Origin of the sequence: Halostagnicola kamekurae (assembly GCF_900116205.1) — an archaeon.
Taxonomy (GTDB): Archaea; Halobacteriota; Halobacteria; order Halobacteriales; family Natrialbaceae; genus Halostagnicola; species Halostagnicola kamekurae.
Genome location: NZ_FOZS01000002.1, coordinates 387082 through 501443, shown reverse-complemented (window position 1 = coordinate 501443; position 114362 = coordinate 387082). Strand labels below are relative to the sequence as shown.

Annotated in this window: 104 protein-coding genes and 4 pseudogenes (2 of these 108 only partly in view); 47 read left to right on the top strand and 61 right to left on the bottom strand. The window is 62.7% G+C overall.

The genetic code is table 11. The features are described from left to right. Positions 1-354: the 3' portion of an Hsp20/alpha crystallin family protein gene (locus BM348_RS10310; protein ID WP_092904618.1), read on the top strand. It extends 159 nt beyond the left edge of the window; 354 of the gene's 513 nt are visible here — the last part of the coding sequence; its start codon lies beyond the left edge, outside the window; its stop codon occupies positions 352-354. A gap of 192 nt (positions 355-546) precedes the next feature. Here the strand turns inward: BM348_RS10310 and BM348_RS10305 are convergent, their stop codons facing one another. From BM348_RS10305 to BM348_RS10285, 5 genes are all read right to left on the bottom strand, one after another. Continuing rightward, positions 547-1752, bottom strand: coding sequence for an NAD(P)/FAD-dependent oxidoreductase (locus tag BM348_RS10305; protein ID WP_092904616.1), 1206 nt, complete (start codon positions 1750-1752; stop codon positions 547-549). A gap of 232 nt (positions 1753-1984) precedes the next feature. Then, positions 1985-2572: an NUDIX hydrolase gene (locus BM348_RS10300; RefSeq protein WP_092904614.1), complete on the bottom strand. Its 588-nt coding sequence runs from the start codon at positions 2570-2572 to the stop codon at positions 1985-1987. A gap of 4 nt (positions 2573-2576) precedes the next feature. Further along, positions 2577-3080 carry a DUF7109 family protein gene (locus tag BM348_RS10295; RefSeq protein ID WP_092904612.1) on the bottom strand — a complete coding sequence of 168 codons (504 nt, stop codon included), beginning with the start codon at positions 3078-3080 and terminating at the stop codon, positions 2577-2579. Between the two features lie 91 nt (positions 3081-3171). Beyond that, positions 3172-4296: a glycosyl transferase family 2 gene (locus BM348_RS10290; RefSeq protein WP_092904610.1), complete on the bottom strand. Its 1125-nt coding sequence runs from the start codon at positions 4294-4296 to the stop codon at positions 3172-3174. Between the two features lie 145 nt (positions 4297-4441). Next, entirely contained in the window at positions 4442-5659 is a 1218-nt protein-coding gene (locus tag BM348_RS10285; RefSeq protein ID WP_092904608.1) for an MFS transporter, read from the bottom strand. A gap of 113 nt (positions 5660-5772) precedes the next feature. On the opposite strand from BM348_RS10285, the gene BM348_RS21320 reads away from it, so the two are divergent. Then, positions 5773-5943, top strand: coding sequence for an HVO_0758 family zinc finger protein (locus BM348_RS21320; RefSeq protein ID WP_175507157.1), 171 nt, complete (start codon positions 5773-5775; stop codon positions 5941-5943). 77 nt (positions 5944-6020) lie between these two features. Here BM348_RS21320 and BM348_RS10280 read toward each other — a convergent pair whose 3' ends face one another. From BM348_RS10280 to BM348_RS10260, 5 genes are all read right to left on the bottom strand, one after another. Beyond that, positions 6021-7226 carry a DHH family phosphoesterase gene (locus BM348_RS10280; protein WP_092904605.1) on the bottom strand — a complete coding sequence of 402 codons (1206 nt, stop codon included), beginning with the start codon at positions 7224-7226 and terminating at the stop codon, positions 6021-6023. Positions 7227-7300: 74 nt separating this feature from the next. After that, the gene (locus tag BM348_RS10275) at positions 7301-8206 is read right to left on the bottom strand and encodes an SDR family oxidoreductase (RefSeq protein ID WP_092904603.1); all 906 of its coding nucleotides are present in this window, start codon (positions 8204-8206) and stop codon (positions 7301-7303) included. Positions 8207-8357: 151 nt separating this feature from the next. After that, on the bottom strand, positions 8358-8603 hold the full coding sequence (locus BM348_RS10270; protein ID WP_139231179.1) for a MarR family transcriptional regulator: 246 nt from the start codon (positions 8601-8603) through the stop codon (positions 8358-8360). Between the two features lie 22 nt (positions 8604-8625). Further along, the gene (locus tag BM348_RS10265; RefSeq protein WP_092904599.1) at positions 8626-9606 is read right to left on the bottom strand and encodes a transcription initiation factor IIB; all 981 of its coding nucleotides are present in this window, start codon (positions 9604-9606) and stop codon (positions 8626-8628) included. A 185-nt stretch (positions 9607-9791) separates the two neighbouring features. Next, positions 9792-10466 (bottom strand): HD domain-containing protein, encoded by a 675-nt coding sequence (locus BM348_RS10260; RefSeq protein WP_092904597.1) that lies wholly within the window; start codon positions 10464-10466, stop codon positions 9792-9794. Positions 10467-10691: 225 nt separating this feature from the next. Between BM348_RS10260 and BM348_RS10255 the strand changes: the two genes are divergently transcribed. From BM348_RS10255 to BM348_RS10245, 3 genes are all read left to right on the top strand, one after another. Further along, positions 10692-11108, top strand: coding sequence for a cobalamin B12-binding domain-containing protein (locus BM348_RS10255; protein ID WP_049953984.1), 417 nt, complete (start codon positions 10692-10694; stop codon positions 11106-11108). Continuing rightward, on the top strand, positions 11105-12202 hold the full coding sequence (gene meaB, locus BM348_RS10250) for a methylmalonyl Co-A mutase-associated GTPase MeaB (RefSeq protein WP_092904595.1): 1098 nt from the start codon (positions 11105-11107) through the stop codon (positions 12200-12202). Before BM348_RS10255 ends, meaB begins: the two co-directional genes overlap by 4 nt. A gap of 110 nt (positions 12203-12312) precedes the next feature. After that, positions 12313-13251 carry an alpha/beta fold hydrolase gene (locus BM348_RS10245; protein ID WP_092904593.1) on the top strand — a complete coding sequence of 313 codons (939 nt, stop codon included), beginning with the start codon at positions 12313-12315 and terminating at the stop codon, positions 13249-13251. Positions 13252-13272: 21 nt separating this feature from the next. Here the strand turns inward: BM348_RS10245 and BM348_RS10240 are convergent, their stop codons facing one another. Further along, a complete protein-coding gene (locus tag BM348_RS10240; protein WP_092904591.1) occupies positions 13273-13887 on the bottom strand; it encodes a TetR/AcrR family transcriptional regulator in 615 nt (204 codons plus the stop codon). A gap of 115 nt (positions 13888-14002) precedes the next feature. Here BM348_RS10240 and BM348_RS10235 point away from each other — a divergent pair, with 115 nt between their 5' ends. Continuing rightward, positions 14003-15361 carry an amidohydrolase family protein gene (locus BM348_RS10235; RefSeq protein ID WP_092904589.1) on the top strand — a complete coding sequence of 453 codons (1359 nt, stop codon included), beginning with the start codon at positions 14003-14005 and terminating at the stop codon, positions 15359-15361. A 43-nt stretch (positions 15362-15404) separates the two neighbouring features. Continuing rightward, on the top strand, positions 15405-16292 hold the full coding sequence (locus BM348_RS10230; RefSeq protein WP_092904587.1) for a fumarylacetoacetate hydrolase family protein: 888 nt from the start codon (positions 15405-15407) through the stop codon (positions 16290-16292). 50 nt (positions 16293-16342) lie between these two features. On the opposite strand, the gene BM348_RS10225 is transcribed toward BM348_RS10230, so the two are convergent. Further along, on the bottom strand, positions 16343-17344 hold the full coding sequence (locus tag BM348_RS10225) for a TatD family hydrolase (protein ID WP_092904585.1): 1002 nt from the start codon (positions 17342-17344) through the stop codon (positions 16343-16345). Positions 17345-17556: 212 nt separating this feature from the next. On the opposite strand from BM348_RS10225, the gene BM348_RS10220 reads away from it, so the two are divergent. The 5 genes from BM348_RS10220 to BM348_RS10200 all read left to right on the top strand — a co-directional run bounded on the left by BM348_RS10220 (position 17557) and on the right by BM348_RS10200 (position 21865). Beyond that, on the top strand, positions 17557-18603 hold the full coding sequence (locus BM348_RS10220; protein ID WP_092904583.1) for a WD40/YVTN/BNR-like repeat-containing protein: 1047 nt from the start codon (positions 17557-17559) through the stop codon (positions 18601-18603). Beyond that, the gene (locus BM348_RS10215; protein WP_092904581.1) at positions 18604-18996 is read left to right on the top strand and encodes a DoxX family protein; all 393 of its coding nucleotides are present in this window, start codon (positions 18604-18606) and stop codon (positions 18994-18996) included. Between the two features lie 77 nt (positions 18997-19073). Further along, the gene (locus tag BM348_RS10210) at positions 19074-19826 is read left to right on the top strand and encodes an ABC transporter ATP-binding protein (RefSeq protein WP_092904579.1); all 753 of its coding nucleotides are present in this window, start codon (positions 19074-19076) and stop codon (positions 19824-19826) included. Between the two features lie 115 nt (positions 19827-19941). Next, entirely contained in the window at positions 19942-21480 is a 1539-nt protein-coding gene (locus BM348_RS10205) for a hypothetical protein (protein WP_217642011.1), read from the top strand. A 205-nt stretch (positions 21481-21685) separates the two neighbouring features. After that, positions 21686-21865 (top strand): hypothetical protein, encoded by a 180-nt coding sequence (locus BM348_RS10200; protein WP_092904575.1) that lies wholly within the window; start codon positions 21686-21688, stop codon positions 21863-21865. A gap of 25 nt (positions 21866-21890) precedes the next feature. Here the strand turns inward: BM348_RS10200 and BM348_RS21315 are convergent, their stop codons facing one another. From BM348_RS21315 to BM348_RS10175, 5 genes are all read right to left on the bottom strand, one after another. Continuing rightward, positions 21891-22229 (bottom strand): hypothetical protein, encoded by a 339-nt coding sequence (locus BM348_RS21315; protein ID WP_175507156.1) that lies wholly within the window; start codon positions 22227-22229, stop codon positions 21891-21893. A 535-nt stretch (positions 22230-22764) separates the two neighbouring features. Next, positions 22765-24174, bottom strand: coding sequence for a GntP family permease (locus BM348_RS10190; RefSeq protein ID WP_092904572.1), 1410 nt, complete (start codon positions 24172-24174; stop codon positions 22765-22767). Positions 24175-24522: 348 nt separating this feature from the next. Further along, entirely contained in the window at positions 24523-25530 is a 1008-nt protein-coding gene (locus tag BM348_RS10185; RefSeq protein WP_092904570.1) for a segregation and condensation protein A, read from the bottom strand. Beyond that, positions 25523-29095 carry a chromosome segregation protein SMC gene (gene smc, locus BM348_RS10180; RefSeq protein WP_092904568.1) on the bottom strand — a complete coding sequence of 1191 codons (3573 nt, stop codon included), beginning with the start codon at positions 29093-29095 and terminating at the stop codon, positions 25523-25525. The genes BM348_RS10185 and smc overlap by 8 nt, the downstream gene beginning before the upstream one ends. A 122-nt stretch (positions 29096-29217) precedes the next feature. Next, complete coding sequence (locus BM348_RS10175; protein ID WP_092904566.1) at positions 29218-29547, bottom strand: DUF7518 family protein; 330 nt, start codon at positions 29545-29547, stop codon at positions 29218-29220. Between the two features lie 197 nt (positions 29548-29744). Here BM348_RS10175 and BM348_RS10170 point away from each other — a divergent pair, with 197 nt between their 5' ends. The 4 genes from BM348_RS10170 (at position 29745) to BM348_RS10155 (ending at position 34771) form a co-directional block, all read left to right on the top strand. After that, positions 29745-29927: a hypothetical protein gene (locus tag BM348_RS10170; protein WP_139231178.1), complete on the top strand. Its 183-nt coding sequence runs from the start codon at positions 29745-29747 to the stop codon at positions 29925-29927. Between the two features lie 164 nt (positions 29928-30091). Then, on the top strand, positions 30092-32116 hold the full coding sequence (locus BM348_RS10165) for an AMP-binding protein (protein ID WP_092904562.1): 2025 nt from the start codon (positions 30092-30094) through the stop codon (positions 32114-32116). A 58-nt stretch (positions 32117-32174) separates the two neighbouring features. After that, a complete protein-coding gene (gene gatB, locus BM348_RS10160; RefSeq protein WP_092904559.1) occupies positions 32175-33659 on the top strand; it encodes an Asp-tRNA(Asn)/Glu-tRNA(Gln) amidotransferase subunit GatB in 1485 nt (494 codons plus the stop codon). A 131-nt stretch (positions 33660-33790) separates the two neighbouring features. Beyond that, the gene (locus BM348_RS10155; RefSeq protein ID WP_092904557.1) at positions 33791-34771 is read left to right on the top strand and encodes an MBL fold metallo-hydrolase; all 981 of its coding nucleotides are present in this window, start codon (positions 33791-33793) and stop codon (positions 34769-34771) included. A gap of 25 nt (positions 34772-34796) precedes the next feature. Here the strand turns inward: BM348_RS10155 and BM348_RS10150 are convergent, their stop codons facing one another. From BM348_RS10150 to BM348_RS10140, 3 genes are all read right to left on the bottom strand, one after another. Further along, the gene (locus BM348_RS10150; RefSeq protein WP_092904555.1) at positions 34797-37274 is read right to left on the bottom strand and encodes a methyl-accepting chemotaxis protein; all 2478 of its coding nucleotides are present in this window, start codon (positions 37272-37274) and stop codon (positions 34797-34799) included. After that, the gene (locus tag BM348_RS10145; RefSeq protein WP_092904553.1) at positions 37271-38530 is read right to left on the bottom strand and encodes an ABC transporter substrate-binding protein; all 1260 of its coding nucleotides are present in this window, start codon (positions 38528-38530) and stop codon (positions 37271-37273) included. The genes BM348_RS10150 and BM348_RS10145 overlap by 4 nt, the downstream gene beginning before the upstream one ends. 171 nt (positions 38531-38701) lie before the next feature. Beyond that, positions 38702-39496: an N-acyl homoserine lactonase family protein gene (locus BM348_RS10140; protein ID WP_092904551.1), complete on the bottom strand. Its 795-nt coding sequence runs from the start codon at positions 39494-39496 to the stop codon at positions 38702-38704. Positions 39497-39707: 211 nt separating this feature from the next. Here BM348_RS10140 and BM348_RS10135 point away from each other — a divergent pair, with 211 nt between their 5' ends. Next, positions 39708-40286: a hypothetical protein gene (locus tag BM348_RS10135; protein ID WP_092904549.1), complete on the top strand. Its 579-nt coding sequence runs from the start codon at positions 39708-39710 to the stop codon at positions 40284-40286. Positions 40287-40458: 172 nt separating this feature from the next. Here the strand turns inward: BM348_RS10135 and BM348_RS10130 are convergent, their stop codons facing one another. Further along, complete coding sequence (locus BM348_RS10130) at positions 40459-41160, bottom strand: metallophosphoesterase (RefSeq protein WP_092904547.1); 702 nt, start codon at positions 41158-41160, stop codon at positions 40459-40461. Then, a complete protein-coding gene (gene artA, locus BM348_RS10125; RefSeq protein ID WP_092904545.1) occupies positions 41147-42187 on the bottom strand; it encodes an archaeosortase A in 1041 nt (346 codons plus the stop codon). Before artA ends, BM348_RS10130 begins: the two co-directional genes overlap by 14 nt. 207 nt (positions 42188-42394) lie before the next feature. Here artA and BM348_RS10120 point away from each other — a divergent pair, with 207 nt between their 5' ends. Then, positions 42395-43177, top strand: a complete 783-nt coding sequence (locus BM348_RS10120) for an SDR family NAD(P)-dependent oxidoreductase (RefSeq protein ID WP_092904543.1) — start codon at positions 42395-42397, stop codon at positions 43175-43177. Between the two features lie 58 nt (positions 43178-43235). Here BM348_RS10120 and BM348_RS10115 read toward each other — a convergent pair whose 3' ends face one another. The 5 genes from BM348_RS10115 to BM348_RS10095 form a co-directional block, all read right to left on the bottom strand. Then, positions 43236-43736, bottom strand: a complete 501-nt coding sequence (locus tag BM348_RS10115; RefSeq protein WP_092904541.1) for a gamma carbonic anhydrase family protein — start codon at positions 43734-43736, stop codon at positions 43236-43238. 95 nt (positions 43737-43831) lie between these two features. Continuing rightward, positions 43832-44095: a DUF3006 family protein gene (locus BM348_RS10110; protein WP_092904539.1), complete on the bottom strand. Its 264-nt coding sequence runs from the start codon at positions 44093-44095 to the stop codon at positions 43832-43834. Positions 44096-44131: 36 nt separating this feature from the next. Next, the gene (locus BM348_RS10105) at positions 44132-45103 is read right to left on the bottom strand and encodes a ComEC/Rec2 family competence protein (protein ID WP_245779432.1); all 972 of its coding nucleotides are present in this window, start codon (positions 45101-45103) and stop codon (positions 44132-44134) included. A gap of 72 nt (positions 45104-45175) precedes the next feature. Then, positions 45176-45571 carry an OsmC family protein gene (locus BM348_RS10100; protein WP_092904537.1) on the bottom strand — a complete coding sequence of 132 codons (396 nt, stop codon included), beginning with the start codon at positions 45569-45571 and terminating at the stop codon, positions 45176-45178. A 144-nt stretch (positions 45572-45715) separates the two neighbouring features. After that, on the bottom strand, positions 45716-46444 hold the full coding sequence (locus BM348_RS10095) for a metal-dependent hydrolase (RefSeq protein ID WP_092904535.1): 729 nt from the start codon (positions 46442-46444) through the stop codon (positions 45716-45718). A gap of 158 nt (positions 46445-46602) precedes the next feature. On the opposite strand from BM348_RS10095, the gene BM348_RS10090 reads away from it, so the two are divergent. The 4 genes from BM348_RS10090 (at position 46603) to BM348_RS10075 (ending at position 50967) form a co-directional block, all read left to right on the top strand. Next, positions 46603-46866 (top strand): hypothetical protein, encoded by a 264-nt coding sequence (locus BM348_RS10090; protein WP_092904533.1) that lies wholly within the window; start codon positions 46603-46605, stop codon positions 46864-46866. A 196-nt stretch (positions 46867-47062) separates the two neighbouring features. Continuing rightward, complete coding sequence (locus BM348_RS10085) at positions 47063-49243, top strand: DHH family phosphoesterase (protein ID WP_092904531.1); 2181 nt, start codon at positions 47063-47065, stop codon at positions 49241-49243. A gap of 75 nt (positions 49244-49318) precedes the next feature. Next, on the top strand, positions 49319-49825 hold the full coding sequence (locus BM348_RS10080; protein WP_092904529.1) for an SHOCT domain-containing protein: 507 nt from the start codon (positions 49319-49321) through the stop codon (positions 49823-49825). Between the two features lie 47 nt (positions 49826-49872). After that, on the top strand, positions 49873-50967 hold the full coding sequence (locus BM348_RS10075; RefSeq protein WP_092904527.1) for a saccharopine dehydrogenase family protein: 1095 nt from the start codon (positions 49873-49875) through the stop codon (positions 50965-50967). 76 nt (positions 50968-51043) lie between these two features. Here the strand turns inward: BM348_RS10075 and BM348_RS10070 are convergent, their stop codons facing one another. From BM348_RS10070 to BM348_RS10050, 5 genes are all read right to left on the bottom strand, one after another. Next, positions 51044-51997, bottom strand: a complete 954-nt coding sequence (locus BM348_RS10070; RefSeq protein WP_092904525.1) for an aminotransferase class IV — start codon at positions 51995-51997, stop codon at positions 51044-51046. A gap of 8 nt (positions 51998-52005) precedes the next feature. Then, on the bottom strand, positions 52006-52683 hold the full coding sequence (locus BM348_RS10065; RefSeq protein WP_092904523.1) for an anthranilate synthase component II: 678 nt from the start codon (positions 52681-52683) through the stop codon (positions 52006-52008). Further along, on the bottom strand, positions 52676-54370 hold the full coding sequence (locus BM348_RS10060; protein ID WP_092904521.1) for an anthranilate synthase component I family protein: 1695 nt from the start codon (positions 54368-54370) through the stop codon (positions 52676-52678). Before BM348_RS10060 ends, BM348_RS10065 begins: the two co-directional genes overlap by 8 nt. A gap of 209 nt (positions 54371-54579) precedes the next feature. After that, complete coding sequence (locus BM348_RS10055) at positions 54580-55464, bottom strand: helix-hairpin-helix domain-containing protein (RefSeq protein ID WP_092904519.1); 885 nt, start codon at positions 55462-55464, stop codon at positions 54580-54582. A 41-nt stretch (positions 55465-55505) separates the two neighbouring features. Further along, positions 55506-56324: a shikimate dehydrogenase gene (locus BM348_RS10050; protein WP_092904517.1), complete on the bottom strand. Its 819-nt coding sequence runs from the start codon at positions 56322-56324 to the stop codon at positions 55506-55508. 179 nt (positions 56325-56503) lie between these two features. Here BM348_RS10050 and BM348_RS10045 point away from each other — a divergent pair, with 179 nt between their 5' ends. From BM348_RS10045 to BM348_RS10025, 5 genes are all read left to right on the top strand, one after another. Then, positions 56504-57454 carry a calcium/sodium antiporter gene (locus BM348_RS10045; protein WP_092904515.1) on the top strand — a complete coding sequence of 317 codons (951 nt, stop codon included), beginning with the start codon at positions 56504-56506 and terminating at the stop codon, positions 57452-57454. Between the two features lie 392 nt (positions 57455-57846). Further along, positions 57847-59247 (top strand): D-aminoacyl-tRNA deacylase, encoded by a 1401-nt coding sequence (locus BM348_RS10040; protein WP_092904513.1) that lies wholly within the window; start codon positions 57847-57849, stop codon positions 59245-59247. A 156-nt stretch (positions 59248-59403) separates the two neighbouring features. Continuing rightward, positions 59404-60543 carry a cell division protein FtsZ gene (gene ftsZ, locus BM348_RS10035; RefSeq protein WP_092904511.1) on the top strand — a complete coding sequence of 380 codons (1140 nt, stop codon included), beginning with the start codon at positions 59404-59406 and terminating at the stop codon, positions 60541-60543. Positions 60544-60766: 223 nt separating this feature from the next. Further along, complete coding sequence (locus tag BM348_RS10030) at positions 60767-61357, top strand: 50S ribosomal protein L15e (protein WP_092904509.1); 591 nt, start codon at positions 60767-60769, stop codon at positions 61355-61357. A gap of 278 nt (positions 61358-61635) precedes the next feature. Then, positions 61636-62070, top strand: a complete 435-nt coding sequence (locus BM348_RS10025; protein WP_092904507.1) for a universal stress protein — start codon at positions 61636-61638, stop codon at positions 62068-62070. A gap of 66 nt (positions 62071-62136) precedes the next feature. Here BM348_RS10025 and glmS read toward each other — a convergent pair whose 3' ends face one another. Beyond that, complete coding sequence (gene glmS / locus BM348_RS10020; protein WP_092904505.1) at positions 62137-62589, bottom strand: methylaspartate mutase subunit S; 453 nt, start codon at positions 62587-62589, stop codon at positions 62137-62139. 101 nt (positions 62590-62690) lie between these two features. After that, positions 62691-63407 carry a phosphoribosyltransferase family protein gene (locus BM348_RS10015; RefSeq protein WP_092904503.1) on the bottom strand — a complete coding sequence of 239 codons (717 nt, stop codon included), beginning with the start codon at positions 63405-63407 and terminating at the stop codon, positions 62691-62693. 594 nt (positions 63408-64001) lie between these two features. Here BM348_RS10015 and BM348_RS10010 point away from each other — a divergent pair. Further along, positions 64002-64436, top strand: coding sequence for a hypothetical protein (locus tag BM348_RS10010; protein WP_245779431.1), 435 nt, complete (start codon positions 64002-64004; stop codon positions 64434-64436). Positions 64437-64489: 53 nt separating this feature from the next. Here BM348_RS10010 and thrS read toward each other — a convergent pair whose 3' ends face one another. The 3 genes from thrS to pyrE all read right to left on the bottom strand — a co-directional run bounded on the left by thrS (position 64490) and on the right by pyrE (position 69390). Beyond that, the gene (thrS, locus tag BM348_RS10005) at positions 64490-66448 is read right to left on the bottom strand and encodes a threonine--tRNA ligase (protein ID WP_092904501.1); all 1959 of its coding nucleotides are present in this window, start codon (positions 66446-66448) and stop codon (positions 64490-64492) included. A 212-nt stretch (positions 66449-66660) separates the two neighbouring features. After that, positions 66661-68802, bottom strand: a complete 2142-nt coding sequence (locus BM348_RS10000; RefSeq protein WP_092904499.1) for an NERD domain-containing protein — start codon at positions 68800-68802, stop codon at positions 66661-66663. Positions 68803-68859: 57 nt separating this feature from the next. After that, positions 68860-69390, bottom strand: a complete 531-nt coding sequence (gene pyrE / locus BM348_RS09995; protein WP_092904497.1) for an orotate phosphoribosyltransferase — start codon at positions 69388-69390, stop codon at positions 68860-68862. A gap of 140 nt (positions 69391-69530) precedes the next feature. Here pyrE and BM348_RS09990 point away from each other — a divergent pair, with 140 nt between their 5' ends. Beyond that, a complete protein-coding gene (locus tag BM348_RS09990) occupies positions 69531-70547 on the top strand; it encodes an alpha/beta hydrolase (RefSeq protein WP_092904495.1) in 1017 nt (338 codons plus the stop codon). Positions 70548-70994: 447 nt separating this feature from the next. Further along, positions 70995-71651 (top strand): lactate utilization protein, encoded by a 657-nt coding sequence (locus BM348_RS09985; protein ID WP_092904493.1) that lies wholly within the window; start codon positions 70995-70997, stop codon positions 71649-71651. 206 nt (positions 71652-71857) lie between these two features. On the opposite strand, the gene BM348_RS09980 is transcribed toward BM348_RS09985, so the two are convergent. Continuing rightward, complete coding sequence (locus tag BM348_RS09980; protein ID WP_092904491.1) at positions 71858-72301, bottom strand: transcriptional regulator; 444 nt, start codon at positions 72299-72301, stop codon at positions 71858-71860. A 214-nt stretch (positions 72302-72515) separates the two neighbouring features. Between BM348_RS09980 and BM348_RS09975 the strand changes: the two genes are divergently transcribed. Further along, the gene (locus BM348_RS09975; protein WP_092904489.1) at positions 72516-73145 is read left to right on the top strand and encodes an aminopeptidase; all 630 of its coding nucleotides are present in this window, start codon (positions 72516-72518) and stop codon (positions 73143-73145) included. A gap of 57 nt (positions 73146-73202) precedes the next feature. Here BM348_RS09975 and BM348_RS09970 read toward each other — a convergent pair whose 3' ends face one another. Further along, positions 73203-73748 carry a CDP-2,3-bis-(O-geranylgeranyl)-sn-glycerol synthase gene (locus tag BM348_RS09970; protein ID WP_092904487.1) on the bottom strand — a complete coding sequence of 182 codons (546 nt, stop codon included), beginning with the start codon at positions 73746-73748 and terminating at the stop codon, positions 73203-73205. Positions 73749-73881: 133 nt separating this feature from the next. Here BM348_RS09970 and BM348_RS09965 point away from each other — a divergent pair. Next, a pseudogene (locus tag BM348_RS09965) lies at positions 73882-74544 on the top strand (DUF502 domain-containing protein); the annotation flags it as partial. A gap of 343 nt (positions 74545-74887) precedes the next feature. Here the strand turns inward: BM348_RS09965 and BM348_RS09960 are convergent. From BM348_RS09960 to glpK, 8 genes are all read right to left on the bottom strand, one after another. Continuing rightward, positions 74888-75817, bottom strand: a complete 930-nt coding sequence (locus BM348_RS09960; protein ID WP_092904485.1) for a branched-chain amino acid transaminase — start codon at positions 75815-75817, stop codon at positions 74888-74890. A 151-nt stretch (positions 75818-75968) separates the two neighbouring features. Then, the gene (ribB, locus tag BM348_RS09955; RefSeq protein ID WP_092904483.1) at positions 75969-76661 is read right to left on the bottom strand and encodes a 3,4-dihydroxy-2-butanone-4-phosphate synthase; all 693 of its coding nucleotides are present in this window, start codon (positions 76659-76661) and stop codon (positions 75969-75971) included. Then, a complete protein-coding gene (locus BM348_RS09950; RefSeq protein ID WP_092904481.1) occupies positions 76661-77365 on the bottom strand; it encodes a DUF120 domain-containing protein in 705 nt (234 codons plus the stop codon). Before BM348_RS09950 ends, ribB begins: the two co-directional genes overlap by 1 nt. Before the next feature lie 204 nt (positions 77366-77569). Continuing rightward, positions 77570-78547 carry a 4-demethylwyosine synthase TYW1 gene (twy1, locus tag BM348_RS09945; RefSeq protein WP_092904479.1) on the bottom strand — a complete coding sequence of 326 codons (978 nt, stop codon included), beginning with the start codon at positions 78545-78547 and terminating at the stop codon, positions 77570-77572. Between the two features lie 215 nt (positions 78548-78762). Continuing rightward, a complete protein-coding gene (locus tag BM348_RS09940) occupies positions 78763-79089 on the bottom strand; it encodes a hypothetical protein (protein WP_245779430.1) in 327 nt (108 codons plus the stop codon). A 639-nt stretch (positions 79090-79728) separates the two neighbouring features. Then, entirely contained in the window at positions 79729-80409 is a 681-nt protein-coding gene (locus BM348_RS09935; protein WP_092904476.1) for an HAD-IIB family hydrolase, read from the bottom strand. A 345-nt stretch (positions 80410-80754) separates the two neighbouring features. Then, entirely contained in the window at positions 80755-81828 is a 1074-nt protein-coding gene (locus BM348_RS09930) for a hypothetical protein (protein WP_092904475.1), read from the bottom strand. A gap of 3 nt (positions 81829-81831) precedes the next feature. After that, positions 81832-83373, bottom strand: coding sequence for a glycerol kinase GlpK (gene glpK / locus BM348_RS09925; protein ID WP_092904473.1), 1542 nt, complete (start codon positions 83371-83373; stop codon positions 81832-81834). Between the two features lie 310 nt (positions 83374-83683). Here glpK and glpA point away from each other — a divergent pair, with 310 nt between their 5' ends. The 6 genes from glpA (at position 83684) to BM348_RS09900 (ending at position 91505) form a co-directional block, all read left to right on the top strand. Beyond that, on the top strand, positions 83684-85366 hold the full coding sequence (glpA, locus tag BM348_RS09920; RefSeq protein ID WP_092904471.1) for an anaerobic glycerol-3-phosphate dehydrogenase subunit GlpA: 1683 nt from the start codon (positions 83684-83686) through the stop codon (positions 85364-85366). Between the two features lies 1 nt (position 85367). Further along, a complete protein-coding gene (gene glpB / locus BM348_RS09915; RefSeq protein WP_092905525.1) occupies positions 85368-86711 on the top strand; it encodes a glycerol-3-phosphate dehydrogenase subunit GlpB in 1344 nt (447 codons plus the stop codon). Next, positions 86708-86836, top strand: coding sequence for a hypothetical protein (locus BM348_RS22200; RefSeq protein WP_281244692.1), 129 nt, complete (start codon positions 86708-86710; stop codon positions 86834-86836). The genes glpB and BM348_RS22200 overlap by 4 nt, the downstream gene beginning before the upstream one ends. After that, on the top strand, positions 86833-88212 hold the full coding sequence (locus tag BM348_RS09910) for an anaerobic glycerol-3-phosphate dehydrogenase subunit C (RefSeq protein WP_092905523.1): 1380 nt from the start codon (positions 86833-86835) through the stop codon (positions 88210-88212). The genes BM348_RS22200 and BM348_RS09910 overlap by 4 nt, the downstream gene beginning before the upstream one ends. Then, positions 88212-89357, top strand: coding sequence for a Cdc6/Cdc18 family protein (locus tag BM348_RS09905; protein WP_092904469.1), 1146 nt, complete (start codon positions 88212-88214; stop codon positions 89355-89357). Before BM348_RS09910 ends, BM348_RS09905 begins: the two co-directional genes overlap by 1 nt. Before the next feature lie 63 nt (positions 89358-89420). Next, complete coding sequence (locus tag BM348_RS09900) at positions 89421-91505, top strand: hypothetical protein (protein WP_092904466.1); 2085 nt, start codon at positions 89421-89423, stop codon at positions 91503-91505. Positions 91506-91562: 57 nt separating this feature from the next. Here BM348_RS09900 and BM348_RS22570 read toward each other — a convergent pair whose 3' ends face one another. The 3 genes from BM348_RS22570 to BM348_RS09890 form a co-directional block, all read right to left on the bottom strand. Beyond that, entirely contained in the window at positions 91563-91697 is a 135-nt protein-coding gene (locus BM348_RS22570) for a DUF7503 family protein (protein WP_449272239.1), read from the bottom strand. A 234-nt stretch (positions 91698-91931) separates the two neighbouring features. Beyond that, positions 91932-92861: a DUF368 domain-containing protein gene (locus BM348_RS09895; RefSeq protein ID WP_092904464.1), complete on the bottom strand. Its 930-nt coding sequence runs from the start codon at positions 92859-92861 to the stop codon at positions 91932-91934. 129 nt (positions 92862-92990) lie between these two features. Next, positions 92991-95993 (bottom strand): oligosaccharyl transferase, archaeosortase A system-associated, encoded by a 3003-nt coding sequence (locus BM348_RS09890; protein ID WP_092904463.1) that lies wholly within the window; start codon positions 95991-95993, stop codon positions 92991-92993. Positions 95994-96201: 208 nt separating this feature from the next. On the opposite strand from BM348_RS09890, the gene aglG reads away from it, so the two are divergent. Then, positions 96202-97152: a glucosyl-dolichyl phosphate glucuronosyltransferase gene (aglG, locus tag BM348_RS09885; protein ID WP_092904461.1), complete on the top strand. Its 951-nt coding sequence runs from the start codon at positions 96202-96204 to the stop codon at positions 97150-97152. A gap of 144 nt (positions 97153-97296) precedes the next feature. Here the strand turns inward: aglG and BM348_RS09880 are convergent, their stop codons facing one another. The 3 genes from BM348_RS09880 to BM348_RS09870 are packed head-to-tail and all read right to left on the bottom strand — an operon-like array spanning position 97297 to position 99924. Then, complete coding sequence (locus BM348_RS09880) at positions 97297-98181, bottom strand: glycosyltransferase (RefSeq protein ID WP_092904459.1); 885 nt, start codon at positions 98179-98181, stop codon at positions 97297-97299. Positions 98182-98185: 4 nt separating this feature from the next. Continuing rightward, positions 98186-99082 (bottom strand): glycosyltransferase, encoded by an 897-nt coding sequence (locus BM348_RS09875; RefSeq protein ID WP_092905521.1) that lies wholly within the window; start codon positions 99080-99082, stop codon positions 98186-98188. An 11-nt stretch (positions 99083-99093) separates the two neighbouring features. Then, positions 99094-99924: an FkbM family methyltransferase gene (locus BM348_RS09870; RefSeq protein WP_092904457.1), complete on the bottom strand. Its 831-nt coding sequence runs from the start codon at positions 99922-99924 to the stop codon at positions 99094-99096. A 317-nt stretch (positions 99925-100241) separates the two neighbouring features. Here BM348_RS09870 and BM348_RS09865 point away from each other — a divergent pair. Then, a pseudogene (locus BM348_RS09865) lies at positions 100242-100556 on the top strand (IS630 family transposase); the annotation flags it as partial. Positions 100557-100824: 268 nt separating this feature from the next. Here BM348_RS09865 and BM348_RS09860 read toward each other — a convergent pair. After that, entirely contained in the window at positions 100825-101640 is an 816-nt protein-coding gene (locus BM348_RS09860; RefSeq protein ID WP_139231177.1) for a hypothetical protein, read from the bottom strand. Positions 101641-101857: 217 nt separating this feature from the next. Beyond that, positions 101858-102147, bottom strand: a pseudogene (locus tag BM348_RS22415) (IS630 family transposase); the annotation flags it as partial. 713 nt (positions 102148-102860) lie between these two features. Between BM348_RS22415 and BM348_RS21305 the strand changes: the two are divergent. Further along, positions 102861-103631, top strand: a complete 771-nt coding sequence (locus tag BM348_RS21305; protein ID WP_217642010.1) for a glycosyltransferase family 61 protein — start codon at positions 102861-102863, stop codon at positions 103629-103631. A 443-nt stretch (positions 103632-104074) separates the two neighbouring features. On the opposite strand, the gene BM348_RS09850 is transcribed toward BM348_RS21305, so the two are convergent. Next, positions 104075-105016, bottom strand: coding sequence for a sulfatase-like hydrolase/transferase (locus BM348_RS09850; protein ID WP_217642009.1), 942 nt, complete (start codon positions 105014-105016; stop codon positions 104075-104077). A 151-nt stretch (positions 105017-105167) separates the two neighbouring features. Here BM348_RS09850 and BM348_RS09845 point away from each other — a divergent pair. Together BM348_RS09845 and BM348_RS09840 are read left to right on the top strand one after the other, a co-directional pair. After that, positions 105168-105895, top strand: a pseudogene (locus BM348_RS09845) (IS6 family transposase). A gap of 101 nt (positions 105896-105996) precedes the next feature. After that, on the top strand, positions 105997-107448 hold the full coding sequence (locus tag BM348_RS09840) for an oligosaccharide flippase family protein (protein WP_092904449.1): 1452 nt from the start codon (positions 105997-105999) through the stop codon (positions 107446-107448). A 171-nt stretch (positions 107449-107619) separates the two neighbouring features. Here the strand turns inward: BM348_RS09840 and BM348_RS09835 are convergent, their stop codons facing one another. Then, on the bottom strand, positions 107620-107925 hold the full coding sequence (locus BM348_RS09835) for a transcriptional regulator (protein WP_092904447.1): 306 nt from the start codon (positions 107923-107925) through the stop codon (positions 107620-107622). A 208-nt stretch (positions 107926-108133) separates the two neighbouring features. Between BM348_RS09835 and BM348_RS09830 the strand changes: the two genes are divergently transcribed. After that, positions 108134-108475 carry a hypothetical protein gene (locus BM348_RS09830; protein WP_092904445.1) on the top strand — a complete coding sequence of 114 codons (342 nt, stop codon included), beginning with the start codon at positions 108134-108136 and terminating at the stop codon, positions 108473-108475. Here the strand turns inward: BM348_RS09830 and BM348_RS09825 are convergent. Next, positions 108469-108651: an HVO_A0556 family zinc finger protein gene (locus BM348_RS09825; RefSeq protein WP_092904443.1), complete on the bottom strand. Its 183-nt coding sequence runs from the start codon at positions 108649-108651 to the stop codon at positions 108469-108471. The two genes, BM348_RS09830 and BM348_RS09825, sit on opposite strands and share 7 nt — an antisense overlap. Before the next feature lie 148 nt (positions 108652-108799). On the opposite strand from BM348_RS09825, the gene aglF reads away from it, so the two are divergent. Together aglF and BM348_RS09815 are read left to right on the top strand one after the other, a co-directional pair. After that, the gene (aglF, locus tag BM348_RS09820; RefSeq protein WP_092904442.1) at positions 108800-109540 is read left to right on the top strand and encodes a UTP--glucose-1-phosphate uridylyltransferase AglF; all 741 of its coding nucleotides are present in this window, start codon (positions 108800-108802) and stop codon (positions 109538-109540) included. Positions 109541-109666: 126 nt separating this feature from the next. Continuing rightward, entirely contained in the window at positions 109667-110650 is a 984-nt protein-coding gene (locus BM348_RS09815; RefSeq protein ID WP_092904440.1) for an SDR family NAD(P)-dependent oxidoreductase, read from the top strand. 31 nt (positions 110651-110681) lie between these two features. Here the strand turns inward: BM348_RS09815 and BM348_RS09810 are convergent, their stop codons facing one another. The 3 genes from BM348_RS09810 to sppA all read right to left on the bottom strand — a co-directional run bounded on the left by BM348_RS09810 (position 110682) and on the right by sppA (position 113890). Beyond that, on the bottom strand, positions 110682-111407 hold the full coding sequence (locus BM348_RS09810; RefSeq protein ID WP_092904438.1) for a diphthine--ammonia ligase: 726 nt from the start codon (positions 111405-111407) through the stop codon (positions 110682-110684). 53 nt (positions 111408-111460) lie between these two features. Further along, positions 111461-112795, bottom strand: a complete 1335-nt coding sequence (locus BM348_RS09805) for a DUF373 family protein (protein ID WP_092904436.1) — start codon at positions 112793-112795, stop codon at positions 111461-111463. 99 nt (positions 112796-112894) lie between these two features. After that, positions 112895-113890: a signal peptide peptidase SppA gene (gene sppA / locus BM348_RS09800; protein WP_092905519.1), complete on the bottom strand. Its 996-nt coding sequence runs from the start codon at positions 113888-113890 to the stop codon at positions 112895-112897. Between the two features lie 377 nt (positions 113891-114267). On the opposite strand from sppA, the gene arcS reads away from it, so the two are divergent. Beyond that, a protein-coding gene (gene arcS / locus BM348_RS09795; RefSeq protein ID WP_092904435.1) for an archaeosine synthase subunit alpha crosses the window boundary here: on the top strand, positions 114268-114362 show its beginning. The gene runs 1690 nt beyond the window's last position; 95 of the gene's 1785 nt are visible here — the first part of the coding sequence; the start codon lies at positions 114268-114270; its stop codon lies beyond the right edge, outside the window.

Sequence of the window (114362 nt, the reverse complement as noted above, 5' to 3'; positions counted from 1 at the left end):
GACGAGCTACAGGTTCGATACCTCGAGGGAACGGTGGGCGTCCACGTCGACCGCTTTCGCGAGTTCCACGACGGGTTCGACATGTTGTTTCCCGGCCGCTCGATGTCCCTCGAGGGGGAAGCAGAACTTCCCGACGACGCCGTCGTCGAACCGGACGCCGGCACGGCGAGGCTGACCGAAGTCGGCACGCTCAACGTCGAGATTCCGAAGGACGAAACGGGGACGGGCCCGGACGACCGCTCGGACGGACTCACCATCGGCGAGGGAGCGAGCGACGACGATCGGTCGATCGACGACGCGGACGAGAGCGATATCGACGCGGCGGAAGCCGACGAGATCACCATCGACGGCTGACCGAGGGGCCGTGTCGGCAGCGAGCCGACACTCGAGTTCAGGGACGTTATTTTCTACTGGCGTAGTCGACGGCAGGCGCTCGAGTAGCAACAGTGAGCAACGGTGTGACTGTCAACGATAACGAGCGACGGCGCAACTACCAGTGACGACGCAACCGCGGCCGCATAGCGCTCCGACAACGGCGCGGAGCGGTCACCCCTCCGAATCGACGCCCATTCCCTCGACGATGTCGAACGACTCGTCGCCCGCGAAGCGGGTCGGATCGAACCTGTCGAGGCCGCCGTCGTCGTCGAGTACCATCGCGGCGAGTCGGTCGCCGATCGCCGGCGCTCGCATGACCCCCTCTCCCTGGAACCCGGTCGCGACGAACAGCCCCGGGCGGACCTCGCCGACGAGCGGGTCTCGATCCGGTGTCGCAGTGCAGAGCCCCGCCCACGCGCGGTCGATCTCGAGGCTGATCCCCTCGAGTCGTTCGTCGACGCGACCCGGTATCCCCTCGAGGAACGCGTCGGAGGCCGCACGGTCGTAGGCGTCCGGATCCGCTTCGACCGGTTCGGTGCCGTTTCCGACGAGGATTCCCTCCGGGTGTGGGCGAGCGTACAGGCCGTCGGTCGCGTCGTACCACATCGGTTCGTCGAGTTCGGCGTCCGCGATCAGCGCCTGGACGCGGTAGGGCTTCAGGGCGATCGACACGCCGGCCTCGGCGAGCAGCCGTTTGGTGTGTGCGCCCGCGGTGACGACGACGGCGTCGACGTCGCGCTCACCTGCGACTCCGCCGGCGTCGTCGACCGGTTCGACTCGCGGCTGATCGACGGAGACGGCGACCGGCGTCTCTGGCTCGAGGTCCGCCCCAGCCCCGTCGGCCGCGGCCGCGAGACAGGCCGTGTACTGCGCTGGATCGGTGTAGCCAGCCGCGCCCGCGACGGCGGCGACCGCCACGTCGTCGCCGCGCAGGGCGGGGAACCGCTCGCCGAGTTCCGAACCGGTCATCTCGAGGGCGACGACCCCGTTGCGTTGCATTCGATCGACCTGCTCGCGGATGGCGGCCGCGCGCTCCTCGTCGCCCTCCCGCGCGAACCAGACGTACGGACACTCGACGAACGGGAACGTGTCGTCGCCCGAAAAGGCGCGGAACCGTTCGATCGCCTCCCCCGCGATTTCGGCGTCGAGGGCCGACGCGAACGCGTCGTAACACAGCCCGGCCGCTCGCCCGCTCGCACCGCTGGCGACCGAACCGCTGTCGTAGAGGGTCACCGACGCGCCGCGACGGGCGAGGTCGTAAGCGGTCGTCGCGCCGATCGCACCGGCTCCGACGACCGCGACCTCGAGGCCCGCCCCCGCGTCGGCGAACGCGTCCGATCCGACGGCGAGATCGGTCTCGAGGTCGGGCTCAGGCACGCGCGATCACCGCCGGTTCGAGGCGTGGCCGCGAGTCTGCGGGTTGCGAACGATTCGACCAAAACGGGAGGGAACCGCGATCGCGACGATCGGCGAGGGAACGGGCGACCCGTCGTGTCATGGCGAAGGATCGGGATCGAGACTCCTTATTACCACTGGGTGGACGATCGATACGCGTTCGAGCAATCCGCTTCGAGTCTCGCCCGGCGCAGGGGCCGAATCCCCGTCGGCCTCAGAACGTCGACTGCTCCAGTCGGTCGCCGGGTTCGAAATCGGTTGCCAGCTCGAGTAACTGGACCAGAATGTTCCCCGTCGCGCCCCAGACGGTGTAGCCGTCGACGTGGAAGTAGTGGACGACGGCCTCGCCGTAGGCCGGGTGGCTTCGTCGTTCGTACTCGTAGTTGTCGGGGTCCAGCAAGCCCGAAAGCGGGAGGATCGCGATTTCGGCCACCTCCCGCTCGTCCGGGTCGTACTCCCGGTCGGGCACGCGAACGACGAACGGCGTGACGGCGTACTCCGTGATCGTCCGGATGTCGTCGAGTTGCCCGATCACGTCGGCCTCGTCGGCCTCGAGGCGGATCTCCTCTGCGGCCTCTCTGAGCCCGGTCTCGAGGATCGTATCGTCGATCGGTTCCGCCCCGCCCCCGGGGAAGCTCATCTGCCCGGGATGCTCGCCGAGGTGGTCGGCGCGTTTGGTAAACAGCAGGTAGTCCTCGCCGTCGCGGTCGATGACCGGCGCGAGGACGGCGGCGTCGTAGGGCTGATCGTCGATCTGGCTTGGCTCGTGACCGGCGACGGCCTCGAGACGGAGTCGCGCCATCTGCTCAGTCGAGTCCCTCTTCGATCCGCGCGCGCTCGTCGTCCAGTTCCACCGGTCCCCACGCCTCGATGTCGTAGCTCACCTCGCGGAGGTCCCGAAGCCGGTCGCCGTCGGGTCCCCCGTCTCGCGCCGCATCGATCGCGTCGCTAAATCGCGCTCGAGCGGCCGCGCCGAGTGCGTCGCGATCGAACCGCCGGCGCTCGATGTCGAGAATGTGGGGCACGTCCTCGGCGTACTCCGGGACCGTGGGAAATGCCGCCGGGCCGGAGACGAAGAGGTCGGTCCCGGAGTCGAGGGTCGGCGCGTCCGTCGCCAGGCACTCGGTGGAGCACTCGAGCAGCGTGAACGACTCGAGGCCCTCGTCGATCGCCTCGCCGAGCGCGCGCTCGTCGATCGAACCCCCGTCCGCCCGGAAGGCGGCCTCCGAGAGCGCCCGCTCGAGTTCCGCGCGCGAGAGTCCGCCGAAGAGGTCGACGACGCCAGCGAGTTCGTCAGCCGTCGCGTCCATACCCGGGCTAACGGCGGGTCGTCTGATAGGGTTTTCGAGCCGATCCGTTCGGTCGCCGACAGTCCCGCCGCGACGATCCGGAACGTTGCCGTCAGTCAGACGTCCCCGACTCGAGTCGCTGGGCGGGCGACGGCCGGGCCGCCTCGAGCACGGCCGACCGCTCGAGCGAGGCGTCGACCCACCGGGGGAGCCGCCGATCCGACCCCGGTCGCTCGATCGCCTCGGCGTAGCGCTCGAGCTGGTCGCGCTCGGCGTCGGGATCGTAGGAAAAGCCGTTGAAGCGCGCGTCTGCCTCGTACTGGGCGATCAGCCGCTGACCGCTTTCGACGTACCGCCGGGGAAGCGTTCGGTACGTCGGATCGACGCCGCGCTCTTCGAACACGCGCAGCAGTTCGGCGGCCACTTCCCGGCTCATCCCCTCGAGCCCGTCGTCGCCGGCGACCGACCGGTGGTCGTGTTCGTGCCGGCCGAGGTCGACCTGTGCGGTCCCCGTAAAGCCCGCGTACTCGAACGCGTCGCCCAGCGTGCCGACCTCGAGCCCCCAGGCCCGCGGGGGTCGAAGGCGGTTTATCAGGTCGGCCGACGCGGCGAACTCGCCGGCTAGCGCGTACCGGAACGACTCGAGGTACGAGACGATCGGCTCGTCGTGGCGGCGCGCTATCGCGCGAACGAGCGGTTCGTAAAACAGCCGGAACAGCCGCCCGTAGAGGGTGTCGTCCTCGACGCGAGCGTAGTAGCCCTTCGCGAACTCGAAGCCGTCGGTCAGCGGCGCCAGCAGGCGCGCGACGTGCTCTCCCTCGTAACTCCGGGCGTCAGCGTCGTGGACGACGACGTACTCGTGGGCCTGGGCCGCCGGCCCGAGCGCCAGCCAGACGTCGCGCCCCTTGCCGAAGCCGTCGTCGAGTCCGACGGTCGCCAACAGCTCGTCGACGGCGGGGGCGTTACACCAGAGAACGGACAGCTCGAGGTCGAACGACTCGAGCCAGGTTCGAACGGAGCCAATCCGGTCCGCCGGCGCACGAACCGGAACGAAGACGGCGGCCGGATCGACGGCCTCGAGTTCCGAGAAGACGCGCTCGGCGGCGGGACGACCGTGTTCTCGAGCGGTCATCGGAACGACGACGGCCGTCTCCGCGAGCGCGGCCTCGACGTCCTCGACCTGCGGCGTCGAGCCGAACTCGTGGAGCGTGGCGATTCGCTCCTGGACGTATTCCATCGATGGATACTTCGAGCGAACCCTCAAAACGGCCACGACTCCGGCGAGTCGCGCCGAACGGGAGCCGGCTGTCGATCGGCTCGAGTCGGCGACCGGCGAGTGGGTGAGTCGTCGTCGAAACCGACTCGCCGGTCGGTGAGAGAACTCACCGCGCCTGACTGTCCGGGAGCACCCCGGCCGACCAGAGCGCGAGCAGGACGACGAGCAGGACGACGAGCCCGGCCGCGAGCCCGGCGAAGATCGTATCGAAGCTGAAGCCGACATCGACGAGGCCGCCGACGAAGACGCTGCCGATGGCCTGGAGCGGCATCATCGCGCTGCTGAAGATGGCGTAGCCGCTCCCGCGATGGGTGTTGGGAAGCGACGCCAGGATGTAGGTGTCGGTCGCGGGAAACAGGCTGTGCATGACGTACCCCGTCACCGCCGAGACGAGGAAGACGGCGACGACGCTCTCGGCGAGGATCAACCCGACGAGACAGACGACGAAGCTGCCCAGCACGGCGAGCATGAGGGGGACGAACGGAACCCGGTCGGCGATGACGCCGGTGAGCCAGAACGCGGGAACGCCGGTCGCGAAGACCACCGTGAGCATGATCTGTGCGAGTCCCTGGGAGAACTCCTTCGATTCGTTGAGATAGGTGACGTACATGTTGAACACGCCGTTCCAGACCAGTCCCGCGAGGCCGGCGACGACGATTCCCGTGAGTATGACTCGCCACTGGGCGGACAGCGCCTCGGTGAGGTTCAGGTCCTCGCGCTCCCCGCCCGGAAGGTCGACCCGGCGAGCGGTCAGGTAGAACGCGACCGCAGAGAGGACCGCCCCGCCTGACAGCAGGCGAAAGAGCAGTCGCCAGGGCTCGATCGGGAGCGCCGTTACGGCGTAGAAGCCGGCGACCAGCAGCGGAGCGGCGACGGCCGCGAGCTGGCTCGCCATGCCGTTGACGCCGATCGCTCGACCCGGTCGCTCGGGAAAGAGTTCGCTGACCAGCGGCATCGCGGAAACGTAGTAGACGCCGCTGGCGATCCCCATCAACAGCGCACCGACGTAGAGGACGCCGAGCGAGTCCGCGGTGGACGCGAACGCCGAACCGCCCGCGAGGACGAGTCCGGTTCCGAGTACCACCCACCGTCGCGGCACCTTCGTCAGCAGGTACCCCGTCGGCAGACGCGGAGCCGCGCTGCCTGCCCAGGCGAGCGTCGCCAGCAGGCCGATGGCTCCCGTGCTCGCGGCGAATTCGGCCTTGAACGGCTCGAGCAAGGGCGCGTAGATCATCCGCCCGAGGTTGACCAGAAAGACGAGCCCGCACAGTGACCCGAAGACCGCCGTCCGACCGCCGACGCGCCGAGTCACCGGGAAGTTCATACGCAATCTGTTGGTCGCTTCCAAGTCACGCTTTCGAATCGAAACGGTACCTGACAGCGATAGAGACAATAACAGCCCGTGTCTTTTTCTCCCCGACCGCCGTAGGGGCGTCTATGCAATCAATCCGGAAGGCGCTTCGAACGGGAGACCTCGACAAGGACACCTACGAGCGAGTGGTCTGTGCTGACTGCGAGAAACCCCTCAAGACGGAGAACGATCCGGACTCGATCGAGACGATCCGCATCTGCCCCGACTGCGATACGAAGTGGAAAGAGATTCGCTGACCGACCCCCCCCCCGCTCGTCTCCGTTCGTCCGCCCTCCGCCGACGTATTTTCTCCGAACGCCGCCGATTATACCGATCAGGACCGATCGCCAGCCATCGCGGCGAACAGCCGATCCTCGAGTTCGACGCAGGTGAGCCCGTCCGAGGGGCCGATCCCGCGCATGTGCTCGACCGACAGCTGGCCGCCGCCCATCCGGGCGTGGCCGCCGGCGTTCGCCATCGGAATGTCGCTGACAACATGACGCAGCGTTTCGCCCATGTGGACGCGGTCGTCGCGCGACCGCCCCGAGAGGTGCAACGTGCCGTCGTTTTCGCCGTAGACCACCACGGCCGTCACTCCCTCGAGGTGCATGAGTTCGTCCGCCGCTTGCGGAATCGCGTCGACGTTGTTGATCGTGCCGACGTCGCAAGTGGCGAACGAGCCCTCGACGCGCTTTTCGGTGATCGCTTTGGCTTTGATCTGTAACACGTCGTCGCTAACCTGCGGGTTGGCGATTCGGTCGAGATCGTCCTCGTCGATGCCGGGAAAGAGAAACGCACAGGCGTCGAACTCCGCTTTCGAGCAGCCTTTCGTCAGGTTGTTCGTATCGGACTGGATGCCGTAGAGCAATCCAGTCGCGAGGTCCGACGATATTTCGAACCCACCTTCCGACTCATCGTCGTCGTCATCGGCCATCGTCGCGCCCATGTCCTCTAGGTACTCGACGATGATCGTCGACGCCGCGCCGTAGTCGGGCCGAACGTCCGTAAACGCCGTTCCGGCTCCGTTTCCGGGGTGGTGGTCGACGACGACCACCGGTTCGACGGTCTGTGCGCCGGTAAATCCTCGCGGCGTGTTGTGATCGACCAGTACCACGGCGTCTGCGGCCAGATCGGAACTCGATTCGACCGTCTCGAGGTCGAGGTCCAGAACGGTCCTGAACGCCCGGTTTTCCTGGTGTCGGATTTCGCCGGAGTACTGGAGGGTCGCGTCGGTGTCGACCGCGTCCGCGATCTCGGCGACGCCCATCGCACACGCCATCGCGTCGGGGTCGGGGTTCGGATGCATCAACACCGCCACGTCGTCGTAGGAGGCGAGGACGCGCTTGAGACGCGTTCCGGGCGGTCGCCGAACCCAGCGGACGAGCCACCACCCACCGAAGACGGCACCGAGAACGGCGAGAACCACGAGCGAGAGGACGAGCGGGTCCGTCGAGACGGCGAGATCCACGGCGTCGTCGATCACCAACGCGCGGTCACCACCGAGCGCGTTTCCCACCGAACGGACTCCCTGATAGCTCATACCCCACTGTTAAATCGAGCCACCAAGAATTTTCCCCCCTCCGACTGGTACGAAGGCAAAACATACCAGAAATATCAGCCGTTCGACGAGGTGCCGGCAATATATTCCTCTATCGCGTCGCGATACCCCGTTCGAAACGTCGGATACGCGAACTCGTAGCCGAGCCCGCGAAGCTTCTCGTTCGAGCACCGCTTGCTCGTTCGAATCCGACGCCGGGCGGCCGCCGAGAGGTCGCCGTCCTCGAGACGTTCGGCTTTCGTCCGCTTGGCCGGTTCGTCGACCCCCGCTTCGTTCGCGAGCCAATCCGCGAATTCCCACTTGTCGGCCGGTTCGTCGTCGACGACCTGTACGACCTCCCCGCGTGCCAAATCCTCCTCGAGCAGGTATCCGACTGCGCCCGCCGCGTCGTCGCGGTGGACCATGTTCAGGTAGCCCGCCGTAACCGGTCCCTCGAGGTAGCGCTCGAGTCGGTACCGGTCCGGCCCGTACAGCCCCGCGTACCGGGCGACGGTCCCCTCGAACCCGTACTCGGGGGGCGTCTCGAGGGCGACGCGTTCGGCCTCGGCGAGCACTGCCGTCTTCTCGGTAGTCGGATCGATCGGCGTCTCCTCGTCGACCCAGTCGCCGTCGTGGTCACCGTGAACGCCCGTCGAGGAGGTGTAGACCAGCCGATCAGGCGGGTCAGCACGCGAGCCGAACGACTCGATCGCCGTTTCGAGCCCGTCGACGTACACAGATCGAGCGGCGCTCGCGTCCCGACCGCCGCTGCTCGCGGCGAAGACGACGGCGTCGACCGACGGGACCGACTCGAGGTCGTCGGCGTCGGTGATATCCGCTCGAACGGCCTCGAGGCCGAGGGATTCGATCGTCTCGATGCCCGACTCGGAGCGCCGCACGCCGATCACGTCGTGGCCGCGCTCGCGGAGTTGCCGGCCCAGTTCGCAGCCGACGTATCCACAGCCCAGAATTGCAACGCGCATACGCGTACTCGGGACCGCCCGCCCATAATGTCACCGCCGGCTGCCCGTTCGGCCGTCGCCGACCACGATGCCCGCCGGCCGTGCGGACTATCACTGCCGACCGCTCACATCACCGCTGACCGTTCGTACCGTTACCACCGAGCAGCACCCGTCACCGCTCGGGGTCGCCCTCGATATCGTCGTCGGGCTCCGAGTCGATCTCGACTCCGCCGGCGCGCTCGCCGTCGACGAGCCGGTACCGACTCGAGCCGACGAGCCGAACGCGTTCCCTGTCGCGGAGGCGCTCGCAGGCGAGTTCGACCGTCGTCGGATGTGTCTCGAGCGCTGTCGCGAGCTCGACCACGTCGAGCGGTCCCCGCTCTGTGAGGTGTCGGAGTATTCGGCGTTCAGTCGTCATTCGATGCTCCCCGAGATCGCTTTCATCGGCCGTTCCGGTGTGCTTCGTAGACATCGAGTATCTCAGTGTAGCGTTTTCGAATAGTTACACAGCTCACGTGCGCGGCGTCGCTGACGGCGTCCTGCGTGATCTCCTCGTTCGTCAATCGGCCCGCTGCGTACAGCGCCGCCGCGGCGATGCTGGCGGGGCTTCGTCCGCTGTGGAGGCCGTCGGATTTGGCCGCCTCGAGCAGTTCGCGCGTGCGCTGTTTGGCCTCGTCGCTCAACTCGAGCGCGGAGGAAAACTGCGGGACGTACTGGAGCGGGTCGGCGGGCTCGAGACGGAGGTCGAGTTCCTGCGAGAGGTAGCGATAGGCCCGCTGGATGCGGAGCTTTTCGACGCGACTCACCGTCTCGAACTCCACGAGGGTCCGCGGGGTCCCCTGTTTTCGCGCGCCGGCGTACAGACTGGCCGTCGCCATCCCCTCTATCGACCGACCGGGCAGCAGGTCGCGTTCGACCGCCTGTCGATAGATGACACCCGCGGTTTCCCGGCAGGGTTCCGCGAGGCCGAGCGCCGAGGCCATCCGGTCGATCTCGCCGAACGCCTGCTTCAGGTTTCGCTCCTGAGCGTCTTTCGTGACGAACCGTTCGTCCCAGGTCCGCAATCGCTGGAACAGCTTTCGTTTTCGCGCGGAGAGTTCCTTCCCGTAGCCGTCCCGGTTTCGCCAGTCGATCCGCGTGCTGAGGCCGTTGTCGTGTCTGAGTTCGCTCATCGGCGCGCCGACGCGGCTGCGGGACTCGCGCTCGTCGCTAGTGAACGCGCGCCACTCCGGCCCGCGATCGATCGTGCGTTCGTCGACGACGAGCCCGCACTCTCGACAGGCGGTTTCGCCCCGCTCGCCGTCGCGGCGGAGGTCGCCGCCACACTCTGGGCATTCGGTCCGCGAATCGACTGATTCCTGTCGTTCCGCGGCGTCGCGCGCATCGACGGTTTCGGACGGGCTGGTACGTATCTCGTGCATGGATTTCCAGGGCTTCGCTCGCGAGCCCGAGCGGTTGTAATCGACTAGCACATTCGGTTCGGTAGGTAAGTGCGAGCGGCGGATTCCTACTCGCTGGGAATCAGGTCGGTTCGCCGGGAGCGATCCGCGGCGGAATCCCTAGACGGGTCTCCTACCGGTCGAAAAACGTCCGAGAAACGGCGGCGCTAGTTGCCGATCGCCGCGATTTCGTCCTCGAGCCAGTCGCTGAACCAGCGGACGCGCTTGAGTCGCTGGTGGGCGATGCTCTCCGCGGCGTCGCTCTCGACGCGGTTTGCGGCCTCGAGTCCGCGCTCTAAGACGCGGTCGACCATCTCCTCGGAGTCCATGTGGGTTCGAGCCTCGTAGCCCATGCGCAGGAGCATCAGCGCGATTCCGTTCGCGCCGACCTTATCGAGCAGATCGGCCTCGATGAGACACTGGGTCTCGAGTGCGAGGTCGTCTAAGTCCCCCTGATAGGAGTGGTACTCGATGGCTCGACACACCTGCGAGACGAACGATTCGGGGTACTCGCCGCGCGATTCGAGGTACTCTCGAGCGACGCGAGCGCCGGCCTCGGCGTGGAGTTCCTGATCGGTCTCGAGTTTGGCCACGTCGTGGAACAGGCCGGCGACGCGCGTGACGTCGACGTCCGCGCCCTCTTTCTCCGCGATCTCCTCGGCGAGTGCGACCACGTTGAGGATGTGGTTGTGACGGTACTCCGCCGAGTGCCAGGGGTACCACCGCATCCGGCCGCCCTCGTCTTCTTTCGCGACGCTGGCCGCCAGATACTCGAAGACGAACCGCTTCATCGACTCGAACTCGGCGTCGGTGACCCTGGTTTCTTTTATTTCGACGCCCACGAGAGATCCCTCCGCAGTAAACGAATGCTAATCATTACCGAAATATATGGTCGTTTCGCTCTTTAGCCTTTGGTTCGGTCCAGTTTCGTAGCGAGCGATGGGCCCGATCGGCCAACGGCGGGACGGCGGGGGGTTCGTCGGCTCCGCGCCACTCGTGGGCTAGAGATTGACACATCCTCAGGAACGACCGTTAAAGTCAAACAGGCGGCCGGGAAACGTACTGGCATGAGCAGCGAACAGGAAGCGGAGTCGATTCGGTGTCTCGTCTCGAAAGTCGGACTCGACGGACACGACCGCGGAGCACACGTCATCGCCCGGGCGTTCCGCGACGCCGGATTCGAGGTCATCTACTCCGGACTGCACAAGGCCCCGGACGAGATCGTCCAGGCTGCGGTCCAAGAGGACGTCGACGTGCTCGGGATCTCTATTCTGTCGGGCGCTCACAACACGCTCGTCCCGAAGATCATGGACGGTCTCGAGGAGTACGACGCCAAGGACGACACGCTCGTGCTGGTCGGCGGCGTGATCCCCGACGAGGACCGGCCGGAACTCGAGGAAGAAGGCGTCGCCGCCATCTTCGGCCCCGGCACCTCGATCGAGGAGACGATCGACTTCGTCCGGGAGAACGCCCCGCAACGATGACCGAGCCGGACGAGCAACTGCTCGAGGGGCTGCTGTCGGGGAAACATCGTGCGCTCGCGCGAACGATCTCGAAGATCGAAAACCGATCGCCGGGCTACCGAGACCTCGTCTCGGAACTGTACGCGCACACGGGCGAGGCGGACGTGATCGGTATCACGGGGAGCCCCGGCGCCGGCAAATCGACGCTGGTCGATAAACTCGCCGAAACGTACCGCGATCGCGGCGAAACGGTCGGCATCATCGCGATCGATCCCTCCTCACCGTTTACCGGCGGTGCCGTCCTCGGCGACCGCATCCGAATGGCCTCGACGGTCGGCGACATGGACGTCTTCGTGCGCTCGATGAGCGCTCGGGGCACGCTCGGCGGGCTCTCGACCGCGACGGCGGACGCCGTCAAGGCCATGGACGCCTTCGGCAAGGACAAGATCATCATCGAGACCGTCGGCGCGGGCCAAAACGAGATCGACATCGTCCGCACCGCCGACACCGTCGGCGTGCTCGTCCCGCCGGGGTCGGGCGACTCGATCCAGACGCTGAAAGCCGGCATCCTCGAGATCGCGGACGTCTTCGTCGTCAACAAGGCCGACCGACCGGGCGCCGATCGCACCGTCAAAGAGCTCAGAGAGATGATCGACCTCGGCGAGGGGAGCGGGTTCGGCGGCGGAGACGGCCACCACGGGCCGGACGCCGGGAGCGCGACCGACCACGGGAGCGGTGAACCGGCGGACGACGAATCGAGCGGCGAGACGACCTGGCGACCGCCGATCGTCGAGACCGTCGCGACGAAGGGCGAGGGTATCGACGACCTGCTGAGCGAGTTTCGAAATCACCAGACGTACCTCGAGGAGTCCGGCGAGCGGGCCGAACACGCCCGCAAGCGCTACGCCGAAGAGATCCGGACCCTGCTCAGGGAGGACGCGAACTCGCTGCTCGAGGACGAACTGCAACGCGCCGGCGGGATCGAAGCGGTCGCCGAGGCGGTTCGAACCGGCGAGACGGACCCGTACGCTGTCGCCGACGAACTCCTCGAGCCGGTCGAGGACTGCCTCGAGCGCCTCGAGACCGAGCGGATGGCGGGGAACCGATCACGGTAGCTGCTCCGTGGCCGCCGCGGCGATCTCGACGGTGGCGGCCGTAGTGACGCCTTCGAGACGGCTCCCGCGACGGCCGCAGGTTGAAGGGCGTCGACGACGAATTGCCGGCTATGAAGCTTCGAACAGCAGCCGCCGGAGCGCTGGGAACCGCTGGCGCAGCCGTCCTCGGAAACCGCCTGCTCAGGAGGCGGGCGGGCGACCTCGAGAACCCGCTGCCGGGGGTCGAACGCACCTACCGGTGGCGCGGAATGGATGTCTCCTACACCGTCGCCGGCGACCCGGACGCGCCGGACATGCTCCTCTGTCACGGCGTTCACGCGGCCGGGAGCGCGAACGAGTTCGAGCCGATCTTCGAGCGACTCGCGGAGAGCTACCACGTCTTCGCCGTGGACCTCCCCGGGTTCGGCCGATCGGATCGGCCGCCGCTCGAGTACTCGGCCCGGCTGTACGGCGATTTCGTCCGCGAGTTCGCGGCCGACGTGACCGACTCCCCGGTCGTCGTGGCGTCGTCGCTGACCGGCTCGTTCGCGGTGCAGGCGGCCGATGGCGGCGATTTCGACCGACTCGTCCTCATCTGCCCGACGGCCGATACCGGCACCGAACGCCCGTGGCTCCGGACGCTGTTTCGAACGCCGGTCGTCGGCACGACGCTCTTTAACCTGCTCTCGAGCAAGCCCTCGATCCGATACTTCTACGACCGCGACGGCTACTACGATCCAGTGAACATCGACGAACAGCAGGTCTCCTACGCCTGGCAGAGCGCCCACCAGCCGGGCGCGCGGTACGCGCCCGGCTCCTTCGCGGCGGGAACGCTCGATCCGGACGAATCGTTCGACCTCCAGACCGAACTCGCCGCCCTCGAGACGCCGACGACGCTCGTCTGGGGCCGAGATGCGGAGTTAGTCCCTCTGCGCGACGGCCGAAACATGGCCGAAGCGGCCGATCTGGATCTGGTCGTCGTCGACTACTCGACGCTGTTGCCCCACGCCGAACACCCCGAGAAGTTCGTCGAGTACCTCACCGCGGAACTGCCCGCTCTCGAGGAGTGATCGCCGGCAGCCGATTCGCGCTCAGTCCTCGACCTCGAGCGAGTCGAGAACGAAGTCGTCGATGGCTCTGCGGGCCTGCTCGGGGGCGTCCTCGTGACCCAAAGAGATTCGTCGTCCCCGCGCGGCGTGGATGACGTCGGTGATGAGTTGGCCCATCTGCTTGGCGTCGACCTCACGAAAGACGCCCGCTTCGACGCCCGCTTCGATGACCTCGACGACGCTCCCGCGGAGTCGCTCGTAGTGTTCGTTGAAGATCTCCCGGTGTCGGTCGTCGTTCTGGGCCTGGGCGTAGAGTTCGTGGTACACCTTCATGCGGTCCCAGTGGGTAAACTCGCCAAACTCCGGGCCGAACAGACACTGGTCGATCCGGGCGTCGAGTTCCGTTCGGAGGTCCGCATCCGCTTTCACCTCGACGCTGCCTTCGTACTGATCGATGACGTACTCTAAAAACGAGGAGAGCAGGTCGTATTTCCCGTCGTAGTGGTAGTGGATGACCTGCCGAGTCAACTCCATCTCGTCTCCGATATCGCGCATTCGAAGCTCCGAGTACCCGTGCTCGCTCAGCGCCCGGAACGTCGCCTCCATGATCACCTCCTCGGTGTCCTTGGCGGACACCTTCCCGTCCGACTCGCTCATACGCGTACTCTGGGGGGAACGCCATATAATTCGATTGCTCGGGAGCGCCGCGATGTCGGTCGAAGTTTACCGCACAGTAAATTTTTATCCCAGTGGTAAGACTAGACACGTGCACATGTCACAAACGATAATTCAGAACGGGACGGTGGTCTCGCTCGACCCGGAGATCGGAACGCTCGAGGAGGCGGATATACTGGTCGAGAGCGGAGAGATCGTCGATATCGGTCACGGGCTGAGCGCGTCGAACGCGGACGCGATCGACGCGACGGATCGGATCGTCCTCCCGGGATTCGTCGACTCGCACATTCACCTCTGGCAGACCCAGGTACGGGGGATCGCCGGCGACTGGTCGCTCATGGGCGATTACTTCGACGACATGCTCGGGAACATCGCCGGGCTCTACCAGCCGGAGGACATGTACCTCGGGAACCTCTTCGGAGCGCTCGAGAAACTGCACACGGGGACGACGACGGCGCTCGACTGGTCGCACGCGATCAACACGCCCGAGCACGCAGAACGCGCAGTTGACGGGCTAAAAGACGCCGGACTGCGGACGCTGTACGCGTACGGGCCGCCGGGAGACGACGCGGCGACGTGGTGGTTCGACAGCACTGAAGGGCACCCGGACGACGCCGTCCGAAAGCTTCGCGACGAAAAGATAGCGGACGACGACCTGCTCTCGCTCGGGCTCGCGCTTCGCGGTCCCGACTTCACCACCGAGGAGGTCGCCCGGAGCGACCTCGAGCTCGCGCGGGAACTGGGCGTCGTCGCGACGATTCACATGGGTGCCGCGTGCTGGCCCTCCTCGATCTACGGGGAGGACTACCAGGGCTTCGGCGCGATTTCGGACATGCTCGGCTCCGACGTGAACGTCGCCCACGCGAACCACTTCTCCCAAGAGGATATCGACCACGCCGTCGACCAGGGCGTCTCCTTCTCCGCGACGCCGGAAGTCGAGATGCAGATGGCCCACGGCATCCCCGTCACGGGGAAGGTACTCGAGGCAGGCGGGCGTCCGACCTGGGGCGTCGACGTCTGTTCGAACATCAGCGGCGACATGGGGGCACAGATGCGAGTGGGGCTGCAGGTTCAGCGGATGCTCGACAACCAGCGGATCCTCGAGACCGACGAGGAGGTCACGAGCGTGAGTCTTACCTGCCGAGACACCCTCGAGATGGCGACCATCGAGGGCGCGAGGGCGCTCGGCATGGAAGACGAGATCGGAACGCTCACGCCCGGCAAACGGGCCGACATCGTCACGATCCGGACGGACGACTTCACGACCGCGCCGTCTCATTCGCCGATCCAGACCGTCGTCTTCCAGTCGGATCCGTCCCATATCGACACGGTGCTCGTCGACGGCGAACCGGTCAAACGCGACGGCGAACTGCTCAATCCCGCGGTGAACGAGGAGTTCGACCGGTTCGTAGCGTCCGGCCGGCGGTTGATCGACGAGGCGGGGCTGGATCTGTAATGCCTGCCTGCCGAACTCGAACATCGATCACGGAGATCCACACATGAGAATCGGACAATATCGAACGACGGACGCGAACCGACCGTGGTGCGGCGTATCGACGACCGACGGGACCGTAATCAGCCTCCCCGAAGCGGGATCGGGTACCGGCATCGAGATTCCGCGAGCGACGACGGATCTCCTTGCCGACTGGGAGTGGCGACGGAAGGCCGAACTCGCCCTCGAGTACGCGGCGGAGAAGGGAGCGGGCGCGTACGACGCCGACGAAGTGACGCGACTCGAGCCGGTCGGCGATCCGAACAAGATCGTCTGCGTCGGCCTAAACTACCGCGATCACGCCGAGGAGGGGGACAACCCGATCCCGGACGAACCGGTGCTCTTCTCGAAGTTTCCGACATCGGTTACGGGACCCGAGAGCACCGTTTCCTGGGATCCGGCCCTCACCGAGAAGGTCGACTACGAGGCGGAGCTGGTCGCCGTGATCGGGCGCCAAGCGCGTCGAGTCAGCGCGGACGAGGCGCTCGAGCACGTCGCGGGCTACCTCGTCGGCAACGACGTGTCGGCGCGGGACCTCCAGCACGGCGACGGCCAGTGGGTCCGCGGGAAGAGCCTCGATACGTTCGCGCCGATCGGCCCGGAACTCGTGACGGCCGACGAGGTCGACGACCCCCACGATCTCGAGATCTGGGCCGAGGTAAACGGCGAGCGACTGCAGGAGTCGACGACAGGGAACTTGATCTTCGGCGTCGACGAACTGGTCGCGTTTTGCAGTCGGGCGTTCACGCTCGAACCGGGCGACCTGATCTTCACCGGCACGCCGCCGGGGGTAGGCGTCTACCGGGAGCCACCGGTGTTGCTCGAGGAGGGAGACAGCGTGACCGTCGGCGTCGAGGGCGTGGGGGAGCTGACGAACACCTGCGCGTATCTATAGCGAGGAGTCCGGATTCGGAAATCAGCCGTTTCAGCCGCCGATGCCGAGCCTCAGCCGCCGATACCGAACACCTCGCGCGGGTTCTCGAGCACGACTGTTCGGATCGCGTCCGCGTCGATGCCGTACCGGTAGAGTTCGAATATCGCTCGCTTGAGCGCGAACGGGTCCGTCCGGAGCACGTTCGCGCAGTCGGTGTCGATCATGATCCGCTCGGGGCCGTACTCGTCGATGGCGTCCGCGACGTCCGCGGCGTCGACGCCGATTAGCCACGAGTGGCCGATGGTGTAGCTCAGGTAACAGTCCGTGTTCTCCATGAGGTAGGCGGTGTTGTTCCGATCCGCGTGCGAGGCGACCACGCGATCGTCGTCGATTCCCGCGTCGCGCATGGCCTCGACGTCGAGTTTGACCGCCTCGAGCGCCGGGTTCTCGCCCTCGAGAACCGGCTCCGCTCCCAGTTCCGCGTTCTTCTCGTAGCCCGGAACGCCGATGCCGGACCGGTAGGACCGACTCGAACCGCTGGACTGATTCGGGGTGTGCAAGAGTACTGGAAGGTCGTGGGCGTCCGCGAGTTCCATCTGGGCCTGCACGACGGCTCGCTGTTCGGCCACGTCCCAGGCCTCGACGTGCTGGGCGGGCGTCACGCCCGTTTCGCCGACGGCGACGACCTCATCGAGGGCGCAGTAGTCGGCCATCGCCTCGAGCAGTTCGTCGGGATTCTCGATGCGGACGCCCGTGTGGATGCCCAGCCCGAGGTTCGCCTCGAAGAAGTGATCGCGCTCGATGGCAGCCCGACGGTTCACCGCGTCGTCCCAGAGAAAGCGGACATCGCTGGCTCTGACCGGCTTGTAAGGCGTCCAATGGTAGCCGGAGGCGACCATCACCATCGACTCGCACCCAGAGAGCGCGTAGCGCTCCCTGTCCTCCCACGAGAGCGTGTGTGCATGGTTGTGAATGTCGAGCCAGGGAAGATTGAGCAGTTCCGTTGGGAGGTCGGGCCCTTCCTCGAGATGCGTCGCGTCGGTCGGTCGCTTCGTCGGGTCTGGTTGTGTCATGGATGCGTGGGTGGTCGGTTGACGGGCTTGACAGTCGGTTGACCGGCTTGGCGGTCGATTCGTCGGGTCTATCGATCGGGTTCGGTCAGATGCGATTCGGTCGGCGACGATTCAGTCGAACACAGTCTCGTCGCGTAGGCTTTCGGTCGCCGGCACGTAGTGTTTTACGGGCTGGTAAAACTTTATTTGTGTGTCTGACCCACACACGTCGTATGTCAGTATTGATCGGCACAGACGACGGGCTGTTCCGGGTCGACGGCCTCCCGTTCGATCGGGGAGAGCCGGAGCGAGTGCTCGAGTGTGGCGTGGTCACGGCCGTGAAATCGTGGGATCACGCCGAGGGCGTCTTCGTCGCGTCCGCGACCGGCGCGTACCGCTCGCGCGACGGCGGGGAGACATGGGTCGACCTCGAGGTGCCACTCGGAGACCGGTTTTGGCACGCCGGCGAGAGCGAGGTGTGGTCGATTCTGGCCACGGCCGACGGGGCGCTCTACGCCGGCACGAACGATCCGTACCTCTATCGCTCGGTCGACGACGGCGAGAGCTGGACCGAACTGAAGGGCTTTCGCGACCTGCCGTCTCGAGGCCACTGGGAATCCCCCATCGATCCCCACTACGCTCGACTGCGAGCGCTCGAGGCCGTCCCCGGCCGCCCGGAGCGGTTGATCGCCGGCGTCGAGGCCGGCGGCATCCACCTGAGCGACGACGGGGGCCAAACGTGGCGCGACCGGCGGGATGCCATCGTCGATGACGTTCACCAGATCCTCCCGATCTCCGAAGCCGTCTGGCTCGCGACAACGGGATACCTCGACCACGAACTCGAGAACCTCGGACTCGGCCACGCCGTCGGCGCGGGCGGGCTCTACCGGACGACCGACGCCGGCGACACCTGGACGCGTCTGGACGACGGCAACGACTTCTCCTACATCAGGCGCGTGTTCGTCCACGACGGCACCGTCTTCTTCTGCGGCGGAGAGGAGGCCCCGCCGGCGTGGGTCGAAGACGACCACGAGGCGGCGCTGTTCGAGTCGACGAACTTCGGACGCGATTTCGATCGCGTGTCCTACCCCGGCGAACCGCACGAGATCGTCGAAACCTGGGGCGTCTACGACGGCGACGTTATCTGCGGGTCGGGCCTGTTCGACGTGCCCGACCAGCGCGACGACGTCGAGGGGCGGCTCATGCGCCGAGACGACGACGGCGAGTACCACACGGTCGGGCGCGTCGAGGCGAACGTCAGCCGCCTCGAGGTGGTCTAAGTGACCGATTCCAACCGCGCGAGCGAGCCGCCGTCGACCCTCGGCCGAGCGCTCTACGGCGGCATCCTCGCGTACATGGCCATCGACGGCTTCGAGAACAACGACAAGCGCGTCGCGGCCGCTCGAGAGAAGGGCGTTCCGGTCCCGGACCTCCTCGTGCCGTTCGTCACCGGCATGCTGTTCGTGGCGAACCTGGGAATCCTGCTCTGGAAGTTCCCGCGGGCCTCGGCCGGCGCAGTGATCGTCTTCTTCCTCGGGACGACGCCGTCGATCCACGACTTCTGGACTATGGAAGGCGAGCAGCGCCAGGCGAACAAGATCAACTTCCTGAAGAACATGGCTCTGCTCGGGGGAGCGATCATGTTGCTCGAGGCGGCGACTCGAGACGAGTAGAATTATCTGTTTTCCTCGCGTTGGTCTAGTCCACTAGAGGCGATGGATTTACCGAACACGTTCACAATTACTTACTAATGATAGAGGCGACTGGGTTGACGAAACACTACGGACAGACGGTCGCTATCGAGTCACTCGACCTCAGTGTCCCAGACGGAGTCGTCTACGGGTTTCTCGGACCGAACGGGGCCGGAAAAACGACGACGATGCGAATACTGACGACACTAACCCAACCGACGAGCGGCAGTGCCACTATCAACGGAACACCGATTTCCGACCGAACGGCGGTAACGCGTCATATCGGTTATCTCCCGGAAGTACCGCCACTCTACGCTGAGCTTACCGCGTTCGAGCAACTCGACCTCGCGGCTGGCTTGCGAGATCTTTCACCATCCCAGTCGTCCGAGCGAATCACATCGTTACTCGACCGTCTCGATCTCCGCGAGGACGCGCAGACCAAAATCGCGGACTTCTCGAGGGGCATGCGACAGAAGACTGGATTTATTCAGGCCATCCTCCACGACCCTGCTGTCCTATTCTTGGACGAACCGACGGCCGGACTCGATCCACGAGCCGCTCGCACACTCCGTGAATTGATCGTCGAACATGCAGCCAGCGGAACGACGGTGTTTCTGTCGACGCATATCCTCTCTGTCGTCGAGGAGATAGCCGATACAGTTGGTGTCTTATACGATGGACGACTCGTAGCAGAGGACACGCCGAGCGATCTCACACATCGCGCCGAGACCGGAGATCATCAGACACTCGAGGCGGCATTCCTCGAGCTAACGAGTGAGGAACCCAACACAGAGCAAGCAGCAAATGACTGAACCGAATTGGCTGCATCATGGCGTTCAGTTGGGGATTGTCGGAACCCGCCGAACGATTCGTGGACTTCGGCGGAATCGGTACCGGCTCTACTTGTTTGGAATGACCGCCGTCGGAATGGGAATCTGGTTTGGCGGGATGGGAATCCTCTATGCGCTCCTCTTGCGATCGCTTTCAGGTCCGCTCTCTGTTCCCGGTTCAGTTCGGGTGGGTGTGAGTGCGCTGTGGATATTCGCTGTCTGGTTTCTCGCGCAGCGGGCGCTCTTACACTGGCGAACCCCGAGAGCGAAATCGTTCGTCCTGACGACCGTCTCAATCCGAACGGCCACCGTCGGGATGTTGCTCACTGAGTTTCTATCCGCCTGTCTGGCTCTCGCTCCCCTGACGATCTTACTCGCCGGTATCGTCGGATACGGATTTCTCTCGCCTGAAAGCCTGCTGTTAGTTCCGCTCGCTGTCGGGCTGTTCACAGCAAGCGCGATTGTTACGGGTTACGTCGCTGGCTTCACCTATATGACTGTCTCCGCTCGCTCTCGTTGGCAGCGCAACCGACATGGTCAACTGATCGTCCATGCCGTGTCGCTCATCGCGGTTGGGTACGTCGTGGCGATCCTCAGTACCGACATACCCGTGATCTGGGAGCTAGTGTCGCTCGAGTGGCTTCCGACGAGTTGGTTCATCGATATCGCCGTCTTCGGGACACCCGTTACGCCCGCTCCGATTCGCGCGCTTGCGGGCGTGAGTGGCTGTCTGTTAGTGGTCGGTGGCGGTGGTCTGCTCGTCGAACGACTCGCTCGCGAATACTGGGTCGCCCGTCCAATCAGTACTGCCGGTGGGACGAATACTGGCCCACAGGAGCATCAAAACCACGAGAACGGGACGTTAGCTGCCGCTATTTCACCGGTTGTTATTCCTCAGCTTGTGGGACGGCCATCACAGCGCGTGGCGCAAATGACAGTGCTCCGGCTGCGGCGAGCACCTCGACGGTTGTCACTTCTCGTCACGGCCGGTCTCTCCCTCGGAATCTCTCTTAGCGTTCTTTCGATTCAATCCAACGCCCCGATGTCAGTTGTACCGGTCATCTGTGTCTTGTTGGTCCCCTGGTTTGCGGGGGCGGTAGTCGGGTTGAATCCGCTCGGCGACGAAGGGAACGTTCTCCCTGCCACGCTTACGTCCTCGATTTCTGGGCGGCAGTTCGTCCGCGGTCTACTGGTTCCGGGACTACTGTATGGGCTGGCGCTGACGATACTGTCTACGCTCATCGGGGCCGTTGTAAGCCCTTACCCGATCCGTGTCCAGGCGTGGCTCGTCGTAATTGGTGCGGTGCTGACGGTGGTTTCGGTTTGCCTTGCGCCAGCGGTCGGCATGCTGTTTCCCAGGTTTAGCGCGACGACCATCGGCCAGAGCAGTGATGTTGTACCGCCGAGCATGACCGCATTCGTCGTGTATTCGCTCGTAATCTGGGTACTCGGGAGCGCTCTCGTCTTCGCAGTGTTAGCGCCAACACGTTTCCCTCAAATCAGGATCGTCAGTGGTGTTTCTACCGAGGTACTGCGAGCGGGTGGCGTCACGGGCGGACTCTGTATTGGATTGGTGATAGCCAGATGGAGTTATACCACTGCCGTGAAACGGTTCCGCCAGTATACAGTCTCCTAATCGCGTTTACTCGTTCAATTCTGGCAGTCGAGTGAGCACACCCACCGCGAGCGATCGGAGCGAGCAAGCAAGTCAAAGACTCGAGGAGTCGCGCAAACGGTACGGAGGCTCATGCGATAGAGGGAATTCGGGTCGCTTCGTCGGACGACTATTCTGGCTGTGTCCCGGGCCCCGGCTATATGTCGCTGGCGCGGGTACCACTCACATGGCTCACGCCCCGGAACCCCCGGAGAAGTACGTTTGCACAGCCTGCCAGACGATGCACGCCGGCACGGTCTCCAAACGGACCGATAGCGGCCACCAGTACGAGGCGCCCGCGGAGTGTGGCTGTTGTGGCGGAACGGACCTGATACCCGAGAAAGAGTGGCCGCATTTTACGGGGTAACGATTCTACCCCAGCGGCGACGACACTACTCGAGCAAATCGCCCCGAACTCGACACCCGCAGGGATAGGCGGTGTGGTGGCTCGGAACGAGTTGGACGACGGCGGTCACCGGGAGCCCGCAGTGGGGACACTCGGGCTGAGAGGAGAGGCCCGACTCGGCGACTCGAGCGCCCAGATTCGTCACGACCAGCGACACGTCGCGGATCTCGAGGCGGACCTCGACCGAATCGCCGCCGGTCTCGAGCAACCGGGCGAGTGCTTCGGGGTCGAACTCCCGGCCGAGTTGGTAGGAGTCTCGAGGGACGCCCTGTTTCTCGAGGGTGCGGACGATATCGAGGACCAGACTGTCCGTCGGCGGGCTCATCGGTCTGGTTCACCCTCGAGTGCGTGCGCTCTGGTTGGTGGTGTGGTCAGTAGTGGTAGTCGACTTCGATTCGTCTGTCGGACGGGATGTTTAAGCCCGCGGAGAAGATATCCAATCATGGCAACCGATCCTTCAAGGGTTCGGAAGCCACGTCTCGGGTGGCTCTAGCACCCGGGGCATTTCAATGCGAAACGCCCCTGTCGCGGAGTGTGTGGCTTCCGTTTGATCCAACGTCCTGTAGTGTCATATAACTACTGTTTTTGGCCGGGAATAATGTGTGCCTGAGTACTGTGTGGAGTCGCCGGACTGCGACAGTACAGGTCGCTCGAGTGCTCGAGAATACTACTGCTGGCAACACTGATTTCCACACCCTCCCCAGCCGATTCGCTCGTTCGCACACTCACTCGCTCATCCCTCGCGCAGTTTTACTCGCGGGTCGCGGTTCGCGACCCGCTCTCGAGCGCGCGCCACCGCGGATAGTCCCGCCGGTATGGTGCGGTTCCGCCGTTCGGTGTCGAAAAACGTTTCGCGGGCGTTATGTGAGTGGGAAGAGCGTCGATAGGACCAGCGAGATCAACAGGCCGGACACGGATATTAACGTCGTCAAGACGGTCCACGTTTTGAGCGTCTCTACCTGCGTGAGTCCGCCGATTTCTTTCACCAGCCAGAAGCCGGAGTCGTTGTACCACGAGAAGATGTTGGCACCGGCACCGATGACCATCACCAGATAGGCCGTGTGGACCTGTAGCTGCCCCGTCAGCGGTGCCATGATGCCGGCGGCGGTCAGCATTGCGGCCGTCGCCGATCCCTGTGCGATGCGAACGATCGCGGCGATCAACCACGCGGTGACCAGGAGGCCGATCCCGATACCCTCCAGTCCGTTCGCGAGGTAGTCACCGATACCAGAGTCTGCGAGGAGTGCCCCGAAAGCACCGCCGGCGGCGGTAATCGCTGCGATGTTCCCGCCGCTTTTGAGCGCTTCCGTCAGTTCTTCGGACCACTCGTTGCGGGACAGATCGTTTTGTCGCATGAAGGTGTACGTCGCCGCGATCGCGGCGATCGTGAGTGCGACGTTCTTGTTCCCGAGGAAGACGGCGACCGGTTCGATGACTCCGAGCGCCGGAATCGCTTCCTGAAAGCCATCGACGATCGTCAGCGAAGCGATGAGGACGACTGCGAGGAGAACCGGAGCGGACGACTCGAGGATACCCGGGAGGTTGCTGGTCGATTTGTTCGCGACCTCTTCGAGTTCCTCGGTAGTCGTCGACATTGTGTCACGGAGCGGGATATCCAGCCGAGCGTTGATCCACCGCCCGTAGAGAAGCCCTACAAGGAGCACGGGAGTCGCAGTCACGAGACCGAGGGCGATCGTCGTACCCAGATCAGCCTCTAGATCCGCGGCGACAGCTAGCGGGCCCGGCGTCGGAGGAACGAACACGTGCGCCGTCGCTGCACCCGCCCCGACGACGACGATGAAGAGCGTGTAATCACGCCCCAAGCGAGCGCGCATCGATCGTGCGAGAGGCGCGATTAGGTAAAAGACGCTGTCGAAGAAGACGGGAATCGCGAGGAAGGAGCTACTCCCCAGTAGCGATACGTCGGAGTTCTCCTTTCCGAGGACGTTTTGAAACCCTCGGATGATACGCTGTGCAGCCCCGCTTTCGAGCATCGACTTCCCGATGACGGCTGCCATCAGGATAGGAATCCCGATACCCGCCATATTGTTCCCGAAGGCGGTCGCAACCTGTGAGCCGGCATCTGCCGGAGCGAAATCTTCGACGAATACCGTATTCACCACCCCAACGGTGAACGCCGAGACAATCAAGCCGATAAAGGCGGGCAGATCCAACCACACTAATAACGCCACTACTGTGAGAAGGCCTACAAGAAAGGTTATCAGCGGACTATGCGCGACATCGACAACTTGGAGCGGCGTATGCAACATCTCTCCGAATGGGACGCAATAACTTGATATTATTAATATTTATGATGGTTGAACATCATGATAGAGTAATTGAATGTGGATTTACTATGCATAATTTTGATTTTTTCGTGCAGTCATTATATAATCCGGTACTACTATTCGATCGCAGTATCACCCATATTTCCCTAGAATACGCGTAGTATTCCCGATGCAGTATTTCTACATCTTTCGGCCTGAATGCAGTCCCGTGCAAGTTATCGGAAGGATCCTCGCGATAACGCACAATAGTGAAATATTTTCTACCTGTGTGAATCGACTCTGATGTGACTGACAGAGTGTAGCCAATGTCACGAAAACTACGTCGAACACTCAATCAGCGATCGCTTCGCTCGGCTCCGCCTCGACGCCCGCCCGCTGGATCCAGAGGTCGCCGAACAGTTCGTCCTGCTCGAGCACCACTGCCCCCCGATGGGCCAGAAATAGCAGTGCGAGATAGGTCATGACTCGAGAGCCGCCGGTCTCGTCGATTTCGGCGTAGAGCACTTCCTCCCGGCCGTTTTCGTACTGGGTCTCGAGCGCCCTTTCGACGTCTTCGATCACGTCCTCGATGTCTTCCTCGTGGGTCGTGTGGGTCACGTCGCCAGCGGTCGGTTCGTCGTCGACGCGGAAGTCGTCGCCCGAGTGGTAGCTCAGCTCCTGCATCCCGCGGCCGTAGCCGCTCGGCGAGTCGCTGGTGTCGTAGCTCCGGGACTCTTTCCACCAGGTGCCACGCTCTGCGTCGCGGAGTTCGCGCACCAGTTCGTCGAGCGTCTCCGGCTTGCCGCGAGCGGACTTTCGCTCGAGGCGACGGTCCATCTCGGCCTCGAGGCTCTCGATGGGGTCAAAGCCCGGCTCGTGGTCCTCGGCTGGTCCCTCGTCGGCGAAGGGAGCCTCCCACGGCGGCAGTTCTTCCTCCTCTGGCTCGTCGGGCGCGAACAGTTCGTCGCTTTTCATCCGCAGGAGGACGCTCGCGTAGAACAGCGCCCGACCCGACGTTCGCAGGTCCGCCTCGTCTAACACCTCGAGGAACTTGTCGGTCACCCGAACGACGTCGATGTCCCACGGGTCGATCTCGCCGTCCTTGGCGAGCTGGACGAGCAGTTCGACGGGTTCGACCTCACCGTCGTCGGAGTCCACACCGCCCTCGACGGCGGCGGACGTATCGACCGCGGCGCGCTCGTCGTCATCGGAACCGTCCGCCCCCGCCTCGCTGAAGGAGAACACGTCGTCTCCGGGGCCGCTCGAGCGGTCGCGGTCCTCGTGGCCCGCGATCTGCAGCGGAATGTCGTCGGTCGATTCCGACTCGTCGTCGCGTCCCCCGGGCCCGTTTTCAGTCATCGGCCGGCACCCCCTCGCTGCTCAGGTCGATGCCGGTCACCGCGCTGACGTTGTCCTGTTGCATCGTCACGCCGATCGCCCGCTCGGAGCGATCGAGCATCGCCGAGCGGTGAGAGACGACGACGAACTGGGCGTCGCCCGCGAGTTCGTCGACCATCTGGCCGACGCGTTCCGCGTTGACCGCGTCGAGGAAGGCGTCGATCTCGTCGAGCGCGTAGAACGGCGCGGGGTTGTGCCGCTGGATCGCGAAGATAAACGCCAGCGCGGTCAGAGACTTCTCCCCGCCGGACATCGCGTCCAGGCGCTGGATCGGCTTGTCGCCCGGTTGGGCTTTCATCGTCAGTCCGTCCTCGAACGGGTCCTCCTCGTTCTCGAGGTGCAGGGAGCCGGTCCCCTCCGAGAGCTTCTCGAAGATGTCCGTGAAGTGCTCGGCGATCGACTCGTAGGCGTCCATGAACGTCTGTTTCTTCTGGGACTCGTACTGATCGATCCGCTCGCGGATGCCATCCGCCTCCTCGACCAGCGTGTCCCTGCCCTCCTCGATGTCCTCGAGATCGCTCCGAACCTCGTCGTACTCGTCGATCGCGAGCATATTCACGGGCTCTAAGGCCTCCATGTCGGCCTCAAGCAGCTCGATCATCTCGAGGACGGTCTCGTGGTCCGGAACGTCCTCGGGATCGTAGTCGCCGACCTCCTCCTCGAGCGCTTCGAGTTCCCACTCGAGGTCGCCGGCCCGCTCGCGGTTGTCCTCGAGTTTGCTCTCGACGGTTTTGACCCGGTCCTGTTGCTGATCGCGGGCCGTTTTCGCGTCGGCGAGCTCGTCTTTGAGTTCGCGGCGGTCTTCTTTCAGCTCCGTGAGCTCTTCTTCGAGCTCCTCGACCGCCTCGCGTTTGTCCGCGAGAACGTCGCGTTTGTCCTCGATCGAGTCCTCGAACGACTCGATCTTCTCCTCGTGTTCGGCCTTGCGGTTCTGGGCCGCCTCGATGTCGTCGTGGAGGTCCTCGATCGCGTCCTCGGCGTACTGCTTCTCGAGTTCGAGTTCGTTGAGCTTGCCGTCAAGGTCGTCGATCTTGTCCTCGCGCTCGTCGATCTCCTCGTTCAACTCGTCGATCTGCGCGGTGAGTTCCGGGATCTTCGAATCCGCGAGTTCGGCCTCGAGCTCGTCGATGTCAGCTTCGATCGCCTCGATTTCCGCTTGCTTGTCCTCGATGTCGCCCGAGATCTCGGTCATCCGCTCGTCGACGGATTCGCGCTCCTCACGTAGCTCCTCGAGTTCGTCCTCGAGTCGATCGATCTCGTCCTCGAGGTCCGCTCGCCGTTCCTCGATCGAGTCGAGTTCCGACTCGATCGAGCGCACCTCGTCGGCGGCGTCGGTCTGGCGGTCCCGCGCGTCGTCGAGTCGATCCTCGACGCCGCGAAGCTCCTCGCGAACCGATTCGCGTTCGTCCTGCAACTCGGTGATCTCCGTCGCGACGCGCTCGAGTTGGCCCTTGCCGCCGCCGGAGAAGGAGTATCGCGAGCCCTTCCGCGAACCGCCGGTCATCGCACCGCTTTTCTCGACTAAGTCGCCGTCGAGGGTGACCATCCGGTAGTCGCCCATGTACGAGCGGGCCGTCTCGATGTCTTCGACGACGAGCGTGTCGCCGAGGACGTACGAAAAGATGCCGGCGTACTGGTCGTCGAAGTCGACGAGGTCGTACGCGAACCCGACGATTCCGGGATCCGAGGGCGCGCTCGGCAGGTTGCGCTCGCGCATCTTCGTGATCGGGAGGAACGTCGCCCGACCCGCGTTGCGCGATTTCAGGTACTCGATACACTGTTGGCCGATCACGTCGTCGTCGACGACCACGTTCGCGAGCCGGCCGCCAGCGGCGGTCTCGCAGGCCGTCGCGTACTCGCCCGGGACCGTCCCTAACTGGGCGACCGCCCCGTGCAAGCCGTCGATCCCCGAATTGAGGATCGTCGTGACGGCGCGCCCGAACGACGAGTCGCCGCTCTCGCCCGCGTTGGCCTCGAGTTCCGCGTACTCGGCTTGCTTGGCCTGAATGTCGTCGTCTAAGTCGTCTAACTCCTCCTGCAGGCGTCGTTTCTCACCTTTGAGGTCCTCGACGACGTCGTCGATGCTCTGACGATTCTTTTCGGCCTTCTCGAGTTCGCGTTCGAGGTCCGAGCGCTGGCTCTCGAGTTCGGGGAGTTCGGCCTCGGTCTCCTCGATCGTCTCCTCTTTCTCGCTGATCGCGTTCGAGCGCCGACGCGCCTCGTCGAGCAGGCGGTCCTGCTCGCGCTGGAGGTCGTTCTTCTCGGTTTTTTCCGCCTCGAGGGTTTCCTTTCGCTCCTGCAGTTCGGCTTTGACCTCGTCGTACTCCGTGTCGACGGCGTCGATCTCGGCCTGTAGCTCCTCGCGTTCTGTCTCGCGTTCCTGAATTTCGGACTTGAGCGAGGCCTTCTCGAGTTTGTGCTCGCGCATCTCGCTCGTCAAGTCCTCTACCTGTTCTTGCTTGCGGTCGATCTGGACGAACGCCTCGCGGCGATCGGACTCGGCGGACTCGATCTGTTCCTCGCTGGATTCGATCTTGTCCTCGAGCCGGGAGATGTCGCCTTTGACCTCCTCGATCTCGCTTTTGATGCGCAACTGCTCGTCCTCGCCCTTGCGCTCGATCTCGGCGTTCAGATCCTCGAGATCCTCCTGCAGGCGGACGACTTTCCCCTGGCGTTCGTCGAGTTCGCGCTGGAGATCCTCGAGGTCCTCTTCCAGTCCCTCGACCCGCTCCTCGACGGTCTCGAGTTCCTCGCGTTTCTCCTCGAGTTCACTCGCCTTCCGGTAGCCCTCGTACTCCTCTTTCTCGCGGCGGAGCCGTCGGTAGCGCAGTGCTGTCTGGCGCTCGTCCTCGAGCTGAGACAATCGTTCGCGTTTCTCCTCGATCCGGAGTTCGGCCTCGTCGATTCGCTCTTGAACGACCTCGAGTTCCTCGAAGGCGTCTTCCTTTTTCGCGTCGAACTCGGCGACGCCAGCGATCTCGTCGATGATCCCCCGCCGGTTGTAGGGGGTCATGTTGATAATCTCGGTGACGTCGCCCTGCATGACGACGTTGTATCCCTCCGGGGTGACGCCGGCCTGTGCGAGCAGGTCCTGAATGTCAGAGAGATTGACCGAGCGGTCGTTCAGGTAGTAATACGAGTAGTAGTTGTCCTCGGTTTCCTTGACCCGCCGGCGGATCCGAACCTCCTCGCAGTCGCCGACATCGTCGCTGCCCGCCGCGTTGACCACCTGCGAGCGCTCGAGGGTGCCGTCGGAGTTGTCCAGAACGACCTCGACCGTCGCCTCGCGCGGCCCACCGCTGTTATCGCCGTCGTCGTGGCCGGGGTTGTAGATCAGATCGGTGAGCTTCTCGGCGCGGATCCCGCGGGTTCGGGCGAGCCCGAGTGCGAACAGAACGGCGTCGATGATGTTCGATTTCCCGGAGCCGTTCGGGCCGGTGATAACCGTAAAGTCCTCGTAAAACGGAATTTTCGTCTTGCGGCCGAAGCTCTTGAACCCATCCAGAACGAGCGCCTTGATGTACATCGTCTTGTGAGACCTCCGTCAGTTGACCGCTCCCGGCGACCGGCAACGCGACTGTCAACCGATCGCGGGGACGATCGATCGCATCACGAGATCACAGCGCGAGCGGTCGCGGGAATCTGCTGTTATGCGACAATAATGTCGTCGGTCCCTGAGTCTTCCGCTTCGTCCTCGCTCGAATCGGCCGTCTCCTCCTCGAGGTCGCCTTCGGTCGCCTGATCCGAGCCGCTCTCGGTGTCGGCTTCTGCCTCGGCGTCGATCATCTCCGAGGCCGACGACTCTCCCGATGAACTCGAGCGTCTCGAGGCCGCTCGCGTCGGCGTCTCCGTGTCCAGTTCGGCCTCGAGAATGCGGATGCGCTCTTTCGATTCGACCAGTTCCTCGGTGAGCCCTTCGACCGTCGACTCGAGTTCCGCAACCGTCGATTCCAGCTTCTCGACGCGGTTTTTCGACATACCACCTAGCGGTCGGTCCGGACACATAAACGTACGTCAGACAATGATACTCTTTTTGTTAGGTAACTCGAGCGCGCGTGAATCGGGCGCGTTCTGCACTCAGATTCGAAATCCCAATATGCGAAGATTTGCGTCTTCGTCGCTCCCTCGCCCGAAGTTGGAATAACTATATCCAACAAGTAGTAATGATATCCGCCATGGCTGACGAAGAGACGAACGAAAACACACCCCTGCTGGTACTCTCGGTGTGTACCTTTACACTCGGATTCTTCGGTGCGATTCTATTGGACGGGTGGCCCGGTATCGTACTGGTTGTGATCGCGGTCACGAGTTTTTTCATCGCTTCGACGATTACGCTTCGGTTCCTCGCGACCACGTAAATTCCCGAAGAAGTCTGACTATACTGGCTTCTAAATCCTCGTCGAACGGTTTAGCTCGGCGTTCGCACACGCCGTCGGACCTCGCTGGAAAAATGTCTCGTCGTAGCCGAGTCCCGAGTCGACCTCCAGTTTCATGATAACATGACTCGTATGTTCGAGTGACTATGCCAGAGGAGCCCGCCCTCGAGGACGTCGACGACGTCGTCCACGAACCCGGCCAGGAGTTCGTCGAGTCCACGAACGTCTCCGAGTTCATGCAGACGTACGGAATCGACGACTACGACGAGTTGATCGACCGGACGACGACCGACCTCGAGGGGGTCGAGGAAAGCGGCGTCGACTGGTTCTGGGACGAACTCGTCGACTACCTCGGTATCGAGTTTTTCGAACCTTACGACGCGGTCAGAGACGACAGCGACGGACCGCAGTTCACGGAGTGGTATCCGGGCGGCGAGCTAAATATCGCCCACAACACGGTCGACCGCCACGCGGCGGTCAGCGAGCCCGCCAGAAACCGAGTCGCGACGATCTGGGAGGGTGAGGACGGCGAGTGTCGGCAGATGACCTACCGGGAACTCCGGCGGCGGTCGAATCAGGTCGCCAACGCGCTCGAGGACTCGGGGATCGAGACCGGCGACACGGTCGGACTGTACATGCCGATGGTGCCCGAGGTCGTCCCGATCCTCTACGGCTGTTTCAAGGTCGGCGCGATCGCGGTGCCGATCTTTTCCGGGTTCGGCGTCGACGCCGTCGCGACGCGAATCGACGACGCCGCGTGTTCGGTCCTGTTCACCGGCGACGGCTTTCTCAGGCGGGGGAGGCCGGTCTTTCTCAAGTCCACGGCCGACACGGCGATCGACCAGGTCGGACACGTCGAGCGGACGATCGTCTTCGACCGCCTCGGCTCGAGCGACCCGACGAGCGAACGCGAGATTCCGTGGACCGACGGGCGCGACGAGTGGTGGGCCGACGCCGTCGAAACCGCCGACGACGAGTACGAGACGAAATCGCTCGAGTCGAGTCGTGAGTCGATGCTACTGTACTCCTCGGGGACGACGGGGACGCCGAAGGGGATCGTCCACACCCACGCGGGCGTTCAGGTGCAGTGTGCGAAGGAACTACACTTCGGGTTCGACCTCGAGCCCGCGGACCGGTTCTTCTGGGTGAGCGACATCGGCTGGATGATGGGGCCGTGGTCGCTGATCGGCGTCCACACGTTCGGCGGCACCGTCTTCATGTACGAGGGGGCACCCGACTACCCGAATCCCGACCGGTTCTGGGAGCTGATCGACCGCCACGAGATCACCCGCTTTGGCATCTCGCCGACCGCGATACGGGCACTGCGAGAGCACGGGGATAGCTGGCTCGAGGGCCACGACCTCTCCTCGCTGCGAATTCTGGGGTCGACGGGCGAGCCGTGGGATCCCGAGTCCTGGCGCTGGTTCTACGAGAACGTCGGCGGCGGCGAGTGCCCGATCATCAACATCTCCGGCGGCACCGAGATCTGCGGCTGCTTCCTGATGCCCATGCCGACCGAGCCCCTGAAACCCTGCACGCTCGGCGGGCCGGGACTCGGGATGGACATCGACGTCGTCGACGCCACGGGTGAGTCGGTCAGAGACGACCACGAGCGCGGCTTTTTGGTCGCTCGAGACTCCTGTCCCTCGATGACGAAGTCGCTCTGGTCGGGCGACGACCGCTACCTTGAGGAGTACTGGTCGACGTTCGCGGACCCGCCGCTGTGGAACCACGGCGACTGGGCGCAGGTGGACGACGAGGGGTTCTGGTTCCTCCACGGCCGGGCCGACGACGCGCTGAATGTCGCCGGCCGGAAGGTCGGCCCCGCGGAAGTCGAAGGCGCGCTCATCGACCACGAGGCGGTTACCCAGGCCGCCGCGGTGGGCGTCCCCGACGAGACAACTGGGACCGCCGTCGTCGCGTACGTCATCGTCGGCGACGGCGTGGCGGAGAGCGACGAGTTGCGCGACCGGCTTCGCGAGCGGGTCGGCAACGAACTCGGGAAGCCCTTCCGACCCAGAGAAATTCTCTTCGTCGACGACTTCCCCAAAACCCAGTCGGGGAAGATCATCCGCCGAGCCATCGAGGCGACCTATGCGGGCGAAGAGCTCGGCGACATGGACAGCATCGAGAATCCGGAAGCGCTCGAGCAACTCGAGCAAGCGCGGTAGGAGAATCGTCGTCCAGATCCCGTTACGCTTTACCCCCGCCGGGCCGAATCGAGGAGCAATGACTGCCCAGACCGCCCAGCGGGGCGACCTCGTCACCGTCATCGGCCTCGAGGTCCACGTCCAGCTGGAAACCGACACGAAGATCTTCTGTCGCTGTTCGACCGAGCCGGCCGACGACCCCAACGAGAACGTCTGTCCCGTCTGTCTCGGACTCCCCGGCGCGTTGCCGGTGCTGAACGAGGGGGCCGTCGAGGCCGCGGTCAAGATCGGGAAAGCCATCGACGCCGACATCCCCGAGGAGACCCGCTTCCACCGGAAGAACTACTACTACCCCGACCTGCCGAAGAACTTCCAGATCACGCAGTACGACGAGCCGATCTGCCAGGAGGGCGAACTCGAGATCGCGGTCGAGGGTGAGCGCCGCGACGTTCGCATCGAGCGGGCACACCTCGAGGAAGACCCCGGCAGCCTCCAGCACGTCGGCGGCAGCATCGACACCGCAGACTACACCCTCGTCGACTACAACCGCGCTGGAACGCCGCTCATGGAGATCGTCACGGCACCCGACTTCCGGAGCGCCTCGGAGGTTCGGGCCTTCCTCGCCGAACTCGAGGAGGTGCTCGAGTACCTCGGCGTCTTCGACGCCGGCCGGGACGGCAGCCTGCGAATCGACGCCAACCTCTCGATCATCGAGAGCGAGGAAGCCGACGAGAACGGCGAGATCGGCGTCGACGCGCTCGAGGCCGCAAACCGGACGGAGGTCAAGAACATCTCGAGTCACAAGGGCGCGGAGAAGGCCTTAGCCTACGAGGAGACCCGACAGAAAAACGCCATCGAGCGCGGCCGCGTCGTCGAACAGGAGACCCGCCACTGGGACGAGAGCCGCGGGATCACGGTCTCGATGCGCTCGAAAGAAGAGGAGAAGGACTACCGCTACTTCGAGGAGGCAGACCTCCCGCCGCTTCGGGTCTCCCACTGGAAGGACGAGATCTCGATCCCCGAGCTGCCGACCGCTCGACGCGAACGGTTCCAGTCCGAGTACGGTCTGAGCGAGGAGGCGGCCTCGAAGCTCACCTCGACCAAGCAGGTCGCGGACTTCTACGAGTCGGTCGCCGGCGAGTTCGATCCCGACCTCGCGGCGACCTGGGTCGCGGACAACCTGCTCGGCGAACTGAACTACCGCGACATGGAGATCACGGACATCGCGGATCGCCTCGAGGAGGTCACCCGACTCGTCGAACTGGTCGCCGAAGACGAGATCACGGCGAAAAACGCGCGCGAGACGGTGCTTCGAGACATGCTCGACGAGGGGAAGGACCCGGATACGATCGTCGAGGAGGCCGGACTCGGCAAGACAGACGACGACGAGGTGCAGTCGGCGGTCGTCGAGGCCATCGAGGAGAACCCGGACGCCGTCGCAGACTACGAGAGCGGCGACGACGGCGCGATCAACTTCCTCGTCGGGCAGGTCATGCAAAAGACCGGCGGCAGCGCCGATCCGGGCGACGTGAACCAGCTGTTGCGCGCGGAACTCGAGGACTGACTGTCTCGGGGCTGCTTTCAGACCTCACAGGTTATTTTCGCGAATTCGTCGATTCCGCGGGCGCTCGAGTTCGCGGAACCCCAGTTCCGCAATCGCGTCGGTTAAGAGCCGAGACAGTGTGACTTTGCACCATGGATCGGATCATACTGGGAAACGACGAGTTCGAGGGGGAGAACAACGCCTACGTTCTACACGAGGGGGACTCTCTCGCGCTCGTCGACACGGGGATCGCGACGACCGACGTTCGCGACGACCTCCGGGAGGGACTGGCCGAGTACGGCTACGAGTTCGCTGACGTCGACGACATCGTGCTCACGCACTTTCATCCCGACCACGCCGGACTGGCGGGCGAAGTGCAGTCCGAGAGCGACGCGACCGTCTACGTTCACGAGGCCGACGCCCCGCTCGTCGAAGGCGACGAGGCGGCGACCGCCGCGCTGGACGAGCGCCGACGGGAGTACCTCGAGGCGTGGGGAATCCCCCCCGCGAAACGCGAGGAGCTACTGGGCGTCGTCGAGTCGGTCACCGGGTTGAGCGAAACGAACCCGACCGTGACGCCGATCGAGGACGGCGACACCCTCGAGGTCGGCGGGCACACCCTCGAGACGGTCCATGCGCCCGGCCACGCGCTGGGGCTGTGCTGGTTCGAGATCGCCGGCCGTAACCAGGCGTTCGTCGGCGACGTGATCCTCCCCGTCTACACGCCCAACGTCGGCGGCGCGGACGTCCGTGTCGAGCGGCCGCTCGAAACGTACCTCGAGACCCTCCGAGCGCTCGCCGACCGGGACTACGACCGCGTCTGGCCAGGTCACCGCGATCCGATCGAGGAGCCGAGCGAGCGGGCGCTGACCATCGTCGACCACCACCGCGAACGAACGGAGCGCGTCGTCACCGCCCTCGAAGAACACGGCCCCGCGGACCCCTGGACCGTCAGCGCTGACCTCTTCGGCGAACTCGAGGGGATTCACATCGTCCACGGCCCCGGCGAGGCGTTCGCCCACCTCGATCACCTCGTCCACGAAGGGGTGGCTTCGGTCGAGGACGGCCAGTATCGACTCGTCGACGGCGACGCGGATCTCGAGTCGGTCGTCGCACCGTCTCGAACGCCGTAGTTATGAGACGAGAACCAGCGGACTTTTACCTGCCGAGCGTGCCGTCCCCTCCGTCCGTCGCCGCCGACGGCCTCGAGTGACCGTCGCGATCGCCGTCGGGCGTTCCGGCCGCCGTCTCGAAGCGCTCGAGGGTCTCCGACAACTCAGCGGCCTGCTCTGCGAGGCTGTTTACGTTCTCGGTGACGCCCGTGAGCGAGGCCGTCTGCTCTTCGGCGGCCGCGGAGACGTTGCCGGCTTCCGCCGCGGCGTCCTCGCTGCTCGTCGCGATTTCGTCGACCGCGGTGACTATCTGCTCCGTGGCGTCGGCCTGCTGGTCGGTCGCGGCCGAGATTTCCTGCACGCCGTCGTTCGTCTCTTCGGCGTACTCGGCGATTTCAGTTAGCGATTCGACCGCCGGCTCGACGGCCGCTGTCCCCTGTTCGACGCGATCCCTCGTTTTCTCGACGACGCCGACGGACTCGTCGGTCTTTTCGCGGATCGACTCGATGCGCGCGTCGATTTCGGCCGCCGTCTCCTTGGCGTCTGCCGAGAGACTCTTGATCTCCTGGGCGACGGTTCCGAACCCGTCGGAATTGCCGCCGTTACCGGCTCGAGCCGCCTCGATGCTCGCGTTCAGCGCGAGCAAGTTGGTCTGGTCTGCCACGTCGGAGATCGCCTCGACGAGTTCGTCTATCTGTTCGACTTCGGCCTCGAGCGACCGGATCGTCTCGACGGCTCGGTCGGCCTCCGTCTCGACGTCTTCCATCTCCGAAATCGCCTCCTCGGCCGCTTCTCGGCCCCGGTGACTCGAGTCGACGGTTCGCTCTGCGACACCTTCGACCTGGGTGGCCGTCGAGGCGATCTCTTCGGTACTTGCGGAGAGGCCTGCAAGCTCCGATTCGACGGTCTGGAGCTTCTCGCTCTGTCGCTCGGAGCTGTCGGAGATCTCCTGAATCGATTCGGCGACCTGTTCGCTGGCTCGCTTGACCTCCGCGCTGGAGGCGTCGACCTGCTCGCTGGCCGCGCGCACGTCCTCGGCGAACCGTTTGACCTCCGCGACGGCGCGATCGATCTCCGCTAACATCTCGTTGAACTCGCGGCCGATCGCCGCCATCTGCTCGTTGTCGGTCCGAACGTCGGCTCGGACGGTAAGGTCGCCCTCGGCTGCCGCGCGCATCGTCGTCCCGTACCGATCCGCCGCGCGCCGGAGTTCGTTCATCACGTTCTTGACGCGCTCGCGTTCTGCTTCGGCTTCGGCCTGTGCTTCCTCGGCCTCGACTTTCGCCGCTTCGGCCTCGGCCTGTGCCTCCTCGGCTTCGGTGATCTGTGCCCTGAGCGTGTCCCGCATCTCGTCGAACGCCCGGTAGAGTTGGCCCACCTCGTCGATCCGATCCGTCTCCAGATCGACCGATAGGTCGCCGTTTTTCATCCGCTCGGCGCGATCCCGAAGGTCCTCCAGCGGCGTCACGGTCTGTCGGGCGAGCAAGTATCCCCCAACGAGCAGCGATATCAGCGCCGCGCCGATAACGAAGAGCACGGCCCAGCCGACCGCGTTACTCGCCGCGAACGCCTGCTCCTCGGGAACGGTGGTCACGGCGACCCAGTTGTTGTCCGCAGTCGCGGCGTAGGCGGTGACCAGTCCGTCGCCGCCGCGGTCGAACTCGGTCCCGTCGCGTTTCGCTCCGAGTTCCGCGATGATGTCCTCGTCGGGATCGCCGCCGAGGTCGTCGCTCGCGAGGACCGTCTGGCCGTCCGTGTCGAGGATCATCGTCTCCTGATCGTCGTGGAGCTGTTTCAGGCCGTCCACGCGGTACTCGATAGTGCCGACGACGACGGCGATCCGCGCCTCGTCACCTTCGACTGGGCTCGCAAAGGACATCACCTGATCGTCGAGCGTCCCCGACTGATAGGCGCTCTCCGAGTGCCACACGTCGTTTGCTGCCGTCAGGTCGACCCCGGGTTCGATCTCGGTCCAGGGTTCGTCGACCGCTGATAGCGGCTCCGACCGAAGCTCTCCGTTCGTGCTCGTCAGGATCTCGTTCTCGTTGGTGTCTATTACGTGCACCCCTCTGACGTCGACCGGGAGCGTCGCCTGCTGCTGAATTACCTGCGCCTCGGCCTCCTCGGCCTCGGTTCCGGCCAGTTCGGACGACGAGGAGACCGACCGCGTGTGCGACTCCATCGAGATCATCCACTCGTTGATCGAGTCCGCGTGCATGTCCACCATCGCCGTGAGTTGCTCCTTGGCGTCGTTCTCGACGGTTTGCTCGGCGTCGACGTATCCCAGTCCGCCGACGATCGAAAGCACGACCACGATCAACAGGATCGAGACGACGAACTTCGTCCGGAAACTCCCGCGGATCATCGAAGGGACGAAATTCCCGCGAACCGCCGACGGAACGACACTCGAGAGTTGGTTCGTGATCGAGCCGACGATCCCGCTCGGATCATCTTCGGCAGCACCGCTCGAGCCGTCGGAATCGGCAGTATTGCTCGAGTCTGCAGTGTCCGCAGTATCGATCATTCTGATACCTCCGGGCTCCGCTCCTCGAGAACGGTAATCCCGTCGTCGTCGAAGCGGAAGTACTCGTACTGGGTGGACCCGCCATTGCCGTTTTCGTCGAACTCGATTTCGCCGGCCGCGCCTCGATACCGAACCGGGTCACCGGTGGCCGCGAGCTCGATTCCGTCCGCGAGTTCCCCCGGCATGATTTCCGTTCCGTCACCGTCGGTCACTTCGCGCATCTGTTCTGCGATCGCCGATCCGTCGTTTTCGCCCGCGGCGGCGTTGGCCAGCAACAGCGTCGCGGCCGCATCGTACGTGTTCGCCGCGAACACCGCCGGATCGGTCTCGTACGTCTCTCGATAGAGCGATTCGAACGCGCCCTGTCCCGGCCCGGACGACATCGGCGCGGTGCCGAAAACGTTGGCCATCGGATCGTCGACGGTCTCGACAACGGTCTTTTCCTGTAACGCATCGCTGACGAACACGGTCTCCTCTCCCTGATGATCGGCGTAATACTCCTCGAGCAGGTCGATCCCTGTCTCGGGATAGCAGATGAGAAAGAGGATATCCGGCTCGTCGGCAAGCGCCTGACCGAGCGGTTCGCCGTAGGAATCGCGCTCTCCGGTAATGGACACCTGTCGCTGAATCGCGCCGTCGAACGAAGCCGAGAACGCACCGGAGAGTTGCCGCCCGTAATCGCCGGCCGTGTAAAGCGTCGCAGCGGTTGCCGCGTCGTGTTCGGAGGCCGCCAGCTGTGCCGCGACGACGGCCTGAAGCGAGTCGTCCGGCGCGGTTCGAAACGAGTAGCCGCGATCGTTGAGAATCGACATCGTCGGCGACGTACTCGCCGGCGAGCAGGTCACGACCTCAGCGGGAATCGTCACTTGCTGTGTCATTTGCAAGGAAACGCCCGACGCCGCCGCACCGACGAGCGCCGGATATCCGTCTTCGACGAGCGCCGCCGCAGCGTCGACCGCCGACGCCGGCAGCGTTTCGGAGTCGGCGGTCTCCGTTTCGGTCGTCACGTCGAGATCCGACGCCTCGAGTTCGGCAGTAGGGAGGGAAACGGCGTTCGAGAGCGATTCGCCCATCGACTCGAGTTCGCCCGACAGCGGAAGCACCGCGCCGTACCGCAGTGTCCGATCTGACAGCGAAGGTCGCTCGTCGTTCTCGCCGTTGTTCAAGACGCCGGTGGCCACACACCCGCCGAGAACGACGGCCGCCCCCACGGTCGTCGCCGAGAGGTATGCTCGGCGTCCGATCCCCCTCGTCATTCGTTTTCACCGCTCGGTTCGATTTTGGCACCCAGCCGACAGTACATGCGTAGTTGTTCGCCGTATCTCGTTTCAACATTGTGGCCAAATGAGGTGTGAGAAACCTTCTACCACGGTATTAGATCACACCAGACCAACAACACAATTCCGTAACTCAATATTTAAAATATATTATATTTCCTCACGGATCGTCTCGAGGTCCCGTTCGTCGTGCCCGCAGAGAACCGTCGCGTCGCTTCGGCGCTGTTCGTCCGCGAGGAATCGACGGCTCTCGGTCCACGCGCGTTTGCTCCAGAGGAGTTCGCCGCCCATCGGGTGGGCGTCGTCGTAGTTCTCTCGAGTGTAGGCCTGATCGCCCGCGAGGATCACGGTGCCGGCTTCCTCGAGGTCGAGACGAACACCGAGCAAACCTGGCGTGTGGCCGGGCAAGTGGAGGAACTCGAGGTCGGCAAAGTGCTGTTCGCGGTCACCGTGGACGACTCGCCAGTCGAGGTCTCGGTCGAAGTCGCCGGCGAGGTAGGCCTCGTCTCCCGCGTCCGTCTTGGCGCTGTAGTAGGCGAACTTGAGTTCGCGCTCGTGGACGAAAATCGGCGTGTCAGTCCCCTCGAAGGCGTAGAGTCCCCCGGCGTGATCGAGGTGCAAGTGCGTCTGAATCACGTAGTCGATGTCGTCGACGGAAAACCCGGCCGTCTCGAGATCGTCCTCGAGCGGGCGTACTCCGGTGTGTTCGAACGCCGCGTACATCTCGGCGGGCCAGTGGCCCGAATCCGCGTCGGGATGTGAGCCCGTGTCCCAGAGGATCGTCCCCTCGGGATGTTCGATGACGAGGTTGTACACCGGGCCGTCGACCATCACCGTCTCGGGATCGGGTTTGGCCGCCGAACCGAGCGTGTGACCCTCGAGGACGTTGTTGACGTCGGTCGTGATCGTGCCGCGCTCGAGCAGGTGAACGTTCGCGTCGACCATACCCAGAGGACGGGAGCCGGGCTGAAATACGTGGGCGTGTCGGCTCGTCCGAACGACTCGAGTCGACGGTGCGAAGGCGGTCGTCACGGAGCGGTCGACTCTCCCACCGTCGCCGCCGAACGCATGACTATTAACCGCTCGCGGAGTAACTAGCGAGAAGGGGTATTTTCGTGAATATGATACGCAGCGTTTCGACCCACGGTGGTAGCGCGTGAACCCGTCTCGAGTCGATTTTCTGGTCGACCTCGCCTACGGCGCGATGATCTTCGTTTCGGTCGTGCTCTTTAACTTCGTCGGGACCCGTGTCGGTATCGCGTTCGGGCTCGGCGTGATGGTCTCCTACGTGATCCACGTGGTCTGGAAGATGGCGCGATTCGATCCCGAGTGGATGACCAAGGAGGTCACACAGAACGTCGAAGACACGCTCACTCGAGAGGTCGACGAGGTCATCGACAAGCTCGAGACCGTCAACGAGCGCGTCGATCGACGGCCCAGAACGGAAGAAGTCGAAGAGACGGTCGACGAGAAGGTCGGCGAGAAAGTAGACGAGACCGTCGTCGATAAAGTCGACGACACGGTCGACGAGACCGTCGACGAAACGGTCGAACAGAAGGTCGAGCAGACGGTGGACGAGACGGTCGAGGAGAAAGTCGAGGAAACCGTCGACGAAAAAGTCGAGCGGAAGGTCGAGGAAACCGTCGACGAGAAGGTCGGCGAGATCGCGACCGAAGACGGATCGACACCCGAGGGCGAATCGACCGACGACGATCGATCCGAGACGAGCGACTGACTCGAATCTCGAGGGCGATAGGTAGAGTGCGGACGTCAGCGAAAGCAGGGAGTCAAGGAACGCGAGAGAAACGGCAGGCAAACGCGAGGACGGCAGCCGATTTTCGCGGCGTGTGTGCGCGTCAACGAAATAATCTCTGGTCGATCGAAGGGCGAGACGAGGAAAGAGACGGTCAGAGGAGTCGCCGACACTCTCCCAGCGGCGGGAACCAGAGCGTCTCCGCGCCTGGCTCGTCCCGGATGGCGGGGTGAAACCCGTCGCTGTCGCGAATCAGCGGCGACTGAAAATGCCGCCCGTACATGTCGTTTACCGTCGCGCCGCGGGCGAGCCGCGTGAACGCCGGGCAGACGAGCACGTCCGCGCCGTCGTACGCGCCGGGACCGTAGAGGAAACAGGGCAGTTTCCGCCCGTCGACCGACAACGCGGGGTGATCGTGGCCGACGATGTACCGCTCGGCGGTCGACTCGGGCGCGTCGTGGCCGTGACAGACCACCGTCTCGCCGTCCGCGAGTCGGTATTCGTCGGCTACGGTTCCATCGAAGACGTCCTCGAGCATCGTGTCGTGGTTCCCTGGCGTCACGACGAGCGACGCGCCGGCGTCCGCGACGAGGTCGCGGAGCTCGGCGAGATCGGCTTCGACGCCGCGCGGAACGCTATCGAACGAATCCAGCAGGTCGCCAGCGATGACGACCGTCGACGGCTCGCGGCTCTCGAGGCGAAGTTTCAGCCGCGAAATGCTGTCCTCGGCGGCTTCGAGGGGCGCGTCGACGCTCGAGGCCGCGCCTTTTCCGAGGTGAACGTCCGCGAGGACAAGAGCGTCCGCGTCCGGTACGAACACCGACCGCGAGGCGAGCGAGAACTCAGTCGTCGGCATCTGCTGGCTTCTCCGCATCGATGGCCTCCTCGAGGTCGTACTCGGTTCCCGAGATGATAAACAGGACCTCCTCGAGCGGCTCGAGGATCTCGGGGAGAATCTTCATGAGAAGGTAGGCGATCCCCAGGAGGGCGATGACAGAGCCCAGTTGGGAGATGTAGTTGTGCGCGACGAGGTACGAGACGCGATCCGGTTGGGTACCTAGATACGTCGTCATGACGTGGACGATGGGGTCGTGCTGGAACCAGCCCCACGGCGAGGCGAGGCCGATGAAGACGTTGCGGATCAGGTTGAGGAACCAGATGACGCCGATCGCGACGGCGAAGGCCGCGACCTTCCGTTTGAGTGGCGCTTTCACGGCCCCGATGAGCCCGCCGAAGATCGCCATGCTCCCGATCCCGGTACAGGCCATGATGATGTAGGTCGTCCGCCCGGTGACGGTTTCGTCGGGGTCGAAACCGAACTTGCTCTCGTAGCCGGCGCTCCCCTCGATGAGTCCCGGACTGTGTCCGAGCAGTTCCATCCCGTAGTGAGTCTGTGCGGCGGTCGTCTCGATCAACCACCGGCGCACGAACGGGATCGTCTCCGCGGGGAGGTAGATGATCCCCATGATCGCGACCGCCTTCGAGAGCACGAGCAACGACGCTCGACCGTTGACGAGCAGGTACGCGGCGTAGGTACACAGCGGGAGGGCGGCGAGCGAGAGCAGCGTCTGTAACGGACTCTGGACGTCCGCGTAGTAGTGCGGTGCCATCAACAGCCAGAACAGCCCGAATAGCACCCACGCGCCAGCGGCGACGTACCGGGCCGGATCGATCTCTCCGAGCCACTCGAGGGCGAACGCGAGCACGAAGATACCGATCGAGACCCACGCGAGGAGATTGACGACGGTGAACGATCCGACGACCGTCGTCTGGGCGAGTTCCGTGATCGGCGACGTGATCGCAGCCGGGGTCCCGGCGGCGAGCGACCCGCTCGGGTCGAGCGCGCCGGCCGATAGCGAACCCGTCGCGGGGAGAGACGACATAGTCACGTCGACGTGACGGACTCTCGCGCTATCAACTTGACGAAAGGAGCACGGACCTGTCTACCGTCCGCCGTTTTCGACGCCGCCCTGCCGGAATCGACGGCGATCGCCCCGCGGATCTGGTCGATCCTCCCCTCGGATCGACCGCTCAGTACCAGGTTGAGATTCCACACCGTGATTTATACACTCTGTGTGTCACTATCTAGTATGGCCAGTCCACGCTACGACTACGAGCAGACGACGGTCGTCATCACGGGCGCCAGTTCGGGAATCGGCCGCGAGATCGCGCGTCGGTTCGGCGAGTGCGGCGCGACGGTGATAAACGGCGACCTCGAGCGAGAGCCCAAAGACGCCGACGTTCCGACGGACGAGTTGCTCGAGGACGGCCCCGGGGACGGCGTCTACGTCGAGACCGACGTCACCGACCGCGGGGACCTCGAGGCGCTCGTCGACGCGGCCCGAGAGCGCGGCGGCGTCGACGTGATGATCAACAACGCGGGCCTCCAGATCCCGAAGCCGATGGCCGAGGTGACCCCCGAGGAGTTCGACCGCATCCACGCGGTCAACTCGAGGGGCGCGTTTTTCGGCACGCAGGTCGCCGCCGAGGACATGATCGAGCGGGACGACCCCGGCGCGATCATCAACACCGCGTCGATCAGTTCGAACCTCGCCCAGTTCGGGCAGGTCCAGTACGACTCGACCAAGGGCTCGGTCCGGATGATCACCCGCGGCAGCGCCCTCGAGTACGCGGAGGAGGGGATCAGAGTCAACGGCGTCGCGCCGGGTCAGATCGCGACCGAGTTCACCGAGGGCTGGAGCGAGCGCGCTCGAGAGCAGGCAGCAAACGACGAGTTGCTCAAACCGGTTCCGCTGGGTCGGGCCGGAACGCCCGAAGACGTCGCCGGAGCCTACCTCTTCCTGGCGAGCGACGACGCGGCGTACGTCGCGGGCGAGTTGCTCCACGTCGACGGCGGCTGGCAGATCTGTTGACCTCACGCGGCGACGACACGTCGGGGCGCTCTTACTCCAGACGCCGTCCGGGGCACTCCTACTCCAGACGCTCGCTACGCTCGGCGTGTTCCTTCGAGAGCGAGACGTACCGATCGGCCGTCTCGGCGAGTCGATCGCCCTCGAGTTCGGTTTTCGGCTCGGCCGGCGATCCGGCAACGAGCGTAGACGGCGGGATCTCCGTTCCCTCGGTGACGACGCTGCCGGCAGCGACGACGGCCCGCTCGCCGACGTGCGATCCGTCGAGCACCACCGCGTTCATCCCGACGAGCGCGCGCTCGGCGACCGTCGCGTCGTGGACGATGGCGCTGTGGCCGACCGTCGAGTAGGGCTCGAGTTCGGCGTCCTCGTGGAGCACCGCGTTGTCCTGAACGTTCGCGCCCTCGCCGACGACGATGGTGCCGTGATCGCCGCGAAGGGTCGTGTTCGGCCAGACGCTGGCGTCGGGTTCGATGACGACGTCGCCGATGACGACCGCCGCGTCGTCCACGTAGGCCGATTCCGCGATCTGTGGCTCCGTTCCGTCGAACGAGCGTATCATGTCAGGACTGTCTCGAGACGCGGGTTTGAACCTGCCCCTTCGGTCTCGTCGGTGTCGGGGTATCAGCCAGCGGATTCAACGCCGTCGACGCCCGCTCACAGCCGCTCGGAGAGGTCGTCGAACCGGTCCTGCATGCGTTCCCGCCGCTCTCGTTCGGTCTCGGGTCGGTAGGTCGCCTCGAGGATCGAGTCCTCGGTCACCTCGAGTTCGAAGACGGCCCCCTCGTGTCTGCCTTCCTCGGGGAGGTCCGCGGCCGGGACGGTCCGCTCTTCGCGCACTGAATCGTCTTCCTCGAGGAGCAACACCGCCGTTTCGCCGTCGACGATCCGATCGAGGACGGCCGTGTAGAGCGTCGCCATATCGGTTATCGGGCCTCCAGTGATATCAATCGACGGTCATTCTTTCAGTTCGATCAGTTCCTCGGGATCGGTCGGGGCCTCGTGTTCGGTGGCGACGGAACTCGAGTCGCCGTCGGCCGTCACGACGACGTCGCCGTGGACCGCGGTCCAGTAGGTTTCGATCCCGCGATCGTCGAAGGACTCGAGCACCTCCGCGCTCGGGTGGTCGTACTGGGACGCCTGCGCGCTCGAGATCACGGCGATTTCGGGCGTCGACGCGTCGAGTTTCGGATCGGTCGAGGAGGTGGACGACCCGTGGTGGCCGGCCTGATAGACGTCGCTCTCGAGGCGGTCACTCCACTCTTCGACCAGTCGTTGCTCGGTCCCCGCCTCCGCGTCGCCGGTGGTGAGGTACGAAAACGCGCCGAACTCGATCGACAGGACGACGCTGTTATCGTGGAGGTCGGTCTCCGATTCGCCCGCGGGCGGGTTCAACACCGTGGCGTTCACCTGCTCGTCCTCGAGCGGGAGTCGGTCGCCGGCGGTGACATTGTACAACTGGACGTCGTACCCCTCGACCGCGTCGAGGTAGTTCTCGTAGGTTTGGCTCGTGTGTGCGACGCCCGAATCGTAGGCCGCGCCGACGCCGTCGCCGTGCTCCTCGAAGTGCTCGATGACCGCGGCGTGCCCGCCGACGTGATCGGCGTGGGCGTGGGTCGCAACCAGATGGTCGATCCGGTCGACATTCCGGGACTCGAGGTAGTCGATGACCTCCGAACCGTTCGATCGCCAGTCGCCGGTATCGATCAGGATCGTCTCGTTTTCGGGCGTCACCAAGAGCGTGGCGTCGGCCTGCCCGACGTCTATGTGGTGGAGTTCGAGTTCGCCGTCGACGGTCGATGGGGACGGCGAGGTGCCGTCACCTACTCCCGAGGCGCTGTCACTCGCTCCCGGCGTGCTAACACACCCCGCGAGGACGAGCATCGCCGCAACGGCGACGACGAGCAACAGCCGCTTCCGATCGATCATATCGGATCCACGGACCGGACGCGCATGGTCGTTCGGGCCGCGAGAGACCGAGCGAAACGACGTCGAACCCGCCTAGAACGCGTCGCCCTCGAGCGATCGATCCGCGTGGAGATCGCCCTTGAGCGCGTCGTGGACCTTACAGAGTTGATCCGCCCGATCGAGGACGTCCTCGGCGGTGTCGTCGTCGACCTCGGCTTCCGCCCGGATGTCGAACCGAATCGACTCGAGTTTGTCGTCGTCGTTCAACTCGCCGCTGGTCTCGATCTCGATCCGGCCCATGTCGTCGACGCCGCGTTGCTGTCCCGCGACGCGGAGCGCGGGTACGTAACACGAGCCGTAGGCGGCCAACAGGCTCTCGAGCGTGTCCGGGGCGTCCTCGCCGGTCGAGTCGATGGTCGTCTCGAAGTCGCGAATGTCGTTCGTCGCGCTGAAGCCTTCCTCGGACGTCGTGGTGACTTCCTTTGTCATTGCACTGGGACGAACAACAGCCGAGCGTGTAAACGTTATTCTCGCCCATCGAACACGTTCGACGCCGGTACAGAACTCGACGCGTCTACACCGGCGCTCGCGTGGAATCGATGGGCGCTACGGATTCAACCCGAACGGCCCGCGCTACGGATTCAGCTCGAACGGCTCGTCGGCCTCGAGCGCGTGGACCTCGGCGTCGCTTCCGGTCGCGGCGACCTCGCCGGCGAAGTCCTCGGGGTCCCGTTCGATGGGCGGGAACGTATCGTAGTGCTGCGGGAAGGCGTGATCGACGTCGAGCCAGTCGACGGCGATCGCGGCCTGCATCGGCCCCATCGTGAAGTGATCGCCGATCGGGAGCGCCGCGGCGTCGGGCTCGAGATACGGGCCGATCACCTCGCGCATCTCGGTCATGAGCCCGGTGTCGCCCGCGGCGTAGAAGGTCGTCGACTCCTCGTCGCTGACCTGCGTCGGCTTCGTATCGGAGATCACGAAGCCACCGGGCATCCCCACGTCGTACTCGTAGTCGGTCATCACGCCGTTGGTGTGGTCCGCCCGGTGCATCGTCACGTAGGCGTCGCCGCACTCGACGGTGCCGCCGATGTTCATCCCCATCCCGCCGACGGCGTCCTCGAAGCCGAACTCGTCTTCGGCGTAGGACACGAGTTCCGGCGTCGCGACGAGCGTCGCGTCCGAGAACGCGCCCGCATCCGCGATGTGGTCCGCGTGTCCGTGCGTCAACAGCACGTAATCCGGCGTCTCGAGATCCGCGGGCTCGAGGTCGGTCTTCGGGTTGTCGAAGAACGGATCGATCAGCAGGTCCGTCTCTCCAACGGTGACGTGCCACGTCGAATGGCCGTGCCAGGTGACTTGCATAGCGTTCGGGCTATCGTCTGAGGAGAACTTAAAACCGGAGGACAGCGCCCGAACGCCGGCTCAGCCACACGCCAGAGCGATCGGCCGGTTGGTACAGCCTCCCTCGATCCGCGGGTGCGATGCCGAGGCGTTTTTTACCCCGCGCTCGTAGCGCGACCATGCTCACGCTGAACCTCGAGGAGTTCATGATAGAGTTGAACGAGGGATCGATCGAGAACGTCGGCGCGTCGAACAAATCCGCGACGGTCAAACTCTTCGAAGTCGAATCCGCCGAGGCGCGCGAGTTCGGCGACAAGCGGGTCAAACTCGTCCTCGAGGACGACGACGGCAACGAAGTGCAGGTCTCGCTCTTTCCCGAACAGGTTCGGAGCCTCACGAGCGACATCGAGGAACTCGAGGAGAACTCGACGGTTTTCGAGTGAGTCCGATCTCGAGTAAACGAACGGAGTTCGAACTGGACAAGACCGAGCCGCTTCTGGTTCGACGTAAGTCCCGAACAGTAGCTCGAAAGTCCGGGAAACGGCGGTATTCGGAAGATCGATATCGCGACCGCTGGCGGTGACCGTCACGGACGCATTTCGACAACAGTTTTAGTCCGAACCTGCTTGGTGCGAGTAGATGGGTAACTGTATCATCTGCGGCAAGCCCGTCGACGGCTTGGTCTGTGAGGTCCACGAGGAGGATGTCGCCTTCGAGTTCGAAGGCACCGCCGCCTCACAGCTCTCGCCCGGTCGGTTTTACCGGGGTACCGTCGACGGCTACGCCGACTTCGGCGTCTTCGTCGACGTCGGCGACCACGTCACCGGACTGTTGCACAGAAGCGAACTGGACCAGCGACTCGAGAGTCTCGACTGGGAACCGGGAGACAGCGTCTACGTCCAGGTTCTCGACGTCCGAGACAACGGAAACATCGACCTCGGCTGGTCGATCAGACAGGACGACCGAGACTTCCGCGGCAAGCTGATCGAAACCGCTGACGACGAGCGTCACCCGGATGAGTTCGAGGGCGATTCGGACGAATCCACCGACGGAACGGCCGGTTCAGACGATCGATCCGAGCCCGCGGCGTCGACAGCCGACTCGAGTTCCGACGTCGCCGCCAACGGCAGCGGGTCGACCGCGACCGACTCGACTGGGACGACCTCGAGTTCGACGGAGACGACCAGTTCGACCGAAACGACCGACTCGCCGGAGACGGCCGAAGCCGCCGGGACAGCCGAGCAAGCTGGCGCGACGTCGGAGGCCGAAGCCGGCGAGGACTCCGACTTCGAGTTCGGAACCGAACCGTCGCTGAACCGAACGACGATCGACGACATCGACTCCCAGGTCGGGAGTATCGTTCGCCTCGAGGGCGAGATCACCGGCATCCGACAGACGTCCGGTCCGACCGTCTTCGAACTCAGCGACGAGAGTGCCACCGTCGAGTGTGCCGCCTTCGAAGAGGCTGGCGTGCGGGCCTACCCCGACGTGGAGATCGACGACGTCGTCGCACTCGAGGGCGAGGTCGAGCGCCACCACGGCGACCTACAGGTCGAGACGGAAGCGCTCGAGGTCCTGACCGACGACGAGCGCGCGACCGTCCTCGAGCGACTCGAGGAGGCGATCGAACAGGAAGCGCGTCCGTCGGTCCTCGAACTCATCGACGACCACGACGCGGTGTCGGCCGTCGAGGATGAACTGTTCGACGCCGCGACGCAGATCCGCCGCGCGGTGATGGAGTCGCGTCCGATCGTCGTTCGCCACCAGGCGACCGCGGACGGCTACATCGCCGGCGCGGCCATCGAACGGGCCGTCCTGCCGCTAATCCGTGAGAAACACACCCGCGACGACGCCGTCTATCACTACTTCGAGCGACGGCCGCTCGAGGGTCGCGTCTACGACATGGACGCCGCGACCGACGACGTCACCTCGATGCTCGAGGCCCGCGAGCGCCACGGCGAGCAACTGCCGCTCGTGATCCTCGTCGACGCTGGCGCGACCGCCGAGTCCGCGGACGGCTACGATCTGCTCTCGCTGTACGACACCGAGTCGATCGTCATCGACGATGCGCGCGCCGACGAGGAGATAACCGACGCCGTCTCGCTTTCGGTGACGCCATCGCTCGCCGGAGCCGACGTCTCCGATCTCACGTCGACGGCGCTGGGGGCGAACGTCGCCGCCGCCGTCAACGACGACGTTCGCGGCGACCTAGAGCACCTCCCGGCGGTGAGCTACTGGGAGGACGTTCCCGAGTCCTACCTCGAGCTCGCGACCGACGCGGGTTACGACGAGGAGACTCTCACCGAACGCCGCGAAGCCGTCGCGCTCGAGGCGTTCTACCAGTCCTACAAGGACAAACGCGAACTCGTCACCGACCTGCTGTTCGACGACGACGGCGATCTCGCGGCCCACGTCTCCGAGCAGTTCCGCGACAAACTCGAGACCGAACTCGAGGCCGCCTCGGAGAACTGCGCCGCCCGCGGCGTCAACGGCGTGACGGTGTCGGTGCTCGACACCGGCTCGTTCACGCACCGGTATAACTTCCCGACGACGACCCTCCTGCTCGACGCGCTCCACCGTCGTGAACGAACGCGAACCGAGCCGCCGTTCGTCACGCTCGGCGTCGGCGACGCCGAACTGCACGTCCGCGCGACCGAAGAACTCGACGTTCGCGATCTCGCGGCCGGAATCGCAGAGCGCGTTCCCGACGCCGGCGTCTCGGCCGTCGGCGGCCGCGACGGCCACATCGAGTACCTCGTCGGCGAACGCGACGCCGTCGAGGAGGCCGCACTCGAGACACTCGGCGAGACGCTCGCCTAACTCGGATCGCTCGTCCTGCCGTTCGCTCTCAAATCGGTAGAAACATCTTTCATCGTCGCCCATGAGGTGTCATCTATGAGTGAGGATCCGGCGACGCGAGTCCGTGAGAACATCACGGGAATCACGACGCTGCTCATTACCGGATTGTGGCTCGCGCTCATGTTCTTGGGAGTCGATAATGGACTCTGGCTCGCGGTTCTGTTAGTCGGTTACGTCGTCGTTATTCCGATCGTCGCGCTGGTGTTCGGCGACGAAACGGACCGAGAAGAGTGGTGGGGAGACGGGTCCTGGGGCGAGGAGTCGGACACGAGTACGGACACGGAAACCGAATCGGACAGCCGCTCCGACCCGACGACGACTCCGGAGTCCAACAATCGCGAGGCCCTCGAGACGCTTCGGTCTCGCTACGCCGCCGGCGAATTGACCGACGAGCAGTTCGAGCGCAAACTCGAGCGACTGCTCGAGACGGAAACGATAGAGGACATAGAGCAGCGCCGCGGCTCGGGAGACAATTCCGGTCGTAAAGACCCCTCGACGAACGGCCCGCCAACGAACCGCGACGTAGAGTACGAGACGGAGTAGCACGCGTCTGCCGTAGCTTTACACGACTCGACCTCGATGCGAACCGCATGGAGCGGCTTCTCGTCTACGGCTCGTACGGCTACACCGGTCGGCTGATCGTCCGCGAAGCCGTCGAGCGCGGCGATTCCCCGACGGTTGCCGGACGGGATGGCGGGCGCGTCACCGCGCAGGCTCGCGAACACGGCCTCGAGTCCCGGACGTTCTCCCTCGAAGACGATGTCGCGTCCCACCTCACGGCGTTCGACGCCGTGCTGAACTGCGCGGGCCCGTTCGTCGAGACCGCAGAGCCGCTGGTCGAGGCGTGTCTCGAAACCGGAACCGACTACCTGGACATCACCGGAGAGTTCCGCGTGTTCGAGCGGATTCGACGCCGAGACGACCGCGCTCGAGACGCCGGCGTGACGCTGCTTCCGGGCGTCGGGTTCGACGTCGTCCCCACCGACTGTCTGGCGGCGTTTCTGGCCGAACGGCTCCCGAGCGCGAGTTCGGTCGCGCTCGGCGTTCAGGGAATGGATTCGCGCGAGGGTCTCCCCACGCCGTCGGGCGTCTCGCGAGGGACGGCGAAAACGCTCGTCAATCAGGCCGGAACGACCGCAGTCGCCCGAAAGAACGGGACGCTCGTCCGACTGCCCGGTCTTCGCCGCCGGCGGATCGACTTCGGCGACGGTCCCCAACACGCCGTGGCGGTCCCGCTCGGCGACGTCGTCACCGCTTCGCAGACGACCGGCATCGAGAACGTCACGGTGTACGTCGCGATGCCGTCCTGGCTGGCCCCCGGACTGTCGGTCCTCGAGTCGGCCGGGTGGCTGCTCGAGAGCCGCCCGATCCGAACGCTCGCGAACCTGGCGATCGATACGTTTCTCGACGGCCCCGGCGAGTCGACCCTCGAGACCGGCCGGACCGTCGTCTGGGGCGAGGTCAACGACGGCGAGGAAACCGTTCGAGGGCGGATTCGAACGCCGAACCCCTACGCGCTGACCGCCGAATCGGCCGTCGAGGCCGCAACGCGGGTGCTCGAGGGCGACGTCCCAGCGGGGGCGCAGACGCCGGCGACGGCCTTCGGCGCCGATTTCGTCCTCGAGTGTTCCGACAGCGAACGGGAGCTGCTCGAGACGAACGCAGCCGCCGACTTCGAAAAGTAGCGTTCGGACGCGGAAGCTCGGATCGAACCTGTACGGGCGATCGACGCGCGGAATCGGACGAGCAAACTCAGGAGCGTCAGTAACACCGTTCCTCGACGCGCTCGTCGTACATCCTCGAGAGCGTCTCGAAAATCCGATCGTCGTCCGTCGGATCGTCGTCTCGCATCAAGCCGTCCTCCTCGAGTGTAACGCCGTCCATCGAGCCGACCGGACGCAGCTCCCACGTCGTGTTCGTCAGGAAAACCGAATCCGCGTTCCGGAGTCGCTCGGGCCGGTACCGTCCCTCCTCGACGGGGATACCGGCGTCGTCGGCGCACTCGAGGACGAGCCGGCGGGTGATTCCGGGGAGAACGGGGCCGTCGATTGTCGGCGTGTACAGCACGCCGTCCTCGACGAAGAAGACGTTGCTCGTCGCCCCCTCGGCGACGTATCCCTCCTCGTCTCGGAGGAGCGCCTCGTCGCCGCCCTCGAGTTCCTGGCGCGCCAGAATCCCGTTGAGGTAGTTGTGCGTCTTCGCCGCGGCGGGCACGGCGTCGTTCGGGATCCGGCGCGTTTCGACCGTCTCGAGCGCCGCCGGACCGTCCCAGACAGGAGTCCCCTCGAGGCCGCCCCGCGGCAGCGAGCCGACGTAGACGACGACGGTCGGCTCGACGTCGGGGTCTGGCGTGAGCTTCCCCGGCTGGACGCCGCGGGTGATCGACAGCCTGACGTAAGCGTCCGCGAGGTCGTTCGCCGAAAGCGCCTCGTCGATCCGCGACAGCAGGTCCGCCCGCGAGAGCCCGTGAGTTAGCTCGAGCGCGTCGCAGGTCGCCTCGAGGCGAGCCGCGTGGGCGTCCCACTCGAAGGTGGTCCCGCCGTAGGCTCGCAGCGTCTCGAAGGCGGCGTCGCCGTAGCGAAAGCCCCGATCGTCGACGCGGACGGTCGCGCGGGACGCGGGGACGAGTTCGCCGTCGACGTGGTAGTACGGTTCGCCGGACGGGCCAGCGCCGTCGGCGTCGTCTCGGGCGTCGCCCGCTGTGTGTTCGGACATGAGTTCTGTTACCTCGAGTCGTACTCGGCCGCCAGTTCACAGAAGTTTCGGATCAGACGTTTGCCGACCGAAAGCGAGATGGAGTCGCCTCGCGCGTTCCGGTGGTTCGAATCGGTTCGCTTGCCCACCTCCGAGACGGCGGGCGCTCGGGTGAGGATGCTCTCGGGGTGAAACTGCACGCCGACGTGCGGGCGCTCGCGGTGGCGAACGGCCATCAACACCGCGCGCTCGTCTGCCGTCCGGGCGACCGCCTCGAGCGAATCGGGGAGCGCGTCGCCTTCGACGGCGAGGGAGTGATAGCGGCCGACCCGGACGGGGTCGGGCACGTCGGCGAAGATCCCCGCTCCGTCGTGGGCGAGAAGCGACGGTTTCCCGTGGACGACCTCGGGCGCGTGGACGACCGGCGCGCCGTTTGCCGCACAGAGGGCCTGATGGCCCAGACAGACCCCGAGGATCGGATAGCTCGTCTCCGCGAACAGCGGGATCGAAATCCCCGCCTCCGCCGGCGTTCCCGGCCCCGGCGAGACGACGATTCCGGTCGGCGCGAGATCCGCGACGTCCTCGAGGTCGATCTCGTCGTTTCGCCGGACGACCACCTCGTCGGCGACTTCGCCGACGTACTGGACGAGGTTGTAGGCGAACGAATCGTAGTTGTCGACGACCAGAATCGTCGTTCGCTCACCCATCTTGCTCCTCCTCCGCGTCGGATTCGTCGCCGCGCTCGGCTTCGATGTCGCTCTCGACTTCAGTACCGCCTTCGGCTTCGGGGCCGCCTTCGACTTCCAGTTCGGCTCGCTCTCCCAGCGCCTCATTGACGGCGGTCACCAGCGCCCGCGCCTTGTCGAGCGTTTCGTCGTACTCCCGGTCGGGAACCGAATCCTCGACGATACCGGCTCCGACCCGGAGGTGATACTCGTCGCCGTGGCGAACGAGCGTTCGAATCACGATATTTAGCGTGGCGCGGCCGTCGAAGCCGAAGATACCGACGCTTCCGGTGTAGGGGCCGCGGCGGGTCGCCTCAAGTTCGTCGATGATCCCCATCGTCCGGGGCTTGGGCGCGCCGGTGATCGTGCCGCCGGGAAAGACCGCGGCGATCGCGTCCGCGAGCGTCGCCCCCTCCCGAAGCCGTCCGGTGACGTCCGAGACGAGATGCATGACTTCAGAATAGCGATCCACTCGGCGGTACTCGGCGACGTCGACGGAGCCGTACACACAGACCTTTCCGAGATCGTTTCGCTCGAGATCGACCAGCATCGCGTGCTCGGCGCGCTCTTTCTCGTCCGCCCGGATGTCCGCCTCAAGGGCTCGATCTTCGTCGGGAGTCTCACCGCGCGGGCGGGTGCCCGCGATGGGTTCGGTTCGAACGTCCGATCCCTCGCGCTCGAGCAGTAGCTCCGGGCTCGCACTCACCAGCTCGGCGGCCCGGTACTCGAGCAGACAGGAGTACGGCGCGGGATTGACGTCCCGGAGCGCGTCGTACGCCGCGACGGGATGAACGGCGGCGGGCGCGGTGAGTCGCTGCGAGACGTTCGCCTGAAACGTCTCGCCGTCGCGGACGTACCGCTTGACCCGCCGCACGCGGTCTGCGAAGGCGTCGCGACCGCAGTCGCTCTCGAAGGTCACCGACGACGCCGAGACGGGCGGGCCGAGGGGGTCGCCCTCGCCCTCGAGAGTCTCCCGCGCCAGTTCCAGCGCGCGCGAGCGACCGCGTTCGTATGCGGCTTCGACGGCGGCGTCCGTGACTTCTCGGTGGCGGGCGTTCGTATCCGATGTCCCGCCCAAGTCCGTCCGCCGATCGGAAGCGCCATCGTCCCCGAAATCGATCCGTGGACAGGCGGTGACGCGGAGTTCGCGTTCGCCCTCGAGCGGTTCCTCCCACGCTGCGAGGCAATCGTAGACCGCCACCTCGAGTCGCGGCAAGCCCCTGTCGTCGACGGCGGACGCGGGGAGGTCCTCGAGTTCTCTGGCGACGTCGTAGGAGAGCCAGCCGATCGCTCCGCAGGGACAGGGCACGTCACAGTCACCGCGGACGAGGCGGTCGGCCTCGAGCAGTCCCTCGAGGGCGGCGAGCGTGGGTGCAGACGATCGATCGCTCCCGCGGGCGACGGCGTCGGACCGAACGGTGAGTCGATCGATCGGATCGACGCCGAAGTAGCCCCAGCCCGGCTGGCCGCCGGTCGTCTCGAGGAACGCGCCGCCGGCACCGTCGCGAGCGCGTCGGTACGCCAGAAACGGGTCGTCGACGGGAACGCGAACTTCGATTGGCACGCGAACGTGCTCGGGAGAGTCCGATCCGCCCTCGAGGCGTGTTTCCGCGGCCCTGACGGTGTCTCGAACGGACTCGAGGGAGGTCACGACCCGCGGTTCAGTCATGGAAACGAAGAGGAGCCCCCCAGCTAATCATTTTGCGGTTTCGAACCGACGACGGTCGCGAGAACGCGGGAGAGCGACGTTTCGAGTCGGCGCGCGATACAGCGCCGACACAGCGAAGAAATCGGTGCGGGGAGCGGCGGGCGGTTGAGCAGCTACCCACGTACACGCGGCGGTGGCTTTCGATCCGTCACCGGACCGCCGCTCGGGGACTATCGGACTTCCGCTCTGTCGATCCAGCCCTGCAACCGCGTCTCCGAGATGTCCGTCTCGGCGGCCAGGTCACTCGCGTCGGCGGCCGCGAGGTCGTCGACGGTCTCGACGCCCGCCTCGCGGAGTCGGTCCGCGTAGGCCGGCCCGATCCCCTTGATCGAGTCGGTCGGCTCGCCGTCGACTTCTGGCTCGGTCGCCGTCTCCTCGTCGACTCCCGGTTCGGCGTCGTCCGCCGGCTCGCCGTCCGATGGCGTCTTGTCCGTCGTCGGTTTCGCGTCCGCGCCGGTCGGACCGGTCGCTTCGGCCGGTTCGGCCGCCTCGTCGGCCGACTCCGGCGACTGGGTCATCGAACCGGTCGAACTCGAGGCCGCCGTATCCGCCGCCGCGGCCTCGTCGCCGGTTCCGTCGTCGTCGGTTCCGGCAGTCGAATCGCTCTCCGCGTCGCCATCGTCCTCGACCGCCTCGCTGCTGTCGTCCACGGTCGCCGCATCGCTATCGTCAACGGTTGCGTCCTCGCCGTCGTCCGCGACGTCTTCGGTGTCGTCCGTGGCAGCAACCTCATCGTCGTCTTCGGCGGCGTCGGCGGGAGGCGACGGTGCCCGGTCGCCCTGTTCGGGTGTCTTTTCGGTCGTCGGCGTCGCGTCCTCGTCGGTCGGGCCGGTCGCTTCGGCCGGTTCGGCCGCCTCGCCGGCCGACTCCGGTGACTGGGTCATCGAATCGGTCGAACTCGAGGCCGCCGTGTCCGCCGCCGCGGCCTCCTCGGAGCTCTCGTCCGTCTGGGTTCGGTCACGTTCGATCGTGACGCCGACGTCTCGAGAGCGCGACCGTTCGGATCCCGAGTCACCGAGACCGAGCACCGACTTCAGCTTCTGCAGGAGTCCCATTGTGCGATCATTGTTGACTCGCTCACTTAAACCCGTTCGATCTAGGGAGTGAAATCTACCGACAGGCGGCGACGAAGCGCCTCGTTCATCGCCGCGACGGGAGCGTCCTCGCCGGTCCAGATCTCGAGCGCTTCGACGCCTTGGTAGAGGAGCATCCACCCGCCATCGATCGTCGTCGCGCCGACGGCTTCCGAATCCCGGAGGAGCCTCGTCTCGAGCGGCCGGTAGACGGCGTCCATGACCGCCAGCTCGCCGTGGAGCGCGTCGGCCGGCACCGGCGACTCGTCGGACTCCATCCCGACGCTCGTGGCGTTGATCAGGATGTCGGCGTTCGAAAGCAGATCGCCGAGCGCGTCGAGTCCGTGGCCGGTCGCACCCGAAACCGACTCGGCCAATTCGCGAGCGGTCGACTCCGTGCGGTTCGCGATGTCGACGGTCGCGCCGGCGTCGGCCAGTCCGAACGCGATCGCGCGTCCCGCGCCGCCGGCGCCGACGACCACCGCTCGAGCGCCCTCGAGGGCGACGTCGTGGTCCCGGAGCGCCCTGATCGCGCCGACGGCGTCCGTGTTGTGGCCCGTCGGCGTCGCTCCGGAGAAGTCGATCGTGTTGACGGCCCCGATGCGACTCGCGAGGTCGTCCGGTTCGACGAGATCGAGGACGTCCCGTTTGAACGGGATCGTCACGTTCAGCCCGCGGACGCCGAGTGCGTCCGCGCCGTCGATCGCGGTTTCGAGTTCGTTCGGGTCGGGTTCGAAGGTGACGTATCGCCCCTCGAGGTCGAGGTCGTCGTAGGCCGCCTCGTGCATGGGCGGCGAGAGCGAGTGGCCGACCGGGTTGCCGATGAGACCGAAGACGTGCATACCAACTCTCGTGACGGCGGGGATATAACGGGTGTGACTTCGGCGCGTCCGTCGTCTGACAGTCGCTAACGGCGCTGTCCCATCCAAAAGACACCGCACCGCCGGACCAGTCGCTCTTCTGGCGGTCGGACCAGTCGCATTTCGGACGGCTTATACGGGATTCTTGAGAAGCCGGAGGTATGCCCGCCGGTTCGGAGCTTCTCGTCCCGATCGCCCTACTCGTCGTCGGTATCGTTGCCCTCTACGCCGGTGCCGAACTACTGGTCGCCGGCGCGGGCCGACTCGCGCTCGGAGTCGGCCTCCGGGCCGCGACGGTCGGCGTGACCGTCATCGCGTTCGCGACCACCGCTCCCGAACTCTTCGTGGCGATCACCGGGGTGTTCGACGTCTCGACCGACATCGGGCTCGGGACCGTCCTCGGGTCGAACGTCGCGAACATCGGGCTGGTCCTGGGCGTCTCCGCCCTGATCAAGCCGCTCTCGGTCAGCGAGGTCGCGATGAAGCGACACGTCCCGTTCATGGTCCTGGCCGCCGTCTTGCTCGTCGGCATCGGACTGGACGGAGTCATCGGCCGGCTCGAGGGGGCGCTCCTGATCGCGGTCCTCGCCGGCTTCACCGTCTATCTCGTTCACACGACGAACGCCGATCAGACGCCGGCGGTCGACGAGCCCGGCGCAGGAGACGGGATCGCGCTCAAAGACGTCGCGTTAGTCCTCGTCGGACTGATTACGCTCGTCGTCGGCTCGCAGTGGCTCATCGAGGGCGGGACGGAACTCCTGTTTGCCTTCGGGTTTTCGGAGCTGTTCATCGGGTTGACGGTGCTCGCCATCGGGACCTCGCTGCCCGAACTGGCGGCCTCGGCGATCGGCGCGGCTCGAGGCGAGACCGAGTTCGCGATCGGCAACGTCGTCGGGTCGAACATCTACAACGTGTTGGCCGTCCTCGGCATCGTCGCGCTCATCACGCCGATTCAGATCGCGACGAGCACGATCCAGTTCGAATTTCCCGCGCTCATCGTTTTCACCCTCGTGTTGGTCGCGATGATGAGCTACGGGCGGAAACTCACGCGACTCGACGGATTCGTGCTCGTCGCCGGATACGCCGGGTTCATCTACTTCCTGGCGCAGTGATTTGGTCCTGTTCTCCTGCAGTAATCCGTTCTGGTTCAGCACAGAACAACGATCGAAAACCGATGAACCGGCAGTATCTCGGCGAGTAGGTAGTATAAAAAGAATAACTTTTCACTCTCTGAAGTAATTGGGAGTCAATGAAAGAAATAGATTCCCTGATGTTGTACGGGATCGCGATGATACTATTCGCTCTATTCTCCCACCAACATGATGTTATGTTCCGCGACTGGAGTGAAATTCTCGGGTGGATTGGATTTGCGGTATGCACAGCGTCGCTGATTGGGAATTTTATACATAGAAATTCAGTAACGTAGCTTCTCACCCGGAAGATCGTCGACTCCGGACGCATCAAAAACGTAGCCTATTCGTCGTCTCGAGCCTGAGACCAGTTCGTGATCGCGATCGTCGAAAGCCGAGCCGACAGCGCCTCGGAGCACATCTGTCAGCACCTCCGTGAGTGCGCCGACTGGACGGAACTGATCGACGACGACCGACCGGACGAAGACGGCGGCGGCACCTACTACCGGACCGACGGCTTCGAACTGCGTTCGTTCGACGAGCTACACATCGACCTCGAGCGACCCGCAGACGCCTTCGACGGCGATCCTGACCTGCTCGTGTTCGCCTCGCGCCACGCTGGCGACACCGGGGCGCTGCTGACGGGCCACTTCACGGGGAACTTCGGCCCCGCCGAGTTCGGGGGCGACGACCACGCGCTGGCCGAGACAGCGCCGAACGCGCTCGCGCGATTGCTCGAGGCGTTCGAGACGCACGCTCCGGCAGAGTACGATGTTGGCATGGAGTGTACCCACCACGGACCGACGGACGTCGGCTGTCCGTCGCTGTTCGCCGAACTTGGCAGCGACGAACCCCAGTGGAACGACCCCGACGGAGCCCGCGCCGTCGCTCGAGCGATCCTCGAACTCGGGGACGCCGAAGGCTCCGGAACCAACCGGCGCGGCGTCACGCCCCACCGCGAGCGACAGGTCGTCGGCTTTGGCGGCAACCACTACGTCCCGCGCTATCAGCGCATTGTCGAGGGAACTCCGTGGGCGGTCGGCCACATCGCCTCGGCGTGGGCGCTCGAGGATATGGGTGATCCCGACCATCACCAGGACGTGATCGAAGCCGCCTTCGACGCCAGCGGGGCCGACCTGGCCGTCCTCGAGGGAACGTGGCCGGATCTCGAGCGCGTCATCGAGGAGTTGGGCTACGAGATCGTCAGCGAAACGTGGCTCCAAGAGGTCGGCGACCGGCCGCTCGAACTCGTCCGCGCGATCGAATCGGAACTCGGCTCTGTCGAGGAAGGAGTCCGGTTCGGCGACAGGCAGGGAGCGCTCGAGGACGGCTGCGGAAATGGCAGCGAAGACGGCGACGCGAACGGCGAGGCGTTCTCGGTCGTCGATCTCCCAACGGCGTTGCTCGATACCGCCGAAAGCATCGATCCGGAGCGCGTCCGACGGTGCGTGGAGGCGAACACCGTCGCGTTCACGACCGAGAACGGGGGAAGCCGAGTCGGCTCGACCGCGGCCGTCCCGTCGCAGACGGTCCCGCCGGCGCTGATCGACTCGCTCGCCGAGGTGCTCGAGGAGAAGTACGATCGGGTTCGACTCGAGGACGACGCGGTCGTCGCCGAGGAACGCGCGTTCGATCCGGACCTCGCCGCCGAGGCCGGCGTGCCGGAGGGGCCCAAGTTCGGCGCGCTCGCGAACGGCTCGTCGGTGACCGTCGACGGGAAAGATATCAATCCTGAAGAAGTTCGCACTGACCGAACAGATCGCTTCCCGGTGTAACTCGAGTACGCTGACGGTACGATGTCCCTACAGCGCGACTGAGGCGACGCTTTCTCGATCAGCGACGCGATAGGTAACGACGGATTACTGCGTCAGACAGACGGCTGACGTGTAGGGGAAAGGTAATTATGCTCCGTCCTTAAGTCAAGGGCAAGGATGGACTCTATAATCGACGATGCTATCGACGAGGCCGAGGGCGGGGAGCCTGATCATCTCCCCGACGAGGCCGAATCCGTCGACGCCAATACTTCGGGGACGATGACCGACGACGAACTGCTCGACGTACTCGACGATCTCCAGACTGATATTACGGTCGTCGGCTGTGGCGGCGCTGGCGGCAACACCGTCAATCGAATGGGGGAGGAGGGAATCCACGGCGCGAAACTGGTTGCGGCAAACACCGACGTCCAGCACCTCGTCGAAATCGACGCAGATACGAAGATCCTGATGGGCGAGCAAAAGACCGGCGGCCGCGGAGCCGGCTCGCTCCCGCAGGTCGGCGAAGAGGCCGCCCTCGAGAGCCAGCAGGACATCTACGACGCGATCGACGGCTCCGACATGGTGTTCGTCACGGCGGGACTGGGCGGCGGAACCGGGACCGGTTCGGCTCCCGTCGTCGCGAAGGCGGCTCGAGAGTCCGGCGCGCTCACGATTTCGATCGTCACGACGCCGTTTACCGCCGAGGGAGAAGTCCGACGAACGAACGCCGAAGCCGGCCTCGAGCGGCTTCGAGACGTTTCCGATACGGTCATCGTCGTCCCCAACGACCGCCTGCTCGATTCGGTCGGCAAACTGCCGGTCAAACAGGCGTTCAAGGTCAGCGACGAGGTCCTGATGCGCTCGGTCAAGGGCATCACGGAACTCATCACGAAACCCGGGCTCGTCAACCTGGACTTCGCCGACGTTCGCACCGTGATGGAACGGGGCGGCGTCGCGATGATCGGCCTCGGCGAGGCCGACTCCGAAGCCAAGGCCGAGGACTCGGTCAAGACCGCGCTGCGCTCGCCGCTGCTCGACGTCGATATTTCCGGAGCGAGCTCCGCGCTCGTCAACGTCACCGGCGGCAACGACATGTCGATCGAAGAAGCCGAAGGCGTCGTCGAGGAGATCTACGACCGGATCGACCCCGACGCGCGCATCATCTGGGGGACCTCGATCGACGAGAGCCTCGAGGGCAGCATGCGAACCATGATCGTCGTGACCGGCGTCGAATCGCCCCAGATCTACGGCCGGCCCAACGGCGAGGCCGTCCAGCCGGAGGGCGCAGAGGAAGAAGACATCGACTTCGTCGACTGATTTCTTCGAACGCGGACGCGTGACTCGAGCCCGCGACTCGCAGTTCAGTGGGTCGCACGTCCCGTGTCGGTTCGAAGCCCTTATACTCGCAAGTTGGATAGTTGCAGACGACTCGCTGGTCCGCGGGCGACAGCGGGCACCTGTTCGACGCACGTCACAGGTCGGGATGTGGAACGCGAGAATCGACTCGAGTTCTGAACCAGGAAACGCCCGCAGGTACACAATGGCACGAAGCTTCTACTCCCACATCAAGGAGGCATGGAAGAACCCGGGCGACGGAAAGCTCGGCGAACTGCAGTGGCAGCGCAAGCAGGACTGGCGCGAGCAGGGCGCGATCGAGCGGATCGATCGCCCGACGCGACTGGACAAGGCGCGCGAACTCGGCTACAAGGCCAAGCAGGGGGTCGTCCTCGCGCGCGTCTCGGTCCGAAAGGGAACCGCCCGAAAGCAGCGACACAAGGCCGGTCGACGAACGAAACGCCAGGGCGTCAACCGGATCGGTCGCCGCAAGAACATCCAGCGGATGGGCGAAGAGCGCGTCTCCCGAAAGTACCCCAACCTGCGGGTGCTCAACAGCTACTGGGTCGGGGAAGACGGCAGCCAGAAGTGGTTCGAAGCGATCCTCATCGATCCGAACCACCCGGCGATCGAGAACGACGACGACCTCAGTTGGATCTGCGACGACGACCACACGAACCGCGCGTTCCGCGGTCTCACTAACGCCGGCTCGTCGAACCGCGGTCTCAACACTCGCGGCAAGGGCGCGGAGAAGGTCCGCCCGTCGAACAACGGCGGTCGCGGCGGCGCGAAGTAACCGTCGCGGGCGCTTTTCGAGATTTCTCGTTGCAGACGACGCTTTCCGGCAGACGATTCTCTCTGTGGACGATTCCCTCCTGTCGATGCCGCCTTCGAGTCGCGCCGCCGATTTCGAGTCGCGCCGCTGCCCTCTATCACGACGCAATCCTCGAGCCACGACCTACCCTCGAGCCTATTTCAGGAACGAGCGACGCGACGTGCGGCGTCGTTTCGAATCTACCCACCGGGCGAGAATTCAGGTCGACACTTATTTGGGTCCCGTGCGTTCTCTCGCGTATGTCCAAACGTATCGTCGTCCCGATTGACGACTCGGATCGTTCGGTCGACGCACTCGAGTTCGCCGTCGACGAGTTTCCCGACGCCGAGATCACGGCGCTGCACGTCCTCGATCCCGGGGACTTCTACGCGGCGACCGGCGTCGACGGCGGCGCGATGGCCAACTACGAACAGATCTACGAGCGCCACGAACAGCAGGCAGACCGGATCCTCGAGGACGCGGTCGACCTCGCCGCCGACCGCGGCGTCGAGATCGATACGGACCGCGTCATCGGCGGCATCTCGCGGTCGATCGTCGACTACGTCGAAGAACACGACGCCGATCAGATCGTCGTCGGAAGCCACGGCCGGACCGGCGCGAGTCGGATCCTGCTTGGAAGCGTCGCCGAAACCGTCGCGCGGCGCTCGCCGGTTCCCGTAACGATCGTCAGGTAAGGACGGAGACGCGTTGAAAACGGTGTCTCGACGCGAACGCAGTCGACAGCGGATTCTCCAGTGACTCTACACCGAGACGGTTCGGCTTCCTTCGCGTTCGGATTCGGGCGGCCGGATATCGAGATCGGCACGCAGCGCCTCGATCGCATCTTCCGGGTCGGTTTCGGAGTTGAAGACGCGATCGAACCCCATCGCGCGGAACTTCTCTCGAGTCTCCTCGAAATCGGTCTGACCGACGGAGAGATTGCCGCCGATGTAGGTCGTCACGTCCTCGAGGTCCGCCTCGGCGACCAGTTCGTGAAAGCCCTGACAGTCCTGCTCGGCGTGGCCGTACAGCGACGAGACGAGTACAGCTTCGGCGTCGTGATCCGTTGCCGCGTCGACGAACTCCTGTTGGGAGCTCTGGACGCCGAGGTTGACGACGTCGAATCCGGCAGCGTTCAGCGCCTGCTCGAGGATCGTGATGCCGACGACGTGGGCGTCGGAGCCGATCACGCCGAGGATAACTGTCTTCGTCATTGTCGTACCTCCACAGTCTGCGGGGAACCACATAAACCTAATGATTCATCATGTTGTTTATTCCCAGGTGGGACTCCGGGAGTGGGAGTCGACCGAGCCCCTCACGCGTGGACGGAGGTCAGCGCGTCGACGACTGCCTCGGTCCGGCCGCGAACCCGGCGAATGCCGTCGTCACCGGCCGCGATCAGCGCGAACACGCCCGCGACTTCCGCCCCGGCGGTTTCGACGATGTCGAGCAGCAGTTCTTGGGTTTCGCCCGAGCGGATGAGATCGTCGACGACCAGCACCGACTCGCCCTCGTCGATCGACGATTCGGGCAGGTAGTAGGTGATCTCGATGCCCGAATCGAGGCGTTCGCGGGCCTCGATGAACTCCTCGACGGCCGTCTCCTTTCGTTTCTTCGCGTAGGCACACCGCGTTCCGTAGTAGCTCGCCAACGACGCCGCGAGCGTGATTCCGTCGGTGGCGGCCGTCAGAACCACGTCCGGTCGATCGAACCCGAAGCTGTCGGCGACGACGGGCGCTGCGAGGTTCAAAAACGGCTGGTCGAAGACCACGCCGGAGTTGTCGACGTATCCCTCCTCGTCCACGCGGATCCGCGCCTCGAGTTCTTCGGCGATCGCGTCCTTCCCGAGATCTTCGACGACCGCCCGAGCGCGATCGGTCCCCGGCAGGACGTGGCCGTTGACGTACCGGTTGAGATCGCCCGCGGGGAGGCCCGTCTTGGCCTCGAGTTCGTCGTAGGTGCGGGTTTCCTTGAGCATACACAACACGTCGACGGCGCGCAACTGGAGAGCGGCTTTCTCGGCTCTGTTCATACCGATATGCACGATCCCACAAATATGTGTATTTTGATTGAATATCCGTAGTGGACCATCACGAACGTGAGTGGTTCCCGTGCGGTGGGCGAGTCTGTCGCGACCTCCCAAGTCGACGGCGTAATAGTCGCCTGCGGATACTCGGGATGACCAGTATCGCGGTTGACGGATACCACATGGCATACGATAACGGTCTAACCGGTGATGAAACAGATCGGACGCCGGTTGCGACGACTGGAATCATGCTCGAAAAAGGACCTGAATTCGTCGAGTATACGCGGCTTTCTGCCATATTCACGTACGTTTGGAAAGGAACACGGACGAAACCGGAATATCTATCGGGTATCCGCCATCGTTCAGTATCTCGCCGAATTCGGAGCGATTCGAAGCGTATCAGCGGTTCCAGCAAACTCGAGGCGAGGACGACACTGAACGAGATACGTTCGAAATTCGGGCCGAAGACGTACTGTAATCGGTGGCCCCGGTCAATAATTAGTCTCAATCAGTTATCTATTTCAACACGTATATTTGCGTTCGGAAACCACCACTAACAATGACCGATAGGCGCACTGTGAGACAACCAACTGGGTGCCTATGACTGATACCAAACCGTACCGTCGGCGTGAGTTTCTCGGGACAGTACTGGTGGTTGGATCCACGACGGCCGGCGGCTGTCTGGACGTGCTTCGTGACGAGGAGTACAAATACGAGAACAAAGCCCGAATCACGATTATCAATTCGTATTACGAGAACGAGACGACGACGTTCGAATTTACAGCCAGAGCGAAGAACGGCACAGTGATCTACGAAGACGAGTGGGAAGTGACGAAAAGTCACGAGTTCACCTCTGATCCGATCCCCGATGAGGTACGCACTATCGAGTACCGGACCGACGACGGTGAAAACGGCGTCGTCTCAATCCCTGCCGAACCGGAGTGTCCACCGCATCCGAGTGTGTCACGCAAAATCGATCTTTACTATGATTATGATGGTGGTATGACATACAGGGATGAAGTACACAGCTGTTGATCGCGCGCACATAGATTCAGATCGAGGTCGTCGCTGCAGTACGGCCTGGGACGCTACTCGTCCTGCAGGAAATCCGGCTCCGTCCGCTGCTCGCCGCGTTCGGCCTCGAGGTGGGCCCGGAACGCGTCGACATCGACGTCGTACTCCTGGTCCTCGAAGCGGTCGCGAACCGAGATGTTCCCGTCTTCCTCCTCGTCGTCGCCGACGATGATCTGGTAGGGGACCCGGTCGTCGTGGGCCGCGCGGATCTTCCGCTCGAGCGTCGAGTCCCGGTCGTCGACCTCGACGCGGAACTCGTCGAACTCGTTGGCGACGCGGTGGGCGTAGCCGAGATTCGAATCCGAAATCGGAAGCACGCGAACCTGTTCGGGGGCGAGCCAGAGCGGGAAGTTGCCCTCGTAGTGCTCGATGAGCATCATGAAAAAGCGCTCGTACGAGCCGTAGAGGGCCCGATGGATCATGACCGGGCGGTGTTCCTCGTTGTCCTCGCCGACGTAGGAGAGGTCGAACCGCTCGGGCATGTTGAAATCGAGCTGGACCGTCGGGCCGTCCCAGTGACGGCCGATGGCGTCCTCGAACGCGAAGTCGATCTTCGGGCCGTAGAACGCGCCGTCGCCCTCCTCGACGTCGTACTCGAGGTTTCGGTGCTCAAGCACCGACCGGAGCTGAGACTGGGCTTTCTCCCAGATTTCGTCGCTGCCGACGCTCTTTTCGGGACGCGTTGCAAGCGCCATCTCGTACTCGAGGTCGAACGTCTCGAGGACGTCCGTGATCATGTCGATGACCGTCTCGACCTCGTGTTCGATCCCTTCCGGTTCGACGAACAGGTGACCGTCGTCGATGGTGAACGCCCAGACGCGAGACAGGCCGGAGAGTTCGCCCCGTTGTTCCTTGCGATACACCTTCCCGTTCTCCGCGTACCGGATCGGCATGTCGCGATAACTCCAGGACTGGTCCTGAAAGATGGCGGCGTGGCCGGGACAGTTCATCGGCTTCAGGCCGAACTCGTCGTCGCCCACGTCGAAGATGAACATGTCGTCCTCGTAGTTCTCGTAATGGCCCGAGCGGTGCCAGAGGTCCGTCTTGAAGACGTGGGGCGTCTCGACGTAGTCGTAGCCCGCGTCCTCGTTGAGGTCTTCGACGAAGGACTCGAGCTCTCGCAGGATCGTCTTCCCCGGCGGGTGATACAGCGGCAGGCCGGGGCCGGTCACGTCCTGAATCGAGAAGAGGTTCATCTCGTTGCCGATCTTGCGGTGGTCGCGCTCTTCGGCCTCCTCGAGGCGCTGTAAGTACGCCTCGAGGTCGGACTCGTCCTCGAAGGCGGTGCCGTAGATGCGGGTCTGCATCGGGTTCTCCTCGTCGCCGCGCCAGTACGCGCCCGCGATCTCGAGCAGTTTCACCGCGCCGATCTCGCCCGTCGACTCGACGTGGGGGCCGGCACAGAGGTCCTCCCACTCGCCCTGACTGTAGAAAGTGACACGCTCGCCCTCCTCGGCGAGTTCGGAGAGGAGCTCGAGTTTGTAGGGCTGGTCGGCAAGCCGTTCTCGGGCCTCCTCGACTGAGACTTCCTCGCGTTCGATCTCGTAGTCCGCGTCGACGATTGCCTCCATCTCCGCCTCGATCTCCGCTAAGTCCGATTCGTCGACGTCGAGGTCGTCGAAGTCGTAGTAAAAGCCGTCGTCCGTCGGCGGGCCGATGGCGAGTTTCGGCTCGTCGTAGAGCCGTTCGACCGCCTGTGCGAGACAGTGGGCCGCCGAGTGGCGCATGACCCGGAGGGACTCGTCCGATCCCTCGGTGATGATCTCGAGTGCCGCGCCGTCGTAGGCAGGTTCCTCCTTGGCGACGAGGTCGCCGTCGAGTTTTCCGGCGACCGTGTCCCGGCCGAGTCCGGGGCCGATCTCGTAGGCGCAGTCCTCGACCGTCGCGCCGGCGTCGACCTCGAGTTCCGACCCGTCCGGTAGTACGACGCTGATCTGTTCCGATGACTGTGATTGTGGATCTGGTTCTGACATGGCTGTGGCTATTGTTGACTGGTGAACTTCCGTAACTGCGAGAAGTTCGGTCGGGCATCCGCGTGTGCCGCTCTGCTGTGAGGTGAGGCCGACACAGCGAGCGGTAGGTGAGGGTTAGAAGTGGGCGAAAGCCCCTGTAAAGCGGACACCTACCATCGTAGATACGGATTATCCCGAGCAGGATAAAAGCGTTGTGATGGTGTGTTGGTCCGTTAGAACTGGTCGAACGACGTTGCTATCGTCTCGTCATTTCCGATTTCGTTCTCGAGATTGGTCGGATTTGGTGCAGGGAATGTTAGCACCGGGTCTTCGTCAGTAACAGCGGTAATGAGTTGGTTGAGTTCTCTGAATATTCCGTTCCCGCTACCAGTTCCAGTAAGTTGGCACCACGCTCGAGTTCGGGTCAAACCAACGAACGCCTCGTTTCGCGGGCTAACACGGTTATCGTGCCAGTAAGGGTTCTCCAGGTACTCGAGATTTAGCAAGTAGACGGACGCCGCTTCGTTTCCTTTCGCACGGTTGATCCCGGAAATTGTTACTGCACCCTGTTCAGCGAAGACGCTCTTGTTGCCGTCCCAAACGAGATTGCCGTCGACAGAGCGTTCTGCGAGCAGATCGGTTAGTCGCTGCCCGATCGATCGGATATCGGTAATCGAGCCAAGTGGGATCGCGAGGACGTGTTCGGGTTCGAGTCCATGCTCTTTTACGTCTACCGCAATGGCATCAGCAACGGCGTTCAATTCGTCTTCTTTCCGCTCGAACGTATCGAATCCGACGAACGGTTTTGCCTCCGGGTCATCAGAGAGTGGGTGTGGCGAGTGTACCTGTGGGCGACGGATGGATACTGGTTCACCCGTTCGACGGAAGTCGCCCTCGAGTACTTCGTAACCGATGTCCTCCCAGCCCTCCTGTGTGGTAATTGCCTGCACGGCACCGCGGTCGCTCGTTAGTCCCATTCCGAAACCATGGGCCAGCAACAACACGGACCGTGGCGTTCGATACGATTTTCGCATAATCTGGCTCTTTTGAATACCGCCTGTATACGAGCCGCTCAGATCGACTGCCGGTTCACCAGCATGGTTCGTTCCAAAGATCCGCTTTGGGCTTGGCGCAGAGAGGCTCGTGAGGTTCTGTGCCTCGTCATATGCCCAGATGAGCCGTTTTGGTGGTTTTAACGCTTCATAACACATTTTATAAAAAGATGGTTCCATATCCTGTGCTTCATCGATAAGGATTGCATCATAACGCTCCTGGATTGGCGCATCGTCAACGAGTTGCTGACAACAGGATTCGAGTAATTCTCCGGGGCTTCCATCACCAAATGCATCCTGAGCCGAACCAACATGATGCGGAGAAACACCGGCATCCTGCGCGATTTTGTAGTACATGCCGTGTTCACGCTTCCCTCCCCACCCATGAAGGACTTCGAGACGGTCCCAGTCGGGTTCCTTACCGCCAAAATCAGCGTAGAAGTTCCGTATCGAATCCCGAATCGTCTGATAAAGACTGCGGGTATTGAACGTCACCGCTATTTTCCAGTTGGGGTGTTTCACATGCATTGCGGCCGCCTTTCGTGCTAGCAGTGCAGTTTTACCCGAACCCGCAATGCCGCGAATCTGCTGGGGACCATCGGGGATCTGAACTCCGATCTCTTCCTGTCGGTCGTCGAATCGTTTCAATCCCTTTTCGACGGTTTCGTAGAGTCCTGCCTTCGTATCCCTGTCTGCCAACACTGGACCCCGTTCGCCACTGATTGCCTGGCCGCCGCCGAGAACAGCCCGTGCGTCTTCGTACTGTGATCGAGTAAGAACATCGTCGCCCGGAAGTGATTCGAACACATCTCGAAGTGCGACCTTCGAGAGATCGTCCTGCAAGATCACACGGGGCGTTGATGGAAGAGTGTCAAACCCGCGTCGCTTCCACTCCGCTCGAGTCACGTTTGGAAGTGCGACTATCGGTGTCATTACGATGTCACAGTTTCCCCGCTCGTCGACCAGTGATCGTTCTCGCATCATCGGAGAACGTAGTCGGAACCCGTGATCTCGTGCCTGTGAGTACGGAGCAGCTGTATCCTGACTGATTCCAGAAAGTGTCCATTTTGCGCCCTCGATTGAGCGGATGTGATCGATCTTGTATCCCTTACACTCGATCACAACGAGGCCATACTTACGATGAAGAACGACGAAATCAGCCTCCCGATCGAGATCATTGTTCTGCTGGTCGACAATTGGAAATCGATAATAGCAGACACCGATATCGTCGGCCGTAAAACACCGCTTGAGACGATCCCACACGGTTAGCTCCGCCTCCACTCCACGTCCTGTCTCATCGTACTCTGCGGCGACGAATTTCACGAGTAGTGTCAGGAAACCGCCTGTAATAAACGATACGGCTGCGTCGTCGAAGGGTTGTTACTGATTTTTATTGGCCAACAACTCGCTCGCGGTCACGAGCGACTCCATCTCGACGCCGGCGTCCTCGACGGTCTCCCGGCCGCCTTCCTCCCGGTCGACGACGACGAGCGCCCGCTCGACCGCCGCGCCCGCGTCCCGGAGCGCCTCGACGGCGTCGACGAGGCTCGTTCCCGTCGTGACGATGTCCTCGACGACGACGACTTCCTCGCCGTCATCGAGTCGGCCCTCGACGAGGTTCGCGGTGCCGTAGTCCTTGCGCTGCTTTCGCGCGATGACGTATGGAACGCCCGCGGCGACGCTCGTCGCGGCGGCCAGCGGAACGCCGCCGAGCGCGACGCCGCCGAGTTTGTCGTCGGCCCCGAGTCGGTCGGCGAATGCCTCGGAGATGGCCTCGAGACAGTCGGGATCGGTCTCGAAGAGGTACTTGTCGACGTAGTACTCGCTGGTCCCGCCGTGGGAGAGTTCGAACTCGCCGAACCGAACTGCATCGGCCGCCCGTAGCGCCTCGATGAGGTCCTGGTTGGTCATGCTCGTAGCAGTGACCCGAGGCGAAATAAGCGGTGTGAAACGCGACCGACCGCGGTGGCGACGACGGCGGTGCGATTTGACTCGTCGACCGGATTTCCGTCGACCGTAGCTTTTTGGCCCGGTTCGAAGTATACAGTCTCATGACACCTTCTCGCGACGGCGACTCACGCGCAGCGTCTCGAGCCGAGGAACCACACCCCGACGTGCGGGCGTTTCTCGAGGTCTACGAATCGCTCGACACACCGGATTTCAGCGAGATCACACCCGAAATGGCTCGAGAGCAATTCACGACGATGCTCGGGGGCGGCGACCCGGCCGTCGAGCTTCCCGCGGTCGAGGACCGCAGTATCGACGCCCCGGACGGCGAGGTCCCGATCCGGCTCTACGAGCCGAGCCAAGATCCCGATCCCGATCGACCGCTGATTCTGTACTTCCACGGCGGCGGTTGGGTCATCGGCAGCGTCGACACCCACGACGGAAGCTGTCGAAAGCTCGCCGACGAGTCGGGCTATCCGGTCGCCAGCGTCGACTATCGGCTCGCGCCGGAACACCCGTTCCCCGCCGGGCTGCGAGACTGTTACGCCGCCCTCGAGTGGGCCGAAGCCGCCACCTGCGACCGCGACACCGCCGAGGCGGGAGGCGGCATCGCGGCCGACAGCGACCGGATCGCCCTCGCGGGCGACAGCGCCGGGGGTAATCTCGCCGCGGCGACCGCGCTGCTCGCTCGAGACAGAGACGGTCCCGATATCGCGGCACAGCTGCTGATCTACCCCGTGACGGGCGACGCAACCGAAACCGAGTCCTACGAGGAAAACGGCGAGGGCTACTTCCTGACCGCCGAGGAGATGGCCTGGTTCGAGGACCACTACCTCGCGGACGACGTTCAGCGGGGGAACGTCTACGCAACACCCCGACGCGCGGCCGACCTCTCCGGGCTCCCGCCCGCGACGATCCTCACCGCCGGCTTCGACCCGCTCCGGGACGACGGGGCGGCCTACGCCGACCGGCTCGAGGCCGCGGGCGTTCCCGTCACCTACCACAACTACGACGACATGATCCACGGCTTCTTCGGCATGGTCCAAGAGCCGGCGAACTTCGAGCGAGCCCACGAGGCCTACAGCGACGCGATCGCGGATCTGCGGGCGCGACTCGAGTGACAGCCGAACCGCGTCTCGAGTACCACCTCATAATGTAATGGTGCGCGCTGGCGAGCCGCTCGCGGCCCGCCGAAGCCGTGCGAGGGCGGCGGTGAACGGTGAGGGCTGAACGAAGTGAAGCCCTCGACCAGTGAGCGGCGAGCGGAGCGATCCGCGAACGGAGTGAACCGCCGCGGTTGGGGAGGATGAGGCTGCGGCGGGTGGGATCGAAAGGGGGCTTTCAGGGCTGTTGAATATACTGCGGTGTCATATATACTGAGATGTCATAGAACGATCCTTCTAGCGTTTATTTCCCCCCATTCGCACTGAACTATCCGTTCGCTACACGTGCTTATTGATCGCAGACTCCCATATCGTTCGAAGTTACATTGGAGTAACCACCTAACACCGGTATCCGCGAGCGCTTAAGATGCCAACAGCCCCATACAAGGATACGGATCGCTCAATATGTCACAGGAAAAATCAGATTTCGTAGCTGAGACCGAAATCGACACCACACTCGACGAACTACCGACCGACGAGGCCATCGAGGAGACCGTCAAGAACCTCGAGAGTAACGGCTTCGACGTCGTCGTCACGGAATCGGCCGAGGACGCTCTCGAAGTGCTCCAATCGCGAATCCCCGCCGACGCATCGGTGATGAACGGCCACTCCACGACGCTCGAGGAGATCGGCTTCGACGAGTATCTCTCCGAGGGTGACCACGAGTGGGAGAGTTTGCCGGACGAAATCTGGAGTATCAACGACGACGCGAAGCGCCAAGCCGCTCGTCGTGAGTCACAGACTGCGGATTACTTCCTCGGCGGGATTAACGCGGTCTCCCAGACCGGCGAACTCGTTGCGGCCGACCGTTCCGGTAGCCGGATCGGCGCGTACCCCTTCGCCGCGAGCAATGTCGTCATCGTCAGCGGCGTGAACAAGATCGTTCCGACGCTCGAGGACGCACTCGATCGCCTCGAGTCCGTGGCCTATCCCCTCGAGAACGAACGAGCGAAAGAGGCCTACGGCGTCGAGTCAGCCATCGCAAAGCAGCTCATCTACCGCCAAGAACTCGAAGAGGGCCGCACGACCGTCGTGCTTGTTCGCGACCAGTTGGGGTACTAACAAGCCGATTAGGGTCGGATACAGGTTTCCACAGCGCAGAGATTGCTGTGGAACGTTTCTGTTCTTATCGTTCGTCGGAGAGTCGCAGAGAAGGTGTACAAACCGTTCTATGACGCCCTCTATACTCTCGAGTCGGTTGCAGCGTTTGAGTCCTCGCGGAATCCGATTGTAGCCTGCCCTCGAGCGAACCGCCTATTCGTCTCCACTCACTCCGAGTTCGGCCGCGGCATCGCCTCGAGTTCCTCGATTTCGCCGGTCTTTTCGACGCGTTCGTACTGCCGTCGCCACGGCTCGCGCGGGAACAGGTCGTTTCGATCGAACAGCGCGCGCGCGTCGTCGGTCAGCCGATAGAACTTGTAGGGGAACCCGCGCGTTCGTTCGCCCGGCGGGATCTCGAGTTCCTCGAGCACGCCGACGCTCCGGAGGGTCTTGAGGTGGTTTCGGATGGCGTCTTTCTCGAGGCTCGGATTCATGTAATCGAGTTCGTCGACGCTGGGCGCGCCCTTCGGGTGGCCGATGACGTCGGCGATGAGATTCGCGCGAGTCTTGTCCGTGGCTTTCTGGAGCGCCCGCCACGCGTTGAACTCCATCGCAGGTCCCACGTTCTCGCCGCCACCGCCGCCGTTTGGCTGGGACGTTTGCGGGTACATAGTGGCCACTACAGCCCCGCGCGACATAAACACTTGGTTGCTGAATGCAACTGTTTGCTTGAGTGTTTCTCAACTGTTTCTCAAGCAATTCTCGAGTGTTCCTCAAGTATCCTAAGAACAGCGTTCAAGTAGCATTCGAGCGGTTCTCGAGCACCGCTAATTTAATACCGCAACTGATGGGAACGTTGATTAGTTCGTCGTTCGTTGTCGGCGTATGTCGAATCCCGACGAGTCCATCTCGAGTGCGCCCGACGACGGCTATCTCGAGGGCGTCGATCCCGACGCGGTCCGCGAGGCCGACGGAACGTCGCTTTCGCTCACGCCGACTCAGCACGAACGGCTGAAAAACCGCCTCCACGGGGAGCAGTTCGACTCCCTCAGACGCGCCGACGGGCGATATCTGGTGATCGGCCGCGGCGGCGACGAGGGGCCGGGTGCGCGGCGACAGCGAGTCTGTGACGTACTCGAGGAGCGCCGGTCGGCGACCGCCTTTCGGCTCGAGGACTTCGGATTCACCAGCGAGGAACTGGAGCTGTGGGCCCCCGCCTTCGACATCCTCGCCGGGATGGCGACCCACGTCGTCGGGGTACTCGAGGACTACGACGGCGGGCACGTCTGGGAACTGGGCTTTCTCTACCGGCAGCAATCTCACGTCAGGGACGTCCTCTGGCTGCTCAAACGCGTCTACGACTCGGAGTCGGAACGCCGCGAAAAGTACGACAACGGCATGGCCGCCTCCCACTTGGCCGCACTCGAGGAGGCCGCCGGTGATCACGTTATACGCTGGTCCGACCCCGACGACCTTCCCGAGGCGGTGAGCGAGATTCCCGCGACGCTCGAGTAGCACCGATACCGCGGCGAAGATACTCGCCTGCGAAAATAAGACGGGAGCCGGCCGAAATCACCAAGGCTCGTTCTTCAATCCGAGTTTGTACGCGATCATGTTGGTCGCCACGTGCAAAAGCGGCGTGAGGACGACGATAACGAGGACGACGTCCCACGTGAACCACTCGAAGAACCACTCCATCGCCAGCAACGCCGTCAGCGGCAGCGACACGACGACGAAATCGAGCTGGTCGACGCCGGGGAACATGGCCCCGCGCTGGCGACCCGTCCGCCGTTTCGCGAACGACGCGAGGATGTCACCGAGCATCGCGCCGCCGGCGAGTCCGAGCGCGGCCAGTGGAGTGAACTCCGGGAGGTCGAATCCGACCGCGTCGCTGACCGACGGTTCGGCGACAGTGAGAATCCCCGCGAGTACGAGCCCCGCGAGAACGCCAACAGCGGTCCCGCGCCAGGATTTTCCGTCCCCGAGAACGCGTTTGTCGCCCCACATCCGACCGCCGTCGATGGGCCGTCCGCCGCCCGCCAACACGGCCGCGTTGTTGGGAACGTACGCCGGCAACATCACCCAGAACGCGACCGCGACCGTCTCGAGTAGTGTCATATCCACCGGAAGGGACCGGCGTGTCTTAACCGGTTGTGATTTCTCTCGAGTGCGCGATTCGAACTCGGTCGGTCGGAACCCGGCGGGTCACTAAAGGGAAGGGCTCTTAATCCCCTAGTGTGAGAATCACTACATGGCTTCGTGGAAACGGGACTTTGCGAGCGGCCTGATCGTTCTCGGGCCGATCCTCGTTACACTCTATGCGATCTACTGGGTCTACGGACTTATCGCCGGCTTCGTTCCCGGTGTGATCCTCGAGCCGGAGGCGCTCGAGTGGCTGATCGGTGGCACCAGTGCCGAGGCCCAAGAGACCCGCGCGCAGCTCGCACAACTGCTTCGCGTCCTGGTCGTGCTCACCGTCTTTACGATTCTCACGTTCTCCATCGGTTATCTGATGCGGACCACCGTCGGAGGACTCTTCGAGCGACTCGTCGACGACATCGCGAACCGCGTCCCGGTGTTGCGGGTCGTCTACAACGCCTCGAAGATGGCCGCCGAAACGGCGTTCGGTGAACAGGAGTCGCTGCAGAAACCGGTCAAACTCGAGACGTGGGACGGGCTTCGAATGACGGCGTTCAAGACGGGAAAGGAGACCGATGACGGACGCGTCGTACTCTTTTTGCCGACCTCCCCGAACATCACGACGGGATTCGTCGTCGAGGTCGAACCAGAGCGGGTCGACGAACTCGACGAGGACGTCGAGGACGCACTGACGCGGGTTCTGAGCGCCGGCTTCGGCGACGCGGAGAACGATCGTCGGATAGACGCGGGCGTCCCAATCGACGTCGTCGACGAGCGCGTCTCCGAGGTGAAAGAGTCGGTCAACGAGCAGACCGCCGAGGTGAAGCGATCGATGAGCGAACAGACCTCGGAGGTCAAAGAGACGGTGAGCGAGCAGACCACAGACGTCAAAGAGAGCGTCAAGAAACAGACCTCGGAAGTCAAAGAGACGATGAGCAAACAGACCGCAAACAGTGAAGAGCAAAACTCCACCAGCGGTGACGCCCGGTCCGAGACCACCGACGGCGACGGGACGCCGGATCAGAGCGACTGATTCGCGTGGAGACTCGAAACGGGCGGCTCTCGAGAAACGACGGTTTCGTACGGCGTATTTCGGGACCCGTTTCGACGGGCGCTCCCTAGACGTAATCGAACCACTCGTCGTACTCGTCGGTTCGGCGTTCGACGACTTCGAAGAACTTCGACTGGAGCTCTTCGGTCACCGGACCGCGAGAGCCGTCGCCGATGACGACGTTGTCGACTTTTCTGATTGGAGTCACTTCCGCGGCGGAGCCGGTAAAGAACAGTTCGTCGGCCGTGTTGAGTTCGCCGCGTGAGATCGAGACGGTGTCGTGGACGGTGTAGCCGAGGTCTTCGGCGAGCGTGATGACTGTATCGCGCGTGATGCCGTCGAGGATCGATTCGGACAGCCCCGGCGTGTAGATCTCGCCGTCACGGACCATAAACAGGTTTTCGCCGGGCCCCTCCGCCACGTCGCCTTCTTTGTTGAGGACGATCGCTTCCGCGTAGCCGTTTCGGCGCGCCTCCTCGCCCGCGAGCATGCTGTTGACGTACAGCCCCGTCGTCTTCGCGTTCGTCGGAATCTGGCTCGAGGCGTGTTTTCGCCACGAGGAGACCATCACCTCGATGCCGTTCTCGAGGGCGTCCTCGCCGAGGTAGGCCCCCCACGGCCAGACGGCGATGGCGGTTCTGGTCGGGCAGTCACCGGGGCTGACACCCAGCGAGTTGTAGCCGTAGAACGCGATCGGGCGGATGTAACACGACGCGAGATCCTGTCGCTGGATGAGTTCGACGGTCGCCTCGGTCAGTTCCGCTCGAGAGTGGTCGATCTCCATCTCGTAGGGCTTGCACGACTGATACAGTCGTTCCAAGTGCTCGTCCCAGCGGAAGATCGCCGGCCCCTGCTCGGTGTCATAACAGCGTGCCCCCTCGAACACGCCGCTGCCGTAGTGAAGTCCGTGGGTCAACACGTGAATCTGTGCGTCGTCCCAGTCGACAAACTCGCCGTCCATCCAGATCGTGTCGACGTCCATCTCGTCGAATCCCATACGCGGGCAGACGTAACGCTCCGTAATGAACGTTCGCGGTTTCGATCGGACTCGCTGCGATCGACGGCGACGGGTCAGCCGAGGAATACTGACGCAGAACTCACTCGAGGCGTGTCGACACAAAACTCACTCGAGCGTATCGACGCGGAACTCAGCCGAGACGCTCGAGCACGTCGCGTCCCTCGAGGTAGGCGAAGTCGTAGCGATCGGCGTATGCGCGGGCGTCCGCGGGGGTAAGCGCCTCGCCCGTTTCGTCGTCGAGCATCTCGCAGACGACGACCGCGGGAGTGAGATCGGCGGCGTCCGCGAGCGCCAGCCCCAGTTCGGTGTGGCCCTCCCGCTGGGCGAGCAGGTCCGGGGCGGCTCTGAGGAGGTGGACGTGTCCGGGGACGCGAAATTCCGCCGCGAAGTCGGTCGCCGACGGCTCGGCGGCGGCCTCCCCGAGGGCGCGGATCGTCGTCGAGCGGTCGCTGTCTGTGATTCCCGTGTACGTGTCCCGATGGTTGACGGTAAAGGAAAACGAGGAGCGTTCGTCGTAGCCCAGTTCGTGGTCGGCCGCCGCGGGGTGGTCGACCTCGTCGGTGAAAAACGGCAGGTCGAACGCCTCGGCGACATCGTGTGAGAGCGCGACGCAGACGAGCCCGCCCGCGTCGTTGCGCAGGCGAGCGACGGCGTCGGGGGTGACGGCGTCCGCGTGATAGATGAGATCCGTCTCGCCCTCGCGATCCGCGGCGTCGTGAACGAGAAGCGGCTCGCCCGAGCGGAACGACTCGAGGGACCGCCGGAACTCGCTCTCGGAGAGCGTCGACTGCGGCTCCGTTCCGGGTCCGGTCTCCGTCCGCATCACCGATCACCCACGGAGACCGTCACGTGATCGTCGTCCTCGAGGTCGAGTTCCTCCCGGAGTTTGTCGGGGGCGATGACCTCGAGCTGGTCGTCGTCGTGGTGCGTTCGCTCGGGCGCGATCGTGTGTGCGGTTTCGTAGGTCTCGCCGTCGGCCGTCTCGACGGTCGCCGGATAGCAGACCGCCGGGCCGTAGGTCCGGTCGTCGTCCTCCCAGCCGTCGATCGGAACGGGCTCGAGCGACGACATCGCGCTGCGGCGTCGAACGCTGTCCTCGCGGAGGTCGACGTTGAGCGTTCCGGGGAACGGGTCGTAGCCCAGTCGCTCCTCGAACTGTCGCTGGTAGCCGGGCAGCGAGATGTAGTGGCGCCCCTCGCCCATTCCGCTGGTGATCGTCCCCTCGAGTTCGACCTCCGCGCCCGTCTCGAAGATGCGACGGTAATCCTCGTATTCGGCCCGGAGCATGCGTTCGCCCTCATCGGTGACGACGACCCACTGGCCGTCGCTTACGGTTTCGCGCTCGACCAGGTCCGCGCTCTCGAGTCGCTGGAGCCGACGCGAGGCCGTCTGGTTCGAGGCGTCGAGCCGATCGGCGAGCGCAGAACAGGAGATCTTCACGTCGCCGAAGAGTCCGCCCTCGAGCGCGAGAAGTTTGAGAACCGCGAGTTCGTCGTGCCCGACCGCGGATTCGGTTGCCGATGACATGGCCGGGAGTTCGATCGGTGCGCATAAAAGCATACCGGATATGGAATGCAATCCAGAACTGAGATGGTGTTTGCGAGCGTTTATTCGCGGTACCTCACATCGGGAGACCACGGACAAAAGGCCACTGGTACCCGCTTCGGACCGATGAGAGTTCGAGCGAGATACGTTCGGCCGTCCTCTCCCCGACGGATCGCAGGAGCCCAGTCAGTCGCTCGCTAGCGGGTCGTCCGCCCAGAACTCGCTGTCTTTCTTCAGCTTCGGCACCCAGGTGTCTTTGGTCTTCGAGAGCAGGGCGACGTTCGAGGCGGGGACGCCCTTACACTCGGTGAACTCCGGCATGTGCTCTTTGACGTCCTCGGCGAACGCCACGATCTCCTCGTGGTCGGGCATCGAGTCTCGATCGAGTCGGCCTCGAGAGTGTCCCACGTGCATGTAGGCTTTGAGCTCGATGAAGTCCGGATCGGCCCGCTGGTAGTACGCCGCGTAGAGGTCCGGACTGTGCATGTTCTCGCCGTCGATCAGCGTCGTCCGCAGGACCGTCCGCGTCTCGTCTTTGCCGGCGAGGACGTCCATCGTCTCGAGCAGTTTCTCCCAGGCGTCGTCTTCCATCGCCTGAACGACCTGATCGAAGGTGTGGCGTTCGGGCGCGTCGACGCTGATGTACAGCTGGGTGGGATCGCACTCGCGGATGACCTCGGGGCGAGTGCCGTTCGAGACGAGGAACGTGGTAATCTCCCGGTCGTGGAACGCCTCGATGAGCTCAGGGAGATAGGGGTACAACGACGGCTCGCCGTCGAGGGAGATGGCGACGTGGCGCGGCTCCATCGCCTGCTCGAACACCTCGTCGGGGACCTTCTCGTTCCCGCCGAAGCCCGAGAGGAGCTTCTTCTGGAGGGAGATCGAGGCGTCGACGACCGCCTCGGGATCGTCCCACTCGACGCCGTCGAGTTCGTAGGCGTGGCCCGCGTGGTCGCGCCAGCAAAAGACGCAGCGTTCGTTACAGCGCACGACGGGCGTCATCTGGATACAGCGGTGGGACTCGATTCCGTAGTAGATGTTCTTGTAGCACTTGCCCTCCCCGCGCAGGGCGTTCGCGGTCCAGCCACACGTCTGGGCGGCCGTGTGGTTCTCGCTGTGGTAGTCGGGGTCGGAGACCTGCAGTGTCTCGTCTGAATCGCTCATGGGCGAGCATCGCAGTGCCGGGACAAAAGACGTGTGGTGACGGTCGGACCGCCACGCGGCCCTCGCTCGAGCAGAGGATCATACGCGGACTGGAGGATCGAGCGTGCGCTCGAGAAGGTCGGGCGTGCCGACTCGAGTACGTCCTCTATCGACGGTCGTCCGACGAGAAAAACGGCTCCGAGCAACTGTCGTCTGGCGGGAGAACGGCTACTACCTTACGGGAACAGCGGTCGGCGTTTCGCCGCGTTCCAAGCGTCTCGAGCGAACAGCGTCGCCTTGGAAATCGACCCGCGCACGGGAGCGGCGTCGTCCGGCGAGCGATACATCGCGATCAACGACCACATGATCGTCGTCGCCATCGCCCCGAGCGCCGAAAACGTCATGCCGAGCGTCGTGAACGTGAACGCGTAGGTTCCGCCGACGACCATCGACGGAACGCTCGTCCCCAGCGGGACGCGAGCACTGACGTCGCGCAGCGTCGGCGCGAGAAAGACGATCGAAAGTGAACTTCCAATCATGAACACGAAGTCTTGCCACATCATCGACTCAAGCTACTGGATGGCGAGTAAATATAGCCTTTGATTCAGAAGGTGCTAGTTGTGAATATATTCAATAGAGATTGAGTGTTCCCGCCGGAGAGCGCTTGCTAACGCCGGGAACGGCAGTGTTCTACATTAACTACAATGAGCGGTTTCGAGTCGAAGTCAGTCACCGTTGCGGTCGAACGCGCCGGCGCGACGGGCGACGCGCGGCGTCGCAATCGAGTGATTGTCAACCGGCGCGCTCGCTCGAGTGGGCACGCGCGCGAGTTATGTGAGAGTCGGGCCGTGCGAGAGAGCGCCGGGAGCACGCACAGGAGGGCGTCGGACGCGTACGGTGGTACAGCGGTGTCCCGGTGAGCGCCCTGGCGGTAGCCGGGCAACGAGCGTCTCGCGACGATCGGACGGCGAACGATAACCGCGAGAGAACTGACCCGACGAGAGATATCGACGCAATCGATCGTGCGCGTAAAGAGAACTAGGTAGTATCGTATTACTCCGATCGAACGGTTCGAAAACCGGTATTGAAGGGTCGAACTCGGAGCAATATGTTATTACTCGACCGTTCACGCGCGCCCCGATCGGTGGGAAGGAATCCCGGCCGATGGGGACACACCGGGCGAGAGGAACGAAAGCCGCGACTCAAGCGGACCGAATTCGCTCGAGCAACGCCAGCGTTCCGTCCGCGTGGGCGTCCGCGAGCACCTCGTCGGCGGCCGCTCGAGCGGCCGCGTCGGCGTTGGCGACGGCGAACGATCGGTCGACGACCTCGAACGTCGAGACGTCGTTCTCGGAGTCGCCGACGGCGACGGCCTCGCCGAGATCGATATTGGTGTGTTCGGCGATCGTTCGAACGCCATCGCCCTTGTTCGGTGCCGCGTCCTTGACGTGGTAGGCGTAGCCCGTGTCCACGACCTCGAGTCCGTAGTCGGTGGCGATCGCCCGAAGCGGTTCGACCGGCTGGTCGTACTGAACGGCGATTTCCGTCTCCCGCCAGCGGTTGACCGTGTCTTCGGGCCCCCAGCCGAGGCCGTAGCCCGCGGCCTTGTACTCGCGCGCGACGGCCTCGGCGGCCTCGCGGTCGGCGGTGAAGAAGACGTCGTCGCCGGTGTAGACGACGCCGCCGTTCTCGGCGACGACCAGTTCCGGAATCCCGGCGAAGTGACAGAGCGCGACGGGATAGGGGAAGGCCTTCCCGGTCGCGATCACGATCGGCGCGTCCCACTCGAGAAGCGGGTCGAAGATCCGGGGGTCGATCCCCCACCCCTCGGGCCGGGTCAGCGTGCCGTCGATGTCGAGAACCAGCGGTGGGTCGGCGGTCATGGCCGTCACTCGAGGGCTGAGCGACCTAAAGGGGTCGGTTCGGGTGTGCTCGCGCTCGAGAGGTCTCATCGGGAACTCCGTTTTCGACTCGAAAAGTGGTTCGAGTGAGCCCAAGCGTTCTGCTATCGTGGCAACAAGGAGTAACCACACCCTCCCCAACCGATTCGCTCGCTCCCGACGGTCGCTCACTCATCCCTCGCACGATGTCGGACCGCGGTTCGCTATTCGCTCACCGCGGTCCAGCACGCGCCACCTCACGTCGGTTTCTCGAACCCACGTACAGAGAGTAAATCGAGCCGCTACCGGTATCGCACGGAGAAAAACGATGATCGAATCCCGGCTCGGTTACAGCCCGAGATAGCCCGCGTTAGGCAGGAGCCCAGCCAGATAGAGCACCCCGAGCACGAGCATGAACGCGGCGATGGCCATCGCCGGCGGGTCGACGTGCGTCCCGGAGTGCGAGTAGAACACCCGCTGGGACAGTTCACCGATGAGGGCGCTGATCGCGCCGAACGCGCCCGCGACGAGCAACACGATCGGCTCGCTCCCGATGGCCGCCGCCGCGATCACCGCGCCCGTCGACCCCAGCAGCGTGATGTGGTGGGTGACAGGGATCTTCTCGACGCCGAGGTTGAGAAACAGCAGACTCATCGCCGAGATGGCGTAGCCGAGGAAGATGCTGCCGGTCTGGAGCCAGATGAAGCCGCCGAGGATTCCGCCGACGATCCCGATGGCGGTCACGCCGGCCCACTCGTACTGGTGAGGGAGCCAGGGTTCGGTCGCCAGTCGGTCGCTCTCGGTCCCGCCGTCGGCGGCCACGCGCATTTCCTCGCGCTCGAACGGCGACATGTCGAGGATGCTCGAGCCGCCGACTCGACCCACGATCGGGTACCCGAACGCGAGTCGCGCCAGGAACGCCGTCGCCACGACCGAGAGCGCGATGTTGTCCGTCGGGAAGCCGACGGCGTCCAGTCCTTGCGTGATGAGCATCCCGAGGGCGCCGAAGACCGCGCCGACCGCGAGGATGTCGGGTTTGGTACCGAACGCGTAGAGGATATCCTTCCCAAAGTGGTAGTCCCAGTCGTTGGGTTCCATCTCCGGATACTTCCGCCCGGCGTAGGCGGTCGCGGCGACGCCGCCGGCGAAGGCGATGTGCGGGCCGGTGACCGGGCCGAACCCGATCGTCTCGGTGACGCCCGTCGCGAGTTCGCCCGAGGGAACGACGTCGAGGCCGCCGATCGCTCCCTCGAGGATCAAGAGCCCCTCGCCGAGGAAGACGACGAAGCCGGTGAAGACGAACGAGGGGAGCGCGCCGAGTGCGGCACCGAACGCGCCGCCGGCAAGCGCCGCGATGAGCAGGACGGCGAACGCTTCGAACTCCATGCCGAGTATCGGAATCTGAAGCACTAGTCCGTTCATGGCTCACTCCTCCCCGTCCCGCGCCCAGTCGCGCGATCGATCGACCGCGTCCGACCACCGAGCGTACATCCGGTCGGCCGCGTCGGCGTTCATCTCCGGTTCGAACTCCCGATCCACCTGCCAGTTGTCGCGCAGTCCCTCGACGTCGTCCCAGTAGCCGACGGCGAGGCCGGCCGCGTAGGCCGATCCGAGCGCCGTCGTCTCGTCGACGACCGGCCGCGAGATCTCCGAGCCGATGATGTCGGCCTGCAACTGACACAGGTAGTTGTTCTTCACCGCGCCGCCGTCGACCTTGAGCGAGGTCATCTCGATGCCCGAGTCGGCTTCCATCGCCTCGGCGACGTCGCGGGTCTGGTAGGCGATCGACTCGAGGGTCGCGCGAACGATGTGTTCCTTGCGGGTGCCGCGGGTCATGCCGAGGATCGTCCCGCGTGCACGCTGATCCCAGTGGGGCGCGCCCAGTCCCGTGAACGCAGGGACGACGTAGACGCCGTCGGTCGAGTCGACGCTCCGGGCCAGCTCCGCGGTCTCCGCGGGATCGTCGATGAGCGAGACGTCCTCGAGCCACTCGATCGCCGCGCCGGTGATGAAGATCGAGCCCTCGAGAGCGTACTGGACCGGTTCGCCAGAGCGCTGGAACCCGATCGTCGTGAGCAGGCCGTGATCGCTCTCGACGGCCTCCTCGCCGGTGTTCATGAGGAAGAACGAGCCCGTTCCGTAGGTGTTCTTGGCCTCGCCGGGATCGAAACACGTCTGGCCGAACAGCGCGGCCTGCTGGTCGCCGAGCGCGCCGGCGACCGGCACTTCCGCCTCGAGGAATCCGTCGGGATCCGTCGTGCCGTAGGTCTGGTCGTCGCTCGAGGGCCGAACCTCGGGCAGCATCTCCTCGGGCACCCCGAACTCCGCGAGGAGGTCGTCGTCCCACTCGAGGTCGTGGATGTTGTACAGCATCGTCCGCGAAGCGTTGGTCACCTCGGTGATGTGGTTGCCCGTGAGGTTGTATATGAGCCAGCTATCGATGGTGCCGAAAAGCACCTCGCCCTGAGCCGCGCGGTCGCGGATGTCCTCCGGTCGACTTCGCTCGAGTTTGATCGGGTCGGCGTTCTCGAGCAGCCACTCGGCTTTCGTCGCGGAGAAGTAGGCGTCGGCCTCGAGGCCCGTCTTCTCGCGGATCTCCTCGACCATCCCCTCGCTCTCGAGCTGTTCGACTCGATCCGTGGTTCGCCGGTCCTGCCAGACGATCGCGTTGTGGACCGGTCTGCCGGAGTCGGCGTCCCACAGCAGCGTCGTCTCGCGCTGGTTGGTCACGCCGATGGCCTCGAGTTGGTCGGGGCTGATCCCCGCCTGGCCGAGCGCGGTCGTCACGACGCTCTTTGTCGCGTCCCAGATCTCCATCGGGTCGTGTTCGACCCAGCCGGGTTCCGGGTAGATCTGCTCGTGTTTCTCGTACGCGTTCGCGACGACCTGTCCGCCGTGGTCGAAGACGATGAACCGCGTGCCGGTCGTTCCCTGATCGATTGCGCCAACGTATGTCGGATCTGTCACTGGTAGTCACCCTGGAAGTCACGCGATAGTTTATCGACGATCGCGTGTTAGTGGTAAACAATATCTACGATCGTGATAAATGTTTCCGTGCATACTCAAAGTCCGACGGATCGAGATCGAACTGGAACCCGGTATAGACGATGGAAACTGCAGCTTCACGGTATCTCTCGGGCCCTGGCAATTCACGGCATACGGTACAATCACACACCACATAGTACTTCGGGTCGAGTCGGTGCGATCGAATTTATTATGGATGGTTGTACGGTGTCGATAAAATAAAGAGGACTGGGCCCAACGTGTTGGTGAAGGGATGGCACACGATACGGAGGTCCTCGTTCTCGGCGGCGGCTCGACCGGCTGTGGGACCGCCAGGGATCTGGCGCGGCGCGGACTCGAGGTGACTCTCGTCGAGCGAGGCAACCTGACTGACGGAACGACCGGCCGAATGCACGGGCTGTTACACAGCGGCGGGCGATACGCGGTCTCCGATCAGGCCAGCGCGACCGAGTGCATCGAGGAAAACGAAACGCTTCGCGAGATCGCGGGCCACTGCGTCGAGGAGACCGGCGGCCTGTTCGTCCAGCGCCCGGAAGACCCGGACGAGTACTTTCGGGAAAAGCTCGAGGGGTGTCGGGAGTGTAACATTCCGGCCGAAGTCCTCTCGGGACGCGAGGCCCGCGAGGTCGAACCCTACCTCGCGAGCGACGTCAAGCGGGCGATCGAGGTCCCCGACGGCGCGGTGGATCCGTTCAGGCTCTGCGTCGCGAACGCGATGGACGCGGAGAACCACGGCGCGCGCGTCGAAACCCACGCCGAGGTCGTCGACCTCCTGCGGGACGGCGACGACGTCTACGGCGTCGAGGTGAGACACGATTCGGGACCGGGAACGCGAGACCACGGCGCGGCCGGCACCACCGAGGAGATCACCGCCGACTACGTCGTGAACGCGACCGGCGCGTGGGCCGGACAGATCGGCGCGATGGCGGACCTCGAGGTCGCGGTTCGACCCTCGAAGGGCGTGATGACGATCATGAACGTCCGGCAGGTCGACACCGTCATCAACCGCTGCCGTCCGAAAGGGGACGCGGACATCGTCGTCCCCCACGAGACCACCGCGATCCTGGGGACGACCGACGAGGAGGTCGACGACCCCGACGACTACCCCGAGGAGGAGTGGGAGGTCGACATGATGATAGATACGCTCTCGGAACTGCTCCCGATCCTTTCGGAGTCGCGAACGATCCGCTCGTTCTGGGGCGTTCGACCGCTGTACGAACCGCCGGGAACCGGCACGCAGGATCCGACCGACATCACCCGGGACTTCTTCCTGCTCGATCACGACGACAGGGACGGCGTCTCGGGCATGTCGACCATCGTCGGCGGGAAGTTCACCACCTACCGGGCGATGGCCGAGGAAATCGCAGACCACGTCTGTGACAAACTCGGCGTTCGCGCGAGCTGTGACACCGCCGACGCGGCGCTCCCCGGCAGCGAGAACCTCGCGGTTCTCGAGCGCGGGATGGACGACTTCGGGCTCCGGTCGCCGGTCGCGCGACGCAGCAAACAGCGACTCGGAAGTCGATCCGAGGCCGTCCTCGAGACCGAGGAGCCGAATCCGGTGCTCTGTGCCTGCGAGGGCGTGACGCGAGCGGAGGTACAGGACGCGATCAATCAATCGGGCTCGGATCTCAACGCGGTTCGGATCCGAACTCGGGCCTCGATGGGGAACTGTCAGGGCGGCTTTTGCTGCCAGCAGTTGGCCTGCGAACTCCACCCCGAGTACGACGAGGCGACGACGCGGGCGGCGCTCGACGAGCTGTTTCAGGAGCGTTGGAAGGGCCAGCGCCACGCCCTTTGGGGCGAACAGCTCTCGCAGGCGATGCTCAACTACGCGCTCCACGCGACGACGATGAACCGAGACCGGGATCCGGCGGGTGTCGACGAACGGATCGCCTTCGACGCGTTCGACGGCGGTCCGGGGGGCGAGCGCTGAGATGGCCATCGAAGACGACGTCCTCGTCATCGGCGGCGGGCTGGCGGGCGCGACGGCCGCCCTCTCGGCTGCCGAACGCGACGCGACGGTTCGACTGATCAGCTACAAGCAGAGCACGCTCCGCCACGCCAGCGGACTGATCGACGTGCTCGGCTACGAGCCGACGGCGGTCGCCGGCACGGGCGGCGAGCGCGAGGAGAGAGAACCGACGCCGCTGGTCGATCCGTTCGAGGCCATTCCGGACCTCCCCGAGGGCCACCCCTACGAGCGGGTCGGCCTCGAGGCGGTCCGCGAGTCGCTTCTGTTCTTCGACTCGGTCGTCGGCGAGGCCTACGCGGGCGACCACACCGACGCGAACGCGCTCGTGCCGACCCACGGCGGAACCGTCAAGCCGACCGCTCGCTACCCGGCGACGACCGCCGCAGGGATCGCGAGCGATCCGCGGTCGACCCTGTTGGTCGGCTTCGAAACCCTCCCCGACTTCGACGCCCCGCTGGCCGCGTCCCACCTCGAGGCCGCCGGAGTTCCGTTCGAGAGCCGCGGCGTCACGCTCTCGTTCCCGGGAATCGAACGGGACGACGCGAAGATAACCCGGTACGCCCACATCCTCGAGCGCGACGAATCGGTCGATTCGGGTGCCGGCGCGGCCTCCGCACGGGCGGCGCTCGCCCACGCGATCGGCGCGGAACTCGAGGGAGAGTCTCGAGTCGGACTGCCCGCGATACTCGGCGACGACCACGCGGACACCGTTCGCCGAGACCTCGCGGAACGGCTCGGCGTCGACGTCTTCGAGGTGCCGATGGGGCCGCCGAGCCTTCCCGGCATCCGGCTCGAGGACCTGCTCTACGACGCGCTCGAGGAGGCGGGTGTCCGGGTGACGACCGGCGTTCCGGTCGTCGATTACGAGTCCGTCGACGCGGACGGGGCCGCCGCTAGCCGCGGGCGTATCGACCGCGTCCTCGTCGATCGGAAGCGAAAACGGGTTCCCTACAGCGCGGACCAGTACGTCCTCGCGACTGGCGGACTGGTCGGCAAGGGGGTCCAGTCCGACCGCGAACGGGTCTACGAGCCGATCTTCGATTGCCACGTCGCCCACAGCGAGGATCGGTACGACTGGTTCGCCGACGAGGCGTTCGGCGAACATCCCTTCGCCCGGTTCGGCCTCGCGGTCGATCGGGAGTTGTACCCGCTCGGGGCTGACGGCGAACGCGAGTTTTCGAACCTGCGCGCCGCGGGCGGCGTGCTAGGCGGGTTCGACGCGCCCGCGGAGAAATCCGGCGGCGGCGTGTCGCTTTCGACCGGTTACGCGGCGGGGGCCGCTGCCGGCGAGGAGGTGGACCGATGAGCGGGCGAACGACCAGCGAGCGGACGACAGGCGAGTGCGAGAATCCGCGGATTCGACCGAAACGGCCGACCGAAGCCGGTCGGCGGGCGATTACGGCGACTCGAGCGACGACGGTGATTCGATGAGTGAGACACACCAACCAGCGGACGACGGATCGGGAGACGACGAGTTCGAACCGGTACAGGTCTTTCCGGAAGCCGAGGAGATGGACCTCCGGCCGGGCGCGGACGACTGTTACAAGTGCTCGACGTGCGACACGAACTGTCCCGTCGCCGAGGTCGACGACGAGTTCCCCGGCCCGAAGTTCCAGGGGCCCGAGCAGTGGCGGCTCAAGCGACAGGACGACCACGACATCGACGACTCGGTGATGAAGTGTTCGAACTGCATGCGCTGTGATAACGCCTGTCCCTCGGAAGTACCCCTCTCCCAGATGCACAACACGGCCCGAGGCGAGTACGTCGAAGAGAACATGAGCAAGCTCTCCCGAGAGTACTGGCGGAACCGGCTCCTCTCGAACTACGGCACCATGGCTCGCATCGGAAGTAAAGTACCTCGACTCACGAACTTCGTGATGGGGTTGACAGTGACACAGGTCGTAAACGAGAAGCTGTTGGGGATCACCGGCGAGCGGACGTTCCCCGCCTTCGCGACGGAGACGTTCCGCGAGTGGTGGGAAAAGCGGGGCGGGGCCGCCGCCTCGAGGGAGAACGCGCGAGAAGCCAGAACGCGCCGAGACGACTCGAGTGCCGACGAGCGAAAGCGGGTCGCGTACTTCCACGGCTGTTATTCGAACTACAACACGCCCGAGGTCGGCAAGGCGATGGTGGAGGTTTTCGAACACTTCGGCTACGAGGTCGTGGTTCCCGACCAGCGGTGTTCGGGGACCCCGATGTACGCGAACGGGATGTTAGACGACGCCGAGCGCGCTGCCGAGACGAACGTCGACGAACTCGGCTCGGCGATCGAGGCGGGGGCGGACGTGATCGCCTCCTGTACGTCCTGCTCGATGTCGCTCCGCCAGGAGTACCCCGAACTCTTTGACTTCGAGGACACCGAGTCGGTCGCCGAACACACCTGGGAGGCCCTCGAGTACCTGCGGGTTCACGAGGACCTCGAGGACGAACTCGCCGACGCAAGCGTCGACTCGGCGGACGTCGCCTATCACACGCCCTGTCACGCGCGCAACCAGGGCCTCGACGGCCAGACCGTCGAACTGCTCTCGAGTATCGACGGCATCGACGCGCACGACGTCGGCGACTCGTGTTCGGGAATCTCCGGTACCTACGGCTGGAAGGAAGAACACTACGAGACGTCGATGAAAATCGGCGAGGAGATGTTCGAGCACATGGAGCAGATCGACGCCGAGGCGGGGATGACGGAGTGTCCCACCTGCGCGATGCAGATGGAACACGGGACCGGCTACGAGATCGACCACCCGCTCGAGATACTCTCGGCGGCGCTGGTCGACGGGCCCGAAGCGGGCGGAGGGGACGCGGCCTGATGGACCTGCGCGATCGCATCGCTCGCCGACGGTCCGCACACAACGGGGGCCGGCTCGTCGTCGACCGCGAGTACCTCAGCCCCGCCGTTCACGCGACCGAACCCGTCGGTCGCGGCTCGGTACTCGAGCAGTGTCTCGACGCGCTCGAGCCGGTGTTCGACGGGGACCTCCCCCCGCCCACCGCGGTCGTCGGGCCGCCGGGTTCGGGAACGTCGGCGATCGTCACGACGCTTTTCGCGGCGCTGAACCAAACCTTCGGCGACTCGGGGCGGGCGATCGGAACGTCGACTCGGACCGGCCGCGCGGGTCCGACGACCTGGTTCGTCTACGTCGACGGTCGACGGGTCCAGACCCCGTTCGCGTTCTACCGGGCCGCGCTCGCGACGATATCCGACGACGCGGTCCCGACCAGCGGCGTCGGCACCGACGAGCTGCGAGAGCGGGTTATCGACCGACTCGAGCGCCCCGACCGACGGGCCATCGTCGCGATCGATCACCACGACGAACCCGAGACGCTGACCTACGATCGGGTTCTCGACCTGCTCGAGCCGGTCGGAGACGCCGTTCGAACCGTCGCCGTGGGAGCGCGCGAACCCGACGACTGGCACGACGCCACGATCACCGTTCCGGCCTATCGACAGCACGAACTCGTCGACATCCTCGCGGATCGGGCGTCGACCGGGCTCGCCGCCGGCGCGTTGGCACACGATTCGATCCGCCGCGTCGCCGAGTGGGCCGACGGGAGCGCCCACGACGCCCTCGCGGCGCTGTACGTCGCGGCGATTCGTGCGAGCGACGACGGAGCGGACCAGATCAGAGCGGCGGACCTCGAGGCGGCGATCGCGGACGTGCCGAAAACAGGTATCCACATCGATCGAACGCTGGCATTGTCACAAAGCCGTCAACAGGTACTACTCGATTTGCTGTCAGTTTCGGACGGCTCGAAACCGATCCGCGAGGTCGCTCGAGCGATCGACGCGGAGTCAGAGGTCACCGCGAGCACCGCGACGCGATTCCTGTACGAACTGGCCGATATCGGGGTTTTAGAGCGTGTCGGGCTCGAGTCGACGGGATCGGGTCGGCGCCCGAGCACGGTCGAACCGCGGTTCTCGCCGATCGCGTTTCGATCGCTGATCGCCGAGTAGCGTCAGACACCGGCGGTTATTTTTTGTACTCTGCACGCAATTGATAGATAGTGAAGAGGTAGCATGAGTATTGAACTCGAAGTAACTAATCGACAGCAGGGACTCGACATCTACGACTCGATCGAGCAACGTCGAATCCAAGTAGAGACGGCTCAACGAGTCGCGCCCGAAGCGGCATCTCCTGACGACTTTCACTTTCCCGTCGATACGGTTTGTACCTTCGAAACGAACGAACTCAGGTTCGATCAAGTCTACTCGGTCACGCTCCACGACGACTCCGGGCGGAGCGAGGGGAAACTCGACGTCGGAGAGACGGTACGACTAGAGGATCGAACGCAATTCATCGGCTTCAGCGGGCCGATGAAACTGTACTTTCGGATCGAATCCGCCGGAACTGTTAGTATTGGACTGACCTCGATTCGACTCTCGTTCGACCAGGAGACGCGGGTCAGACTGGGAATTCGGTCGCTGCACGACCAACCGGCGAACACGATTACGACGCCACCCAACCTCGAGTCGATGACCGAAGCGATTTCCGCGTTTCCGTCCGCACTGAAGACGCTCTCGCCCGAGCGGACGTGGCCGACGCTCCGCGGCCATCCGCCACTCGTCGAACTCGGCGATTCCCTCGAGATTCCGGACACGATCGAACTGCCCGACAACGAGATCACGATCACGATCCCCGACACGTATCAGGGTCTGTTTCAGGCCGCACCGCTCGCCTTCTATCTGGGCGCGCAGATCCGGATCGGAACGGACCCATCGATCGAAGCGGGACGGTTCGAATATCCACTCGGCACCGAAGGAAAAGCGTTCGAAGACGACGTCGCGACCGTACTGAAGCACGTTTTCTTCCTCGATTGTATCACGCGAGGCGAGGGGATCTTCCAGTACGACCTCTACGAGCGAACGATGCTCGCGGATCAGTTGCCGTTCGACTTAGCGGAGATGTACGCCGCGTCGCTCCCGGAGCGACTCGAGCGCTATCTCGAGTTGCCGTTCGACGAACTCGAGCAGTACATGCCGCGGTGGCCGCTAACCGCACACCTTCCATCGAACCCCGAGAGCGTCGAACTGCTCCCGTTTATCGTCAACGAACTCGGGGTGATTCGAGAGGTGCGCGGAACGACGACGGAGACGATTCCCTCGCCCGAGACGACACCGACGCAGGTCGTCCGATCCGCCAGCCGCTCGGAAACGACACGAACGTTTTCCCCGGAATCTGACCGGGCGCTCGTCAAACCGAACGTGACCGACGAATCGATCGAGCACGCGTGGTTCGGCGACGGAATCCCCAAAAACGCCTCGAAAGCGACTATCGACGCGTACCGCAACCAGTTATCGTTCACCGCTCGAAGCGAATCCATCGAGATTTTACTCGTTTGCAACGACGCGCGAATGCTAGACGAGCACGACCTCCTCGATAACGTCTACGGCAACCGGGAATCGCTCCCGTTCGAGGTCCACTCTGAGTTCGGCGTCGACTCGAGCCGACTCGCCTCGCTCCTGACCGACGGCGGCTACGACTTTTTCCACTACATCGGACATGCGACCGAAGACGGCATTCGGTGTCCAGATACCGACCTCGACGTTCGATCGCTGGATTCCGTCGACGTGAGCGTCTTTTTCCTCAACGCCTGTCGCTCGTACGATCAGGGGCTCGCCCTCACCAAACGAGGGGCGTTCGGCGGCGTGACCACCTACAGTGACGTCATCAACGAACACGCAGTCGAGATCGGTGGGACGATGGCGCGACTGCTCAACCGCGGGTTCCCCCTGCGCGCGGCGCTTGAGGTCGCACGAAAGAACTCCGTTCTCGGCGACGAGTATCTGATCGTCGGCGACGGCTCGATCGATATTGCCCAAACCGACGGCGGGGCACCACTAATTGTCGAACTCGACAGAGACTGCGAACACGGGCTTGATTTCTCTGTCCAGACGTATTCAACCAAAGAATTCAAACTGGGATCAGCGACGGCGTCTAACCTCCCAACAGTGAGCGACCGTCATCTCACTCCGGGTTATACACCGTATTCGAACGTCGATAGACAGTCGCTCGAAGAATATCTCATGTGGAACGAATTACCGATACTTGTTGAAGACGAACTTCATTGGAACGAGGGAATCGGTCCGTTTACCTTAGAATAGTAGCCAAACTACCAACTCGACAGCCAACGATTTTCGGGAAAATTTAGCGGATTGGAATTACGGCCCTACTTGGGTATTGCTTCCTGCAGCCACTGTTCCCGCCTGCCCGAGCAGCATGACAAGCGTGAACAGCGCGCCGAGCAGTCGTGGGTGCGATGCGAGGAAGTCTTTCGTGGCTTCTGTTGCGGACATTGCATCTCAATGGTTGTTACCATTGGTAATAAATTTATCTTATATACCCATAGATGTTTTATGTTAAATGTGTAACTAAGAATATAAGATCAGGTCGTCTCGAGGAGAGAATTGACAGCAGGCGGCCGATTTCCGTTCCCTATTTCCAATAGGGAGTCACATTGGGCAGGTGAACAGTATCGACCCACGACGCGCAAACGCCTAAAACGGTGTGACCGGTTCGATATCGGTCGCTTACGCGTAGTCGAGATCCTCCGTGTATCGATCGACGAGGAGCACCGCCGCTCCGCCGACGACGGCGGCGACGACCGCGGCGATCGGTGAGTGACCGACACCGCCGTCGAGGTTCGTCCAGACCTCCACGATCGGCAGTCGAAGCGACCCGGTCATCAGACTGACCAGGAAAACCAGCGTCAGCGCGCGGTATCGATCCAGCGCGCGCCGAACGACGTGAGCCATCGAAAAGAGACCGATCGCCGCGCCGACGACGAAGACGACGACGATCGTTCCGGTATCGACGACCGGCCCGAGCGATTCGCCGGTAACGAGCCCGAAAATGCTGTCGACGAACGAACTCAACGTGCCGGTCATGTACTCGTACTGCCCGAGCAAGACGAGGAAGAACGACCCCGAGACGCCAGGTAACACCATCGCACAGATCGCGATCGCACCCGCGACGAACACGAACGGAAGGGCGTGTGAAATCCCGCCTGCGGACACTCCGGTAACGGCGAGCGCGATCGCGATTCCGAGCGCCGCCACGACGAGTCGCCGAGCCGTCCACGTGTCGATATTCCCGTAGAGGACGACGGCCGAGGCGGCGATCAACCCGAAGAAGAACCCGTAGGTCGGAACCGGATAGGAGGTCACCGCGGTGTGCATCGCCTGCGAGAGGACGACGATCGACGTCGCGATCCCGAGCCCGAGCGAGATGAGGAAGGCCGCGTCCGTCCGCTCGAACAGCTCGAGGAACGCCTGGCGTCCCGCCGGCGTGTGGAGGCGGACGGCCGGCCCGAACTCGCGCGGATCGATCGCCGTAATCGCCTGGATCAGGCGATCATAGATGCCGACGATCAGCGCGATAGTCGCCCCCGAGACGCCGGGGACGACGTCTGCCGCACCCATCGAGAGCCCTTTGCAGTAGACGCGAAGAAATTCACGCATCGCTCAGAATCTATTCTGGGGGTCGGCAAAAGCGTTCTCACTCGTCTTCGAAGTGTGGAGACGGAGAAACGAAACCGCGGGAACGTGTTTCGAGAGGGGACGAGTCGACGGCGACGTTTCCTCGCTGGCTTATTCGTCTTGCGTGTCAGCCTGCGCGTCGTCTGTCTGGTTGCCGCCGTCGTCAGTGACTGTCTCGTTGTCGCTCGATCCGTCGTCGGACTGGTTTCCGTCGCCGCCTGTGTCGTCCGTCTGATTGCCGTCGTCGGTTTCGTTTCCGCCATCGTCCACGACATCGTTGGCCGGTTCGCCGACGTCACCGTCTTCGACGGCCTCGAGAGAGCCGGCATCGACCGATTCGCCCTCGAGAACTGCGGTTTCGGAGACGTCGACCTGACCGTCGTACTGCTCGACGTAGGACAGGTTGCCTTCGTCGGCGGTCACCGTCAGGTTGTACTCGTCGAGCGCGTCGATGCTGCTGTTGGCGTAACCGTCCTCGACGCCGAGGTCACCGCTGGTCGAGTACGGCACCGTCAGTTCGTAGCTGCCGTCGTCCTGAATGTCAGCTTCCTGTGCGTAGCCGAAGACGCGCCCGTCTGTCGTCTCGAGTCGGAGCGTCGCCGTGATCATCGCGCTGTCGTCCGCGGCGAGCTCCTCGTCCTCGATCGTGCCGGTGATCGTCGCGCCCTCAACGCGCTCGAACGTTTTGACGGCGGAGCCGGCACGCCGGTCGAAGATTTCTACGTCGTACGACGATTGTTCGTCGATCTGGCTCAGCTGGGTTCCAATCGCATCGGTATATCTGACGTTGACGCCGATCTGTGGCTGTCCGTCCTGAACGAGTACTTCGTCACCGTCCATGATGGCGTAGCTGATAAACGGCGTCCGCTGGATGTTGTTCTCGTGGACGAGCCGGTAGTGCTCCAGATTGTGCGCGTTCTCGAAGTACAAGTTCGAGAGCATCGTCTGGCCGTAGAGGCTCTCGTCTTCGACGTATTCCTCGCCCTCACGTTCGCTAAGGTCTTCGGCGGTGATCGTGTCACCGGATTCGTAATCCGCGGGGAGCGCGTACTCCTGGTAGTCCGGACCGGCCCACTGCGTGATCGGATCGAACTTGCCGCCAGCCATCGACGAGTCGATCATCACGTACCGCATCTCCTCGTCGGTGGCGTTGGCGTCCTCGAGCGCGGTCTCGAGTTCCTCGTCGGAGACGTCCGCCCAGTCGACGTTTGCGTCGCTGCTGATCGTCTCGAGGATCATTTCACCGCGTTCTTCCGAGTCAGCGGTCAGGTACGCCGCGGACGACCTGGCGTTTTGCTGGAACGGGTTCGAGTGTGGAATCCGTTCGGCCTGGGTCGTTATCAGGTGGCCGTAGTCCCACCACGACATCACGCCGTAGGCGCCCTCCGGATAGTCGTAATCGTTGTCGGGTGGATTCTCGTAGGTGCCGTCGTAGGCGAGCTCGCTGGCGTTGTCCGCACCGGCGTAGTTGCCCGGCTCCGGCGTGTTCTCGGCGAGCCACGCGTTGGATTCCTGCCAGATTATCGACTCTGCGTTCGGCCTTGGTTCGGGGCTCCCCGCTTCGGGATTGTCCCCGGTGACTTGCCACGGGCCGGCGGCGGCGAGCGGGATCGACGCGAAGACGAGTAACACGACCATTCCGACGACGATGATCTGGTAGGTCTCGATCTGTTTGACGCTCTCGAGGCCCTGCTCGACGTCGAGGTTGATCATGCGGGCGATATCCGCGATGAACACCGCGTTGAGCACCGCCACCGGGAGCACGAGGTAGTACGCGAATCTGGCTTGCGTCGCCGCCATACTCGTCAGGAACACGGCCCAGACGATCACCAGGGTGTGCTCCGTGCGGTACTCGCGGCCGAAGTACGGCCGCGCAAGGAGAAACACCATCCCGACGATCATCGTGTAGAAGGCCGCGCCGAACTCGTTGAACACGTACGTGGACAAGAAAGCGTCAGGCCGCTGGGCCTCCTGAATCGTCGCGTCGGTGGTGGCGTCGCCGAGCGGTATCATTCGGCGGGTGAAGTTGTTCGTGAACGTCCCGAAGAGGTCCGGAAGCACCACCGCCATTCCGGCGAACGTGACCAGAATCATCCCGGCGATCGCCGCCGGGTAATACCGGCGCTCGAGACCGCGCGAATCCCACTGGCGCGCGAACCAGGCCATGAACAGACAGCCGAACCCGACCAGCAGGGCGGCGACCGGTTGGAGGATACTGAAGCTCGTCGTACCCGTACCCAGTTCCTCGATGAGCAGCGCCGTGACGAGCGCGGTGACGCCCATACTGATCGCGCCGACGAAGGCGACGTGATCGGGGGAAATCCCGCGGACGTAATCGTGACAGAGCTGGACCGTGAAGAAGGCGGCGAGAATGCCGACCAGGAGGACCCCGGAAGGCCAGACCCAGATGTACAGTGCGACCGCAAGTCCGGCGAGGGCGCTGTAGACCGCCGGTGCCTTCAGCGTCTTCCAGTCCCGGTCGACGAGCAGTTCGTAGATGGGTTTGTCGCGTTCGCCCGCGCGAAGCGCGACCATCATCGCGAGGACGGCGATGGCCATGAACAGCACTTCGCCGACGTGGTGGTCGAGTTGGCCGACGGTGCTCCGGGCGAGGAAACTCCCGGGGAACAGCGAGAGGACGACGATCGACACGATGCCACCGGCGGTGCCGCCGAGTCGCCGTCCCATGTAGAAGACGGGCACCGCGACGAGCGCGGCCATCAGCGGAATCGACAGGAGCGCGACGGTAAAGAGCGTCTGCGGCGACGGGTCGCCGAGGCCGACGATCATCGCCGCCGTGGCGATGAGTTGATCGAACAGCGTCCCGAACTGTCCGACGTAAGTCCCGGTCGGAAACCCGGTGTACACCTCGTAGGGCATCGTGTTCGGGAAGTTATCCGCGGTCCACCTGATCGTCCGCCACTGGTAGTACGAGTCGACGCCACTCAGCATCGGCGAACCGTCTCGATACGTGAAATTCTCTCGGGGTCGAATTCGGACCCAGTACATAAACAGCATCACGACCCCGATCAGGGGGATGTGATACCACCGTTTCAACGTCTCGAGGACGGAGGACTCCGTGTCCTCGCCGACGTGTTCCGTGTCGGTACTCATTGACTTGGACGTGTCCCAAGTCCGGAATAAGCTTTGCCATCTACTCGTCGTCCGGTATCCGGAGCTGCGGCGGTAATCTCGGTTTGTCTCCGTTTTCGCGAGGTGGAGTTTTACCGTCGCCAGCGTCAGGTCCGTCGCCGCTCACAGGTTCGAGTCGACTCTCGGCGAACGAAAAGGCTTATTCGCCGGTCATCGCAATCAGTCGGTAATGAAGGTCTCCGTCGTTATCTGTACGTACGCGATGGAGCGATACGGCGTCTTTTCGGAGTGCGTCGAAAGCGTCCTCGCCCAGCGCTATGACCCCCTCGAGACTGTGCTCGTCGTCGACGGCAACGACGACGTCCTCGAGCGCGTCGAGAACGATTTCGGCGACCGCGAGGGGGTCGTCGTCCACTGCAACGACGAGAACCGGGGCATCTCCTACAGCCGGACGAAGGGGGCCGAACTCGCCGACGGGGAGGTCGTCGCGTTCATCGACGACGACGCCGTCGCCGAACCGGACTGGATCGACGAGCTCGTTCGCGTCTACGAGCAGACCGACGCGAACGCCGTCGGCGGCCACGTCGCGGCCGACTGGGTCACCGAGAAACCCGACTTCTTCCCCGCGGAGTTCTACTGGCTCGTCGGCTGCGACGAGCGCGGAATGGGCGAGCACATGGAGGAGCTGCGAAACACCTACGGCTCGAACATCTCCTACCGACGCGACGTCTTCCTGAACGTCGGCGGTTACGACCAGAACACCGGCCGCAAGGGCGACAGACACATCCAGGCCCACGAAGCGCCCGTCTGCATTCGGATCGCGAACAAGTACGGCACCGGCGTGATCTACAACACCGACGCAGTCGTCCACCACAAACTCTTCGACTACCGTGGCGAGTTTCGCTGGCTCGTCTTCCGGTCGTTCTGGCAGGGGTACTCGAAGCGGATCATGGACCTGTTGTTGCCAGAAGCCGCGGGCGACAAGAATGACTACCTCAAACAGCTCATGCTCGAGTTCGTTCCCGATCGGCTGCGGAGCCTCGTCGGCGGGCCGTCGCTGGCGAAGGTCAAACAGCTCGTGGCGATCTTCGTCTTCACGGCCGCCGTCGGGTTCGGCTATCTGTACGGGTTGCTTTCGGTTTCTCGGTCAGAGTTGGTCGAGGAACAAGATTTACTATGAGTGAGTAATGGGGCTACAAAGGAAGCGACGGAGGGGCCCTTGAGTACAATCGAAGTCGAAATTCGAGAGAGCGGACCGACGGCAGTATGCTAGACGGCCACAAATTCGGTTATCACTCACACCTCGAAAGAGGGAGCTATCGGTTTAGGACTCGAGTTGCGGGATCCTGTCCTCGAGCGTCCCGCCTCGGTCGCCGGTGAGATACTCGCGATAGTACCCCAGGCCGCGAACCGCCGTGAGCGTTTTCGAGAGCGCGCCGAACGCAAGTCGGTCGCTCGTCTCGAGGTCCGAATCGGGCGACTTGATTCCCGACGGGCGCGGCGGAACGCCGGGCGTGCCGTAGCGCTCGGGATGAAACCGCTGGAGCTGGCACAGTCCGCGACCGACGCGGCGATCCTTCTTTACGTGCTCACCGAGCGTGTTCCGGGTTGGATGATACATCGTCACGTCGTCGGCGAAGTGCATGTCGTAGCCCGCCTCGTGCACCCGATTTCCGAACTCCTTGTCGCCGCCGGACTCGAGGCGGTGATCGAACAGCCCCACGTCCTCGAAGACCTCGCGACGGACGAACAGACAGCAAGTCGGGGCGAAGTGTTGGTGCTCGAGGTACTGCTCGACTGGAAAGCCGGTGTGGTGGTCGTATCGGGCTGCGAGCGAGGGATCATCGGGAAGTGTGAGTTCGACGTTACAGCCCATGTAGTCGGCGTCCGTGGATTGGAAGGTTTCGAGGGCCGACTCGAGCCAGTCCTCGGGGACGGTCATGTCCGCGTCGACGAACGCAAGGATATCGGCGTGGGTGTTTCGGATGCCGGTGTTTCGAGCGGCGTAGGAAGATTGGATATCGGTTTCGTTCTCGAGAGTGATTCGATCGTCCTCGTAGGATCGGACGACCTCGGGGGTGCGGTCGGTAGAGTCGTTGTCGACAACGATGATTTCGATCTCGTGGCCGGTTCGTTGTGCGCGGAGCGACTCGAGGGTCGTCGCTACTCCGTTGGGATCGTTGTAAACGGGAACGATAATCGTAGCCATCGAACTACTCCCCCCAGTGAATATCGGCGGTTTCACAGATCGAACTCGCCGTCTGAGTCAGTTTCAGACCGTACTCGAGCGCGTAGAAGCCGACCATCTCGGACGCAGAGACGGACGTATCGGCATACCGGCGGCGGAGTCGCCACGGACTCGGCGGCAGGAACCGTATCGGGTGCAGTGGATGCACGTAGTCACCGACCTCCGGATGATGGCGACGCATCTGTGCTCGGCCGCGGCCGATCCGTCGCGCCTTCGAGCGGAGTTCCTCGAGCGAATCGCGAGCCGGATGATAGGCGGTTATGTCGCCAGCATACCCCTGCTTGAAGCCAGCGTCGTGAACGCGCTGGCCGAACTCCTTGTCACCACCCGACTCGAGGTTATGGTCGAACAGGCCAACGTCCTCGAAGACTTCACGTCGAACTGCGAGCGCACAGGTCGGCGCGAAGTGTTTGTGTTCGAGGTAGCTCTCAACGGGGAACGACAGGGCCTGTTCGTATCGTTCCCAGAATGTTGGCGAGTCGGTATCCGGAACGATCTTGACGTTACAGCCGAGATAGTCGCAGTCACGAGACTCGAGGGCCGAGACCATGTCCTCGATCCAGGCCTCTTCGACCCACATGTCCGCGTCGAGAAAGAGAAGGATATCTCCCGAAGAGTGTTTAATACCCGTATTTCTTGCAGCGTAGGATGATTGGATATCGATTTCTTCAAATGATTGAACAAGGTTACAATGATCAGATTCTATATTATGTATAACCTTCCTTGTTTGGTCAGTCGAATCATTATCAATAGGATGGATTTTGTAGCCCTTGTACTCTTGAGAGAGAAGGGATTCTAGCGTCGTCTGTATTCCGTTAGGATCATTATACACGGGAACAATAACCGAAACTTTTGTCCGCATCTGATCAGTTGTCATTTTGTTGCCTTCATCATAGATCGTCCTCCTACTTCCTCATCTATATATTCAATCTCAAATTCGGTATTAGTCAGACTATCCTTAACTTGTTTAGGACTTCCTCCAAACGATTGAACACGATCGAGATGAATTTCGCAATAGATTGTTTTGCAGTTAGGGGCCGAGAAGGTATCTTTCGCCCCTTTAATGACGTCAAGTTCTGCTCCCTCTACATCGATTTTGACTACCGTTGGAACTGGTAAAGTATACTCTTCTCGTAGATCACCGAGTCGACGAAAAATCACTGGAACAGTAGATTCTGATTCAGTTGTATCAAGTGAGTGATCACCGAAACCGGCTTTCTGTCCCTCTTCAGAGAGTTCAAACGTTCCGTTTTCATCTGAGAGTGCCAGTCGAAATATCATTCCATCAATTTTGTTCCGTTCGAGATCTCGTTTTAGGGCTGCTGCATTCATAGCGTGAGGGTCAAATGCGCATATTTTACACTCTGAGACCGCTGGTCCAAATAAATAGGAGTAGAGGCCAACATTAGCCCCAATATCGTAGAATACATCATCTTGTGAAGTATCACCGAGCACATTTTCCAATGTTTTTTGCTCGTCTTTTAGATCATACGAGAGTTCAAATTCATAATATGTTCTTGTTTCTATAGATGCTGATATCTTTCCAATGATTACGTTCGTGGTCGGCCCCGATGATTTGTGATAGTATATAAGAAATATAGTTCTAATTCCTAAATTCCAGTAAGCAAATAGAAAGATAGCCGACACGAATGAAACCGGTCCATATGACCGCAAAATCTCAATCCCTTTTCGTACTAGTTGCATTATCGGATGTTATCAGAGGAAATATTTTAATACTCCGGCTCTGTTGAACTGCATTACTGGTGATATTTGAAAGCGCGTCTCTCTGGTCCGTTTGCAACCGAAACTGGGCAAACGTGGGACTAATCAAAACCGCACGACAATAAGAGGATCCCAACAAAACCACCACTCCCGATATAGCTCCAAGACACACATTATATTTAAACCCCCAAACATACTGAATATTATATATCACTACTATTGTATGGATTGGGGTTAAATTTAGCACCACAACTATAGTAGCTATTAGGACTTTCCGCCCATAGGTGGTTGGAGCTTCTATTGGATCACTCGACGATATCTCCGTCGAAGAACTCCACGATCACTCGACAGCGTCGAGGGAAGGAAGCCGACACAGCGGCTGTTAGTGGCAATTGCGTACAAAAACAGTGTTACGCAGACTGAACTATCCGAGTGGTATAAACCGGTCGGCGAACAATCTACAGTTGGCTCAAGCGACTCTACACTAACGAGTCGCTTGAGCAGGCCGTTACTGATGTTCAGCGATCTGGGAGAAGGGAAAACCATCAGAAAAATAACAAGAATTCGAAGAAGCTGTCTACGAGCTACCCGAAGAAGTTGGGGTTGACGCGCCCATCGTGTTTAGTTACGCGAATTCCATCAGGCGGTAAAGGCTTGTAGCCACGTTTCCGGGGTCGCTGGATCGGCACACTCCTAAGATTCATCAAATTCCGCCGTGTAGCACTCGCTGAGCAGGTCTGTGAGCGTCATAGCCAAACTAGCTCTACGACCTGGTCATTCCTCAAACTGGCCTCACTAGACGGTGCCTGACGATATAGTGTATTAGCTATCTTGTTTCGACTACAGAACTTCGTTAGGAATTCTATAATATATTATGATTAATTATAGATACCCTAACTGTTCTAAACGATCTTGGACTGCAACAGAGTCGTTAAGACTGTATTTAGGTGCAGTTGGTTCATACTTTCCCTTGTCGGTCGCTGTAGTTTTGACCCACGGAACACGTCGCATACATGGAATTGGACAGCCAATCACGTGCCGGTAAAAACCGTACTCGCCGAACGCTTCTCCGTGATCGGCGGTAATCACAACCCTCTCACTATCGATATTTTCGAGCAGGAGTTCCACCTCATCCAGAACGAGTTTGAGATTATCGAGGTACGCACCCCATACATCATCTCTGGACGCTGTTCCGGCTTTGAGGGGATCGAAAGGACGCTGTAGAGATTCCCCTGCGAGCGGGTACGGATCGTGAGGGTACATATAGTGGACGATAGACCTATCCAATTCGGAATTTCTGATAGCCTGAATCGTTCTATCCGTCGTGTATCTCGGATTCACACGCCGGCCGTCACCGCTCCCAATGATCCACTCAGAAGAGTCTTCAAAGTCCACCCGCCATAGTTCCTCCAAGTACCCAAAATCCGAAGAATCGACTACATTGTAATTCTCCGGACCGAACGGAATCGGTGCATGTCCGGTATGTCCATCAGATTCAAACACTCGCTCCGTATAGCCGTTCCCCGTAATATACGCAGTCTCTTGGATGTCCTCCAAGTACTCAGCGGAAAACGTGTGATTCAACCATTCAAAGGAGGTGCTTCCAACAGACGTAATCGAGTTAACTTGGGTGATGAAGTCATACTCGTCTGCGACTTCACGCAACGCATCAACCCTACACGCGTCTAGGACGATCAATGTATCCCACTCTCGATCAAAGATGTTCGTTCCATACTGTCGCTGCTGAGTTGCTGTCAAGAAGGCCCCAACGTACACGTAGTAGGGGGGACGAGCAATCCTACTCACGACCGACCGATCACTGGTACGAAAGTGCTCGATGCTTTCCGAAAGCCAATCGGAGAAGCTAATAGTCATCTATGGCGGGAGATACTGGCGTACTATCTTATGTTTTCGGTTCTAGAAGCATTTCTTGTTCATCTTCTCCGAACTTCGGGGATATCTGTTCCCCGAAGTTCGGCGTCAGTTGACCAAGTTCATCCTTATTCCAGCAGCGATCCCACCGATTTTCGGTTAATTCAGACTTCCCAACTGGTTTATTGCCTCCTCAAGCGTGTCTCCTTCATAGGGATTCTTTATGAAGGTAAGATGGCGGACGGCCTTCGGATCGTCCGCCTCGGCCAGGAGTTGATTAAGCTCTTCATCAGAAAGATGGAGAATAACGTCCTTTCGACCATTGCCGCTCACTGTGTTGATTATCTCCCTTCGGACCTAAAACATCTCTCACGTACTACAACAGGTTCGCGGCGCTCGCCTCTAAGCAAAAGACTTCAACTGGAAACATAGTCGAGTGATGAGTCAGCATTACTCTTGCCCGCTACGCTTTCATAGCGCCCGCTCTATTCGACCAACAATCTACTTCCGAAGGGCGTTAACAACACTACTTCATCAGCCATATCTTTCCATTCTGATCTCAATATCTCGAAGTGCCCTATGAAGTTGTTCCAGAGTTGTTAAACCGACGCATAGTCCACTAGCAGATACCTATGAATCTATGGAATATACCGTGGCGAGCTCATCGAAAATATCAACTCGACGGATTCTCCGAGTTAGCTAAGTCATCCATAGACACGTTTCTTGTCAATATACTAGGCTATCGTTTTCTTTACAAGCATGTTTTACAGGAACGACTCCAACAACTTTCTCGAGATCGCCTCCATGCAGAAGGAGACTACCAAATCTATGAGTCCTGTACGAAAGAAGTACCGACCAAGAGTAGAAAAGGAATCCCTCAAGAGGGATCTCCATCCGAAACGTATTGGCCGGGCGATCGGTTCGTCTGCACCCTCACTGATACGAAAGTACTTGGCCCAGTTGGTCCAGCAGTGACAACTGATGGTCGCCTCATTGCTGAGACGGTTGGCACACCTCAATTAGCAGATCGGCGAGTTGGAGTTGCAGTGGCGAAAGCACTAGTAAATAGCCCTCGGCACGCAACTGCAACCCTTAACGGCGACGAAACACCAGACATTCAATTCGAAATGGCAACAATCCTGCTCCCACCTTGGAACAACTACTATCATTGGACAATTGAATGCCTGCCACGGATCCGCCTTCTTGAGATGTACGCAGCAGAGGAAGGTGAGTATCCAGACTTGCTAGTTCCATCCAACCGTTCGTCGTGGGTGAATGAAATGATTGACCGTGTCGACTACCAAGGTCGAGTCGTCACCTGGAACGGTGATGTGGCCCACATAGACCGCCTAGTAATTCCTTCCTTCCCCGATCCCACCCGAGAGGAATGCCAGTGGCTCCGCAATCGGATGCGTGGCGATGAAATTGCTGGGAGCAATAAGAAACATATCTATATTTCACGGACTGATGCAACAGCACGTCGGGTCGATAACATCGACGAAATTCAGCCTGTCCTCGATAGATATGGATTCGAGACGTATGTTTTGAGCGAGCTGAGTGTAGCCGAACAGATTAATTTATTCGCTAATGCGGAAGTCGTCGTTGCTCCACATGGTGCCGGATTGGCAAACATTGTCTACGCCGATGATGTCGAAGTTATCGAACTATTCGGAAACAAGAAAATTGCATCGTTTGCCCGTCTCGCAGAGATACTCGATTATGGATATATTGACCTAGACTGTGAACAACGTGGTGTGAACCTTGTGGTTGATCCAGATCGACTCGACACGGCAATCCAAAGTATAGTTGCGGAGTAACGACGAATACACTAGAGATCCTAGTCTCTCGTTGACTACATTAGCGATCTAGAAGTATAACTTAGATGTGTTTTTCAAGTGTGTAGTCCCGATCCTGAATGATTTGTTGGTTCTCGAATATATTAACACATGTCTCATCATGATTGTATCGATATCCTTGTTTTGAATGGCTCATATGCCCGAAAATAGTCGGTGTAGATGATAAGATGCTCTTCTGGTAGGTTAGCTAGCAGAAGTCGGATCGACGGAGGCTGCTGCTGGAACCACGTAACGCCATTTATCATGTGCCTATCACATTGGATCTGATCAATCACCATACTGCGTTGGGTTGCAGTACCTTGCAGTCTTTCTGAGACAGGTCGACCGGCTTGTTACGGACGGATTCCTCGAACAGTGTAATTTCCCACGGAAAGTCACCGATGTGTAGTGATTCACCAGAGCCATCACGTTTTATACCCTAACGCTTGTAACCGATCTTGTATGACATCTTCTTCGAACTCCATATTTGTACTCGGTGTTTCCTGATATGTTTCTCTGCGCTTATCAGAATCGATAATAAGCCAAGGTACTTTGAGGAGTGTATGAGTGGCTATACCCTCTGAGTGGCCCCATAACCGGTTTGCAAAGGGAAATATCCGTTCCCCAAGCATTTCACCATGATCAGAGGTGACAACAGATTTTCCATTAATATTGTCAAGAAGTGTCTCTACATGGTCTAATACACCTTCTAGACTCTCTGAATATGCTTTCCGTACTTCAGAAACAGTGATATCTCCTTGTTTAGCAGCACCCCATATCTGCACACCATCTGACGAATTGTCGAAACCAACTAGATCTACACGTTCGCGAAGTTTCTCAGCCGTAGGACCAATATAGGGACGATGTGGCTGCATAAAGTGTATTATTAATTTTTTATTTGGATAGGATTCATGTGCCTCAACAGCTGCACTCACGACTTCCTCAGGTTGGACAGTCCCGATTTCGTCGTCCCACCGGTTGAGAAGCAGTTCAACTGAATGGAAAAGATCATCATCTAGTTTGCTAGTATGTGGATTTGCGGTCACATAGACGGTGTCATGAAATTCACGTCCAACGAAATTCCCCTCCATAAACTCCCAACTCCGTTTTCCCCTTGAGGTAACTTCCTCTAGTTTCCCGTCAAGCGAGTTCTGCGATGCAAAATAATCGTAACGGCATGCATCAAGAATTATCAGATTGTCCCAATCTTCGCTCATTACATCAATTCCGTTTTCAGATTTTTTGTTGATATATTGATTATACATGGAATGGAAAGGGGATCCTGCTATCCGCCTAGATTCATATAAAAATAAGCTAGGATTTTGGATCGCACGCTTGAAATTTCCGAACGTATAATAATCTGGCATATGAATTTATATACGTATTCGACATAATATCCTTTGCGGATCGAACTAGCCTAGATCTTTAGTATCAAAGATATAATATATTTTCTCATAGGGCACTGTCTAGTTGAGTCAGTTTGAGAAGTGAGCAGGTCGTTGAGTTTCTTGTCCAAAGATGCTCGCAAACCTGCTCAGTGAGAGCTATGCGACAGATTTAGAAGAATCTTGGGAGAACGAGCGGACGGTGATGCCTGTCAGGGCATTCATCGTCCGCCTCCACGAAATAGGTTGTTCTCTTCGAGAGACAACAACTATTTTAGCTGAATTAGGCGTTGAACGGTCACATGGAGAAGTATGGAATTTGTCACATCGGCTGGCTGACAGTGGGTGCGACCCGCCGACGTCCACGAGAGCAAAGCTCTCGTGCGGCCCATCAGAACGCATCGCGTTCTGAGGACGGCGAAGCCGTCACGGGTCGCGGTTGACGAGACCGCTGTCAAGATCAACGGTGAGTGGTCTTGGCTATATGCTACAATAGACACCGAGACGAAGTTGATTCTCGATGTCGCGTTGTTTGGTCGGCATGGCACCGATCCGGCAGCTGCGTTTCTGCATCGACTCGACAAGAAATACGATCTCTCCGACACCGTATTTCTCGTCGATCAATTCGGGTATCGGACTTCCCTTGCCCGATTAGGATTGAGCGGTCGGGTCAACTACACCGAGCGAAACCTCATCGAAAAGTGGTTTCACACCCTCAAAATGCGCATCGACCGCTTCCACAACTCGTGAGTGTGCAGTCGGTCGAGCGCACGCGAATGGCTTGAACAATTCATACACTACTACAACCGACAGAGACCGCACCACGCTCTCGACGGAAAGACGCCGATCGAGGAGGTGTAGAACTAGACAGTGCCTCATCAACCAATAACTCAGTCCTAGTAGCCGTTCCAACAGATCGAAGCATTATTTTATCTCGGAAATCGATATCATATGATTGACCTATGAAGATTGGCCAAACCTCTGTTGTTTACTTCGTTTCTAGGATTTTCGCCTCCTTGTTCGGGTTCATAGCGACGATCTACTTCGCCCGATTATTGGGTGCCGAGCCGCTGGGGATCTACAATCTCGTCATCGGGGTGGTATCGTGGCTAGCAATCGCTGGGAAGATCGGAATATCAGGAGCGATCACGAAGCGAGTGAGCGAGGGAGAAGAACGAGAACAGTACGCTACTGCAGGAATCACGCTCATTGCGGTGTTATTCATAATTCTCTTGACTAGCCTCCTTTTGTTTCGTCCATACGTTAACGACTATCTAGGCCACCCCGCCACGGGATACGTAGTTCTCATCCTCTTCGTTACCCTCTCGTGGTCGATAGTCACCTCGTTGCTAACAGGACTCCACCTCGTGCATTTGGAAGGAGTTTTGTCGCCGATAAAAATTGGTGGCCAGAGTTTGTTACAGATCGGTGCCGTAGCAGCCGGACTTGGGGTCGCCGGACTGTTCATAGGACACATCGCGGGTTTAGTACTCGTCACCGCACTCGGGGGTATGTACGCGTTCAGTCGCTTTAAAAAAATCCAACTTCCTCAAAAGTACCACTATCGGAGTCTGTTCAACTACGCTAAGTTCGCCTGGCTTGGGAATCTCGAGTCTCGGATGTTCAACTACACCGATGTCGTCGTGTTGGGCTTTTTCGTTCCATCGGCGTTGATTGGCATCTACTCGATCGCATGGAATATCGCAATGTTCCTTATCCTTTTTAGTGGCTCTATCAGTACCACGCTCTTCCCCGAGATGAGCAAACAATCAGTGAACGAAGACTCACAATCTATTGCTAACCTTCTCGAGGACGCGCTCTCGTACGCCGGTCTTCTGTTGATCCCTGGACTGATTGGTGGGCTAATTCTCGGCGAGCGAATCCTCAGAATATACGGTGATGAGTTTACTCAGGGAACGGCCGTCCTTGGGATATTGATAATCTCTGCGCTAGTTCGTGCCTACCAGAAGCAACTCCTCAATACACTCAATGCTATCGACCGCCCAGACCTTTCGTTCCGCGCCAACGCCTTGTTTGTCGTCGTCAACCTCTCGCTCAACGTCGCCCTGATCTATTTGTACGGATGGATCGGCGCGGCCGTTGCAACGGTGTTGTCGGTAGCAGTTAGCCTCGTCGTAGCCCACTGCTACCTCAAATCGCTCGTTGAGTATACGATTCCGTACGCTGAAATCGCCAACCAATGGTTTGCAGCCATCATCATGGGCGTAATCGTCTACGCAGGACTTCAGTTCGAAAACACACACACCGTACTCGGACACAATGCTGCGACGGTCGTATTGCTAGTCGGGGTCGGTGCTAGCGTGTACTTTGCGACGCTACTGGTGATTTCGTCGCAGTTTCGGACTACTGTCAATCGGAACGTACCATTCGATATCCCACTGGCGCACAACTGACGACAAGAAGGATATTCGATTCTGGAAGTCGGTGACCGATCAACTTCAAAATCGCCTCTTGAAACCTTGCCAACGTGACGTAGTCACTATTCAAATTAGAGTTTGAAGGAACGAGGTGGTAGAATTCGTTAAATTACGGGAAGACATTGTTCGAGAGCAATCAAACCGAGGTCAATGGTCCTTCTCGAGGTCAGCCACATATAGTTCCGCTTCTAAATACGCGATCCCTTTGTCCGTGATCCGGTAGTAGCCTCGTTTTTCGTCGGTCTTCTCGAGCAGGGATGCGTCACTGAGGACGTTCATACGGCGAGACAACGTATTTTGACTCCGATCGAGGACACCGAGGTCTTCGACGGGATTGTACCAGACTGTGGTTGGAGGAAACGAGATCCGATGGCCCGTATCGGTCTCTAGCTCCTGTAGGTACTCGAGAATCGCATCATCAACTTCCTTCATCCACGATACGCGGGGCCGCATACCCCCGAACTCCTCTGAAAGTCGATTAACTGCACCGAATCGCACCATGATTGAGAGATATAACTCAAATACAGGACATGATCAATAATTCCAAGATAAACAACTATTGATCGAGGTTTTACTCATACAGAAAACAACAATACCACCAAACGAATCACAGGAGAGCAATTCCTCCACTGGACGGCCCGAAATGAGAACATGGGATAATGTGAATGAAGATCAGACACCAACTACTATCGGTCTCACACCCCGCACTCGAGTCGAGGCGATCGACCGACTCGCACGGCACTCACTCGCACGCGCAGAACACGACGACCTCGAGGACGACACCGCGACCCGACTACGCGAACAGGCGCTCGAGATCCGCGCCGAGGTCGAGATCACTCGAGAGATCCTTTCGAACGGCGACGGAATGGAGGTTTGGCGTCGGAACGACGACGATGCTCGAACCGTAGCGCTCGCCGCCGTCGTTCGCTCACCGAAAAGCAGTCCACTAATCAAAATTCTATTAAACAGAAAAATACCTCGAGAGATCGCCTCGAGTTACTGACGAGAACCGCCCCAAACTTGCATCGCGGGCGTTCCACACGTCTCACAGACCGCAGCATCGTTCCCTCGATACGACTCGAGGACGAGCGTTCCATCCGCGCAGTACTGGCACCTGCTCGAGGCGAGCTGTTCGAGGGCGTCCGTTTCGGTTCGCGTCTGCTCGAGACTGGCACTCATATATCGAGTGAGTGCGAGAGCTGAGAGAAATACTTTCTGGCTGAAATGCCACGGAGACCCGCCGGAAAGAATCGAGCGGCACCGCCGGGACCGGGTTCGACCCCGATCTCTCACAAACTATTTGTCCCACCGGCGGAACATTCGGGGTATGCAATCTGTCGTGCTCGCCGCAGGCAAAGGCACGCGCCTTCGGCCGCTGACGGAAGACAAACCGAAGGTTCTCGTGGAGGTCGACGACAAACCGCTCATCGAGGACGTCTTCGACAACCTCCTCGAGATCGGCGTCGACGAGTTCGTCGTCGTCGTCGGCTACATGAAAGAGAAGATCATCGAGCGCTACGGCGACGAGTACCGGGGCGTGCCGATCACCTACGCCCACCAGCGCGAGCAGCTGGGGCTGGCCCACGCGATCCTCCAGGCCGAACCCCACATCGACGACGACTTCGTCTTGATGCTCGGGGACAATATCTTCCGCGGGAACTTAGGCGACGTGATCAACCGCCAGCGCGAGGACCGCGCCGACGCCGCGTTCCTCGTCGAGGAGGTGCCCTGGGAGGAGGCCTCCCGCTACGGCGTCCTCGACACAAACGAGTACGGCGAGGTCGTCGAAGTCGTGGAAAAGCCCGACGACCCACCATCGAACCTCGTGATGACCGGCTTCTACACGTTCACCCCGGCGATCTTCCACGCCTGTCATCTGGTCCAGCCCTCCGACCGCGGCGAGTACGAACTGCCGGACGCGATCGACTTGCTGATCCAGTCCGGACGCACTATCGACGCGCTCCGAATGGACGGCTGGCGGATCGACGTGGGCTACCCCGAGGACCGGGAGCGAGCCGAAGAGCGGATTACAGAAGAACCCGACGTCGTCGCCGAGACCACCGACTGAGATCGCAGAATGTGTCGAGAGCGGCAGCCACTTACCCAAAACGTCTCTTCTGTGCTCTGATCTATTACCACTCAATAGCTGGAACGGTCCGTAAGCGACTAACCACCGCTTCGCATCTAGGTCGGTATGAACGTTCTCGTCACCGGTGGCGCGGGCTTTATCGGCTCTCACATCGCCCACCGACTGCTCGCGGAGGGGCACCACGTCGTCGTCCTCGACGTACTGGACCCGTACTACAACACGGCAATCAAAGAGCGAAACCTCAAGCTGTGCCACGAAGAAGGCGGCGATCGGTTCACTTTCGTTGAGGGCTCAATCACCGACGAAGCGCTCGTTCGGGAGGTCGTCTCGAGCAACGACGTCGAGTTCGTCTACCATCAGGCCGCACAGGCGGGGGTCAGAACGAGCGTCGAAAATCCGAAAAAGCCCCACGAGATCAACACCGGCGGCCTGCTCAACCTGCTGATCGCGGCGGACGAACACGGCGTCGAGCGGGTAGTCAACGCCTCGTCGTCGTCGGTCTACGGCGAAGTCGACTACCTCCCCTACGACGAGGACCACCAGAACGTCCCGCAGAGCCCCTACGGCGTCACGAAGCTCACAGCGGAACACTACTGCCGCGTCTGGAACGATCTCTACGACGTCAACACCGTATCGCTGCGCTACTTCACGGTCTACGGACCGCGGATGCGTCCCAACATGGCGATCACGAACTTCACCTCCCGGTGTCTCAACGGTCGCCCGCCGGTCATCTACGGCGACGGCCAGCAAACGCGGGACTTCACGTACATCGACGACGTCGTCGACGCGAACCTCTCCTTACTCGAGACGAGCGTCGCCGACGGCGAGGTGATGAACATCGGCTCGACGGGAACGATCACAATCGAAGCGCTCGCAGAACACGTGATCGATCACACGGGTGCGGACGTGGACCTCGAGTACACCGACGCGAAAGAGGCCGACGCGCGCCACACCCACGCCGACGTCTCGAAGGCCGACGAACTGATCGACTACGAGCCCTCGACGGCCATCCGCGACGGCGTCGACCAGTTCGTCGACTGGTATCGAGAGAACCGAGAGTGGTACGAACCCCTCGTGCTCGATTCCTGAGCCGAATTTCTATACCACCGCTCAAGCGCCCCTACTCGAGACTCGCCTCGGTGACGCGAATCCGGCCGCGGGTGCCGTCCCACTCGCGATCGTACTCGAGGTCGATCCGCCGGTCCATGTGCGGGGCGTCGACGACCAGCGTCTCGAACTCGCCGCCCTCTCCGAGCAGGTGGACGCCGTACTCGTCGTTGAGGTCCTCGAGGTCGGAAAGCGCGGCAGCATCGAGCGTGCGTCCGAGCCAGGACTCATCGAGGCCGTGGGCTGCGACCTGGACGATCACGATTTCGAACCCCGCCTCGAGCATCGCGTCCGCGAGCTCTCGGGGCTCTTCGCGCCACAGCGGCGCGAACAGGTCACACTCGAGTCGCTCGCACATCCCTTCGATGCGGCTCGTCTGGTACTCGCTCTCGACCGCTCCCGCGGTCAGGCCTGCGATTCCGCCGTCGAGATCGGTCGCGAGTTCCTCGAGTGCGAGTTCGAGCGGTTCGAGTTCGTCGTCTCCCTGCGCGCTCGAGTCCGCGACCGCGTCGGCGTCGAAATCGTCCGGTTCGACGTCGACCAGCGGGATCCCGACGCTCTCGGCCGCGAGCGTCGCGAGGCCGGTCTCGGGGACGTGGTACATGTACGAGTCGCCCGCCGGATGGACGGTCACCAGCCGCTCGACGGGGAGGCCACGCTCGAGCGCCTGATACAGCGCCCACGAGGAGTCTTTGCCGCCCGAAAAGAGACTGAGCCACGCGCCTACTCGATCGGTCATGCTCGAGTGTACGTCGCCGCGGGTAAATGGGTGCCGAGTGCGCGACGGCGGTGTTAGGAGCGGTCCGGCCCATCGCGGCCGTCGGTCGCGTTTCGATCTCGCGTGCGGGTGCTTGAGCCGTCGTCGGGCGATTCCGGTCCGTCGTCGCTCGCCCGGGGCGACCGCGCGCCGCCGTCAGTAAGCTCCGACTCGGAGCCGGGATCGGGGAGGTCGGCGTCGGCCGCCTGCCCGCCGTCGGATCGATCGGCGTCGGTCGTCGAGTCCGCCGTCGACTCGCTGAACGAGGCGGCGACGCGAACGCCGAGAAGGCTCACGAGGATCCCGAACAGGACGAACACCGCGAGGCGCTCGCCCGCGGTCGTCTGGAAGCTCGTTATCGTCCGCCAGCCCAGGTCGAGGGTGGGAACGGTCAGCGGGCCGATCTGGCCCTGGGTCTCGAGGAAGTACGCCGAAAAGCCCCGGACGACGAAGCTGATCGCGACGACGATAAAGGGGAGATTGAGGTACGAGGCCCGCACGGGCCGGTCGCTGATGATCTCGTCGAGCAGGCGCCCCGCGCTCGCGGTCAGCGCCGCCGTCGCCAGCCATGGAACGCCCTCGAAGGCGAACACCGCGGCCGGGATCAACACCTCCCCGCTCTGGGTCTCCTCGAGGCCGGACACGCCGAGCGCGCCGACGAAGACGCCGACGAAGGTCAGCCCCGCCGCGACGACGTAGGTGACGACCGACACCTGACCGGTGTACAGCGACTCTTTGACCTGGTGGGCGAACCCGGTCACGAGGTCGTCGATGTTGAACCCCTTGTACAGCAAGAACAGGCCGATGACGGTCGTGATCGCGGCGGCCCCTTCCGCCGGCCCGAAGGCGGTCGCGAGCATCGGGAACACGAGCAGGGTGAGCCCGATGGGGACCAGCACCGTCTGGCGCAACTCCTCGTCGGCGAGGAACTGCTTGAGCAGGTAGTACGTCGACTCGATGTCTCGAGCCTGTCGGACGACGACCCGGTCGACCGAGTCGACCTGCACGCGGCTCTCGACGATCGGAACCAGCCGCTCGTCCTCGGCGCTGTCGATGACGACCACCGCCGAGTCCGGATCGTGGTCGGCGATGAGGTCGTCGAGCTGGCGCGCGACGGCTCGATCCGCCGAGACCATCGACTCGCGCTCGCCCGAGACGACCGCCACGACGGTCTCTTCGTCTGCGTCGCGGAGGTCCTGGGCGACCCGCAGTGACTCGAGCAAACAGTTGACGCCGGAGTCCTCGGGGTCTGCGAGCCCGACGTCCGTCACGAGCGCGCGCACTGCCTCCCAGCCGACGATCGGGGACTGGAGGCCGGTCCGGCGGCCGACGTCGTCGGTCCGGTCGAGACAGATGACCAGCGTAGTCACGGTAGACGTTCGACGCCCTGTTACGATAAAACCACGCACTCGGCTGTCCGTTCGCGAGACGAGCCGCGCCGAAAAAACGCCCTCGAGGACCGGGCCGGCTCAGCTCCGGAGCCGAAAGCCCCGGTCCTCGGCGAGGCCCGAAATCCCCGCGCCGAACGCGTAGGCGACTCCGCGAGCGCCGCTTCCGACCCGTCGCATCAGCGGCTTGGGCGGCTCGAACGATTCGACCGCCACCTCGTCGACCGCCAGCCGATCCGCGAGGTCTTCCTCGAGATCCCGCCTCGTGCCGAGTTCGTCGACGAGACCCATCTCGTGGGCGTCCTCGCCGAGGTAGATCCGCGCTTCCGTCTCGCGGATCAACTCGGCGTCGAGGTCGCGACCGTCGCTCACCCGCTCGACGAACGTCTCGTAGTAGTCGTCGATCAGGCTCTGGAGGTACTCCCGTTCCTCCTCGTCCATCTCCTTGAGCGGCGTGCCGGCGTCTTTGAAGTCCCCCGCGGCGAAGCGCTCGTAGGAGAGCCCCACTTTGTCGGCCAGCCCGCTCGCGTTGACCCGGGAGCCGATGACGCCGATCGAGCCGACGATGCTCGCGTCTCGAGCCCAGAGTTCGTCACAGCCGCTGGCGATCCAGTAGCCGCCGCTGGCGCACAGATCGGTCGTGTACGCGATCGTCGGCCCGTCGAAGCGCTCGGCCGCGAGCCTGATGTCGTCGCTCGGGACGACCTCGCCGCCGGGGGTGTTCAGCTTCACCAACAGCGCCTCGACGTTGCCGTCCTCGTCCGCCCGGTCGATCTGGTCGACGATGTCGTCGGCCGGCGTCGAGCCCGGACTCGAGGGCAGCGATCTGCCACCGCCGTCGCGGCTGATCGGGCCGTCGACGGCGACTTCGGCGACGTTGTAGCCCGGAAACATCGAACCCGCGACGTTGCCGGCGATCCGGACTCCGACGGTGGCGACCGCGAGCGCCAGCAGTATCCCGAGCAGGTCCGCCAGCGAGGTCGAGAAATCGACGAACACGAAATAACCGACGAGGGCGAACGCCACCGCGCCGCCGCCGACGATCGCGAGCCGTCCAGCCTCGGTCCGACTAACCACGACAGGCACCTCGTTGCATGGCCCTACCTCCGTGTGCTTCGCTGTTAAGCGTTCACGTCTCGAGACGTTCCGCGAGAATCGCGAGGGGGTCGAACTCGGCGGCCGCTCGAGAGCGGTGTTCCCTCGAGCGCGGAGCGTGGCGGTTCCCTCGGTCGGATGGGATCCAGCCAGCGTCGACCGCCACAGCGTCGCGCCGTCGGTCGACTCGTCTGCCTCGGATCCGTCCGCGTCCGGTTCGACCGGCTCGGATGCAATACCGTCCGGGCTCGGCTGGCCCACCGCGATTCCGTCCGCAGTCACTCGAACGCCTCGAGCGACCTAGCGGGCGCGAAACCGGTATCGACAGTCTCTTTCGCGCTCCGGTACCCAGTCAGTGTATGACCGACTATTTCGAGATTCACGCGCGCGACGGGGCCGCGCGTCTCGGAGAACTCCGGCTCTCCGAGCCCGTTCGCACCCCCGGACTCGTCGA

Excerpts from the sequence above, each read along its gene's own strand:
- BM348_RS10190 (WP_092904572.1), bottom strand. The coding sequence starts at position 24,174 with ATGTTGCATACGCCGCTCCAAGTTGTCGATGTCGCGCATAGTCCGCTG.
- BM348_RS10165 (WP_092904562.1), top strand. The coding sequence starts at position 30,092 with ATGCCAGAGGAGCCCGCCCTCGAGGACGTCGACGACGTCGTCCACGAA.
- BM348_RS10290 (WP_092904610.1), bottom strand. The coding sequence starts at position 4,296 with ATGGAATACGTCCAGGAGCGAATCGCCACGCTCCACGAGTTCGGCTCG.
- twy1 (WP_092904479.1), bottom strand. The coding sequence starts at position 78,547 with ATGAGCGATTCAGACGAGACACTGCAGGTCTCCGACCCCGACTACCAC.
- BM348_RS10185 (WP_092904570.1), bottom strand. The coding sequence starts at position 25,530 with ATGACTGAAAACGGGCCCGGGGGACGCGACGACGAGTCGGAATCGACC.
- BM348_RS09950 (WP_092904481.1), bottom strand. The coding sequence starts at position 77,365 with ATGTCATCGGCAACCGAATCCGCGGTCGGGCACGACGAACTCGCGGTT.
- thrS (WP_092904501.1), bottom strand. The coding sequence starts at position 66,448 with ATGTCAGAACCAGATCCACAATCACAGTCATCGGAACAGATCAGCGTC.
- BM348_RS09960 (WP_092904485.1), bottom strand. The coding sequence starts at position 75,817 with ATGGGATTCGACGAGATGGACGTCGACACGATCTGGATGGACGGCGAG.
- BM348_RS10115 (WP_092904541.1), bottom strand. The coding sequence starts at position 43,736 with ATGATACGCTCGTTCGACGGAACGGAGCCACAGATCGCGGAATCGGCC.
- BM348_RS09890 (WP_092904463.1), bottom strand. The coding sequence starts at position 95,993 with ATGAGTACCGACACGGAACACGTCGGCGAGGACACGGAGTCCTCCGTC.
- BM348_RS09940 (WP_245779430.1), bottom strand. The coding sequence starts at position 79,089 with ATGATGTGGCAAGACTTCGTGTTCATGATTGGAAGTTCACTTTCGATC.
- ftsZ (WP_092904511.1), top strand. The coding sequence starts at position 59,404 with ATGGACTCTATAATCGACGATGCTATCGACGAGGCCGAGGGCGGGGAG.
- BM348_RS21315 (WP_175507156.1), bottom strand. The coding sequence starts at position 22,229 with ATGAGCCCGCCGACGGACAGTCTGGTCCTCGATATCGTCCGCACCCTC.
- BM348_RS09870 (WP_092904457.1), bottom strand. The coding sequence starts at position 99,924 with ATGCAACTAGTACGAAAAGGGATTGAGATTTTGCGGTCATATGGACCG.
- aglG (WP_092904461.1), top strand. The coding sequence starts at position 96,202 with ATGAAGGTCTCCGTCGTTATCTGTACGTACGCGATGGAGCGATACGGC.
- gatB (WP_092904559.1), top strand. The coding sequence starts at position 32,175 with ATGACTGCCCAGACCGCCCAGCGGGGCGACCTCGTCACCGTCATCGGC.
- BM348_RS10205 (WP_217642011.1), top strand. The coding sequence starts at position 19,942 with ATGGGAATCTGGTTTGGCGGGATGGGAATCCTCTATGCGCTCCTCTTG.
- BM348_RS10080 (WP_092904529.1), top strand. The coding sequence starts at position 49,319 with ATGAGTGAGGATCCGGCGACGCGAGTCCGTGAGAACATCACGGGAATC.
- BM348_RS10285 (WP_092904608.1), bottom strand. The coding sequence starts at position 5,659 with ATGAACTTCCCGGTGACTCGGCGCGTCGGCGGTCGGACGGCGGTCTTC.
- BM348_RS09840 (WP_092904449.1), top strand. The coding sequence starts at position 105,997 with ATGAAGATTGGCCAAACCTCTGTTGTTTACTTCGTTTCTAGGATTTTC.
- BM348_RS10300 (WP_092904614.1), bottom strand. The coding sequence starts at position 2,572 with ATGGCGCGACTCCGTCTCGAGGCCGTCGCCGGTCACGAGCCAAGCCAG.
- BM348_RS10150 (WP_092904555.1), bottom strand. The coding sequence starts at position 37,274 with ATGATCGATACTGCGGACACTGCAGACTCGAGCAATACTGCCGATTCC.
- smc (WP_092904568.1), bottom strand. The coding sequence starts at position 29,095 with ATGTACATCAAGGCGCTCGTTCTGGATGGGTTCAAGAGCTTCGGCCGC.
- BM348_RS10070 (WP_092904525.1), bottom strand. The coding sequence starts at position 51,997 with ATGTCCGAACACACAGCGGGCGACGCCCGAGACGACGCCGACGGCGCT.
- BM348_RS21320 (WP_175507157.1), top strand. The coding sequence starts at position 5,773 with ATGCAATCAATCCGGAAGGCGCTTCGAACGGGAGACCTCGACAAGGAC.
- BM348_RS10075 (WP_092904527.1), top strand. The coding sequence starts at position 49,873 with ATGGAGCGGCTTCTCGTCTACGGCTCGTACGGCTACACCGGTCGGCTG.
- BM348_RS10130 (WP_092904547.1), bottom strand. The coding sequence starts at position 41,160 with ATGCCGACGACTGAGTTCTCGCTCGCCTCGCGGTCGGTGTTCGTACCG.
- BM348_RS10065 (WP_092904523.1), bottom strand. The coding sequence starts at position 52,683 with ATGGGTGAGCGAACGACGATTCTGGTCGTCGACAACTACGATTCGTTC.
- BM348_RS09815 (WP_092904440.1), top strand. The coding sequence starts at position 109,667 with ATGAACGTTCTCGTCACCGGTGGCGCGGGCTTTATCGGCTCTCACATC.
- BM348_RS22200 (WP_281244692.1), top strand. The coding sequence starts at position 86,708 with ATGAGCGGGCGAACGACCAGCGAGCGGACGACAGGCGAGTGCGAGAAT.
- BM348_RS10105 (WP_245779432.1), bottom strand. The coding sequence starts at position 45,103 with ATGATCGATCGGAAGCGGCTGTTGCTCGTCGTCGCCGTTGCGGCGATG.
- BM348_RS10110 (WP_092904539.1), bottom strand. The coding sequence starts at position 44,095 with ATGGCGACGCTCTACACGGCCGTCCTCGATCGGATCGTCGACGGCGAA.
- BM348_RS10265 (WP_092904599.1), bottom strand. The coding sequence starts at position 9,606 with ATGCACGAGATACGTACCAGCCCGTCCGAAACCGTCGATGCGCGCGAC.
- BM348_RS10255 (WP_049953984.1), top strand. The coding sequence starts at position 10,692 with ATGAGCAGCGAACAGGAAGCGGAGTCGATTCGGTGTCTCGTCTCGAAA.
- BM348_RS10170 (WP_139231178.1), top strand. The coding sequence starts at position 29,745 with ATGGCTGACGAAGAGACGAACGAAAACACACCCCTGCTGGTACTCTCG.
- BM348_RS10240 (WP_092904591.1), bottom strand. The coding sequence starts at position 13,887 with ATGAGCGAGTCGGACGGGAAGGTGTCCGCCAAGGACACCGAGGAGGTG.
- pyrE (WP_092904497.1), bottom strand. The coding sequence starts at position 69,390 with ATGACCAACCAGGACCTCATCGAGGCGCTACGGGCGGCCGATGCAGTT.
- BM348_RS09900 (WP_092904466.1), top strand. The coding sequence starts at position 89,421 with ATGAGTATTGAACTCGAAGTAACTAATCGACAGCAGGGACTCGACATC.
- glpB (WP_092905525.1), top strand. The coding sequence starts at position 85,368 with ATGGCCATCGAAGACGACGTCCTCGTCATCGGCGGCGGGCTGGCGGGC.
- BM348_RS10235 (WP_092904589.1), top strand. The coding sequence starts at position 14,003 with ATGTCACAAACGATAATTCAGAACGGGACGGTGGTCTCGCTCGACCCG.
- BM348_RS10175 (WP_092904566.1), bottom strand. The coding sequence starts at position 29,547 with ATGTCGAAAAACCGCGTCGAGAAGCTGGAATCGACGGTTGCGGAACTC.
- BM348_RS10010 (WP_245779431.1), top strand. The coding sequence starts at position 64,002 with ATGACTGATACCAAACCGTACCGTCGGCGTGAGTTTCTCGGGACAGTA.
- BM348_RS09905 (WP_092904469.1), top strand. The coding sequence starts at position 88,212 with ATGGACCTGCGCGATCGCATCGCTCGCCGACGGTCCGCACACAACGGG.
- BM348_RS10120 (WP_092904543.1), top strand. The coding sequence starts at position 42,395 with ATGGCCAGTCCACGCTACGACTACGAGCAGACGACGGTCGTCATCACG.
- BM348_RS10200 (WP_092904575.1), top strand. The coding sequence starts at position 21,686 with ATGGCTCACGCCCCGGAACCCCCGGAGAAGTACGTTTGCACAGCCTGC.
- BM348_RS10100 (WP_092904537.1), bottom strand. The coding sequence starts at position 45,571 with ATGACAAAGGAAGTCACCACGACGTCCGAGGAAGGCTTCAGCGCGACG.
- BM348_RS10030 (WP_092904509.1), top strand. The coding sequence starts at position 60,767 with ATGGCACGAAGCTTCTACTCCCACATCAAGGAGGCATGGAAGAACCCG.
- BM348_RS09835 (WP_092904447.1), bottom strand. The coding sequence starts at position 107,925 with ATGCGGCCCCGCGTATCGTGGATGAAGGAAGTTGATGATGCGATTCTC.
- BM348_RS10025 (WP_092904507.1), top strand. The coding sequence starts at position 61,636 with ATGTCCAAACGTATCGTCGTCCCGATTGACGACTCGGATCGTTCGGTC.
- glpA (WP_092904471.1), top strand. The coding sequence starts at position 83,684 with ATGGCACACGATACGGAGGTCCTCGTTCTCGGCGGCGGCTCGACCGGC.
- BM348_RS10015 (WP_092904503.1), bottom strand. The coding sequence starts at position 63,407 with ATGAACAGAGCCGAGAAAGCCGCTCTCCAGTTGCGCGCCGTCGACGTG.
- BM348_RS10045 (WP_092904515.1), top strand. The coding sequence starts at position 56,504 with ATGCCCGCCGGTTCGGAGCTTCTCGTCCCGATCGCCCTACTCGTCGTC.
- BM348_RS09880 (WP_092904459.1), bottom strand. The coding sequence starts at position 98,181 with ATGGCTACGATTATCGTTCCCGTTTACAACGATCCCAACGGAGTAGCG.
- BM348_RS09875 (WP_092905521.1), bottom strand. The coding sequence starts at position 99,082 with ATGCGGACAAAAGTTTCGGTTATTGTTCCCGTGTATAATGATCCTAAC.
- BM348_RS09810 (WP_092904438.1), bottom strand. The coding sequence starts at position 111,407 with ATGACCGATCGAGTAGGCGCGTGGCTCAGTCTCTTTTCGGGCGGCAAA.
- glmS (WP_092904505.1), bottom strand. The coding sequence starts at position 62,589 with ATGACGAAGACAGTTATCCTCGGCGTGATCGGCTCCGACGCCCACGTC.
- BM348_RS09895 (WP_092904464.1), bottom strand. The coding sequence starts at position 92,861 with ATGCGTGAATTTCTTCGCGTCTACTGCAAAGGGCTCTCGATGGGTGCG.
- ribB (WP_092904483.1), bottom strand. The coding sequence starts at position 76,661 with ATGCGGACGGAGACCGGACCCGGAACGGAGCCGCAGTCGACGCTCTCC.
- BM348_RS10145 (WP_092904553.1), bottom strand. The coding sequence starts at position 38,530 with ATGACGAGGGGGATCGGACGCCGAGCATACCTCTCGGCGACGACCGTG.
- BM348_RS10280 (WP_092904605.1), bottom strand. The coding sequence starts at position 7,226 with ATGAGCTATCAGGGAGTCCGTTCGGTGGGAAACGCGCTCGGTGGTGAC.
- BM348_RS09825 (WP_092904443.1), bottom strand. The coding sequence starts at position 108,651 with ATGAGTGCCAGTCTCGAGCAGACGCGAACCGAAACGGACGCCCTCGAA.
- BM348_RS10060 (WP_092904521.1), bottom strand. The coding sequence starts at position 54,370 with ATGACTGAACCGCGGGTCGTGACCTCCCTCGAGTCCGTTCGAGACACC.
- BM348_RS10275 (WP_092904603.1), bottom strand. The coding sequence starts at position 8,206 with ATGCGCGTTGCAATTCTGGGCTGTGGATACGTCGGCTGCGAACTGGGC.
- artA (WP_092904545.1), bottom strand. The coding sequence starts at position 42,187 with ATGTCGTCTCTCCCCGCGACGGGTTCGCTATCGGCCGGCGCGCTCGAC.
- BM348_RS10055 (WP_092904519.1), bottom strand. The coding sequence starts at position 55,464 with ATGGGACTCCTGCAGAAGCTGAAGTCGGTGCTCGGTCTCGGTGACTCG.
- meaB (WP_092904595.1), top strand. The coding sequence starts at position 11,105 with ATGACCGAGCCGGACGAGCAACTGCTCGAGGGGCTGCTGTCGGGGAAA.
- BM348_RS10095 (WP_092904535.1), bottom strand. The coding sequence starts at position 46,444 with ATGCAAGTCACCTGGCACGGCCATTCGACGTGGCACGTCACCGTTGGA.
- BM348_RS10085 (WP_092904531.1), top strand. The coding sequence starts at position 47,063 with ATGGGTAACTGTATCATCTGCGGCAAGCCCGTCGACGGCTTGGTCTGT.
- BM348_RS09910 (WP_092905523.1), top strand. The coding sequence starts at position 86,833 with ATGAGTGAGACACACCAACCAGCGGACGACGGATCGGGAGACGACGAG.
- BM348_RS10140 (WP_092904551.1), bottom strand. The coding sequence starts at position 39,496 with ATGGTCGACGCGAACGTTCACCTGCTCGAGCGCGGCACGATCACGACC.
- BM348_RS10220 (WP_092904583.1), top strand. The coding sequence starts at position 17,557 with ATGTCAGTATTGATCGGCACAGACGACGGGCTGTTCCGGGTCGACGGC.
- BM348_RS09850 (WP_217642009.1), bottom strand. The coding sequence starts at position 105,016 with ATGCCAGATTATTATACGTTCGGAAATTTCAAGCGTGCGATCCAAAAT.
- BM348_RS10050 (WP_092904517.1), bottom strand. The coding sequence starts at position 56,324 with ATGCACGTCTTCGGTCTCATCGGCAACCCGGTCGGCCACTCGCTCTCG.
- BM348_RS22570 (WP_449272239.1), bottom strand. The coding sequence starts at position 91,697 with ATGTCCGCAACAGAAGCCACGAAAGACTTCCTCGCATCGCACCCACGA.
- BM348_RS10155 (WP_092904557.1), top strand. The coding sequence starts at position 33,791 with ATGGATCGGATCATACTGGGAAACGACGAGTTCGAGGGGGAGAACAAC.
- BM348_RS09970 (WP_092904487.1), bottom strand. The coding sequence starts at position 73,748 with ATGACACTACTCGAGACGGTCGCGGTCGCGTTCTGGGTGATGTTGCCG.
- BM348_RS10210 (WP_092904579.1), top strand. The coding sequence starts at position 19,074 with ATGATAGAGGCGACTGGGTTGACGAAACACTACGGACAGACGGTCGCT.
- BM348_RS09990 (WP_092904495.1), top strand. The coding sequence starts at position 69,531 with ATGACACCTTCTCGCGACGGCGACTCACGCGCAGCGTCTCGAGCCGAG.
- BM348_RS09980 (WP_092904491.1), bottom strand. The coding sequence starts at position 72,301 with ATGTACCCGCAAACGTCCCAGCCAAACGGCGGCGGTGGCGGCGAGAAC.
- BM348_RS10225 (WP_092904585.1), bottom strand. The coding sequence starts at position 17,344 with ATGACACAACCAGACCCGACGAAGCGACCGACCGACGCGACGCATCTC.
- BM348_RS09985 (WP_092904493.1), top strand. The coding sequence starts at position 70,995 with ATGTCACAGGAAAAATCAGATTTCGTAGCTGAGACCGAAATCGACACC.
- BM348_RS10245 (WP_092904593.1), top strand. The coding sequence starts at position 12,313 with ATGAAGCTTCGAACAGCAGCCGCCGGAGCGCTGGGAACCGCTGGCGCA.
- BM348_RS10230 (WP_092904587.1), top strand. The coding sequence starts at position 15,405 with ATGAGAATCGGACAATATCGAACGACGGACGCGAACCGACCGTGGTGC.
- BM348_RS09975 (WP_092904489.1), top strand. The coding sequence starts at position 72,516 with ATGTCGAATCCCGACGAGTCCATCTCGAGTGCGCCCGACGACGGCTAT.
- BM348_RS09930 (WP_092904475.1), bottom strand. The coding sequence starts at position 81,828 with ATGAACGGACTAGTGCTTCAGATTCCGATACTCGGCATGGAGTTCGAA.
- BM348_RS10295 (WP_092904612.1), bottom strand. The coding sequence starts at position 3,080 with ATGGACGCGACGGCTGACGAACTCGCTGGCGTCGTCGACCTCTTCGGC.
- BM348_RS09935 (WP_092904476.1), bottom strand. The coding sequence starts at position 80,409 with ATGACCGCCGACCCACCGCTGGTTCTCGACATCGACGGCACGCTGACC.
- aglF (WP_092904442.1), top strand. The coding sequence starts at position 108,800 with ATGCAATCTGTCGTGCTCGCCGCAGGCAAAGGCACGCGCCTTCGGCCG.
- BM348_RS10090 (WP_092904533.1), top strand. The coding sequence starts at position 46,603 with ATGCTCACGCTGAACCTCGAGGAGTTCATGATAGAGTTGAACGAGGGA.
- BM348_RS10270 (WP_139231179.1), bottom strand. The coding sequence starts at position 8,603 with ATGACGACTGAACGCCGAATACTCCGACACCTCACAGAGCGGGGACCG.